This is a genomic window from Sphaerisporangium sp. B11E5 (genome assembly GCF_039871875.1).
In the GTDB taxonomy this organism is placed as follows: domain Bacteria; phylum Actinomycetota; class Actinomycetes; order Streptosporangiales; family Streptosporangiaceae; genus Sphaerisporangium.
The window spans coordinates 346,029-461,371 of record NZ_JBDPMD010000001.1 but is presented as its reverse complement, the minus strand read 5'-3'; the positions used below and the strand labels follow the sequence as shown (position 1 = coordinate 461,371).

95 protein-coding genes and 1 pseudogene (2 of these 96 cut by a window edge) are annotated in these 115,343 nt (G+C 72.4%); 50 read left to right on the top strand and 46 right to left on the bottom strand.

All coding sequences use genetic code 11. The annotated features are described in order from the left end of the window. On the top strand, positions 1–818 hold the 3' portion of the coding sequence (locus ABGB17_RS01775) for a DUF72 domain-containing protein (protein WP_347625897.1). The gene continues 85 nt to the left of window position 1, outside the view; only the last 818 of its 903 coding nucleotides appear in the window; its start codon lies beyond the left edge, outside the window; its stop codon occupies positions 816–818. A gap of 106 nt (positions 819–924) precedes the next feature. Here ABGB17_RS01775 and ABGB17_RS01770 read toward each other — a convergent pair whose 3' ends face one another. Beyond that, positions 925–1,893 (bottom strand): LysR family transcriptional regulator, encoded by a 969-nt coding sequence (locus tag ABGB17_RS01770; RefSeq protein WP_347625896.1) that lies wholly within the window; start codon positions 1,891–1,893, stop codon positions 925–927. Between the two features lie 127 nt (positions 1,894–2,020). On the opposite strand from ABGB17_RS01770, the gene ABGB17_RS01765 reads away from it, so the two are divergent. Then, a complete protein-coding gene (locus ABGB17_RS01765; RefSeq protein WP_347625895.1) occupies positions 2,021–2,497 on the top strand; it encodes an anthrone oxygenase family protein in 477 nt (158 codons plus the stop codon). A gap of 12 nt (positions 2,498–2,509) precedes the next feature. On the opposite strand, the gene ABGB17_RS01760 is transcribed toward ABGB17_RS01765, so the two are convergent. Next, entirely contained in the window at positions 2,510–2,986 is a 477-nt protein-coding gene (locus ABGB17_RS01760) for a nucleoside deaminase (RefSeq protein WP_347625894.1), read from the bottom strand. 248 nt (positions 2,987–3,234) lie between these two features. Here ABGB17_RS01760 and ABGB17_RS01755 point away from each other — a divergent pair, with 248 nt between their 5' ends. The 3 genes from ABGB17_RS01755 to ABGB17_RS01745 all read left to right on the top strand — a co-directional run bounded on the left by ABGB17_RS01755 (position 3,235) and on the right by ABGB17_RS01745 (position 6,935). After that, a complete protein-coding gene (locus ABGB17_RS01755) occupies positions 3,235–4,533 on the top strand; it encodes a DUF4872 domain-containing protein (protein WP_347625893.1) in 1,299 nt (432 codons plus the stop codon). A gap of 96 nt (positions 4,534–4,629) precedes the next feature. Continuing rightward, the gene (locus tag ABGB17_RS01750) at positions 4,630–5,112 is read left to right on the top strand and encodes a DUF4396 domain-containing protein (protein ID WP_347625892.1); all 483 of its coding nucleotides are present in this window, start codon (positions 4,630–4,632) and stop codon (positions 5,110–5,112) included. Positions 5,113–5,270: 158 nt separating this feature from the next. Further along, positions 5,271–6,935 (top strand): glycoside hydrolase family 44 protein, encoded by a 1,665-nt coding sequence (locus ABGB17_RS01745; protein WP_347625891.1) that lies wholly within the window; start codon positions 5,271–5,273, stop codon positions 6,933–6,935. A 92-nt stretch (positions 6,936–7,027) separates the two neighbouring features. Here the strand turns inward: ABGB17_RS01745 and ABGB17_RS01740 are convergent, their stop codons facing one another. Together ABGB17_RS01740 and ABGB17_RS01735 are read right to left on the bottom strand one after the other, a co-directional pair. Continuing rightward, positions 7,028–8,437 (bottom strand): carboxyl transferase domain-containing protein, encoded by a 1,410-nt coding sequence (locus tag ABGB17_RS01740; RefSeq protein WP_347625890.1) that lies wholly within the window; start codon positions 8,435–8,437, stop codon positions 7,028–7,030. 148 nt (positions 8,438–8,585) lie between these two features. Continuing rightward, positions 8,586–9,761 carry a helix-turn-helix domain-containing protein gene (locus ABGB17_RS01735; RefSeq protein WP_347625889.1) on the bottom strand — a complete coding sequence of 392 codons (1,176 nt, stop codon included), beginning with the start codon at positions 9,759–9,761 and terminating at the stop codon, positions 8,586–8,588. 376 nt (positions 9,762–10,137) lie between these two features. Between ABGB17_RS01735 and ABGB17_RS01730 the strand changes: the two genes are divergently transcribed. Continuing rightward, the gene (locus ABGB17_RS01730) at positions 10,138–11,799 is read left to right on the top strand and encodes a serine/threonine-protein kinase (protein WP_347625888.1); all 1,662 of its coding nucleotides are present in this window, start codon (positions 10,138–10,140) and stop codon (positions 11,797–11,799) included. A gap of 175 nt (positions 11,800–11,974) precedes the next feature. Here the strand turns inward: ABGB17_RS01730 and ABGB17_RS01725 are convergent, their stop codons facing one another. Further along, the gene (locus tag ABGB17_RS01725) at positions 11,975–12,385 is read right to left on the bottom strand and encodes a VOC family protein (RefSeq protein WP_347625887.1); all 411 of its coding nucleotides are present in this window, start codon (positions 12,383–12,385) and stop codon (positions 11,975–11,977) included. Positions 12,386–12,627: 242 nt separating this feature from the next. Then, a complete protein-coding gene (locus tag ABGB17_RS01720) occupies positions 12,628–13,593 on the bottom strand; it encodes a helix-turn-helix domain-containing protein (protein ID WP_347625886.1) in 966 nt (321 codons plus the stop codon). 154 nt (positions 13,594–13,747) lie between these two features. Between ABGB17_RS01720 and ABGB17_RS01715 the strand changes: the two genes are divergently transcribed. Next, positions 13,748–17,155 carry a S8 family serine peptidase gene (locus ABGB17_RS01715; protein ID WP_347625885.1) on the top strand — a complete coding sequence of 1,136 codons (3,408 nt, stop codon included), beginning with the start codon at positions 13,748–13,750 and terminating at the stop codon, positions 17,153–17,155. Positions 17,156–17,281: 126 nt separating this feature from the next. On the opposite strand, the gene ABGB17_RS01710 is transcribed toward ABGB17_RS01715, so the two are convergent. Continuing rightward, positions 17,282–19,354 (bottom strand): alpha-galactosidase, encoded by a 2,073-nt coding sequence (locus tag ABGB17_RS01710; RefSeq protein WP_347625884.1) that lies wholly within the window; start codon positions 19,352–19,354, stop codon positions 17,282–17,284. 93 nt (positions 19,355–19,447) lie between these two features. On the opposite strand from ABGB17_RS01710, the gene ABGB17_RS01705 reads away from it, so the two are divergent. Both ABGB17_RS01705 and ABGB17_RS01700 read left to right on the top strand, forming a co-directional pair. Further along, positions 19,448–22,564 carry a glycoside hydrolase family 2 TIM barrel-domain containing protein gene (locus ABGB17_RS01705; protein ID WP_347625883.1) on the top strand — a complete coding sequence of 1,039 codons (3,117 nt, stop codon included), beginning with the start codon at positions 19,448–19,450 and terminating at the stop codon, positions 22,562–22,564. Positions 22,565–22,571: 7 nt separating this feature from the next. Beyond that, positions 22,572–23,651 carry a GNAT family N-acetyltransferase gene (locus ABGB17_RS01700; protein ID WP_347625882.1) on the top strand — a complete coding sequence of 360 codons (1,080 nt, stop codon included), beginning with the start codon at positions 22,572–22,574 and terminating at the stop codon, positions 23,649–23,651. 89 nt (positions 23,652–23,740) lie between these two features. Here the strand turns inward: ABGB17_RS01700 and ABGB17_RS01695 are convergent, their stop codons facing one another. The 4 genes from ABGB17_RS01695 to ABGB17_RS01680 form a co-directional block, all read right to left on the bottom strand. Continuing rightward, complete coding sequence (locus ABGB17_RS01695) at positions 23,741–24,163, bottom strand: IS3 family transposase (RefSeq protein WP_347625881.1); 423 nt, start codon at positions 24,161–24,163, stop codon at positions 23,741–23,743. Between the two features lie 197 nt (positions 24,164–24,360). Continuing rightward, entirely contained in the window at positions 24,361–24,552 is a 192-nt protein-coding gene (locus ABGB17_RS01690; protein ID WP_347625880.1) for a hypothetical protein, read from the bottom strand. Positions 24,553–25,128: 576 nt separating this feature from the next. Further along, entirely contained in the window at positions 25,129–25,572 is a 444-nt protein-coding gene (locus ABGB17_RS01685; RefSeq protein WP_347625879.1) for a hypothetical protein, read from the bottom strand. Positions 25,573–26,018: 446 nt separating this feature from the next. Continuing rightward, positions 26,019–27,023, bottom strand: a complete 1,005-nt coding sequence (locus tag ABGB17_RS01680; protein ID WP_347625878.1) for a hypothetical protein — start codon at positions 27,021–27,023, stop codon at positions 26,019–26,021. A 466-nt stretch (positions 27,024–27,489) separates the two neighbouring features. Here ABGB17_RS01680 and tmk point away from each other — a divergent pair, with 466 nt between their 5' ends. From tmk to ABGB17_RS01650, 6 genes and pseudogenes are all read left to right on the top strand, one after another. Further along, positions 27,490–28,161: a dTMP kinase gene (gene tmk / locus ABGB17_RS01675; protein WP_347625877.1), complete on the top strand. Its 672-nt coding sequence runs from the start codon at positions 27,490–27,492 to the stop codon at positions 28,159–28,161. Further along, positions 28,158–29,468 carry a radical SAM protein gene (locus tag ABGB17_RS01670; protein WP_347625876.1) on the top strand — a complete coding sequence of 437 codons (1,311 nt, stop codon included), beginning with the start codon at positions 28,158–28,160 and terminating at the stop codon, positions 29,466–29,468. The genes tmk and ABGB17_RS01670 overlap by 4 nt, the downstream gene beginning before the upstream one ends. A 51-nt stretch (positions 29,469–29,519) precedes the next feature. Beyond that, positions 29,520–30,740 carry a crosslink repair DNA glycosylase YcaQ family protein gene (locus ABGB17_RS01665; RefSeq protein ID WP_347625875.1) on the top strand — a complete coding sequence of 407 codons (1,221 nt, stop codon included), beginning with the start codon at positions 29,520–29,522 and terminating at the stop codon, positions 30,738–30,740. A gap of 59 nt (positions 30,741–30,799) precedes the next feature. Continuing rightward, complete coding sequence (locus ABGB17_RS01660; protein ID WP_347625874.1) at positions 30,800–31,120, top strand: MazG nucleotide pyrophosphohydrolase domain-containing protein; 321 nt, start codon at positions 30,800–30,802, stop codon at positions 31,118–31,120. Between the two features lie 149 nt (positions 31,121–31,269). Next, on the top strand, positions 31,270–32,466 hold the full coding sequence (locus tag ABGB17_RS01655; RefSeq protein ID WP_347625873.1) for a pentapeptide repeat-containing protein: 1,197 nt from the start codon (positions 31,270–31,272) through the stop codon (positions 32,464–32,466). A 104-nt stretch (positions 32,467–32,570) separates the two neighbouring features. Continuing rightward, positions 32,571–33,547 (top strand): annotated as a pseudogene (locus tag ABGB17_RS01650) (IS481 family transposase). Positions 33,548–33,949: 402 nt separating this feature from the next. On the opposite strand, the gene ABGB17_RS01645 reads toward ABGB17_RS01650, so the two are convergent. The 3 genes from ABGB17_RS01645 to ABGB17_RS01635 all read right to left on the bottom strand — a co-directional run bounded on the left by ABGB17_RS01645 (position 33,950) and on the right by ABGB17_RS01635 (position 37,663). Beyond that, on the bottom strand, positions 33,950–34,246 hold the full coding sequence (locus tag ABGB17_RS01645; RefSeq protein WP_347625872.1) for a hypothetical protein: 297 nt from the start codon (positions 34,244–34,246) through the stop codon (positions 33,950–33,952). A 714-nt stretch (positions 34,247–34,960) separates the two neighbouring features. Continuing rightward, positions 34,961–36,187, bottom strand: coding sequence for an acyl-CoA dehydrogenase family protein (locus ABGB17_RS01640; protein WP_347625871.1), 1,227 nt, complete (start codon positions 36,185–36,187; stop codon positions 34,961–34,963). Between the two features lie 63 nt (positions 36,188–36,250). Continuing rightward, the gene (locus ABGB17_RS01635) at positions 36,251–37,663 is read right to left on the bottom strand and encodes a hypothetical protein (protein ID WP_347625963.1); all 1,413 of its coding nucleotides are present in this window, start codon (positions 37,661–37,663) and stop codon (positions 36,251–36,253) included. 185 nt (positions 37,664–37,848) lie between these two features. Between ABGB17_RS01635 and ABGB17_RS01630 the strand changes: the two genes are divergently transcribed. Next, complete coding sequence (locus ABGB17_RS01630; protein ID WP_347625870.1) at positions 37,849–38,481, top strand: DUF305 domain-containing protein; 633 nt, start codon at positions 37,849–37,851, stop codon at positions 38,479–38,481. A gap of 33 nt (positions 38,482–38,514) precedes the next feature. On the opposite strand, the gene ABGB17_RS01625 is transcribed toward ABGB17_RS01630, so the two are convergent. From ABGB17_RS01625 to ABGB17_RS01615, 3 genes are read right to left on the bottom strand one after another with little or no spacing between them, the layout of a single operon-like run. Beyond that, positions 38,515–39,321 carry an OAM dimerization domain-containing protein gene (locus tag ABGB17_RS01625; RefSeq protein WP_347625869.1) on the bottom strand — a complete coding sequence of 269 codons (807 nt, stop codon included), beginning with the start codon at positions 39,319–39,321 and terminating at the stop codon, positions 38,515–38,517. Continuing rightward, on the bottom strand, positions 39,318–40,856 hold the full coding sequence (locus ABGB17_RS01620) for a lysine 5,6-aminomutase subunit alpha (RefSeq protein WP_347625868.1): 1,539 nt from the start codon (positions 40,854–40,856) through the stop codon (positions 39,318–39,320). Before ABGB17_RS01620 ends, ABGB17_RS01625 begins: the two co-directional genes overlap by 4 nt. After that, on the bottom strand, positions 40,853–41,947 hold the full coding sequence (locus ABGB17_RS01615; protein ID WP_347625867.1) for an L-erythro-3,5-diaminohexanoate dehydrogenase: 1,095 nt from the start codon (positions 41,945–41,947) through the stop codon (positions 40,853–40,855). The genes ABGB17_RS01620 and ABGB17_RS01615 overlap by 4 nt, the downstream gene beginning before the upstream one ends. A 166-nt stretch (positions 41,948–42,113) precedes the next feature. Between ABGB17_RS01615 and ABGB17_RS01610 the strand changes: the two genes are divergently transcribed. After that, positions 42,114–42,938 (top strand): 3-keto-5-aminohexanoate cleavage protein, encoded by an 825-nt coding sequence (locus tag ABGB17_RS01610; protein WP_347625866.1) that lies wholly within the window; start codon positions 42,114–42,116, stop codon positions 42,936–42,938. 12 nt (positions 42,939–42,950) lie between these two features. Here the strand turns inward: ABGB17_RS01610 and ABGB17_RS01605 are convergent, their stop codons facing one another. Continuing rightward, complete coding sequence (locus tag ABGB17_RS01605) at positions 42,951–45,029, bottom strand: prolyl oligopeptidase family serine peptidase (RefSeq protein ID WP_347625865.1); 2,079 nt, start codon at positions 45,027–45,029, stop codon at positions 42,951–42,953. Between the two features lie 172 nt (positions 45,030–45,201). Between ABGB17_RS01605 and ABGB17_RS01600 the strand changes: the two genes are divergently transcribed. Genes ABGB17_RS01600 through ABGB17_RS01575 form a run of 6 tightly spaced genes read left to right on the top strand, consistent with a single transcriptional unit; the run spans position 45,202 to position 52,035 of the window. Beyond that, positions 45,202–47,040 carry an ABC transporter substrate-binding protein gene (locus ABGB17_RS01600; protein WP_347625864.1) on the top strand — a complete coding sequence of 613 codons (1,839 nt, stop codon included), beginning with the start codon at positions 45,202–45,204 and terminating at the stop codon, positions 47,038–47,040. A gap of 2 nt (positions 47,041–47,042) precedes the next feature. Further along, complete coding sequence (locus ABGB17_RS01595) at positions 47,043–48,029, top strand: ABC transporter permease (protein WP_347625863.1); 987 nt, start codon at positions 47,043–47,045, stop codon at positions 48,027–48,029. After that, on the top strand, positions 48,026–48,964 hold the full coding sequence (locus tag ABGB17_RS01590; RefSeq protein ID WP_347625862.1) for an ABC transporter permease: 939 nt from the start codon (positions 48,026–48,028) through the stop codon (positions 48,962–48,964). Before ABGB17_RS01595 ends, ABGB17_RS01590 begins: the two co-directional genes overlap by 4 nt. A 34-nt stretch (positions 48,965–48,998) precedes the next feature. Continuing rightward, positions 48,999–49,976, top strand: coding sequence for an ABC transporter ATP-binding protein (locus tag ABGB17_RS01585; protein ID WP_347625861.1), 978 nt, complete (start codon positions 48,999–49,001; stop codon positions 49,974–49,976). Then, positions 49,973–50,983 (top strand): ABC transporter ATP-binding protein, encoded by a 1,011-nt coding sequence (locus ABGB17_RS01580; protein ID WP_347625860.1) that lies wholly within the window; start codon positions 49,973–49,975, stop codon positions 50,981–50,983. The genes ABGB17_RS01585 and ABGB17_RS01580 overlap by 4 nt, the downstream gene beginning before the upstream one ends. After that, the gene (locus ABGB17_RS01575) at positions 50,980–52,035 is read left to right on the top strand and encodes a histone deacetylase family protein (RefSeq protein ID WP_347625859.1); all 1,056 of its coding nucleotides are present in this window, start codon (positions 50,980–50,982) and stop codon (positions 52,033–52,035) included. Before ABGB17_RS01580 ends, ABGB17_RS01575 begins: the two co-directional genes overlap by 4 nt. Positions 52,036–52,073: 38 nt before the next feature. Here ABGB17_RS01575 and ABGB17_RS01570 read toward each other — a convergent pair whose 3' ends face one another. The 4 genes from ABGB17_RS01570 to ABGB17_RS01555 form a co-directional block, all read right to left on the bottom strand. Next, positions 52,074–52,292, bottom strand: a complete 219-nt coding sequence (locus ABGB17_RS01570) for a glycoside hydrolase family 13 (protein ID WP_347625858.1) — start codon at positions 52,290–52,292, stop codon at positions 52,074–52,076. A gap of 142 nt (positions 52,293–52,434) precedes the next feature. Next, positions 52,435–54,315: a CocE/NonD family hydrolase gene (locus tag ABGB17_RS01565; protein ID WP_347625857.1), complete on the bottom strand. Its 1,881-nt coding sequence runs from the start codon at positions 54,313–54,315 to the stop codon at positions 52,435–52,437. Then, entirely contained in the window at positions 54,312–55,256 is a 945-nt protein-coding gene (locus ABGB17_RS01560) for a DMT family transporter (RefSeq protein ID WP_347625856.1), read from the bottom strand. Before ABGB17_RS01560 ends, ABGB17_RS01565 begins: the two co-directional genes overlap by 4 nt. After that, entirely contained in the window at positions 55,253–56,476 is a 1,224-nt protein-coding gene (locus tag ABGB17_RS01555) for an amidohydrolase family protein (protein ID WP_347625855.1), read from the bottom strand. The genes ABGB17_RS01560 and ABGB17_RS01555 overlap by 4 nt, the downstream gene beginning before the upstream one ends. Positions 56,477–56,623: 147 nt before the next feature. Between ABGB17_RS01555 and ABGB17_RS01550 the strand changes: the two genes are divergently transcribed. After that, positions 56,624–57,229 (top strand): TetR family transcriptional regulator C-terminal domain-containing protein, encoded by a 606-nt coding sequence (locus ABGB17_RS01550; protein ID WP_347625854.1) that lies wholly within the window; start codon positions 56,624–56,626, stop codon positions 57,227–57,229. A gap of 37 nt (positions 57,230–57,266) precedes the next feature. Here ABGB17_RS01550 and ABGB17_RS01545 read toward each other — a convergent pair whose 3' ends face one another. Further along, positions 57,267–57,914 carry a response regulator transcription factor gene (locus ABGB17_RS01545; protein ID WP_347625853.1) on the bottom strand — a complete coding sequence of 216 codons (648 nt, stop codon included), beginning with the start codon at positions 57,912–57,914 and terminating at the stop codon, positions 57,267–57,269. After that, on the bottom strand, positions 57,902–59,152 hold the full coding sequence (locus ABGB17_RS01540) for a histidine kinase (RefSeq protein WP_347625852.1): 1,251 nt from the start codon (positions 59,150–59,152) through the stop codon (positions 57,902–57,904). Before ABGB17_RS01540 ends, ABGB17_RS01545 begins: the two co-directional genes overlap by 13 nt. 117 nt (positions 59,153–59,269) lie before the next feature. Here ABGB17_RS01540 and ABGB17_RS01535 point away from each other — a divergent pair, with 117 nt between their 5' ends. Further along, complete coding sequence (locus ABGB17_RS01535; protein ID WP_347625851.1) at positions 59,270–60,733, top strand: alpha/beta hydrolase; 1,464 nt, start codon at positions 59,270–59,272, stop codon at positions 60,731–60,733. Positions 60,734–60,766: 33 nt separating this feature from the next. On the opposite strand, the gene ABGB17_RS01530 is transcribed toward ABGB17_RS01535, so the two are convergent. Next, positions 60,767–61,756, bottom strand: a complete 990-nt coding sequence (locus tag ABGB17_RS01530) for a glucosyl-3-phosphoglycerate synthase (protein ID WP_347625850.1) — start codon at positions 61,754–61,756, stop codon at positions 60,767–60,769. Positions 61,757–61,832: 76 nt separating this feature from the next. Next, positions 61,833–63,269, bottom strand: a complete 1,437-nt coding sequence (locus ABGB17_RS01525; protein ID WP_347625849.1) for a helix-turn-helix domain-containing protein — start codon at positions 63,267–63,269, stop codon at positions 61,833–61,835. A 391-nt stretch (positions 63,270–63,660) separates the two neighbouring features. On the opposite strand from ABGB17_RS01525, the gene aceA reads away from it, so the two are divergent. Then, the gene (gene aceA, locus ABGB17_RS01520; RefSeq protein WP_347625848.1) at positions 63,661–64,953 is read left to right on the top strand and encodes an isocitrate lyase; all 1,293 of its coding nucleotides are present in this window, start codon (positions 63,661–63,663) and stop codon (positions 64,951–64,953) included. Between the two features lie 42 nt (positions 64,954–64,995). Here aceA and ABGB17_RS01515 read toward each other — a convergent pair whose 3' ends face one another. Next, positions 64,996–66,210 (bottom strand): MFS transporter, encoded by a 1,215-nt coding sequence (locus ABGB17_RS01515; protein WP_347625847.1) that lies wholly within the window; start codon positions 66,208–66,210, stop codon positions 64,996–64,998. Between the two features lie 150 nt (positions 66,211–66,360). Between ABGB17_RS01515 and ABGB17_RS01510 the strand changes: the two genes are divergently transcribed. Next, positions 66,361–67,890, top strand: coding sequence for an amidohydrolase family protein (locus ABGB17_RS01510; RefSeq protein WP_347625846.1), 1,530 nt, complete (start codon positions 66,361–66,363; stop codon positions 67,888–67,890). Between the two features lie 55 nt (positions 67,891–67,945). Next, on the top strand, positions 67,946–68,290 hold the full coding sequence (locus ABGB17_RS01505) for a hypothetical protein (RefSeq protein WP_347625845.1): 345 nt from the start codon (positions 67,946–67,948) through the stop codon (positions 68,288–68,290). 4 nt (positions 68,291–68,294) lie between these two features. On the opposite strand, the gene ABGB17_RS01500 is transcribed toward ABGB17_RS01505, so the two are convergent. Further along, positions 68,295–68,765: an Lrp/AsnC family transcriptional regulator gene (locus ABGB17_RS01500; protein WP_347625844.1), complete on the bottom strand. Its 471-nt coding sequence runs from the start codon at positions 68,763–68,765 to the stop codon at positions 68,295–68,297. Positions 68,766–68,856: 91 nt separating this feature from the next. Between ABGB17_RS01500 and ABGB17_RS01495 the strand changes: the two genes are divergently transcribed. After that, entirely contained in the window at positions 68,857–69,903 is a 1,047-nt protein-coding gene (locus ABGB17_RS01495; RefSeq protein WP_347625843.1) for a Glu/Leu/Phe/Val dehydrogenase dimerization domain-containing protein, read from the top strand. 4 nt (positions 69,904–69,907) lie between these two features. Here the strand turns inward: ABGB17_RS01495 and ABGB17_RS01490 are convergent, their stop codons facing one another. Beyond that, entirely contained in the window at positions 69,908–70,129 is a 222-nt protein-coding gene (locus tag ABGB17_RS01490) for a DUF397 domain-containing protein (RefSeq protein WP_347625842.1), read from the bottom strand. 21 nt (positions 70,130–70,150) lie between these two features. After that, complete coding sequence (locus ABGB17_RS01485; protein ID WP_347625841.1) at positions 70,151–70,996, bottom strand: helix-turn-helix transcriptional regulator; 846 nt, start codon at positions 70,994–70,996, stop codon at positions 70,151–70,153. Between the two features lie 145 nt (positions 70,997–71,141). On the opposite strand from ABGB17_RS01485, the gene ABGB17_RS01480 reads away from it, so the two are divergent. Further along, complete coding sequence (locus ABGB17_RS01480) at positions 71,142–71,669, top strand: ATP-binding protein (protein WP_347625840.1); 528 nt, start codon at positions 71,142–71,144, stop codon at positions 71,667–71,669. Here the strand turns inward: ABGB17_RS01480 and ABGB17_RS01475 are convergent. From ABGB17_RS01475 to ABGB17_RS01465, 3 genes are all read right to left on the bottom strand, one after another. Beyond that, entirely contained in the window at positions 71,571–72,422 is an 852-nt protein-coding gene (locus ABGB17_RS01475; RefSeq protein ID WP_347625839.1) for an ATP-binding cassette domain-containing protein, read from the bottom strand. The two genes, ABGB17_RS01480 and ABGB17_RS01475, sit on opposite strands and share 99 nt — an antisense overlap. 94 nt (positions 72,423–72,516) lie before the next feature. After that, positions 72,517–74,115, bottom strand: coding sequence for a protein kinase (locus ABGB17_RS01470; protein ID WP_347625838.1), 1,599 nt, complete (start codon positions 74,113–74,115; stop codon positions 72,517–72,519). Positions 74,116–74,439: 324 nt separating this feature from the next. Further along, positions 74,440–75,441: an alpha/beta hydrolase gene (locus ABGB17_RS01465; protein WP_347625837.1), complete on the bottom strand. Its 1,002-nt coding sequence runs from the start codon at positions 75,439–75,441 to the stop codon at positions 74,440–74,442. A 351-nt stretch (positions 75,442–75,792) separates the two neighbouring features. Between ABGB17_RS01465 and ABGB17_RS01460 the strand changes: the two genes are divergently transcribed. The 3 genes from ABGB17_RS01460 to ABGB17_RS01450 are packed head-to-tail and all read left to right on the top strand — an operon-like array spanning position 75,793 to position 78,068. Then, entirely contained in the window at positions 75,793–76,479 is a 687-nt protein-coding gene (locus tag ABGB17_RS01460; protein WP_347625836.1) for an ABC-2 family transporter protein, read from the top strand. A 3-nt stretch (positions 76,480–76,482) separates the two neighbouring features. Then, complete coding sequence (locus tag ABGB17_RS01455) at positions 76,483–77,280, top strand: ABC-2 family transporter protein (RefSeq protein ID WP_347625835.1); 798 nt, start codon at positions 76,483–76,485, stop codon at positions 77,278–77,280. A gap of 2 nt (positions 77,281–77,282) precedes the next feature. Next, a complete protein-coding gene (locus ABGB17_RS01450) occupies positions 77,283–78,068 on the top strand; it encodes an ATP-binding cassette domain-containing protein (protein ID WP_347625834.1) in 786 nt (261 codons plus the stop codon). Here ABGB17_RS01450 and ABGB17_RS01445 read toward each other — a convergent pair. Then, positions 78,062–78,562 carry a hypothetical protein gene (locus ABGB17_RS01445; protein WP_347625833.1) on the bottom strand — a complete coding sequence of 167 codons (501 nt, stop codon included), beginning with the start codon at positions 78,560–78,562 and terminating at the stop codon, positions 78,062–78,064. The genes ABGB17_RS01450 and ABGB17_RS01445 overlap by 7 nt on opposite strands. 549 nt (positions 78,563–79,111) lie before the next feature. On the opposite strand from ABGB17_RS01445, the gene ABGB17_RS01440 reads away from it, so the two are divergent. Next, the gene (locus ABGB17_RS01440) at positions 79,112–79,687 is read left to right on the top strand and encodes an MFS transporter (RefSeq protein WP_347625832.1); all 576 of its coding nucleotides are present in this window, start codon (positions 79,112–79,114) and stop codon (positions 79,685–79,687) included. A 424-nt stretch (positions 79,688–80,111) separates the two neighbouring features. Beyond that, positions 80,112–80,870: a YcnI family protein gene (locus tag ABGB17_RS01435; RefSeq protein ID WP_347625831.1), complete on the top strand. Its 759-nt coding sequence runs from the start codon at positions 80,112–80,114 to the stop codon at positions 80,868–80,870. A gap of 357 nt (positions 80,871–81,227) precedes the next feature. Here the strand turns inward: ABGB17_RS01435 and ABGB17_RS01430 are convergent, their stop codons facing one another. From ABGB17_RS01430 to ABGB17_RS01420, 3 genes are all read right to left on the bottom strand, one after another. Then, positions 81,228–82,163 (bottom strand): ABC transporter permease subunit, encoded by a 936-nt coding sequence (locus ABGB17_RS01430; RefSeq protein WP_347625830.1) that lies wholly within the window; start codon positions 82,161–82,163, stop codon positions 81,228–81,230. Continuing rightward, positions 82,150–83,136: an ABC transporter ATP-binding protein gene (locus tag ABGB17_RS01425; protein WP_347625829.1), complete on the bottom strand. Its 987-nt coding sequence runs from the start codon at positions 83,134–83,136 to the stop codon at positions 82,150–82,152. Before ABGB17_RS01425 ends, ABGB17_RS01430 begins: the two co-directional genes overlap by 14 nt. Positions 83,137–83,228: 92 nt before the next feature. Further along, complete coding sequence (locus ABGB17_RS01420; RefSeq protein WP_347625828.1) at positions 83,229–84,404, bottom strand: DUF2092 domain-containing protein; 1,176 nt, start codon at positions 84,402–84,404, stop codon at positions 83,229–83,231. Positions 84,405–84,574: 170 nt separating this feature from the next. Between ABGB17_RS01420 and ABGB17_RS01415 the strand changes: the two genes are divergently transcribed. The 3 genes from ABGB17_RS01415 to ABGB17_RS01405 all read left to right on the top strand — a co-directional run bounded on the left by ABGB17_RS01415 (position 84,575) and on the right by ABGB17_RS01405 (position 88,360). Further along, the gene (locus ABGB17_RS01415; RefSeq protein ID WP_347625827.1) at positions 84,575–85,249 is read left to right on the top strand and encodes a response regulator transcription factor; all 675 of its coding nucleotides are present in this window, start codon (positions 84,575–84,577) and stop codon (positions 85,247–85,249) included. Continuing rightward, the gene (locus ABGB17_RS01410; protein ID WP_347625826.1) at positions 85,239–86,816 is read left to right on the top strand and encodes an ATP-binding protein; all 1,578 of its coding nucleotides are present in this window, start codon (positions 85,239–85,241) and stop codon (positions 86,814–86,816) included. The genes ABGB17_RS01415 and ABGB17_RS01410 overlap by 11 nt, the downstream gene beginning before the upstream one ends. A 116-nt stretch (positions 86,817–86,932) precedes the next feature. Further along, positions 86,933–88,360: an aspartate aminotransferase family protein gene (locus tag ABGB17_RS01405; protein ID WP_347625825.1), complete on the top strand. Its 1,428-nt coding sequence runs from the start codon at positions 86,933–86,935 to the stop codon at positions 88,358–88,360. On the opposite strand, the gene folP is transcribed toward ABGB17_RS01405, so the two are convergent. Together folP and ABGB17_RS01395 are read right to left on the bottom strand one after the other, a co-directional pair. Then, positions 88,332–89,201, bottom strand: coding sequence for a dihydropteroate synthase (gene folP / locus ABGB17_RS01400; protein ID WP_347625824.1), 870 nt, complete (start codon positions 89,199–89,201; stop codon positions 88,332–88,334). The genes ABGB17_RS01405 and folP overlap by 29 nt on opposite strands. 140 nt (positions 89,202–89,341) lie before the next feature. Beyond that, positions 89,342–90,208: a LysR family transcriptional regulator gene (locus ABGB17_RS01395; protein ID WP_347625823.1), complete on the bottom strand. Its 867-nt coding sequence runs from the start codon at positions 90,206–90,208 to the stop codon at positions 89,342–89,344. Between the two features lie 1,037 nt (positions 90,209–91,245). On the opposite strand from ABGB17_RS01395, the gene ABGB17_RS01390 reads away from it, so the two are divergent. Both ABGB17_RS01390 and ABGB17_RS01385 read left to right on the top strand, forming a co-directional pair. After that, complete coding sequence (locus ABGB17_RS01390) at positions 91,246–92,232, top strand: neutral zinc metallopeptidase (RefSeq protein WP_347625822.1); 987 nt, start codon at positions 91,246–91,248, stop codon at positions 92,230–92,232. A 235-nt stretch (positions 92,233–92,467) separates the two neighbouring features. After that, positions 92,468–94,213 carry an LCP family protein gene (locus tag ABGB17_RS01385; protein WP_347625821.1) on the top strand — a complete coding sequence of 582 codons (1,746 nt, stop codon included), beginning with the start codon at positions 92,468–92,470 and terminating at the stop codon, positions 94,211–94,213. 111 nt (positions 94,214–94,324) lie between these two features. Here ABGB17_RS01385 and ABGB17_RS01380 read toward each other — a convergent pair whose 3' ends face one another. After that, positions 94,325–96,379: a spermidine synthase gene (locus tag ABGB17_RS01380; protein ID WP_347625820.1), complete on the bottom strand. Its 2,055-nt coding sequence runs from the start codon at positions 96,377–96,379 to the stop codon at positions 94,325–94,327. A 497-nt stretch (positions 96,380–96,876) separates the two neighbouring features. On the opposite strand from ABGB17_RS01380, the gene ABGB17_RS01375 reads away from it, so the two are divergent. Next, positions 96,877–98,241: a S8 family serine peptidase gene (locus ABGB17_RS01375; protein ID WP_347625819.1), complete on the top strand. Its 1,365-nt coding sequence runs from the start codon at positions 96,877–96,879 to the stop codon at positions 98,239–98,241. A 49-nt stretch (positions 98,242–98,290) separates the two neighbouring features. Then, on the top strand, positions 98,291–98,521 hold the full coding sequence (locus ABGB17_RS01370; protein ID WP_347625818.1) for a hypothetical protein: 231 nt from the start codon (positions 98,291–98,293) through the stop codon (positions 98,519–98,521). A 199-nt stretch (positions 98,522–98,720) separates the two neighbouring features. Here the strand turns inward: ABGB17_RS01370 and rpsD are convergent, their stop codons facing one another. Continuing rightward, entirely contained in the window at positions 98,721–99,335 is a 615-nt protein-coding gene (gene rpsD, locus ABGB17_RS01365) for a 30S ribosomal protein S4 (protein ID WP_347625962.1), read from the bottom strand. 100 nt (positions 99,336–99,435) lie between these two features. Between rpsD and ABGB17_RS01360 the strand changes: the two genes are divergently transcribed. Then, positions 99,436–100,167 carry a DUF2470 domain-containing protein gene (locus tag ABGB17_RS01360; protein ID WP_347625817.1) on the top strand — a complete coding sequence of 244 codons (732 nt, stop codon included), beginning with the start codon at positions 99,436–99,438 and terminating at the stop codon, positions 100,165–100,167. On the opposite strand, the gene ABGB17_RS01355 is transcribed toward ABGB17_RS01360, so the two are convergent. Next, complete coding sequence (locus ABGB17_RS01355; RefSeq protein ID WP_347625816.1) at positions 100,096–101,337, bottom strand: ROK family transcriptional regulator; 1,242 nt, start codon at positions 101,335–101,337, stop codon at positions 100,096–100,098. The two genes, ABGB17_RS01360 and ABGB17_RS01355, sit on opposite strands and share 72 nt — an antisense overlap. 140 nt (positions 101,338–101,477) lie before the next feature. Between ABGB17_RS01355 and zwf the strand changes: the two genes are divergently transcribed. Genes zwf through eda form a run of 4 tightly spaced genes read left to right on the top strand, consistent with a single transcriptional unit; the run spans position 101,478 to position 107,129 of the window. Continuing rightward, positions 101,478–102,983, top strand: coding sequence for a glucose-6-phosphate dehydrogenase (gene zwf, locus ABGB17_RS01350; protein ID WP_347625815.1), 1,506 nt, complete (start codon positions 101,478–101,480; stop codon positions 102,981–102,983). After that, entirely contained in the window at positions 102,980–105,040 is a 2,061-nt protein-coding gene (edd, locus tag ABGB17_RS01345; protein ID WP_347625814.1) for a phosphogluconate dehydratase, read from the top strand. Before zwf ends, edd begins: the two co-directional genes overlap by 4 nt. Further along, on the top strand, positions 105,037–106,518 hold the full coding sequence (locus tag ABGB17_RS01340; RefSeq protein WP_347625813.1) for a glucokinase: 1,482 nt from the start codon (positions 105,037–105,039) through the stop codon (positions 106,516–106,518). Before edd ends, ABGB17_RS01340 begins: the two co-directional genes overlap by 4 nt. Beyond that, on the top strand, positions 106,515–107,129 hold the full coding sequence (eda, locus tag ABGB17_RS01335) for a bifunctional 4-hydroxy-2-oxoglutarate aldolase/2-dehydro-3-deoxy-phosphogluconate aldolase (protein ID WP_347625812.1): 615 nt from the start codon (positions 106,515–106,517) through the stop codon (positions 107,127–107,129). The genes ABGB17_RS01340 and eda overlap by 4 nt, the downstream gene beginning before the upstream one ends. Positions 107,130–107,264: 135 nt before the next feature. Here eda and ABGB17_RS01330 read toward each other — a convergent pair whose 3' ends face one another. After that, the gene (locus ABGB17_RS01330) at positions 107,265–108,704 is read right to left on the bottom strand and encodes an MFS transporter (RefSeq protein WP_347625811.1); all 1,440 of its coding nucleotides are present in this window, start codon (positions 108,702–108,704) and stop codon (positions 107,265–107,267) included. 250 nt (positions 108,705–108,954) lie between these two features. On the opposite strand from ABGB17_RS01330, the gene ABGB17_RS01325 reads away from it, so the two are divergent. Next, the gene (locus tag ABGB17_RS01325; RefSeq protein WP_347625810.1) at positions 108,955–109,686 is read left to right on the top strand and encodes a hypothetical protein; all 732 of its coding nucleotides are present in this window, start codon (positions 108,955–108,957) and stop codon (positions 109,684–109,686) included. Between the two features lie 12 nt (positions 109,687–109,698). Here ABGB17_RS01325 and ABGB17_RS01320 read toward each other — a convergent pair whose 3' ends face one another. From ABGB17_RS01320 to ABGB17_RS01310, 3 genes are all read right to left on the bottom strand, one after another. After that, a complete protein-coding gene (locus tag ABGB17_RS01320) occupies positions 109,699–111,147 on the bottom strand; it encodes an MFS transporter (RefSeq protein WP_347625809.1) in 1,449 nt (482 codons plus the stop codon). A 143-nt stretch (positions 111,148–111,290) separates the two neighbouring features. Then, positions 111,291–112,451 (bottom strand): cation:proton antiporter, encoded by a 1,161-nt coding sequence (locus ABGB17_RS01315; RefSeq protein ID WP_347625808.1) that lies wholly within the window; start codon positions 112,449–112,451, stop codon positions 111,291–111,293. Between the two features lie 9 nt (positions 112,452–112,460). Continuing rightward, positions 112,461–112,943 (bottom strand): cation:proton antiporter regulatory subunit, encoded by a 483-nt coding sequence (locus ABGB17_RS01310; protein WP_347625807.1) that lies wholly within the window; start codon positions 112,941–112,943, stop codon positions 112,461–112,463. A 220-nt stretch (positions 112,944–113,163) separates the two neighbouring features. Here ABGB17_RS01310 and ABGB17_RS01305 point away from each other — a divergent pair, with 220 nt between their 5' ends. Continuing rightward, positions 113,164–114,195 carry a sigma-70 family RNA polymerase sigma factor gene (locus ABGB17_RS01305; protein WP_347625806.1) on the top strand — a complete coding sequence of 344 codons (1,032 nt, stop codon included), beginning with the start codon at positions 113,164–113,166 and terminating at the stop codon, positions 114,193–114,195. 216 nt (positions 114,196–114,411) lie between these two features. Further along, positions 114,412–115,343: the 5' portion of a potassium transporter TrkG gene (locus ABGB17_RS01300; RefSeq protein WP_347625805.1), read on the top strand. 421 nt of this gene lie beyond the right edge of the window; 932 of the gene's 1,353 nt are visible here — the first part of the coding sequence; its start codon is at positions 114,412–114,414; the stop codon falls past the right edge of the window.

Sequence of the window (115,343 nt, the reverse complement as noted above, 5' to 3'; positions counted from 1 at the left end):
CCGAGGCGCGCCTCGCGTACTACGCCTCCCGGTTCCCGCTGGTCGAGGTGGACGCCACCTACTACCACCCGCCGGCCGAGCGCACCGCCGAGCTGTGGCGCGACCGCACCCCGGACGGCTTCACCTTCAACGTGAAGGCGTTCTCCCTGCTCACCCAGCACCCCACCCGGGTGGACGCCATCTACAAGGACCTGCGTGAGCGGCTCGCCACGTCGAAACGCACCGTGTACCTGCGGGACGTGGACCCCGCCGTCGTGGAGGAGGTGTGGCTGCGGTTCACCTCCGCGCTGCGCCCGCTGCACGACGCGGGCAAGCTCGGCGCGGTGCTGCTGCAGTTCCCGCAGTGGTTCCCGCGCGGCGAGGCGAACCGGCGATACATCCTGGAGTGCCGGGACCGGTGCCTGCCGCTGCCCGTCTGCGTGGAGTTCCGCAACACCACCTGGATGAGCGAGGAGAACCGCGCGGGCACCCTGGAGTTCCTCGCCGTCAACGACCTGCCGTACGTCTGCGTGGACATGCCGCAGGGCCACCCCTCGTCGGTGCCGCCGGTGCTCGCGGCCACCGCGGGACTGTCGGTGGTGCGGCTGCACGGGCATTCGGACAAGTGGACGAGCAGGATCATCGAGGAGCGTTTCGGCTACCTGTACTCCGAGGAGGAACTGGACGACTGGGCCGGCCGGATCGCCGGACTCGCGGCCACCGCGAAGACCACGCACGTGCTCACCAACAACTGCTGCGCCGACAACTCGCAACGCAACGCGGCCCGCCTCATGGACCTTCTCGCCGCCCGCGACGCCGGCGTCGTCCTGCCCCGCTAGGCCTGTTTTCCGCACGAGCCCGAATGTCCCTGGTCAGGTGTTCTGTGATATTCGGTGCGGTGAGTGATCCGTGCAGGTCGTCGAGGGCGATGTGCGGAAAACGGGGCTAGGAGCCGGGGGACGGACGGCGGGCACGCGCCTCTCCCCCGGCCGGGCGGGCGGAGCCGGCCGGGCCGAGCAGCGGGTCGGCGTCCCGGGCGGCGAAGTCCCGCGCGGCACGGCAGAAGGCGCGCACCCTGGCGGTGCGCGCGGTGGCCCGCCAGATCAGGCGCCACTCGTACGGCGGCCCGTCCTCCAGCGGGACGTACGCGACGTCGGGCCGCGCGTCGTAGCGTGCCGCGTGCGCGGGCACCGGGAAGACCCCTCTGCCCGCGCCGACCAGGGCCAGCATCTCCTGGACGGTGCCGAACCCGGGGCCGCGCTCGATGGGCAGCCCGCCCGGCGTGCGGGCCGGCACCACGCTGCGGTCGAGGTAACCGGGCACCTCGCCGGGGCGCAGCACCGGTTCCCGTGCCAGGTCCTCCATGCTGACCGAGGCGCGCCGCGCGAACGGGTGCCGCGCCGCGACCGCGAGGGCGGACGGCTCGCGGAACAGCACTTCCCCGGCCTCCAGATCGGGCTCGTCCACCGGCGCCGCCGCGAGCAGCACGTCCACCTCACCGGCACGCACCAGCGCCAGCGCGTCGCTGTACCTCGCCTCCCGGATCAGCACCTGGCACCCGGGATACCCCGCCTGGAACGTCTCGGCGACCTGCAGCAGGAACCGTCCCACGCCCGTGCCCACGAACCCCGCCCGCAGCACGCCTTCCACGCCGCGTCCCGCCGCCACGGCCCGTTCGATCCCCTCCAGGACGCATCGCCAGGCGGGACGCAGATCGTCGTGCAGGCGGCTCCCGATCGGCGTCAGCGCCACCCGGCGGCTGGTCCGCTCGAACAGCGGCGCCCCGATCCGCCGCTCCAGCCGCTTGACGGTCTGGCTCACCCGGGCGACCGACACCCCGAGCCGGTCGGCGGTGCGCCCGAAGTGCAGTTCCTCGGCCAGGGTCAGGAATATCTCGATCTCCCGCCGCTCCACCCGCCTGCCTCCGCCCGGTTCGTTAACCCATGAGTTAACGATCCTTGCACAGCGGGGACTTGCCCGGCCGCCCCTTCCTGCATGATCGTTGAGGGGTCAGGATCCCGCACGCAGGAGTGACCCCACCGTGAGCCCTCTCCAGACCGCCGTACTGCTGGCCGCGGTCGTCACCACCGGCCTGACGGCCGGCCTGTTCGCCGTCTTCGCCCACGCGGTGATGCCCGCGTTCGCCCGCTCCTCCGACCGTGTGCTGGTCGAGGGGATGCAGAACATCAACCGCACCATCCTGAACCCCTTGTTCATGATCTGCTTCCTCGGCCCGATCCCCCTGCTCATCGCCGCGGTGGCCGTCCTCTGGGGCGATCCGTCCCTCCCCTGGCTCATCGCCGCCCTGGTCCTGTACGTGGGGTCGTTCATCGTCACCATCGCCGGCAACGTCCCCCTGAACAACCGTCTCGACCAGGCCGGCGACCCCGACCGCGTGCCCGACCTCGGCGCCGTGCGCCGCGCCTTCGAACCGCGGTGGGTCACCCTCAACCTCGTCCGCACGATCGGCCACACCCTGGCCTTCGCCTGCGCGGCCTACGCCCTGGCTTTGGCCTGACCTGGATCCGGTTCACCTGCGGTAGCGGACGTGCAGGGCGCGGATGTCCTCGGTGAGCTCGTCCACCGGCCCCTCGACCTTCACGCGGAGGGCGACCTGCCCGGCGGGGATGGCGGCGACCGGCGACCCGGGGACACCGAGCGCGGTGAGCCATTCGACGAGCTGGCGGGAGGAGGCCACGTAGACGATGCGCCCGAGCCCCACCCAGCCGTGGGCGGCGGCACACATGGGGCAGTGCTCGCCGCTGGTGTAGACGGTCGCGGCGGCGCGTTCCTCGCGGGTCATGTTGGCGGCGGCCCAGCGGGCCAGGGCGAACTCGGGGTGCAGGGTCTGGTCGCCGCCGGAGGTCTCGCGGTTGCGGTCCTCGGCCAGCACCGTCCCGTCCCCCGCCACCAGCACCGACCCGAACGGCTCGTCGCCGGCCTCCAGCGCCTCCCGCGCGAGCGCGACGCACCGCCTCAGATGCTTGAGCTCCGCTTCGTCCCACATGACGTTCTCCTCGTCTCGACCGGCGCGTCCGGCCATTGTCACAGACCACGCGTACGGCCTATCGTGGCCGGTGGCGCCGTCCCGCGCCCGACCTCCTGACCGCGCGCCCACGCCGCGCGGCCCCGCGGAGGCGCAGGGGATCATGTCCTCGGGCACCGAAGCCACCGGGCCAGGTCACACGACCGTTTCCCCGACGGCGGGGCTCGCACGGCGCGTGGGGTGTGCGGCGCCGCCGCGAGGATCGACCGATGACCGAGCGCAAGCATCTCAAGAGACTCGTCCGCGCGCGGATGGCGCGGACCGGCGAGTCGTACTCCACGGCGCTGCGCCACGTCGCCGCGGCCCGCGAGCCCCGGCCCCACCGCGCGGCGCTGCCGGGCTACACCCGGTTCGGCGGCGGCGTCCACCACGACTCCGCCCTGCTGGCCCACGTCCTCGCGCAGGCCGGCGTGGTGTCGCCGTGCACCGGTCTGCCGTACACCGAGGCCGCGCTGGCCGGTCTCGGCGGCGGGATCGGGTTCATGTACGCCGTGTTCGAGTACCGCGGCCACGACCCGATGACCACCCTCGTCACCCAGGCGCACCCCGCCCCCATGATCGTCACCGCGCTGACCAGGGCGGGCATCCCGCACGACGTGCTGCGCACCACGTCCCCCGCGCGGGCCGAGGCCGCGCTGCGCGGCGTCCTCACCGGGGGCCGCGCCGCCGTGTGCCGGGTGAACCGGTACGCGCTGCCCTGGCGCCCCGGGTACCCGTTCCCCGACCCGCTGGAGGTCGGCGTCGCCGGCATCGAAGGTGACACGGTGCTGCTCGACGACCAGTGCGCCGAGCCGCAGGAGCTGCCGGTCGGCGACCTGATGGCCGCGTGGTCCGCCCTGCCCAAGGCCCGTCACCACATGGTCCACGTCACCGGCGCTCCCCGGGACGATCCGCGGGGGGCGCTGCGGGACGCCGTCGCCGGCACCGTGGCCGGCCTCACCGGGCCCGTGCTCGGCAACTCCTTCGACGTCAACTTCGGCCTGAGCGGCATGCGCCGCCTGCGCGACCAGCTCGCCGACACCCGGACCAGGCAGGGCTGGCCCCGCCGCTTCGCCACCGCCCGCGCGTTCTTCACCGCGATGACGCGCCTCCACGACTGCCTGGAGATCGAGTACGGCGCCCCCGGGGCCATGCGCCCCCTCTACGCCGCTTTCCTGGACGAGGCCGCCGGAGTCCTGGACGCCCCCGCGCTCACCGAGGCCGCCACGCTCTACCGCGAGGCGGGCCGCCTGTGGTCCGTGGTCGCCTCCACCGCACTGCCGCCGGAGTTCCGCCGTTACCGCGCGCTGGTCATGGAGTCCGAGGAACTGCTCCTGACCGAGGGCCACCGCGCCGTCCCGCGCCTGCGGGCGGCCCGGGAGGAGGCCGCCGGCCTGGCCGCGGTCTACGGCGAGACCGACCCTCTCGGGCCCGAGGGCCGCGCCGGCCTGCTGGCCACGCTGGCGGAGCGGGTGGCGCAGGCCGTACGGGTGGAGGAGGACGCGGTGCGGCTTCTCGCCAAGATCTGACCCGGGTGCGCCTTTCCGCCGGGAATGGCGCTCTATACGGTAGGGGGGTATATTGGCCGTCATAAGAGCACGACCCCCGCCGAAGGGACGCAGACGATGTCCGAGCACACCCACTCCGCGCACGCGGGCCATGCCGCCGGGAAGGCGACCTGGGGGATGGCCGTCTCCGCCACCCTGCACTGCCTCACCGGCTGCGCCATCGGCGAGGTCCTCGGCATGGTGATCGGCACGGCGTTCGGGTGGCACGACGCGGCCACCATCGCCGCCGCCGTCGCGCTGGCGTTCTTCTTCGGGTACCTGCTCACCCTGCTCCCGCTGCGCCGGGCGGGCGTGGGGTGGCGCACCGCCGTCAAGCTGGCGCTGGCGGCCGACACCGTGTCGATCATCGTGATGGAGATCATCGACAACTCCGTGATGCTGGTCATCCCCGGCGCCATGGACGCCGGCCTCACCAGCCTGCTGTTCTGGTCCTCCCTGGCCGGGTCGCTGGTGATCGCCTTCCTCGTCACCACCCCGGTCAACAAGTGGATCATCGGGCGCGGCAAGGGCCACGCCGTGGTGCACGCCTACCACCACTGAGGACACGCGCAACCAATCTTCATCCGCGCGCTCACCGGTGAAAGTTGCATGCCGTACGACCACGTCCGGACAGGTCAGGCGGCACCGGGGCCCCGGCGCGGTTGCCGGGGCGTGCGGTGGGCGTGCACGGTGGGCCGATCCGTTGAGGGAGGTTGCGCATGCGCAGCAGGCTGCTCAAGTTCACGGTCGTGTCGGCGTTGCTCGCGGCGGGCGCGGTGCCGATGACCGGACCGGCGCAGGCCGACGCGGGGCCGCGGCTCACCGTCGACCCGGCCGCGGGCAGGCACCCGATCAGCCCGTACATCTACGGCATGAACTTCACCGACGAGGGGCTGGCCGCCGAGCTGCGGCTGCCGGTCCGCCGGTGGGGCGGGAACGCGACGACGCGGTACCACTATCTGTACGACACCACGAACCGCGCGTCCGACTGGTTCTTCGAGAACATCGCCGAGGAGAACGACCACCCGGAGCTGCTGCCCCGCGGCTCGTCCACCGACGAGTTCGTGGACCAGAACCGGCGTACCGGCACCAGTTCCATCCTGACGGTGCCGCTGATCGGGTGGGCGCCGAAGGCCAGGGACGGCTCGTGCGGCTTCTCGGTGACCAAGTACGGCCCGCAGCAGCGCACCGACGAGTGGCGCCCCGACTGCGGCAACGGCGTCAAGCCGGACGGCACCAACGTGACGGGCAACGACCCGCACGACACCAGCGTCGAAGTGGGGCCGCAGTACATCAGGGACTGGCTGCGCCACCTGACCACCACGTACGGCACGGCCGCGCGCGGCGGGGTGAAGTTCTACAACCTGGACAACGAGCCGGACATCTGGCACTCCACCCACCGCGACGTGCACCCGCAGGGCGCGAGCGCCGCCGAGCTGCGCGACCAGACGTACAAGATCGCCGCCGCGGTGAAGGCCGCCGACCCGAGCGCCAAGACGCTCGGCCCGGTCGGCTGGGGCTGGACGTCGTGGGACTACTCGGGCCTGGACCAGGAGACCTGCTCCCGCACCGGCTGCTGGGGCGACCCGCCGGACCGGGCGGCGCGCGACGGGCTGCCGTTCACCGCGTGGTACCTGCGCGAGATGAAGAAGTACCAGGACACCAACCGCAAGCGGATCCTGGACTACTTCGACATGCACTTCTACCCGCAGGCCCCTGGTGTGGCGTTCGGCAACGGCGCCGACCCGGCGACCAACGCGCTGCGGCTGCGCTCCACCCGGGCGCTGTGGGACCCGTCGTACACCGACGAGAGCTGGATCGGCACCCAGGTGCGGCTGATCCCCCGCATGAAGGAACTGATCGCGGCGCAGTACCCCGGCACCAAGACCGCGATCACCGAGTACAACTGGGGCGCGCTCGACTCGATGAACGGCGCGCTGGCCCAGGCGGACATCCTCGGCATCTTCGGCCGCGAGGGCCTGGACCTGGCCACCCTGTGGGCGCCGCCGTCGGCGGACCAGCCAGGCGCTTACGCGTTCCGCATGTACCTCAACTACGACGGCTCGGGCTCGCGCTTCGGCGACGTGTCGGTCAGCTCCACCAGCGCCGACCAGGGCGCCCTCGCGGTGTACGGCGCCCGCCGCACCCGTGACGGCGCGCTGACCCTGATGGTCGTCAACAAGAGCACCACCGACCTGACCAGCCCGGTGAGCATCGCGACCGCCCGCCGCGGCACCGCGACCGCCTACCAGTACTCCGCGGCCTCCCCCGCCGCGATCGTCCGCGCCGCCGACCAGCCCATCGCCGCCGACGGCACGTTCACCCGCACCTTCCCGGCCGGCTCGGTCACGCTGCTGGTCGTGCCGAGGACGGCGCTCCGCTAGATCCACTCCCGGGACCCGCCGCCGCGGCTTCCCGGCGCCCGCGCACGGCCGTGGGCGGCCCTTCGCCAGGGCCGCCCCGGCTCGCGGACGTTCTACAGCGGGATGTTGCCGTGCCTGCCGCGGTTCTCCGGAAGCGAGGAGAAGGCCTCCACCAAGCGGCGGCGGGTGCGGGCGGGGGTGACGACCTCGTCGACCACGCCGAGGGACATGGCGCGGTCGACGCCGCCCGCGATGCGGCGGTGCTCCTCGACCAGCTCGGCACGCAGCTTCTCGCGGTCCTCCTCGGGGGTGGCCGCGAGGCGCTTGCGGTGCAGGACGTTGACGGCGGGCTCGGCGGCCATCACGGCGACCTCCGCCTCCGGCCACGCGAACACCGCGTCCGCGCCGAGGGAGCGGGAGTTCATCGCGATGTACGCGCCGCCGTAGGACTTGCGGGTGATGAGGGTGACCCGGGGCACGACGGACTCGCCGAAGGCGTGCAGCAGCTTGGCGCCGCGGCGCACCACGCCCTCCCACTCCTGGCCGACGCCGGGCAGGTAGCCGGGGACGTCCACGACGACGAGCAGCGGCAGGCCGAACGCATCGCACATGCGGACGAAACGGGAGGCCTTCTCGGCGCTGAGGGAGTCCAGGCAGCCGCCCTTGCGCAGCGGGTTGTTGGCCACCACGCCGATGGAGCGCCCGCCGAGCCGGCCGAGGCCGACGACCATGTTGGGCGCCCACTTCGGCTGCAGCTCCTCCACCGCGTCGCCGCCGCCGTCCAGGATGCGGCGCAGCAGCGGCCGCACGTCGTAGGCGCGGCGCGGCCGGTCGGGCAGCAGGCCGATCAGGTCGTGGTCCTCCTCCCCCGCCTCCTCGATGTCGAACTCGCCGGGGCGGGCCAGCAGGCCGGTGATGCGGCGGGCGTGCAGGTACGCCTCGGCCTCGGTCTCGGTGACCACGTGCACGACTCCGGACTTTCTGGCGTGCACCTCGGTGCCGCCGAGCCCGGCCATGTCGATGCGCTCGCCGGTCACCATCGAGATGACGTCGGGACCGGTGATGAACACCTTGCCCTGCTCCGACATGATGACGAGGTCGGTGAGGGCCGGGCCGTACGCCGCCGCCCCCGCGGCGGGGCCGAGCACGACCGAGATCTGCGGGACGCGTCCTGAGGCCCGGATCATCGCCTGGAACATGCGGCCCACCGCGTCCATGGACTCCACGCCGTCGGCGAGCCGTGCGCCGCCGGAGTGCCACAGGCCGATGACCGGGCGCCGCCGCACGACGGCCTCGTCGATGGCCGCGATGATGCGGGCCACCTCCTCGGTGCCCAGCGAGCCGCCCATCAGCGTGGCGTCGGTGCAGTAGGCCATCACCGGCGAGCCGCCGATCCGCCCTCGCACCGCGGCCACGCCGCCCCCGCCCGGATCGTGGATCGGCTCCACCGACCCTTCGTCGAGCAGGGCGGCCAGCCGTACCAGTGGGGCCCTGGGATCCGGCGTCACCTGGGTGATCGTCATCGACAGCTCCGTTCAGACATGAATGAGCACAGCGGTGAAGAAGGTCCTTGGTGCACGGCTCCACGGGTAACGGGCGGACGCGTCCCCTACGTCGCCGGTTCGACCTTACCCCGGCGCCCGGTCACGGCGGCAGGTTCCGGACAGATGCTCACATCGCGTCGGGCCAGGCCCCCGCGAGACGCCGCGCGACGGCGGTGTTCAGCACCAGGACGCCCCGCGTGGAGGCGGGGTTCAGGCCCGTCAGCTCACGGACACGCTGCAACCGGTAGTCCAGCGTGCGGGGGTGGACGTGCAGCGCCGCGGCGGCCCGCAGGCGGTTCATGTCGCACCCGTAGTAGACCTCGAGTGTGGCCACGAGGTCGGGCCCGTCACCCAGCCGGCGGGCCACCTCGTGCAGCCACTCGTCGGCCTCGGGCACCCGCGCGGCGCCGAGCTCGACGAAGACGTCGGCGAGGGTGCGGGCACGGCGCGGCACCTTCTCGAACGGCGCCGCCTGGCTGACCCGCCGCGCCAGGGTGTACGCGCCCGCGAGCGCGTCCACATGCCCCGAGGCCGCGCCCACCGAGCACGGCCGCCCGATCGACGCGGCGAAGTCACGCGCCACCTGCAGCGCGCGCTCCTCGGCCTGCGCCCCGTCACCGGGCACCAGCGCCACGAACTCCTCCGGCGTAGGCCAGGCCAGCGGGATGGGATGCTCCTTCACCAGCAACTCGATGACGTCGTCCCGCGGCCCGCCCGCCCGGCGCATCGGCCGCCCCCCGACCCGCACCACCGTCACGACGTACCGCTCCGGCACCCCCATGCCGAGGTTGAGCGCCAGTTCCGTCGCGGCCGGGTCGTCGGCCAGCAACGCCTTCGCCAGCAACTGCACCCGGGCGGCCAGCGGCAGCAGCCGCTGCTGCCCCGCCATGTAGCCCCGGCTGTACGCGGCCTGCGCCGTCGTGCCGTGCGGGCCGAGCCAGTCGAGCGTCATCATCAGTGCTTCGAGGTCGTCCGGCCCCGCGGCCTCCTGCACCTCACGCAACGTCAAGGTGGTGTGCAGCACGAGCACGCGCCGATGGGAGGCGAGCGACACCCCCTGCTCACCGCGCTCCTTCCCCATCGCCGCCATGTAAGCGAGGTCGTCCTCACTGAACGGCCGGTTCTCCTCGGCCAGCTCGAACGTACGCCGCCGCAGCGCGACCGCGAATTCGAGCAACGAGGCACGTCCGCGCTCGTCCTCGCACATCGTGCGGTAGTCGGCCATCTCGCGCGTGTAGAGGTCGACCGCCCGACGAGCGTTGGCATCGGCCCGTTGGCGCAGCACGCGGAAGAAGCCCCTCATTCCTGACCCCTTTGTCGGTGTGGGGGACGCGGGTCCCGAGTCATGCTACTTAGCCGAATCGTGACCAGCGCGACTCCAACCAGATATGCGCCCGGAATTCCAGTTTTCCGACATCCGTTTATGGATGCTCACGAAGCACCCGATGCGCTCACCAGGTGTTGCACAACTCGATATATCGAAACTTCGTGAAAATTGATGAAATAAACGCCAATTCACCCCTCCTCCCTCACCAACCTCACCACTCCCCCCGCACCCGGCACACCCCACCGCACCGACGGCGTGCGGCCGTGGCGGGAGGCGCGACGGGGCGCTTTCCCGGTCGCGCGGCAAGCCCTAGGGTGGGGCCCTGCGTCATCGCGCCGAGAGGATCCAAGAGGTGGTCGTGCGCCCGCGTGCCCTCCGGCCGGGAGAACCTGAGCAGATAGGCGAGTACCGGCTGAGCGGGGTGCTCGGCGAGGGCGGGCAGGGCGTCGTCTATCTCGGCGAGGGGCCGTCCGGGGCGCGGGTGGCGGTGAAGGTGCTGCACGCCAGAGGCGCGGCGGACGCCGAGAGCCAGCGGCGGTTCCTGCGGGAGGCCGACACCGCGCGCAGCGTCGCGCCGTTCTGCACGGCGCGGGTGCTGGACGTGGGCACCGCCGACGACCGACCGTATGTGGTCAGCGAGTACATCCCCGGCCTCTCCCTGGCCGAGGCGGTCGCGGCCGACGGCCCGCGCACCGGCAGCGGGCTGCACCGCCTGGCGGTGGCCACGCTGACCGCGCTGGCGGCGATCCACCGGGCGGGCATCGTGCACCGCGACTTCAAGCCGAGCAACGTGATCCTCGGCCCCGAAGGGCCGGTCGTCATCGACTTCGGCATCGCCCGGGTGGTCGGGCACGGCACCACGTCCACCGGCCTGGTGGGCACCCCCGCCTACGTCTCCCCCGAGCAACTCGCCGGCCACACCCCCGGCACCCCGTCCGACCTGTTCAGCTGGGCCGCCACGATGGTCTACGCCGCCACCGGCCACCCGGCGTTCCCCGGCGACAACGTCCCCGCCCTCCTGTACGCCATCACCACCGCCGGCCCCGACCTCACCGGCGTCCCCGACGACCTCCGCCCCCTCCTGTCCGCCTCCATGACCAAGGACCCCGCCGCCCGCCCCACCGCCACCGCACTCCTGCACCGGCTGACCGGCGAGGACTCCGTCACCCCACCGACGACCACACCGATCCCGCACCCCCCGGGACACGACGCGCCGGCCCATGACGCGGCGGGCGAGACCCGGCCGGTCATCGCGGGCGCGCCGGTCAGGGGCCGGGTGCGGCGGCGGCTGCTGTGGCCCGCCGTGGCCGTCGCGGGGGCGGTGGCCGTCGCGGCGGGGGTGCTCCTGCTGCGTCCCGAGGCCGGCGGGGCGGAGCCCGAGGCGGGGGTGCTGTTGTACAGGGACGACTTTAGTGAGCGGGGGAACTGGGACGGGTACACGTTCGCGCCGGACGGAGCGGGCGACACACGGGTCACCCACGGGTATGAGATCGAGCGCGGCGTGTACAGCATCTACGCCGACCGGGCCGACCACTACGGGGCGGCGTTGTCGCCCGTGCCGGCCAAGGAACCGGCGGGGACCCCGGAACGGGACGTGCTGATCGGGGTGACCGCGCAGACCCGGGAGGGGACCACGGGACGCGCCTCTTTCGGGCTGCTGTGCCGCTGGGACGAGGACGTGCCCAACGGGTACGCGTTCACACTCGGGCTGGACGGGACCGCCCGCATCGTCAGGGTCACCCAGGGCAAGCGCCTCGACGTGACGCCGCCCGTCGAGCTCGCCGCCCCGCGCACCGGCCAGAACATCCGCGTCCAGGCGCGCTGCCGGCGGGCCGCCACAGGGGTCGCCCTCACGTTGTGGATCGACGGCGCCAAGACCCTCGACACCGTGGACACCGACCCGCCACCGGAGACCACGCACAGCCAGTCAGGCCTGCTCGCGCAGGTCCCCGAGGCCGACGGCGGCCAGATCACCGTCTCCTTCGACGACTTCACCCTGCACCGCCCCGGCTGAACGCGCATCCGCCCCGGAACCGGTGGAGAGATCACCGTCAGGCTCGACGACCGCACCCTCCACCGGTCCCGGTGAACGCGCACGCGCCCCGGAACCGGTGGAGAGATCACCGTCAGGCTCGACGACCGCACCCTCCACCGGTCCGGGTGAGCGTGTACGTGTCCTGGCCCGGCGGTCAGGCCTGCTGGACGATGTCGACCATCCAGCTCACGCCGAAGCGGTCGACGCAGGCGCCGTACTCGTCGCCCCACATCTGCTTCTCCAGGGGGGCCGACACCGTGCCGCCGGCGGAGAGCTTCTCCCAGTAGCCGCGGAGCTGGTCGGCGTCCTCGCCGCTGAGGCTGATGGTGACCGAGTCACCGACGGTGCGGGTCATGCCGGGCGGGGTGTCGGAACCCATGAGGGTGAAGCCCTCGGAGGTCTGCAGCATGCTGTGCATGACCTTGTCGGCCAGGTCGGGCTCGGGGGAGCCGAACTCGCCGAAGGTGCGCAGGGTCAGCTCGCCGCCGAACACGCCCTGGTAGAACTCCATGGCCTGGCGGGCGTCGCCGGCGAAGCTGATATAGGGATTGAGCCGGGAAGTCATGTGATCCTCCTGAATGGTCGCGCCGATGCCTGACCTGCCCACACTAGCGACGGGCACCGACAGGACCGGGCACGGGGCCGGAGGGGAAATCACGATCACCGCAGGGCCGATTCCATGGCCGATTCAACCCGAATTCATGTGTTATCCGAACTTTCATTAAGAAAAGACGCTTCGTTGCTCCGGCAACCAATTCACCCGCACGAGCCCACGGGCACCGGATGCGCCTCCACCGCCACCCCGGCTCAGATCCATCCGCGCCGGGTGGCCTCCATCGCGATCTGGAAACGGGTGCGCGCCCCGACCCGGCTCATCAGCTTGGTGACGTGCCGCTGCACGGTCCGCTCGCTCCAGCCGAGGGCCCGGCCGGCCGCCTTGTCGGTCGCCCCCGAGGCGAGCAGGGCCAGCAGCCGTGTCTCCTCCGCCGAGAGGTCCTCGGTGTCGAGCGCGCCGAGCCGGACCGGGACCGCGCGCTCCCACGTCACCTCGAACAGCGCGACCAGCGCGTCCAGCAGCGGCGAGGGGTGGATGAGGTAGGAGGCGGTGACCGTGTCGTCGCCGGACCGCAGCAGCGGGAGCATCGCCAGCCGGTCGTCGGAGATGGCGAGCTTCATCGGCACCTCGGCGATCCTGGCCTGCTCGCCCTGACGCACGCCGGCGGTGACGTCGTCCAGCCAGCCGGGCAGCTCCAGGGCGCTCTTGTCGTAGATGACGCGGTACCGCACCCCGCGCTGGAGCAGGGCGAGCTCCACGTGGTTGGACTCGGTGTGCCCCTGCGGCGCGGCGTAGGGCGGGCGGTCGAAGCCGCGCATCTGGGCGTGGGTCTCCTGCTGCATGCGGACCCAGCGGTGGATGACCTCGTCGCGCCCGGAGATGACCTCGATGAGCTCCCCCGGGTGGGCGAACCGGGTGCCCGCGCGGTACATCTCCATCAGCGTCCTGATGTGCAGGCGGACGTCCTGGAGCCCCGCCTCGTGCTCGCGCAGCACGGCTTCCAGGCCGCTGTCCGGCGAGACGGCGACGTACCGGAACGGGCGCGCGGCCGAGCGGGTGGCCAGGCCGAGGCCGGCGAGCGTGCGCAGCGCCCGCCGGACGCCCGACTCGGGCAGGTGGCAGTCCTGGACGAGCTCGGCGATGGTGGCCTGCGTCCGCCGCACCAGGGCTCCGTACACGGTCTCGTCCTGCTGGCTCAGCCCGATCGCCTCAAGCACGACGCCTCCCCGATGTCCTCCGATGACCCGGCGTTCATTGTCGCATTCCCGTCACCTGTCCGGTATTCGCCGCTTTTCTACCTTGTCCACCGGTCGTGGCACATGTCAGCGTTTCGCCTGCGTCCCCGCGTGTAATTGGCCGAAGGAGCCCCCCATGTCACCGTGCGCCCTGCGTTCTCGCGGGCAACGCCTGATTCTCGCGGTGCTGCTGGCACTCGGATCGCTGTTCGTGATCCTGCCCCCAGCGATGGCACAGGAGCCTCCGGCGGAGCCCTCCCTCCGGGAGAAGATCGCCCCGGAGCTGCTCGAACGGCTGGACAACGCGAAGATCCGTGCCGGCGACCGCGTGGAGGCGGTCGTCATCGTGGACACCCCGGAACCACCCGCCGTGACGGCGGAGCCGGACGAGGTGCCGGAGGAACTGGAGAGGACGGCCGAGGCCACGCAGGCCCCGGTGGTCGACCTGGTCGAGTCCCACGGGGACCAGGTGCTCAACACGTTCTGGCTGAAGAACATGGTCCTGGTCCGGGTCAGCCCCGCCACCCTGGACGCGCTCGCCGCGTCCCCGCTGGTGGAGCGGGTCATCCCCAACTTCACCCTCACCGCGCCGGAGACGGAGCCGCGCCGCGCCGCGGCCGAGGGCGAGACCACGTGGGGCATCAAGAAGATCGGCGCCGACCGGGTGCGCGGCGAGCGCGGCCTCACCGGTGAGGGCGTGCGCGTCGCGGTGCTCGACACCGGCGTCGACATCACCCACCCCGACCTCGCGGGCAAGCTCGTCACCGACGACGCCGCCGACCCGTACTTCCCCGGCGGCTGGATCGAGTTCGGCCCGGACGGCGCGCCGGTGCCCACCACGCCGCACGACAGCAGCTACCACGGCACCCACGTCGCCGGCACCGTCGCCGGCGGGAACGCCTCGGGCACCCAGATCGGTGTGGCACCGGGCGTCGACCTGATGGCCGGCCTGGTCATCCCGGGCGGCAACGGCACGCTCGCCCAGGTGATCGCCGGCATGCAGTGGGCCGTCGCGCCGTACGACAGGAACGGCGAGCCGGCCGGCGAGCCCGCCGACATCGTCAGCATGTCGCTCGGCGGCGAGGGCTTCTCCGACGAGATGATCGAGCCCACCCGCAACATCCTGCGGGCCGGCGCCTTCCCGTCGTTCGCCATCGGCAACGACTGCCTGCCCGGCGGCTCCGGCAGCCCCGGCAACGTGTTCGACGCCGTGGCGGTCGGCGCCACCGACGTCAACGACGACGTGCCCGAGTTCTCCTGCGGCGGCGTGGTGCGCCGCGAGGACTGGGTGGACGCGCCGGGCGACTGGCCGGACACCTACGTCGTGCCGGACGTCTCCGCCCCCGGCGTGGACGTGTTGTCGGCCGTCCCCGGCGGCGGCTACCACGAGCTCAGCGGCACCTCGATGGCCACCCCGCACGTCTCCGGAGTGGTCGCGCTGATGCTGCAGGCCCGCCCGGACATGGAGCCCGCCGAGACGCTCGCCATCCTGGAGGGCACGTCGTTCTCCGACGACCGTTACGGCGCGCGGCCCAACCCGCGCTACGGCCTCGGGCGCGTCGACGCCTACGCCGCCGTCGCCGAGGCGGCCCTCACCAGCGGCGTCCGCGGCACCGTCACCGACGGCAAGACCCGTGCGCCCCTCGGCGGCGTGACGGTCGCCAGGGACGGCACGGGCCGCGCCGTGACCACCGACGCCAAGGGCCGCTTCGAGTTCCGCGCCCCCGCAGGCACCTACGGCCTGACGCTGAGCCGGTTCGGCTACAAGCAGGAGCCGGCCCAGGTCCGCGTCCAGGCGGACCGCTTCACCGACGTGCGGATCGCGCTCGAACAGACCCGCCGCGGCAGGATCTCCGGCCAGGTGGTGTTCGGCCCGACCGGCATCACCGTGCCGGGCGCGACGGTCACCGTGCTCGGCGTGCCCGACCGGCTGGTGGGCACGACCGACCTGAACGGCAGGTACACCGTCGCCGACGTGCCCGAGGGCGAGTACCGGATCGCCGCCGCGGCACCCGGCCTGTCCCGGTCGGAGCCCGTCGGGGTGCGGGTCCGCACCGGCACGGCGCGGGCCGACCTCGCTCTGCCGAAGCCGCCGCCCACCGAGCGGGTCTCACTGGCGATGGACCACAAGCAGGCCGACGCCGACGTGTGGTGGCCGCGCGTCAGCGCCGACGGCAACCACGTGGTGTTCGCCAGCGCGGCGTCCAACCTCGTGCCCGGTGACACCAACGACGACCTCGACGTCTTCGCGACCGACCTGCGCACCGGGGAGACCGAGCGGGTGTCGGTGGCCTCCGACGGGACGCAGAGCGACAGCTTCTCCCTGGTCCCGATGGTCAGCGCGGACGGTCGGTTCGTCGGCTTCAACAGCGGGGCCACGAACCTGGTGCCCGGCGACACCAACGACCAGAGCGACACCTTCGTGCACGACCGGCTCACCGGGAAGACCGAGCGGATCTCGGTGGCGCCCGACGGCACGCAGGCGGACGGCCTGTCCTCGCAGGCGTCGTTCAGCGCGGACGGCAGGTTCGCGGTGTTCAACAGCGACGCCACCAACCTCGTGCCGGGCGACACCAACGGCGCCACCGACGTGTTCGTGCGCGACCGGGTCAACGGCACGACCGAGCGCGTCTCGGTCGGGGCGGGCGGCGCGCAGGGCACGGCGAGCTCACGCGAGCAGGCCATCAGCGCCGACGGCCGTTACGTCGCCTTCGAGAGCGCCTCGGCGGACCTCGTGCCCGGCGACACCAACGGCGTGAACGACGTGTTCGTACGGGACCGGCAGGCCGGCACCACCGAGCGCGTCCCTGTGCCGGGCGACGCCGGGGCCGGGGGACCGGTCATCAGCGCCGACGGCCAGGTGGTGGTCTACATGGTGGGATTCCAGATCCACGCCTACGACCGCCGGACCGGCACGACGACGCCGGTGTCGGCGGCCCTCGACGGCACGCCGGCCGACAGCCTGTCCTTCGCCCCGTCCCTCAGCGACGACGGCCGCACCATCGCCTTCTACACCTACGCCGCCAACCTGGCGCCGGGTGACACCAACGGCCAGACCGACGTCTACGTGCGCGACCTGGCCGCCGGCACCATCGAGCGGGTCTCCGGCGCTCCGGGTGGCGCGGAGGGCAGCGGTTCGTCCGAGCTGCCGACCGTCAGCGGAGACGGGCGGTACGTCGCCTTCCAGAGCACGTCGGCGAACCTCGTGGACGGCGACACCAACCGCCGGTACGACGTGTTCGTGCACGACCGGCGGCCCGGCCCCGAGCCCCGGTTCGCCCCGTCGTCGCTGGAGATCAGCCCGGACACCGCCCGCCCCGGGCGACCGGTGCGCGTCACGGCGTGGGTGAAGAACGTCGGTGAGGCGGCCGGCGCGTACGACGCCGAACTGGTCGTGGGCGACCACGCGGAGCCCCGCCGCACGGTGCGGGCGGCCCCCGGCAAGGCGGTGCGCCTCATGTTCGAGGTGCGCCGGAGCGAACCCGGCACGTACACGGTGGAACTCGGCCCGCTCACCGGGACCTTCACGGTGACGCGGCACTGACACAAGGCACCACCGGCACCATCCGGGGCCGGCCGCGGACGACTCCCCGCGGCCGGCCCCGGCCCGTTTCCTCAACACGCCGGCCGGTCGCACGAAGGCGGCCGGCGGCTGCATGACCTCGGGGAATCAGACCCGGGTCACCTCGATGAGCAGGACGGACGCGGGCCGCAACGCGGGCGCGGGCAGGCCGGCCTCGGCGAGCACCACCCCGGGCAGGCGCAGGGGGGCGGCGGCCCAGCGGGGCAGGGCGGCGCCCTCGGGGAGCGGGCCGGGGACCGTCACCTCGTAGCGGGCGGCGGGGTCCAGGCCGGGCAGGCGGACCGGGTCCCCGGCGGCGGCGACCCGGGAGGTGAGCTGGACGTACGCGTACACCGCGTGGCCGGAGGCGGTGACGCCGTGCACCAGCGCCGACGGGTCGGGGTGGTCGGCGCGGACCACGCGGCCGGTGTGCAGGAGCGGGCGCAGCCGCTTGTGCAGGGCGATCCACACGGCCAGCTCGTCGCGTTCCTCCTGGGTCGCCGCGGTCAGGTCCCATTCCACGCCCATGTGGCCGAACAGCGCGGTCGCGGCGCGGAAGGCCAGCGGCAGCGCGCGGCCGGTGATGTGGTCGGCGGGGGCGCCGACGTGGCAGCCCATGCGCTCCGGCGGCACCAGCAGGCCGGTCCAGCGCTGGATCGCCTGCCGGTCGATGGCGTCGTTGCTGTCGGAGGTCCACACCCGGTCGGTGCGGGCGAGGATGCCGTAGTCGGCGCGTGCGCCGCCGGAGGAGCACGACTCGATCTCCAGCGCGGGGTGGCGGCGGCGCAGCTCGTCGATGAGGCGGTACGCGGCGAGGGTCTGCCGGTGCACGCCGGGCACGCCGTCGTGCACCGGCTCGGCGATGTCGCGGTTGTGGTCCCACTTGATGTAGTCCAGGGCGTACTCGCCCACCAGGGTGTCGAGCCTCTCCAGCAGGTACGCGTGGACCTCGGGCCTGGCCAGGTCGAGCGTGTGCTGGTTGCGCTGGAGGCCCGGCGGGCGTCCGTCGCGGCCGAGGATCCAGTCGGGGTGCGCGCGGGCCAGGTCGGAGTCGGGGTTGACCATCTCGGGCTCGAACCACAACCCGAACTCCATGCCGAGGCCGCGCACGTGGCCGGCGAGGCGGTGCAGGCCGCCGGGCCACACGGTCTCGTCCACGTACCAGTCGCCGAGCCCGGCCCGGTCGTGGCGGCGGCCGCGGAACCAGCCGTCGTCCAGCACGAACCGCTCGATCCCGGCCGCGGCGGCCTGGTCGGCGAGGCGGGTCAGGTGGCCGAGGTCGTGGTCGAAGTAGGCGGCCTCCCAGGTGTTCAGCGTGACGGGGCGCGCCGGGAGGGGGCGGGCGGCCCGCAGGTGGTCGTGCAGGCGGCCGCCGAGGTCGTCGAGGCCGGTGCCCGACCAGGCGAAGTACACCCACGGGGTGCGGTACGACTCGCCCTCGCCGAGCGTGATCTCGCCGGGCTCCAGCAGCTCGCCCGCCGCGAGCAGCGCGTGGCCCTCGGCGACGCGCTCGGCGTGGTGGGTGTGGCCGCCGCTCCACGCGGCGTGCACCCCCCACACCTCGCCGTGGCGGAACCCGAACCCGGTGGTGCCCGCGACCAGCAGTCCCGTGGCGTCGTGGCCGGTGCGGCCGCGCCTGCTCTCACGCGCCCAGGTGCCGTGGCCGAACGCGCGGCGCTGCGGCACCTTCTCCAGCGCCCAGCGCCCGGTGAGGTCGAGCAGCTCCGCCGCGCGGGCGGGCAGCGGCACGGCGCAGGTCAGGCCGTCCAGCCGGTACGGCCCGGCGTGCGTGTTGGTGACCGTGTGCCGGGCCGTGAGCACACCGTGCGGGTCCATGACGAGCTCGCTCACCAGCCGCAGCCCGGCCCGCTCGTCCGCGGCGGTCACCGTGACCCGGCCGCCGCGGCCCGGCTCGGCCTCGGCCGCGGGCTCGCCGTCCACGGTCCACCGCACCGGCCAGTGGTCGCCGGGGCGCCCGCCCGCGAGGCCCGGCCTGCCGAACCAGCCGTCTCCCTGGCCCGCGAGCAGCGGCGGCGGGGGCACCAGCGGGGTCAGTGATTCCAGTGCGGGTCCGGCGTCCGGGCCGAGGGCGGCGCCGAAGTGACGCACCACGGGCAGGCCGGGACCGGTGTGGTCGAGCACCAGGCAGGTGCCCGCGGCGGACAGGACGGTGTGGCTCATGCGGCTTTCCTCGGGGTCGGGTTCCTTCGGCGGGGGCTCCGCGCCGTACGATCTTTTCAACCGTCCGGCCGCGTCGGGTGCGGGAGGTCCGTCATGGTCAGGTACTACGAGGAGATCTCGCCCGGGTACGGCGCGCTGCCGCCCCGCGCGGCGTTCCGGTCCAGCCTGCCCGCGCTCGACCTGAACGGCGCGTGGCGGTTCCGGCTGCTGCCGTACGCGCCGGTGGACACCGGCGGGTTCGAGGCGCCCGGGTTCGACGACTCGGCGTGGGACCTCATCCCGGTGCCGTCCCACTGGCAGCTGGAGGGGCACGGGCGGCCCGTGTACCTCAACGTCGACTACCCGTTCCCGGTGGACCCGCCGTACGTGCCCGACGACAATCCCACCGGCGACTACCGCCGCGAGTTCTCCTGGGAGCACGCGGGGCCCGCGGTGCTGCGGTTCGAGGGCGCCGACTCGTGCCTGCGGGTGTGGCTCAACGGTGCCGAGCTCGGGGTGAGCATGGGCAGCCGCCTGCCGGTGGAGTTCGACGCCACCCCGCACCTGCGGGCCGGGCGCAACGTGCTCGCGGTGCGGGTGCATCAGTTCTCCGCGGGGAGCTACCTGGAGGACCAGGACACCTGGCGGCTGTCCGGCCTCTTCCGCGACGTCTCCCTGCGCCGCGTGGGCCTGCGCGAGGTGTCCGTGCGCGCTTCGTACGACGCGGCCACCGGGGGCGGGCGGCTTGAGGTGGAGACCACCGCGCCCGCGACGCTGACCGTGCCCGAGCTCGGGGTGGTGGACGGGCCGCTGTCGGTGACGTTCCCCGCCGTGGAGCCGTGGAGCGCGGAGATCCCCCGGCTGTACGACGCGTGGCTCACCGCCGGGGAGGAGACGGTCCCGCTGCGGGTGGGGTTCCGCACGGTCGCGGTGTGCGGCGGGCTGCTCACCGTCAACGGCAGGCGCGTCCTGCTGCGCGGCGTCAACCGGCACGAGTTCGACCCCGGCCTCGGGCGGGCCGTCACCGAGGAGACGATGCGGCGCGACATCGAGCTGATGAAACGGCACAACGTCAACGCCGTGCGCACCGCGCACTACCCGCCGCATCCCCGGTTCCTTGACCTGTGCGACGAGCTCGGGTTGTGGGTGGTGCTCGAGTGCGACCTGGAGACCCACGGGTTCGGGCCGCAGGGCTGGGCCGGCAACCCCAGCGACGACCCGCGGTGGCGCGACTGCTACCTCGACCGGGCGCGCCGCACGGTGGAGCGGGACAAGAACCACCCGAGCGTCGTCATCTGGTCGCTCGGCAACGAGGCCGGCGAGGGGCAGAACCTCGCCGCGATGTACGAGTGGATCCACGGCCGCGACCCGTCCCGGCCCGTCCACTACGAGGGCGACGTGTTGTGCCGGCACGTCGACGTCGGCGGGCACATGTACACCCCGCACGAGGTGGTGCGGCGCATCGGTGAGGGCGGGCTGCTGCCCGGCGAGCGCTTCAACTCCGGCGAGCCCGGGTCCGGCGACCCGGCGGACGACCCGCGCAACCGCATGCCGTACATCTTCACCGAGTACGCCCACGCCATGGGGAACGGGCCCGGCGGCCTGTCGGAGTACCAGGAGCTGTTCGACACCTACCCCCGCCTCCAGGGCGGCTTCGTGTGGGAGTGGATCGACCAGGCCCTGCGCCTGCCGTCCGGCGCGTACGGCTACGGCGGCGACTTCGGCGAGGACCACCACGACGGCAACTTCATCTGCGACGGCCTCCTGTTCCCCGACCGCACCCCCTCCCCCGGCCTGGTGGAGTACAAGAAGGTCGTCGAACCGGTCCGCATCACCCCCGAGGGTGACGCCGTGCGCATCGAGAACCGCCACGACTTCACCGACCTCTCCCACCTGACCTTCACCTGGACCACCGAACACGACGGCATCCCCACCGCCACCGGCACCCTGGACGTCCCGCCCCTGCCTCCCGGCCACTCCGCCGTGGTGAGCCCCCCCGCCGAGCTCCCGCACCGCACCGGCGAGACCTGGCTCACCGTCCGCGCCCTCCTGGCCACGGCCACCCCCTGGGCCCCCGCCGGCCCCGAGGTCGCCTGGGGCCAGGCAGACCTCACCCCACCCCCCGACTCCCTGCTCTCCGCCACGACCACACCCGCCTCCACGACCACACCCGCCTCCACAGCCGCGCCCCCCGCCTCCACGACCGCACCAGCCTCCACAGCCGCACCGGCCTCCACAGCCGCACCCGCGCCCGCCTCCATAGCCGCACCCGCCTCCACAGCCGCGCCAGCAGCCACCGTCCCCACAGCCGCACAGATCCCCGCGGTCCCCCCAGCCTTCACAGCCCCTGCGGCCCCGGCAGCCCTTCGCGCCTCCACGGCCGGGTCCACCGCCGGGCCGGCGGGCCCCTTTCCCCAGGGCGGCACGATCCGTCTCGGCCCTGGCGAGTTCGACGCCCGTACCGGGCGCCTGGCCCGTGTCGGCGCCGCCGCCCTGGAGGGCCCGTGGCTCGACCTGTGGCGGGCCCCCACGGACAACGACCTCGGCGGCGAGGACTGCGACGCCGCCGCCTGGCGCCGCAACGGCCTGCACCGCCTGCGCCACCGCACGGTCGCCGTCCACCTCGCCGGCGACGCGTTACTGGTGGAGACCCGCACCGCCGCCCCGGCCCTCACGTGCGGCTACACGACGGCCTACCGCTGGACCACCCACGCGGGCCACCTCACCGTGGAGGTCACCGCCACACCGTACGGCACCTGGTCCCCCGGCCCTCTGGCCCGCATGGGCCTGCGCTGGCGCCTCCCACCGCACGTCACCACCGCCACATGGTTCGGCGCCGGCCCCGGCGAGGCCTACCCTGACACCCGCCGCGCCGCCCGCATCGGCCTGTTCCGCTCCACCGTCACCGACCTGCAGACCCCGTACGTCCGCCCCCAGGAGAACGGCAACCGCACCGCCGTCCGCCACGTCGACCTCACCGACCCCCGCGGCCACGGCGTCCGCGTCACCGGCGACGGCGCCCTGTTCGACTTCTCCGCCCGCCCCTGGACCGGCCAGGAACTCGCCGCCGCCACCCACACCCCCGACCTCGTCCCCGGCCCCCACATCCACCTGCACACCGACAGGGCCCTGCACGGCATTGGCTCCCGTTCCTGCGGCCCCGGCGTCCTGCCCCGCTACCGCCTGGAGGTCGCCCCCGCGACCTTCTCCTTCACCGTCCGAGAGCTGTGACCGCCCCATGACGGTGACCATCGTCTACGAGACCCACTCCATCACCACCGACAACGAGACGGGCATCGCCACCGGGCACCTCCCCGGCGAGCTCTCCCCCCGCGGCCGGGAACTCGCCGCCGAGCTGGGCGCCCGCCGCCGCGACGACCCCCTCGCCGCCGTCTACACCTCAGACCTCCGCCGGGCCGTCCAGACCGCGGAAACCGCCTTCGCCGGCCACCCGGTGCCGATCCACCGGGACCCCCGCCTGCGCGAATGCGACTACGGCCACCTCAACGGCACCCCGGTGAAATCCCTGGCCCCGCACCGCGCCGCCCACATCGCCACCCCGTGGCCCGGCGGCGAGAGCTACCACGACGTCGTGGACCGCACCGTGTCCTTCCTCCGCGACCTGACGACCCGCCACCGACCCGGCACCCGCGTCCTGCTGATCGCCCACTCCGCCAACCGCTGGGCCCTCGACCATCTCCTCACCGGCACCCCCCTGGCCCATCTGGTCGACGCCCCCTTCAACTGGCGCGAAGGCTGGACCTACCGGCTCCCACCCCACTGGGAACAGGACACCCCCATCAGAGCCGGACGGCTCACCCTGCACCCCCTGAAGGTCACCGACGCGGACGAGATGGCCGAGGTCCTGTCCTCCCCCACCCTCTACACCTTCACCGGCGGCACCCCGCCCACCGCCGACTCCCTCCGCACCCGCTACGAGATCCAGACCAGAGGCCACTCCCCCGACCACACCGAGGAATGGCGCAACTGGACCCTCCGCCTCCACAGTGACGCCAGAGCCATAGGCACCGTCCAGGCCACCATCCCCACCGGCTCCTCCTCCGCCGAGATGGCCTGGATCATCGGCGCCCCCTGGCAGAAACAGGGCTACGCCAAGGAAGCCACCACCGCCCTGACCCACTGGCTCCACACCCGAGGCATCACCACCGTCCAGGCCCACATCCACCCCGCCCACCACGCCTCGATGGCGATAGCCACCCACCTGGGCCTGACCCCCACCCCCCGTTTCGACCACGGCGAACGCCTCTGGCACGGCCCCACCCCGACGCCTCCGGCCACCCGGCCGACGAGGTGGTAAAGATCAGCGGCCTCGGCGTCGGCGGGCTCGTGCGAAGAGGTCACTCATCACTGCAGATTCCTTGTTGTCTGGCGCGTCGCTGAGGCTTTTCACGGCGTCGGCTCCAGATTGGTGTTGGGGTTTGCGTCCCGTGATCGGAATGGAGAATTGTGGAGCGCGCATCCGGCTTCCGCCGGGTCACAGCCATCGCTAATGCGTTCACCACCAGATCTGTGTTCTGCCGTGAGTCGATGGACCAGCCGATGATGCGTCGTGAATAGGCGTCCATGACGGCAGCGCAATACATCTTTCCCTTCACCGGTGGGATGCTCGGTGATGTCGGTCAGCCACAGCCGATCGGGCGCCTGCACGTGCAAGCGCCGCTGCACCAGGTCCTCCTCGGTGGCCTGGTTGACGCGGTTGCGGCGACCCTTGCGCCGGTAGGCGCCCTGCAGGCCGACCGCGCGCATGAGCCGTTCGACGCGCTTGCGGTTGACCTCCTCGCCCGCTCCCAGCCGCAGCTCGGCATGCACCCGCGGCTAGCCGTAACTGCCGCGCGAGTCGGCGTGGATCCGGCGGATCAGCTTTGTGAGTTCTTTGTTCCGGAGTTCACGCGGCGGCTCGGGGCGGCCGAGCCAATCGTAATATCCCGATGTCGACACCTGGAGTACTCGACAGGCCACCGCGACCGGAACGTGGTCGTCGGCGAGTTCGCGGACCAGCGAGTAGATTACTTTGGGAGGACATTTTCCCGGGTGAAGTACGCCGCCGCCCGCTCGAGGATGTCGTTTTCCATCTCCAGCTGCTTATTGCGGCGGCGTAGCTCGGCAAGTTCCTTCTTCTCCGCGCTGGTCGCGGCTTGGCTGACGAGCCGTTCGGTCCGGGCGGATTGCCAGGCGGTGTGAAGGCTCCGCTTCTGCATGGACTAACGTAGCTCGGCCAATTGGCACGATTGATCAGTCGACACGTGTCACGCATTTCCCGCCTCCCTGTCCTCCCGACCCGCTACATTCGGCGATCGATTCAGTGGAGTTCACTTTAGACCTTGTGCGGCATTGATGATCGCCCCGCCATCGACAAACGGCATTGGGCACCCGTGGTGTGGAGGACGGCGTGGACCGGTCGGAGGCGGTCTGAGGTGGGCTGGCGGTCACGAGCGACGGGGATGCCGCGACTGGGGTGGCCGGCGCGGCGGACCTCATGGGCGTCGGAACGGCATCATGCCGGCCAGTCCGGGTGTCCTCGGGCTGGGCAGAGGGGGCCAACGGCACGATCACCAAAACCACAGTTGCCACGGCCGCTACTGCCCAGGTCTGGATTTTCCTCGAACGGGCCCGTTTGTGCGGATGGTATTCCGGTGGTGCATTGGTGATCGTGACATCCCCGCCAGCCCGGATTTGGATTACGTCCCGTGTCGCTTGGGTGTCGGACACCCGCTGGCCCTCGCCCGTACGGTTCTCTGCCGCGTCATGCTTGCCACGTGCCGTGGGGCCGCTCATCATTTCCTCCAGTCGACGTCCACATCACCGGCGACCTGGCTGATCTGGGCGCTCGATCCGCCAATCTGTGCGTTGGTCACCGACTGAGGGCCAGGCGAGGTGGCACGTGGGATGGCCACTGTCGGCGGCTGCGGCGAGCCGGTTACAGGTTGCGGCGGCAGTGCACGGCCAATGCGTACGTTCCCGCCCACGCCCCGCACTTGGACAGCGTCGCCCCCGATAGCGGACGCGTGTACCTGCTGCCCAGCAGCAGGCTCGGTTTCTTCCCGTGACGGATCGGCGGGCGAAGACCGGTGGGCCCGGACCGACAGCGACAGACCGAGAGCGGCAAGGCTGCCCAGCGCTCCAATCACACGGGCGTACTTGTCTGCGACATCAAGACCGGCCACCAGGAGGAGCAGCCCCAGCGCCATGATCACAGTACCGGTCACGAGCCAGATCATCCAGTGAACTCGTGTCTGTGGTCGAGCCATGGAAGCCTCTCGATATGACGGGAATGTGTTGCCTTCGACCGTACGGTCTCCCACTAGCGCTTCAAATGGAAATAAGAAAGTTTGGCGCGGTCGGATGTGTGGTCGTGACTGTGAGTAGGAATTCTATGTCACGTCTCCTGTTTGCGGTCGAACGGACTTCCGCGTCACAGCCAACGGGCTGCGGGTCAAGGGAAACCTCACGAAGCAACCACTCGACGTTCGTAATCGCGGTGAACAGCCCGTCGACGACGGCGCGTGCCAGCGCCACGCGCCGGTCCTGCGCGGCGGAGGTTCAACGCCAAGGATGACTCTCTTGCTTGGTGCGGGCTCGCACCAGCATGCCCTTTACACCCGACAAGAACTGCCTACAACGCTGATCAGACTCTTGTCGGCGATAGTTTCACCTCGGCACAAAGTCAGCATGTGGTCAGCACAGCAGCCAGCAACACATCGCCCTGGATCACCTGGGGCTCGGTCCGGAAGGGCTGCCATGCGGCCCGGAGGCCGCGCAACTGCGCGGTGACCCGCGCCGACAACACCGATACGAGATCGTCTCGCAGGCTGAGCACAGTCTGCGCGGACTCCTGGACGCGGCCGTTGCGGACCTGGGCGCAGGCCAGGCGGGCGCCGATCAGCGCGCGGGCGCGGCGCTCGGTGGCGCGGCGGGAGCCGAGTGATGCGGCGAAGTGCTCCTCGGCGGTCGGCAGGTCGCCGAGCCAGGTCATGATGAGCCCGGTCTCGTGCTGCAACGACTCGCGCCGGTAGTTCCCCGTCCACTGCGACCGCGGAAGCGAGTCGGCGCGCTCCAGGTCCTGCTCGGCGGCCCGTAGAAGGTCGAGAGCTTGGCGGCGGTTGCCCAGGGCGGCGTGGGCTTGGGCGCGCACACCGGTGATCCAGGCCCGGGTCTGCGGCGGGCAGTTGCGGCCGAGTCCGTTCGCTGCGGCGTCGGCCAGGGCCAGGCCCTGGGTCGCGTGGCCGAGCTCGGTGGCTTGGGCCGCCATCGACCGTAGCGCGGTGGAGCGGATGAGCGGGTTGCCGGCTTCGTCGCCGAGTCGGACGGCTTGGATGTAGTAGCGCTGGCTCAGTCCGGCCGCGCCGGCGTCGGCGGCCATCCACCCGGCCAGGTAGGCCAGTTCCGCGGCCGCGGTGAACAGCGCCGGACGTGTCTTGCCCGTGGTGCCGCGCAGCAGCGGGGTGACGTCCCTGGTCAGGTAGGCCGCGACCGTGGCGCGGGCGTGGCCGCCGCCGTACAGGTCGTCGGCGTCGGCCAGGCGGCGCGTCATCTCCCGGATCCGGTCGACGTCGCCGGGGCCGCCGCGGTGAGCGGTGCCTGGCCGGGGTTTCACTCTGGCGGTGGGAGAGGGCACGGTGAGCACGGCCAGCGAGTACAGGCTGGTGGTGAGCGCGGTGCGGCGGTTCATGTCGTCCTCTCCGAGGGCGGATAGCCGGGCGACCGGATCGCCTTCCCATGGATCGTCTCCAACTGCGGCGTCCCCGGGAACCGGTGGCCAGCCGAGATCCTGCGGTGTGAGGCCGGGCCGGGCCAGTCGCCGCCGGAACGCCTCCACCGCCGCGCATGCACCCTCACGCCGGGGAACGCTGCCGGTCAGCCAGTGCCCCACCGTGGAGGCGTCGTAAGACAACTGGATGTGGTTCTCAGCGGCGGTCCGGCGGATGGCGCCGGCGACTTCCTCATGGGTCCAGCCGGCCGCCGCTATCGCAGCGGCCAGAGCCTGGTTCGCGATCGGACGGACACGTCTGGGGGCCACTGGCGGTGCCATTCACATCGATTCACATCGCGACACCCTCGACCATGAGCCTGCGGTGGCGCACTGTCAACTCGTACTCACCCAATGCGTGCCCAGCTTCCTCGACGGAGGAGGAACGATGCACAGTGAGAACGATCGGCACACTCCCGGGTTCCTGGTCACGCTGGACGGGCCCAGCGGTGCGGGGAAGACCACCTGCAGCCGGTTGCTGTGCGATCTGCTGACCGGCCGCGGCCTGCCGGCGGTGTGCACCGCACAGCCGTCGGACTCCCCGATCGGCTCCTTGGCCCGATCAAGCACCCACCGGTTCCACGGGCTGGCGTTGACGTGCCTGGTCGCCGCCGACCGGTACCACCACATCTCCACGGTCATCGAGCCGCATCTGCGGGCCGGTCACATCGTGGTGTGCGATCGATTCGTTCCGACCGCGCATGTGCTGGACCGGATCGACGGGGCCGACGAGGAGTTCATCAGCGGGCTGTACCGGCACGCCCGGCAGGCCGACCTGACGATCTTCCTGATGGACGAACCGGTGCGTTGCCTGGCCCGTGCCCGGCAACGCGGCCAGTACAGCCGTTTCCACCACGACCACCTCGCGGCCGCGCAGCGCGAGCACGAGTTGTTCCTCCAGGTCGCCCAGCGCATGGACACGCAGGGAGCCGTGACAGTGATCCACCACGTGGAACAAGCCGACGCCCCCGCTGTCGCAGCGGTCCTGGCCGGGCACATCACCGCGGCGCTCGCCACCCGGGCCCGCCGACTGCTTCCCCCGCCGGAGGTAACGGCATGAAGGTCGCACTGCTCTACCCCGAGGTCTACGACATGGCCCGCTTCAAGCAGCAGCGCAAGGAGTTCCCGCCGTTCGGCGTGCTCTACCTGGCGGCGGTCGCCGAGCACGCCGGACACCACGTCGAGATCAGGCGCGTGGCACCCGGGCACACCAGCCTGGACCTCACCGGGTTCGACGCGGTCGGGTTCAGCCTGGCCTCCTCGGCCACCTACGGCCTGATGGTCCAGGCCCGCCGCGCATCGGCGATCGATCCTGGTGCCCTGGTCATGGCCGGCGGCGTCCACGCCAACTTCTACCCCGCCGAAACCCTGCGCGACCTGAACGCGCACGTCGTCGCGGACGGCGAAGCCGAACAGGTGTTGCTGGAACTGCTCGAGCACGCCGGCGACCGGGACTTCAGCGGCGTCGCCGGGATGCTGTTCGAACGCGACGGGCAGATCATCCGCACCGCGGGCAGGCCGCTGATGCGCGACATCGACTCTCTGCCGCTCCCAGCACGCCATCTGCTTCCGCGTGACGACATCGTGCTGCCCGACCGGCTCGCCGGCACCGGCACCCAGATGGCGCACGTCATGTTCAGCCGTGGCTGCCCGTTCCCGTGTACGTTCTGCGCGGTCGCCCAGCGGCGCATGCAATACCGTGGCGGCGCGAGCGCCCGCCACGAACTCACCCACCTCATCGACACCTACGGCATCGAGGGCTTCGCCATCGTCGACGACAACTTCATCGTCAACAAGGCCAAGGTCACCGACATCTGCCACCACATCACCGACCTCGGCCTGCGCTGGTCGGCCCTGTCCCGGGTCGACACCGTCGACGCGGCGCTGCTGGAGACCATGGCCGCCGCCGGATGCATCGAGATCAAATACGGTGTCGAGTCCGGCAGCGAACGCCTGCTCAAAGCCATGCGTAAGAACACCACGCAGGCCAAGATCCGTGCGGCCGTCGAGGCCACCGCCAAGGCAGGCATCTCCCCCAAAGCGTTCATCATCCACGGCTACCCGGGGGAGAACACCGAGACGACCCGCGAGACCATCACCCTGCTGCGCGAGCTTCAGCCCATGCTCGGCCGGGTGTCGCTGTTCAGGTTCGTGCCGCTACCCGGCACGCAGGTGTACCACCAGGCGGCCGAGCTCGGCATCCACGGCACCCACCACCAGCCCGGCTGGGACGGCGACTGGGAGAAGTTCCACATCCACCACAACGAGCGGCACTGGTGGGGCAGCGCAACCGACTGGGAACAGACCCAGGCGTCCTACGCCGAACTGCGCGCCTTCGTCGAAGACACCTGGGGGCCTCAAGGGTGAATCCTCGTATCACCACCCTCAGCAGTCCCTGGCGCTGCTACGGTGCCCCGCATGGCCGAGCGTTCCGCACCCGCCACCGTGGGCTCGTACACCCTCGACGCGCAGGAAGCGGACAGGCTGTGGAACTGGGTGCTGACCCGGCAAGGCCTGGCAGCCCATACCCGAGGCGAGAGCGTCGAGCAGATCGCTGAAGCGGCATTGGGGCTGCATGCCGCGCGGCTGCCGTCGCCGTTCGCCACCGTGGCCGCCCGCGCCAAGGACCCTGCGATCGCGCTCAGCCTGTTCACCCCGGCGACCCGAAGCCGCGTGGTCACCCTGCGGTGCATGCGTAAAACCCTGCACACGCTGCCGCTCGGCCTGGCGGCCGCAGCCCACGCCGCCACCCTGCGGTTTCGGGAACGAGACGCGCTGCGCATCCTGGTCAACGCCGGTCACACCGAACACAGCACCGCGCCCGCCACGAAAGCACTCATCGAGCTGCTCGGCGAGAACGGTCCCCTGCACCACCGGGACATCGAGACCCGGCTCGCCACCGCGGCCATCCCGGTGCCCCTTACCCGCCTGGCCCTCAAGCTGGCCTGGGAACGCGGCACCCTGACCTACCTCAACGGCGCCGCCGGGTGGAACCGTGAGGTGCGGACCTTCGCTCTTACCGCACGCACCTATCCGGCGCTGCAGACCGACCTGCCAGCACCGGTGGCGGTCGAGCGGCTCATCAGCGCTTACCTCGACCGCTACGGCCCTGTGAGCATCCGCGACGCCACCTGGTGGTCGGGCCTGTCCCGCACGGCCGTGCTGAACGGCATCGAGCGCTGCGGCGTCAAGCTCATCGAGCTTCGCAGCCCCTGGAGCGACAACCCGCTCTACATGCCCGAAGAGCGATTTAACAAGTTCATCGACTCATCTGAACTGGACCACACGACAGGTATCCACCTGCTGGGACACGAAGACGTCGCACTCAAGGCTTACTTCGAGACCCGGGCCCGCTACCTGCGTGACCTGTCCGCCTCAACGGCGTTCAACCAGATCGGCGAAGTGCTGCCCACGATCATCCACAACGGCCACGTCATCGGCACATGGGCCTGGCACCAGCCCACCGGCGAAATCCGTGCCCGGCTGGTCCCCCGCGCGACAACCCCCGATCAGCGCAAGCACATCCACGCGGCCGCTTCCAAGCACACCCAGGTGCTGCACGCCGGCCGTACGGCAGGCCCGAGCCCCGGCCCAGCTCAGATGGTGCTCCCACCTGCTGCGGATGCGCTGTTCGGCTGAGCGGCGATCTCACCCGGTGCTACCGTAACGTCTCTCGCAGCCATCCCAGAGGGAACGCCATGCACCCACTGCCCAGCACACCACTGACCTTGGGCGAGATCCAAAGCTACGTCGCCGACATGGAAAAGGCCCGCGGGTTCACCGACAGCACCATCCTGGAACAGACGCTGAAACTCGCCGAAGAAACCGGCGAGGTGTGCAAGGCCGTACGCAAACACATAGCCCTGTCGATAGACCCCAGCAGCACCACCGGAACCCTCGGCGACGAACTCGCCGACGTCCTGATTTACCTCGCTGCGATCGCCAACCGCGCCGGCATCGACCTGGCCGACGCCCTACGCGAGAAAGAAAAGATCAACGAGACGCGCGTCTGGACATGACGCCCATTAGTCTCCGTATGGCGCAGCGGAAATTCTTCGTTTGGGGAGCGCGGGCGGCGGGGGCGGTCATAGCCCTGATTGCCTGTGCCTGGCTGTTGTGGGTATCGCTAGGGCCAGGGGCTCGGTGGACGCTGGAGCACATAGATGGCGTGACCGGTCTGCAGGGCAAGGAACTGGCCGAAGCGCTGGACGCGGTACGCAACCGTGCTTTGTCCATCGGAACCGGGTTGCTGGCCGCCGCAGCGATCTACTACACCGCCGCCAACGCCGCGTCCGCCCGACGCAGCGCTCAGGCTGCACAAGACGGCGTGACAGCCGCCCAGCAAGGCCAGCAACGAACACACCAGCTCACTGAACGCGGCCAGCTCACCGACCGATTCACCGCTGCGGTCGCCCAGCTCGGTGATCCCTCGCCAGCCGTCAAACTCGGCGGAGTCCACGCCCTGGCTGGCTTGGCTGACGACGCCCCCACCCGTCAGCTCCGCCAAACCTGCATCGATGTGCTGTGCGCCTATCTGCGCATGCCCTACACCCCGCAGCCTCTAGAAAACGCTCCAGAAGCCGAGCGGCTGGCTTTCGCCGGCTTGCGTGAGGTCCGCCACACCATCATCCGCCTCATCGGCGCCCACCTACGCGACGCTGCCATCGTGTCCTGGCAGGGTTACGATTTCGATCTCACCGGCGTAGTCTTCGACGGCGGCGACTTCACCGGTGCGAACTTCTCCGGCGGCACGGTCTACTTCACCGACGCCAAGTTCTCCGGCGGCACGGTCAACTTCATCCGCGCAGAGTTCTCCGGCGGCACGGTCAACTTCATCCGCGCAGAGTTCTCCAACAGCAGGGTCGACTTCTGTGGCGCCGAATTTTCCGGCGCCACGGTCAACTTCCACTCGGCGGAGTTCACCACCGGCGGGGGGTTCCTCGATGGGGTCGACTTCCGCGACACGCGGTTCTCCGGCGGCACGGTCAACTTCAAGTACGTGAGGCTGACCGGCGGAAAGATCTACTTCAATGGCGCGGAGTTCTCCGGCGGCACGGTGAGCTTCGACAACGCTCAGTTCTCCGACGGCTGGATCATCTTCAAGGCCGGGGAGTTTTCCGCTGGCACGGTGAGCTTCGACGCTGTGGAGTTCTCCGGCGGCACGGTGAACTTCGACAAGGCGGAGTTCACCGGCGGTACGGTCGACCTCCGCAGTGCAAAGTGGTTAGGCAAGGCCGGTGCCGGCCGCAGACAGGTAGAGCTGCCGCATCCGGTACCCGCGGATCTGTTGTTCCCGGAATGGGTGATGATGAGCGGCAGGCCGGGGCCGCGCCGCCAGAGTGGTCCAGGCCGTCCTGGCGGCTAGTTGTACTCGGTCACCAGGTTGGTGACGGGCCGAGGTTGGTGTCTGATCAATAGGAAGACCTCCGGATGTGGTGGAGATGCCGTCTTCACCCGACCGGAGGTCTCATGGCCCACGCTAACGCCCGGCTGACCGTTCATGGGCGCATCCTGCTGGTACGGCGTGTGCGTTTCGATCGTCGCCCGGTGGCGCATGTGGCCAAGGAACTGGGCATCTCCCGCCAGTGCGCCCACCGGTGGGTACGCCGTTACGACCAGCAGGGCTGGGACGGGCTGCATGATCGCTCCTCGCGCCCGCACCGCGTCGCCAACCGCACCCCGCCCCAGGTCGAGAAGGTCGTTGTGGACTGCCGGCGACAGATGCGCCGCGGACCCGCGCACATCGCCGCGCACACCGCAGTACCCGAGCGGACCGTCTCCCGGATCCTGCGCCGCCACCACCAGCCCTACCTGGCCGACTGCGACCCCCTCACCGGACAGCTCATCCGGGCCGGCAAGACCACCACCCTGCGATATGAGCGCAGCCGCCCGGGCGAGCTGATCCACCTGGACGTCAAGAAGATCGGCAAGATCCCCGACGGAGGCGGATGGCGCGCTCTGGGACGCGCCGCCACCTCCGCCCACAAACACAAAAAGACCAAGATCGGCTACGACTACGTCCACGCCGCCGTCGACGACCACACCCGCCTGGCCTACGCCGAGATCCTGCCCGACGAAACCGGCGACACCAGCGCCGCATTCCTGCGCCGGGCGGCGGCCTTCTACGCCACCCGCGGCATCCCCGCCATCGAACGAGTGATCACCGACAACGCCTTCGCCTACCGCCACTCGGCCGCGTTTCGGGCCACGGTGGCAGCCCTGGCCGCCCGCCAGAAGTTCATCAAACCGCACTGCCCCTGGCAAAACGGCAAGGTCGAACGGTTCAACCGCACCTGCAAACCGAGTGGGCCTACCGCCAGGTGTTCACCAGCACCACCCAACGCGCCCGAGCCCTGCAACCATGGCTGGAGTACTACAACACCCGACGACGTCACACCGCACTGAACGGCCTTCCACCGCTCAGCCGACTGTCACCAACGCCATGACCCGGTACAGCTAGTCCCGGTAGGACTCATCTCCTGTAACCGAGTAGTCGCATTCCGTCTACATGTATCGCGCCGACTGCTACATGTGTTCGCATGGCGACGCAAGACCTGTCCGGGCTCCCCTGTGTGACCTGGCCCCAAGCGCGGGCCAAAGGCTTGGACACTCGCACCAACCCCACCAAGCAACGCCACCAGATCGTGGCGCCCCCGGTCGCCGCTGTGGAGCACAAGGGCAACCTCGTCGCGTTGTACGCGCGTGCGACATTCGTCGACCTGGAAGCCGCGACTGGACCGCGGTCCGGTGGGCGGCTGACATCGTCAGGCCCGGTGCGTTGATCCTGGACACTAGAGCGTCTGCCTGTCCACCGCCAAGATTCGTAGGGGTACGGACGACAGGACTGATCACTTGAAGAGATCCAGCCTGTCTCGCGCGCGCTGCCTGTCTTCCTCCGTGAAGAGTTCCACGAACTCTTCTCTCAGCACGTGCGCCTCAACGGTGAGATCCAGGCGCCCATGGCTCCGAAGCGTTTCGAACCCGTCCGAGATCTGGTCGCTCCACAGGAGCTGCCTCGCCGTCGCCAGTCCACCCCGTTCGGAAACCATCTGGATGAAACGGGTCGCGTTGTACCCGAGATCACGCTTCGCGGTCTGATAAATCTCGATCATCGCGCGGTGGAACCGGCGCTCGGCCTCGTTCACTCCGCCCCTTCCGATCGTCCAGCGTCCCAGGTGTTGACCAGGCGTTTGTCAGCCAGAACCTAAGGCCTTCGGTCAGAAGCACGGGGCCGCAAGACACATTCCGTGCAGGTCGAGCTGACTGGTCTGCCTTCAGCATTCAGAAGGCCGAGTTCCCGAGCACGCTCACGCCGGCGTGCAAGCCCTCGTCCTTGGTTCCACGGGACGTCCTGTATGAGATTCCACCAGGTCATGCCGTCGCGGTCCTGATACCGCACAAGACGCTCGGCCGACGTGCCTGCCAGCGAAGAACACTCAGTACGGTGGTGAAGGACATCGCCGGACCCTTGGCAATAGACCTCGCCGTCTGATGGGACCAGGCCATAGGGGTCGCCCTCGATGTACTCCACTCTCACGATCTCGTCTTCAAAAGCGGAGGTGAAACCGCGGCCCCCGCCCGACACGTGGAGATCTATTTGTCCCGGTCTGGGCCGGCAGAGCCCACATGTCTCCACGGCCATCTCATGGATACACTCCGCAGCCACATATCCATACTGGCAGCCGCCGTCACCTCCCGCCACAGAACCCATGTACCGGCATTGAAAGCGGCTTCAACGTGGGACGGGTACGGACGCCCGGCGGGCTGTGGACAATCGGCTGCTCCGCTTCCGTACCGCGCGCCTGACGGGACAGCGACGGAACAAAGGCTGGTGCCTGAACCCCGGCCGCAGGGCTGGATCAGCGAACGGGCAGGCCGGTGACGGCGCGGCCGATGATGAGGCGCTGGATCTCGCTGGTGCCCTCGAAGATGGTGAAGATTTTGGCGTCCCGGTGCCAGCGTTCCACGGGGTGGTCTCTGGTGTAGCCGGCGCCGGCCAGGATCTGGATGGCCTGGTCAGTGACCCAGACGGCGGTTTCGGCGGCGACGAGTTTGGACATCGAGCCTTCGGCTTGGGTCAGGGGGCGGCCGGTGCGGGCCATCCAGGCGGCGCGCCAGGTCATCAGGCGGGCCATGTCGACTTTTGTGGCCATGTCGGCGAGGAGGAAGGCTATGGCCTGGTTCTCGGCGATTTTCCGGCCGAATTGTTCTCTTGTTTGGGCGTAGTCGCGGGCGTATTCGTAGGCGGCTCTGGCTACGCCTACGGCCATGGCGGCCACTGTGGGGCGGGTGGATTCGAAGGTGCGCATGGCGGGGTGTTCGCCGGTTTTCGTGCCTTCTCTTGCGCGGGCCAGGCGGGTGTCGAGTTTTTCCTTGCCGCCCAGGAGGCAGGCGGCGGGGAGGCGGACGTCGTCGAGGACCACTTCGGCGGTGTGGGAGGCGCGGATGCCGTGTTTGCGGAACTTCTGGCCTTGGGTGAGGCCTTTGGTGCCGGGGGGGACGATGAAGGTGGCCTGGCCGCGGGAGCGGAGGGCGGGGTCGACGGAGGCGACGATCACGTGGACGTCGGCGATGCCGCCGTTGGTGGCCCAGGTCTTGGTGCCGTTGAGTACCCATTCGTCTCTGGGCTGGTCGTAGACGGCGCGGGTGCGGATGGCGCCGACGTCGGAGCCGGCGTCGGGTTCCGAGGCGCAGAAGGCGGCGAGTTTGACGTCGCCGGGGGTGCCGAACATCTGGGGGAGCCACTCGCCCAGTTGCTCGGGGGTGCCGGCGGCGGAGAGCGCGGCGGCGGCGAGGCCGGTGCCGGCGAGGGAGAGGCCGATGCCGGCGTCGCCCCAGAAGAGCTCCTCGAAGGCGATGGGGATGCCGAGGCCGCTCGGGTCGAACCACTGCTGGGCGAAGAAGTCCAGGGAGTACAGGCCGATCTTGGCGGCCTCCTGGATGATCGGCCAGGGGGTCTCCTCGCGTTCGTCCCATTCCGCGGCGGCGGGGCGGATGACGTTCGCGGCGAACTCGTGCACCCAGTCGCGGACGTCACGCAGGTCGTCGCTCGGCTCCAGGTCGAAGCCGCCGGTGGTCTCGGACATGCGTCAACCTTAACGGCGGCACCGCGGCCGGGTGGTCATCGATCACCCGGCCGCGCGCGTGTGTCAGTTCTCGTCGGACCAGAACCAGTGGCCGTCGCCGCGGTCGCGGTAGGAGGGCTGGGTCTGGGTGTTGAGTCGGTCGTACTTGACCCTGTTGGCGGAGTTCGTGCGCCAGTCGTTGATCTTGATGACGTCGAAGCCGCGGTTGAAGTCGCTGCCGTAGATGTAGCCGTTGTAGTAGTACGCGGACCAGATGCCGCCGCCGCCTTCGGCCGCGGGGCCGCGCTCGAAGTAGCCGATCTCGTGCGGGCGGGTGGGGTCGGTGAAGTCCCAGATGGAGACGCCGCCCTGGTACCACGCCTGGACCATGATGTCGCGGCCCTTGACCGGGATGAGCGAGCCGTTGTGGGCGACGCAGTTCTCGGTGTCGGCCTGGTGGCGCGGGATCTTGAAGTAGGACTTGAAGACGAACGTGCCGCGGGAGATGTCGTAGATGGCGTCCGCGCCGCGGTTGGGCCCGGTCGCCTCGTTGCACGTCGCCGCGCCGCCGCCGCCGAGCTCGTCGGTGAAGACGACCTTCCTGCCGTCGTTGGTGAAGGTGGCGGAGTGCCAGAAGGCGAAGTTCGGGTCGGTGACGCGCGCCGTCACCACCGGGTTCTCGGGGTCGCGGATATCGAACAGCACGCCGTCACCCATGCAGGCGCCGGCGGCGATCTTCCGCTCCGGGTAGACGGTGATGTCGTGGCAGCCCGTGGTCGGGACCAGCAGGCCGGGCTGGGTCTCGTTGCCGCCGTCGGGGAACACGACCGGGGTGGCCACCACCGCGGCGGACGCCGGGTCGCGCAGCGGCACCTTGACGATCGAGATCTTGTCGTGCGGCGGCATGCAGTCCGGGAAGCTGTCCTGCGGCAGGTACGACGAGACGTACAGGTAGACGTTGCCGCTCCGCTTGTCGGGGAGCAGCGTGTGGGTGTGCGAGCCGCAGTTCGTCTCGACCGACTTGACGTAGCGGGGGTTGGCCTTGTCGCTCACGTCGAAGATGCGGATGCCTTCCCAGGACTCCTTCACCGACGCGGACTGCGAGGTGCTGGCACAGGAGTCGTTGTTGCGGGAGGAGTCCACCGAGGCGAACAGCAGGTTGCCGTACACCGATACGTCCATCTGCGAACCCGGGCAGACGACGGAGCTGACGAGCTTCGTCTTCTTGGGGTTCTTGATGTCGTAGATGGAGAAGCCGCCGTAGTTGCCCACGTAGGCGTAGTCGCCCTGGAAGGCGATGTCGGTGTTGATGGTGGCCGCGATGCTCGCGGGCTTCGGGATGTTGGCCACATGCTGGACGTTCGGGCTGGTCACGACCTCATCGGTGCCCGGGATGTCCGCTGCCTGGGCCGGGGACGACGACAGCACGAGGGCCGCGGCCGATCCCACCAGAAGTAAAAGCCGGCTGAGCCGGCCGGCTCTGCGGGGGATGGACAACACTCAGGTACCCTCCTTGGTACTAAGCGCCACAGGAGAACATATGTGGGCAGATTTTCTCCCAAACCTAAACTGTTAGCCATAGTGCACCCTGTCAGCAAAACGTTTCGAGTTGACAGCTTCACCCCCATACCGCCCATGAGTTAGGGTGCACCCGCACAACCAGCGATCTTGAAGGAGGCCGGGTGCGCGCAGCGCTCGCCATCGTCATCGGTACGGCCACGCTCACCCTCGCCGGTTGCGCCGGCACTCCCGAGCCTCCGCGGGCGACGTCCACCGCTCCGGTCATCGCCCCCGGCAAGCCCGGCGAGCAGGCCAGGACGCTCAGCCCGGACCAGGCCGTCACCGCGGTGCCCAGCCCTGCCGCCAACGCCGCCGACGTGCGGTTCATCCAGGACATGATCGTGCACCACCGGCAGGCGCTGGACATGAGCACCGCCGCGCCTGCCCGGGCGTCCTCGGACGGCGTGAAGCGGCTCGCGGCGCGCATCGCCGACGTCCAGGGGCCGGAGATCAACGCGATGATCCGCTGGTTGCGGCAGCAGGGGCAGCGCGTGCCGGACCACCACGCCGCGCACGACGGCATGCCGGGCATGGCGACGCCCGAGCAGATGGCGCGGCTCCGCGCGGCCGCAGGCCCGGAGTTCGACCGCCTCTACATCCAGCTCATGACGGCCCACCACATGGGCGCCATCACCATGGCCTCCGAGGAGCTGGAGAAGGGCTCGCACACGGTCGCGCTGGAGCTGGCGTCCGACATATCGGTCACTCAGGCCGCCGAGATCAACCGGATGCGGCGCATCCAGATCACCGGCTGACCCCGGCGGGTTCCGGACGGCCGTAAGAGGCGGTCAGCCGGGCGGACGCCACTCCGGCATGAGGGCGTGCACCAGGTACGCGGCGACCTCGGCGGGCGTGGTGCCCTTGCCGAAGATCCGGTCCACGCCGAGGTCCCCCGGCGTCACGGTGTCGAAGCGCGGCCCGCCCGCCACCAGGAGGGGACGGCCGAGGCCGCCGCCGACCGCCGTGGGGTACGCCTCGGCGAACGCGGCGGCCATGCGCTTGGTGTTGTGGATGTGCGCGGACCGCTGCGTGACGACCTGCGACACCAGCACGACGTCGGCGTTCACGGACTTGGCGTGCCGCACCAGCGCGTCCACGTCAACCTGGGCGCCGAGGTTGTGCACATCCATCTCGCGGTAGTACTCCAGGCCCTTCTCCCCCGCGAAGCCCTTGACGTTGAGGATGGCGTCGATGCCGACGGTGTGCGCGTCGGTGCCGATGCAGGCGCCGACCACCACCAGCCGGCGCCGCAGCACCGTGCGGATCGCGAGGTTCACCTGGCCCGGGGAGAGCAGCGGGTACTCGCGGCCCTCGGGCACGTCGATGCCCGCGTAGTCGATGAGGTGCCGCACCCGGCCGTACACGATGAAGAACGTGAAGTCCGGCCCCATCGCCTTGGCGTGCACCACGCTCGCCGGGTCCACGCCCATGAGCCCGGCGAGCTGGAGCGCCGCCGCCTCGGCGCGCGGGCCGTGCGGCACCGGCAGCGTGAACGACATCTGCACCATGCCGTCGCCGGTGGTGTCGCCGTACGGCCGGACGACCTGCCGCACGGTCTCCTGGACGGCGCCGCCCTCGGGCAGCGGTGACGTCACGGCGCCTCCTGGAGGATCTCGGTGGCGGGGTTGAGGTAACCGCCGGCCCGGCGGACCACGCCGTCCAGCCCCCTGCCGCGGTCGGGCGGGCGGCGGGTGACGCCGAACGTGCCCTCGGCGATCGCGGTGAGCAGGGAGCGGTCGCAGACCCGTTCCAGCAGGTCGACGGTCTCGGACAGCACGGTGCGGGCACGTTCGGCGACGAACCCGCGGGGCGCGGGGGCGAAGTCCTCGTGCAGCGCGCCGACGGCCCGGCGGACGTAGCGGACGTTCTCCAGGGCGAGGTCGCGGTCGGACAGCCAGGGCGTGTGGATGCCCTCGGTCATCATGCCGACCAGCAGGATGGACTGCCCGGTGAGCATCCCGGCGAGGTTGAAGAAGGCGTCCAGGAGGTACCCGGCGAAGATGTCGCCGGTCATGTGCTTGGTGGGCGGCATGTACTTCAGCGGCGCGTCGGGGAACAGTTCCCTGATGAGCTGCGCGTGCGCCAGTTCCAGCCGGAACGAGTCGGGGATGCGCGGGTCGATCTCGAACGCGTGGCCGAGGCCGAGCTGACGGTCGGCGAGGCCCGCCTCGTGGCCGAGGCGCTCGTTGAGGAGCTGCGAGGCGACCACGGTGTGCGCGGCGTCCACCGCGTCGGCCGTGGTGAGGTAGTTGTCCTCGCCGGTGTTGACGACGATGCCGGCGCGGGCGTGCACCTGCCGGGAGAACCGCTGGTCGACGAACGTGCGCACCGGGTTGATGTCGCGGAAGACGATGCCGTACATGCAGTCGTTGAGCATCATGTCGAGCCGTTCGAGACCGGCGAGCACGGCGATCTCCGGCATGCACAGGCCGCTGGCGTAGTTGGTCAGCCGCACGTACCGGCCGGTCCCGGCGGAGACGTCGTCCAGCGCGGCCCGCATCAGCCGGAAGTTCTCCTGGGTGGCGTACGTCCCGGCGTACCCGTGGCGGGTGGCGCCCTCGGGCACGTAGTCCAGCAGCGACTGCCCGGTGGACCTGATGACCGCGATGACGTCGGCGCCCGCGCGGGCGGCGGCCTGGGCCTGCGGGATGTCCTCGTGGATGTCGCCGGTGGCGACGATCAGGTAGATCCACGGCGGCTCCGGATCGCCGTGCTTGGCGATGAGCCGGTCGCGTTCCTCCCGGTTGCGATCGATGCGGGCGACGCCGCGGGCCACCGCCGCGCGGGACAGCTCCGCGGCACGCTCGGCGTCCGCGCCCACGGGGACGGTGAAGCGCGCCGCCGCCAAGGAGAACGGGTCGTCCAGCCGGAGGCCCTGGCCGGCGAGGGCGTGGAACACGGGCAGGGCCACGCCGTGCTCCAGCCCCGCCTGCTCGCGTACCGCGTCGGTGACGCGGTTCACCCACGGCACGCCGCCGGCGTCGGCGCCGGTGACCCCGGCGAGGCGCAGCACGGCCCGTTCGATCGAGACGGTGGTGTGGGTGCGCGCCAGCTCGATGACCGGCTCCGCGGCCCGCGCCGCCAGCGCCCGCGCCCTGGCGACGACGCCGGGGTCGAGGCCGAGCTTCACCGCGCCTCCTCGCGCAGCCGCCGTTCGAAGAGCACGCGCACGCCGGGGGCGGTGCGCAGCAGGTCCAGGGCCAGCTCGGCATGGCCGGGGACGTAGCCGTTGCCGATGAGCATGGTGACGTCGGCGGCCAGGCCCTCGGCGCCGAGGGCGGCGGCGCTGAACGACGTCGCCATGGAGAAGAACACCACCGTGCCGCCCTCGCGGGTCGCGAGGATCGCGCCGCCCTCGCAGCCGGGCACGTCCACGCAGACCACGGTGACGTCGGCGGGGCCGCCCGCGCGGCGCACGGCCTCGGCGAGCGCCACGGGGTCGCGGGCGTCGGCGACCACCACCGCGTCGGCGAGGCCCGCCTTGGACAGCGCCGCCGCCTCGGCGGCGTCCGGCACCACCCCGATCAGGTGGACCGCGCCGGACAGCCGGGCCGCGGCCAGCGACAACGAGCCGCTCTTCCCCGTCGCGCCGAGCACCGCCACGACGGGGCGGGCGGCGCCGTTGCCGGGGACGAACCCGTCGGACCACCGGCCGTCCGTGCCGGCCTTGCGGCGCACCACCCGCCGGGTGAGGGCGGGGGCGCCGCACACGTCCATCACCGCCAGCGCCAGCGGCATCGGCAGGTCGGACGGCAGCACGGCGGCGACCGACCGGGCGAACAGGATGGCGTGGCCGTCGGCGGGCACCTGCTCGGAGCGGCCGTCCCAGCGGGCCAAGCCGTCGGTGATCGCGAGCGGGGTGAGGGTGAGGGAGACGAGGGTGGCGACGCGCTCGCCCGCGCGCAGCCCGAGCGGCGAGCCCGGCGTGACCTCGTCCACGACGCCGACCAGCATGCCGCCGGAGCCGGTGACCGGGTTGTGCATCTTGCCGCGGTCGGCGATGACGCGCAGCACCTCGGCCCTGATGGCGTCGCCGTCGCCGCCGTACGCGTCGCGCAACTGGCGGTAGGAGGCGGCGTCGAGGTTCAGCCGTTCCACCCGGACACGGGCCTCCCCCGGCCACAGGACCGGCGAGGTGTCCAGCCGCCGTGCCGCCTGGGGCAGCACGCCGGGCGGCTCGACGACGCGGTGCAGCCCCACCGGGGAGGCGGGCGTCGTCATGAAACGGCGAGGCGGACGCGACCCGCGAGCGTGAACGACGTCCAGCCGCCCTCTGCGCGGAAAGTCGACTTTCGCATCGTTCACCATCCTTACAGGTGTTTTTCCTAACTGATCAACCAGGCGACCATCTTGTCCCATGTGTCATTCGCCGGGCAATATCTCGGCCATGAGCACGCCGACCGTCATCACGGTCGCCCCCACCGGGGCCGAAGCGGAGAAGACCGCCGCCCCCGCCCTCCCCGTGACCCTGGACGAACTCCTCACCTGCGCCAAGTCCTGCGAACGCGCCGGAGCCTCCGTCATCCATGTGCACATCCGCGACGCCATGTCCCGCCCGACCCTGGACCCGGCCCGGCTGAAGGACACGGTGTCCGCCCTGCGCGCCGAGACCTCGCTGATCGTCCAGCTCTCGACCGGCGGCGCCGTGACCGACCCCTACGCCGCCCGCCTGCGCGTCCTGGAGGCGGGCCCCGACGCCTGCTCCCTGACCTGCGGCACGGTGAACTTCGGCGACGACGTCTTCCTCAACCCCTGGCCCTTCGTCTCCGACCTCTACCAGGCCACCCAGCGCTGCGGCGTCGTGCCCGAGTTCGAGCTCTTCGACCTCGGCCACATCGCCACCCTGCACCGCCTGCTGGACCGCCACGGCCCCCCGTACGGCGGACGGATCCACTGCGACCTGGTCATGGGTGTCCCCGGCGGCTTCCCCGGCGACCTGCCCACCCTGGCCGCCGCCGTCGCCGCCCTACCCGAACACGCCACCTGGTCCGCCACCGGCACAGGCCGCACCACCCTCCCGGTGATGTTCGCCGCCCTGGCCGCCGGCGGCCACCTGCGCGTCGGCATGGAGGACACCCTCACCTACACCCGAGGCCGCCCCGTACGCGACAACACCGAACTGGTGCGCCGCGCCGCCCAGGCCGCGACCCTCGCCGGCCGGCCCCCGATGGCCCCGCCCGAGGCCCGCGCGTTCCTCGGCATCCCCGGCTGACGCCTGTCGCCGTCACCGCCCCAGGTGGGTGAGGACGAAGGCCAGGATCTCGGCCTCGTAGGCGTGGCGGGCGTAGCGGCCGGTGGGGCCGGTGTGGGCGCCCTCGTCCACCTCGACGCGGAAGAGGACCTCGGAGTCGCCGGTGGCGCGGAGGCGGGCCACCCATTTGGCCGGTTCGTGGACGAGCACTCTGGGGTCGTGGACGGCGCCGGTGACCAGGAGGGGAGGGCGGGGGCCCTGGGGAGGGTTGTCGTAGGGGGAGTAGGCGAGGAGCCAGGTGAAGTCCTCGGGGTTGTGGGGGTTGCCCCATTCCTCCCATTCGTTGACGGTCAGGGGGATGGTGTCGTCGAGCATGGTGGTGACGACGTCGACGAAGGGGACCTCGGCGACCACGGCGGACCACAGGTCGGGACGCATGGTGTAGACGGCGGCCTGGAGGAGGCCGCCGGCGGAGCGGCCTCTGGTGGCGATCTTCGAGACGCGGCCCGCTTTGAGCCATCCGGCCACGTCGACGTAGTCGTGGAAGGTGGTGGGCTTGCCGGCGTACCGGCCCTGGAGCCACCAGTCGCGGCCCATCTGGCCGCCGCCGCGGATATGCGCCTCGGCGAAGACGACGCCCCTGTCCAGCAGGACGGACAGGGCCGTGTCGAAGGTCTGGTCGTCGGTGGCCTCGTAGGCGCCGTAGCCGTGCAGGAGGCAGGGGGCGGTGCCGTCCAGGGGGACGTCGGCGCGGCGGGCGATCGTCACGGGGATCTCGGTGCCGTCGCGGGCGGGCACCCAGTGCAACTCGCTGACGTGGCGGGCGGGGTCGTGGCCGGGGGTCCCGGCGGTCTTCAGGTGGCGGCGCGCGCCGGTGTCCAGGTCGAGGGACCACCAGGTGGTGGGTTCGGTGTAGGAGCCGGTCTCGACGACGAGCTCGGCGGTGTCGTAGACCTCGTTGCGGACGTGGGCGATCCGGCCGGCGGGCACGCCGGGGTCCGCCTCGAACTCCTGGCCGCCGTCCAGGGGGATCACGCGGAGCAGGGGTTCCCCGGCGCGGCGCAGCGTCAGCACGATGTGGCGGGCGAAGCAGTCGGCGGCGTGGACGCGTTCGCCGGGGCGGGGAGCGGCCAGGGGCGTCCACTGCCCGGCGGTCAGGGACGTCCGCTCCCCCGCGGCCTGGGACGTCCGCTCCCCCGCGGCCTGGGACGTCCGCTCGCCGGCGGACGGGGGCGGGCCGAGGGGCGCGGTGACGACGCGGAACTCGGGGTGGGTGTCGTTGGTGACGACGACCAGGCGGCCGCCGGCGGCGTCGTGGTCGGCGCGGTACTCGTGGCCGGGGCGGCGGCCCGCCACGGAGTGCGCGGCGGTGCCGTCGATCAGCCAGACCTCGGTGGTGTCGCGGGCGGTGGAGGTCACGGTGACGAGGCCCGAGCGGGTGGCGCGGATCGTCAGCTCGAAGCGGCGGTCGGGCTCGTGGAGGATCAGGACGTCCTCGCCGGTGGCGGGCACGCGCATGCGGACCTCGTGGGGGCGGTACACCGGGTCCACGACCGTGTAGTAGAAGGCGCGGGAGTCGGCCGACCAGGCGCCGGTGTAATAAGTGCCGGGGACACGGCCGGGGAGGTCCTCGCCGGTGGCCAGGTCGCGGAAGCGCAGCTCGTAGACCTCGTCGCCGGTGGTGTCGACCGAGTAGGCGAGGTAGCGGTCGCAGGGGCTGACCTCGCACACCCCGAGCTCGGCGTAGCCGGTGGCCTCCGCCAGGATGTTCAGATCCAGTACGGATATCGTCGCATCAGCGGATTTATCATTCTTGTTACGGCGAAGCGCACCGTATTCTCTTCCGGATTCCGTGCTGGTGTAGTAGACAAAAGCCCCACGGCGCCAGCTGACCGACCGCTCAGCATCCGGCGTCCGTCCAGCCATTTCGCTGACGAGCTCCTGCCGGAGGTGGGCAGTATGGGCCACCCGCGCCTCGTAGTGGCGCCGCTCCTCGACCAGGTGCCCGCGCACCGCCTCCGTGTCGCGCATCCAGTGGTAGTCGTCGGCCCGCTCCACCCCGTGCAGGGAGTGGACGTGCGGGACGCGCCGCGCGGCGGGGGGAGCTGTCATGGCAGGAAGCTAGCACCGGGACTGAGCGGCGAGTCAACGCCCGGCCCTTGAGAGATCCACGACTCGACGTCCCCGCCCGAGCCGAGCACTCCCCCCGATATCGCGCCCCCGGAAGGACGATATGCCGATACTCAGTCGCGCAGGTGTGACACAAGGGACAGGCACGACGCGTGTGACCCGGGCGGTCCTGGCCCTGATCGCCTTCGTGCTCATGACCGGCGTCGCCCCCGCGCACGCCCTCTCCCCCTCCCCCGCCGCCCCGCCGGCCAAGAAGGTCTTCACCGTCGGCATCCTGTCGGACGTCGACTCGGTCAACCCCTTCACCGGCATCGTCGTCGAGGCCTACGAGGTGTGGGGCCTGATGTACGACACGCTGACCGGGTACTCCGCCAAGGACTTCTCCCCCGTCCCGGGCCTCGCCGAGTCGTGGACCGAGGCGCCGGACAAGAAGAGCTGGACGTACAAGATCCGCGCCGGGGTGACGTGGACCGACGGGCGGCCCCTCACCGCCAAGGACGCCGCCTACACGTTCAACCGCGTCATCAAGGGCGAGTACGAGCAGACCAACTACGGCAGCTACGTCGTCAACATCACCAAGGCCGAGGCCCCCGACGACACCACGCTCGTGCTGCACGTGAAGAACCCCACCCCGATCATGACCCACCTGACCGTGCCGATCCTGCCCGAGCACATCTGGAAGGACATCGACCAGAAGGAGGTGAGGTCCTTCAGCAACGAGCCCGAGGCGGGCGGCACCGTCGTCGGTTCCGGGCCGTTCACGCTGGCCGAGCGGAAGAAGGGCCAGTTCATCCGGATGGTCGCCAACAAGGCGCACTGGCGCGGCGCCCCCAAGATCGACGAGGTGGTGTACCGGGTCTTCACCAACGCCGACGCCGAGGCGCAGGCCCTCACCCGCGGCGAGATCGACTACGCGTACGACCTGCAGGCCAACGTCTTCGCCTCGCTGAAGGACAAGCCGGGCATCACCACCCGCGCCGCCGTGTACACCGGCTTCAACGAGGTCGCCTTCAACACCGGCGCGGCGCTGGCCGACGGCACCCCCATCGGCGACGGCCACAAGGCGCTCACCGACAAGCGGGTGCGCCTCGCCATCTCCTACGCCATCGACCGCCCCGCGCTGGTGAACCGGGTGCTCGGCGGCAACGGCGAGCCGGGCGACACGATCATCCCGCCGATCTACGACACCCTGAAGTACACCCCGCCGATCACCATGCGGTTCGACCTCGGCGAGGCGGGGCGGCTGCTGGACGAGGCCGGGTACCCGCGGGGCGACGACGGCATGCGGGAGAAGGACGGCAAGAAGCTGTCGCTGCGGCTGTTCACCCGGCAGGAGTCCACCGAGTCGCAGTCCACCGGCGAGTTCGTCAAGGGCTGGCTGAAGGACCTCGGCATCGACGTGCGGCTCAAGGTGGTGTCGGAGGACGCGCTCACCGAGATCATCGGCCGGGGCGAGTTCGACATGTTCGAGTGGGGCTGGGTGGTGGAGCCCGACCCCGACTACCAGTTGTCGGTGATGACCTGCGGCAAGCGCAGCTACAAGGACGGCGACGACATCTACGCCGACCTGTCCGACTCGTTCTACTGCAACCCCGAGTACGACAAGCTGTATCAGGCCCAGTCGGTGCAGACCGACCCGGCCGCCCGCGCCGAGATCGTCAAGCGCATGCAGCAGATGGTCTACGACGACGCGGCGTACGCCGTGACCTACTACTACCGCGACAACGTGGCCTACCGCAGCGACCGCTGGACCGGCTTCGTGCCGCAGCCCGAGCCGGACGGCTCGCTGCTGTTCCAGTACGGCACCTACTCCTACCTGAACATCGAGCCGGCGACCGCCGCGGCCGGGCAGGGCGCGGCCACCGCCGCCGCGCAGGAAAGCTCCTCCCCCGGGCTGGTCGCCGGGATCGGCGCCGCCGTGCTGGCCGCGGCTTTCGCCGTGCTTCTGCTGGTCCACCGCAGGCGCTCCGCCACCGCGGACGAGCGGGAGTAAACATGACCGTCACGACCGCCCCGGCCGCCCCGCGCGGCCGGGGACGGCTCCGCACCGGCACCCCGGGCTACGTCGTGCGCAAGGTGGCCTGGTCGGCGGGGACGGTGCTGTTCGTGCTGGTGTTCAACTTCTTCCTGTTCCGCATGCTGCCCGGCGACCCGGTGGGCCTGTACAACCGGGGGCGCAACATGCCGGCCGGGCAGATGGCCAAGCTGCGTGCCGAGCTGAACCAGCCGATCGGCGCCCAGTTCCTCGACTACCTCGCCAACCCGTTCGCCGGCACCATCAACTCGACCCGGTTCAACCGCCCGGTGTGGGACATCGTCGGCGAGCGGGTGTGGCCGACGGTGCTGCTCGTCGGGACGGCCATCCTGATCGCGTCGGTGGCCGGGGTGTGGATCGGCGTGCGCGGCGCCTGGCGGCGCGGCGGCGCGTTCGACCGGGGCGCCACCGGGGTCACGCTCACGCTGTACGCCATGCCGGAGTTCTGGCTCGGCATGATGTTCCTCATCGCGTTCCCGTTCTTCCCGAGCGGCGGCATCTCCACCCCCGGCGACGGCGGGGTTCTGGACGTGGCGTGGCACATGGTGCTGCCGGTGTCGGCGCTCGCGCTGGTGTACCTGGCCGAGTACGCCACCATCATGCGGGCGTCCCTGCTGGACGAGATCGGCCAGGACTACCTGCGACTGGCCCGCGCCAAGGGCCTGCGCGACGACCTGGTGCGCCGCAGGCACGCGGTGCCGAACGCGCTGCTGCCCACGATGACGCTGATCCTGATGAACCTCGGGTTCGTCATCGGCGGCGCCATCACGGTGGAGACGGTGTTCTCCTGGCCCGGGCTCGGCCTGCTGTCGTACGAGGCGCTGCGCGGCCCGGACATCCCGCTGCTCCAGGCCGTCTTCCTGCTCTTCTCCGTCGGGGTGGTCGTCTTCATGCTGATCGCGGACCTGCTGTACGCGCTGATCGACCCCCGGGTGAGCACCTCGTGACCGGCTCGGCCGCCGCCGTCGCGCGGGCCCGCCGCCGGGCGGCGCTCACCCGGTTCGCCCGGGACTACCGCTCCCACCGGGCCGGGGTGGCGGGGCTCGCGATCCTCGGCTTCTTCTGCCTGGTGGCGGTGTTCGCGCCGCTGCTCGCCGACCCGGTGGGGCTGGACATCACCAAGGCCACCGCGCCCGGGCACATGCCGCCGTCCCTGGACCATCCGCTCGGCACCGACGAGAACGGGCGGTCCGTCCTCACACTGCTCATCCACGGCACCCGCATGTCGCTGCTGGTCGGGCTGGCGGCCACCGCCATCGCCATGGTGATCGGCACGGCGGTGGGCGTGACGGCGGGGTTCTACTCCGGGTGGCCGCGGTCCGTGCTCAACGCGCTGTCGGACTGGTTCCTCGTCATCCCGTTCCTGCCACTGGCGATCGTGCTGGCCACCGTGCTCGGGGCGTCGCTGCTGAACATCATCGTGGTGATCGGCGTGACGTCCTGGCCGGGCACGGCGCGGCTGGTGGCGGCGCAGACGCTGTCGGTGCGCGAACGACCGTACCTGGAGCGGGCACGGGCCCTCGGCGGCGGTGACCGGCACATCATGGCCCGGCACGTGCTGCCGAACGTCATGCCGCTGGTGATGGCGCACGTGGTGCTGACGGTGTCGGTGGCGATCCTGTCGGAGACCACCCTGTCGTTCCTCGGGCTCGGCGACCCGAGCAGGCCGTCGTGGGGCTACATCCTGGAGCACGCGTTCTCCACGGGCGCGATGAGCAACAACGAGTGGTGGTTCGTGGTGCCGCCCGGCGTGTGCGTGGTCCTGGTGGTGCTGGCGTTCACGCTGGTCGGCCGCACGCTGGAGTCGGTGCTCAACCCGCGGCTCAGGAACGGAGCCGCGATGACGGTGCCGTCCGGCCCGCGGCCCGAGGAGGCGCGATGACGGTGCTGTACGGCCCGCGGCCCGGGGAGGCGCGATGACGGTGCTGGAGTTGCGGGACCTGCGGGTCACCTACGAGGGCGGGGTGCCCGCGGTGCGCGGGGTGGACCTGTCGGTGGCGCGCGGTGAGGTGCTCGGGGTGGCCGGGGAGTCCGGCTGCGGCAAGTCCACCATCTCCAACGCGGTGCTGCGGCTGCTGCCGCGCGGCGCGAAGGTCGAGGGCCAGGTGCTGCTGGACGGCGAGGACGTGTACGGCATGTCGTTCGGGCGGCTGCGCGCGGTGCGCTGGGCGACGGCGTCCATCGTGTTCCAGGGGGCGCTGCACTCGCTGAACCCGGTGCGGCGGGTCGGCGCGCAGATCGCCGAGCCCATCATGCTGCACTCCAACGCCACGCGCAGGGCGGCCGACCGGCGGGCCGGGGAGCTGCTCGAGCAGGTCGGGCTGCCCGCCCGCCGGGCCCGCGACCACCCGCACCAGCTCTCCGGCGGGCAGCGGCAGCGGGTGCTGATCGCGCTGGCGCTGGCCTGCGGGCCGCGGCTGCTCATCGCCGACGAGCCGACCACCGCGCTGGACGTCATGGTGCAGGCCCAGGTGCTGGCGCTGCTGTCGTCGCTGGTGCGGGACATGGAGCTGTCCATGGTGCTGATCTCGCACGACCTGTCGGTGCTGGGGTCGGTGTGCGACCGGGTGGCCGTGATGTACGCCGGGCGGCTGGTCGAGCAGGGCCCGGCGGCGGCGGTGTTCGACGATCCGCGCCACCCGTACGGCGCGGCGCTGGCCGGGGCGTTCCCCCGGGTCGGGGACGAGCGGTTCCGGTACGGGCCGCGCGGCCTGCCCGGCGACCCGCCGTTCCCCGGCGACCTGCCCGGCGGGTGCGAGTTCCACCCGCGGTGCCCGGTGGCGCTCGATCGGTGCGCGACGACGGACGTCGAGCTGACCGCCCTCGGCGACGGCCGGTCCTCCGCCTGCCTGCGCGCCGCCGAACCCGCCCTCGACCTGCGAGGTGCCTCATGACCGAGGACGCCAGGGCCGCCGGGACGGCCGGCGCCGCGCCGGACGGCGGCCGGCCGGTGGCGCTCGCCGCGCGGGGCCTGCACGTGCGGTTCGGGGCCGCGCGTGCGGTGGACGGGGTGGAGCTGGAGGTCGGGGCCGGGGAGATCGTGGCGCTGGTCGGTGAGTCGGGCTGCGGCAAGACGACGCTGGCCCGGGGGCTGCTCGGCCTGGTCCGCCCGGCCGGGGGGACGGTCGAGCACGGGTCGCGTCCCCTGGTGCGCACCAAGGCCGGGCTGAAGGAGTTCCGGCGGCACGTCCAGCTCGTGCTCCAGGACCCGACCGGGTCGCTCAACCCCCGGCACACCGTGTACGAGGCGGTGGCGGAGGGCTTGCGGGTGCACCGCGTCGAGGGGGACGAGTGGGAGCGGGTCGCCGGCGCGCTGTCCCGGGCCGGGCTGCGCCCGCCGGAGCGTTTCTTCCTGCGCCGTCCCCACGAGTTGTCCGGCGGGCAGCGCCAGCGAGTGGTGATCGCCGGGGCGCTGGTCCTGGAGCCGGACGTCCTGGTCGCCGACGAGCCGGTGTCGTCCCTGGACGCCTCGGTGCGCGGGGAGATCCTGGCGCTGCTGCTGCGCCTGCGCGCCGAGCTCGGCCTGTCGGTCCTGGTGGTGACGCACGACCTGGGTCTGGCCTGGAACATCGCCGACCGCGTCGCGGTGATGTACCTCGGCCGCATCGTCGAGACCGGCCCCGCCGCCGACGTCCTGCTGTCCCCGCGCCATCCGTACACCAAGGCGCTGCTGTCGGTGGTGCCGGAGGTCGGCCGCATGGAGCCCGTCCTGCTCACCGGCGAGGCCCCCGACCCGTCCCGCATACCGGCCGGCTGCCGTTTCCGGCCCCGCTGCCCGGCGTACGCCGCCGGTGTGCCCGCCGACGTGGCCGCACGCTGCGAGACCGTCTCCCCCGCCGTCCTGCCCGCCGGGGACGGCCACCACACGGCCTGCCACCTGACCGAGCCGGCCGCCCCGTGACGTACCCGGTGGTGTGGTCCCCGGCGTGCCTCTCCCACGTGCCGGGGGCCGAGATCTGGGTCGGGGTGCGCACCCCGGGCACCGAGGTGCCCGGACGCGTCACGGTGATCCGCGAGGCACTCGTGGACGGCGCGCACGTGGAGGCCGAGCCGCACGACGACGTCGTGCTGGAGGTGGTGCACGACCGGCGGATGGTGGCGCATCTGCGGGAGGTGTGGACGCGGTGGGACGAGGCGGGGTTCCCCCGGGATCCGGGGCAGGACCGGGTGGTGCCGTACGTGTTCCCCACCGCGGGCATGCTGGCGGGGATGCCCGCGCGGACCCCGGTGGCGGTGCACGCGCGGGCCGGGTTGTGGTGCTACGACACGATGACGCTGGTGGGGCCGGGGACCTGGGCGGCGGCGCGGGCCGCGGTGGACGTGGCGCTCACCGCGGCGGACCTGGTGGCGGGGGGCGCGCGGCTGGCGTACGGGCTGTGCCGTCCGCCGGGGCATCACGCGACGCCCGCCGGGTACGGCGGGTCGTGCTACCTGAACAACGCCGCGGTGGCGGCCGAGGCGCTGCGGCGGCACGGCTTCGGCCGGGTCGCGGTGCTCGACGTGGACGCGCACCACGGCAACGGCACCCAGGCGGTGTTCTGGACGCGGCCCGACGTGTTCTACGGGTCGGTGCACGTGGACCCGGGCGCCGGGTGGTTCCCCCACTACGTCGGGTTCGCCGGCGAGACCGGCGCGGACGCCGGGCAGGGCACCACGCGCAACGTGCCGCTCGCGCCCGGCACCGGGGACGAGGGGTGGCTCGCCGGCGTGGAACGGCTGTGCGCCGAGGTGGCGGCGTTCCGGGCCGAGGCGGTGGTGGTGTCCCTCGGGGTGGACGCGGCGGCGGACGACCCGGAGAGCCCGCTCCAGGTGACCGCCGAGGGCTACCGCCGCACCGGGCGGCTCGTCGCCGCGCTCGGGCTGCCGGTGGTCGCCGTCCAGGAGGGCGGCTACCACCTGCCCACCCTCGGCGGCCTGGTGCGCGGCACCCTCGGCGGGCTGGCGGGCCGGTGAGGGGCCGCGCGTGATCCTCCCGGCGGGCCGGGTTCCCCTCAGAGGTGGATCAGGCTGCCGCCGTGGTCGATCGCGTCGGCGGTGTCGTCGTCGAACCACATGCCGCCGGTCGCCAGGTAGCGGAAGCGGTGCACCCCGGGCGGCAGGATCACCGACACGCTGCGGATGCCGCCGCGGCGGCGTTGCAGCTCGTGCAGGCCGGGGCTCCAGTGGTTGAAGTCGCCGACGACGCTGACGACTCCTGTGGGGTGGTCCATGGGCAATGCAAAAGTTACACGGGTCTTCTGCCCGAAAAGTAGCGTGCGCTTGAGCATCGGAGTTCCTCCGGGGTCGATGCCCCTACCCTGCCGTACCACCACAAGCCCGAGAAATACCGACACGCCTCATGTAACACACATTTCACTGCTCCGTGGGTAATCCCGGAATCGTGCTCGACCAGTGCCGGATGCGCACCTCCGTGCCGTCCTCGGTGGCGGCCACCGAGACGGTGACCGTCAGGTCGCCGCCGTCGGCCACCACGTCCACCCGGCTGCGCGCGGCGACCTCCGGGCCGTCCGGCCAGGTGATCGCGAAGCGGGTCTCGGCGGTGGCGGTCTGCCGCCGGGTCCGGTGGTCGAGCGTGACCTCGCCGTCGTAGCGGTCGGCGTAGGAGCCGTCCTCGGTCCGGTCCGACGAGCCGTAGCCGGTGCGGCAGCGGGTGACCCCGCCGAGCACGTCCCGCTCGACGGTCCACACCAGGCCGTCCGTCCGCGGCGCCGGCGGCGGTGGCGTGCGGGGCAGCCCGGCCGCCTCGGGGCCGGGCGGGTCGTCCGCGACGGGCAGGAGGAGGGCGCTGGCCGCGAGGTCCACGTGGACGGGCCCGGTGTCCGGCGGCGTCATGGCGTTCGGCCACTCGGAGGTCGCCAGCGCGACCCGCAGCCGGTGCCCGGCGACGACCCGGTGCGCCACGACGTCCAGCTCCACCTCCACCTCCGTGCCGTCCGTGGCGGGCAGGCGGAGCAGGCCGCGGGTGACGAGCTCCGACGCGCCGCCGGGGGACACGTCGCACAGCCGGACGGCCAGGGCGCCGCCACCGGGGGCGCGCACCGGGACGCGGAGCCGGGGGTTGCCGACGACGGTCAGGCCCCCGGCGGGGACGTCCCACTCCGCGGTCACCGAACGGGCGTCGTCGTCGCGCTGGTCCAGCGGCTGCCCCCAGGGCAGGGCGCCCGCGCAGGAGTTCCACACCGCGACGCCGATGGAGGGGTCGGACGGCAGCACGGCCCAGCCCGCGCCGCCCAGCGGCAGGGCGCGGCACGGCACGGCGGGCCAGCCGGGAAGGTCGTGGAAGGTGCCGTTCACCAGGCGACGCACGGGAGAGGGCGGGGTCGAGCGACGGACGAACACCACGGCGGAACGGGCGGGCACGGCGGTCTCGTCGCCGCGCAGCCACCGGTCCCACCAGCGCACCATCTCCGGCACCAGGTCGATGCCCGGCCCCGGCAGCGCGTGCGCCGGGTCGGCGTGCGACCACGGCCCGGCGATCACCCGGTACGGCACGCCGCCCCGCTCCAGCGCCGCGGTGAGGCGCGGCACGACGTTGCCGTACCCGTCGGCCCAGCCCGCGACCAGCATGGTGGGCACCGCGATCCGGTCGTGCCGGGGCCGCAGCGAGCCGCACCGCCAGTACGGCCCGTCGTCCCGCTCGGCGAGCCAGCGCGGCAGCCACGGCTCGGTGGCGTCCAGGCGGCGCAGCCACTCCTCGCGCCACCCGTCGCCGTAGACGGCGGGCACCGGCGGCAGGGCGTTCATCGCCGCCATGTAGGCCGGGTAGTCCACGATGTCCAGCCAGCGCGGCAGGCCGCCGGTGTAGTGCACGTCGTCGGTGTACCGGTCGTCGGAGGCGTAGACCGAGCAGATCGCCTTGAGCGCGGGCGGCCGGGCGGCGGCGACGTTCAGCGCCGCGAAGCCGCTGTAGGACGTGCCGAACATCCCGACGCCGCCGTCGCACCACTCCTGGGCGGCCAGCCACGCGATCACCGCGCACAGGTCGTCCACCTCGCCGGGCGGGTACTCGTCCGCGGCGACCCCCTCGCTCGACCCGGTGCCGCGCAGGTCCACCCGGCACACCGCGTACCCGTGCCCGGCCAGGGCCTCGTACTCGGCGCGGTAGCCGGCGGTCACGTCGTCCTTGCGGTACGGCAGCGCCTCGAGCAGGCACGGCGCGGGCGGCCCTCCGGGCAGGTGGAGGTCGGCGGCGAGCCGGGTGCCGTCCGGCAGCGGTATGACGGCGCGCCTCACGGGTCCTCCGCGGCGCGGGCGGGCACGAGGGGCCGCGCGGGCGGCGCGTCCCCTGGCTCGGGCGGCGAGCTGACCAGCAGCGTGGCGGCCAGCACGCAGGCGCCGCCCACCAGCAGCGACCACCCGGCGGGCTCGTGGTAGAGCAGCACGGCGAACGCGGTGGCCCACAACGGCTCGACCGACATCACGACGGCGGCCGGCGCGGCGGGGATGTGCGCCTGCGCCCAGGTCTGCGTGACGAACGACAACGCCCCGGCCACGGTGGCGAGGTACACCAGCCCCGCCCAGTCCCCCGGCGTGGACGGCAGCGCGACGCCGCCGGGCGCCGCCACGGCCGTGAACACCAGCGCCAGCGTGCCGATCTGCGCGACCGCCAGCACGTACGCCACCTCGGGGCGGCTCCACCGGCTGAGCGCGACCACGTGCACGGCGTACAGCAGGGCGGACAGCACGGTGAGCGCCAGCCCCGCCGGGGAGATCGCCCCGCCGTCCCCGCCCGCCATGAGCGTGAACGCGGCCAGCCCCGCGACGGCCAGCGCGGTGGCGGCCCAGGTGCGCGCGGTCACCCGGGTGCGGAGCCACGCCAGGCCGAGCAGCGGGGTCATCACGACGTAGGAGCCGGTGACGAAGCCCGACACCGGGGACGGCAGCAGCGTGAGCCCGTAGGTCTGGGTGACCAGCGCCCCCGCGTACACCGCCCCGAGCCCCGCGCCGGTCCCCCAGGTGCGGCCCGCCGCCGCGGCCACCGCCCGGGGGCGCAGCGCCAAGAGCAGCGCCCCCGACATCAGGTAGCGCACGGCCAGCAGGTCCACCACGGGCAGCCGGGTGGTCATGTCCTTGACCAGCGGGAACGTGGTCCCCCACACCGCGGTCACCGCCAGCAGGCCCCCGACGCCCGCGAGGTACCGGCCCCGTGCCGTCCGGGCCGGCGGTGCGGTCACGACAGCTCGTTCTTCAGCACGGCGCCGTTCTTCATGACGAAGGCCACCTCGGTGAACGACTCCACCTGGAACGGGCCGCGCACCGCGACGAGGTCGGCGTACTTGCCGGGGGCGACCGAGCCCACCTCGGCCTCCCACCCCATGCACTCGGCACCGGTCAGCGTGGCGGCGCGCAGGGCGGCGAGCGGGGTCATGCCGTACTCGACCATGGTGGCGAGCTGGCGGGCCTGCAGGCCGTGCGGGAACCCGCCCGCGTCGCTGCCGAAGCCGATGCGCACGCCGGCCTTCACCGCGCGGGCGAACGCCTCGCGCTGCGCCTCGGCGGTCTCGTCGTTCTTGCGCAGCATCTCGGCGTCCCAGCCGGCGGCGGCGCCGGTCTCCCTGATCCAGTCGGCCCACCAGATGTCGGCCGACAGGTACGTGCCGTGCTCCAGCATCAGCTCGATGCCCTCGTCGTCGAGGTAGCAGGCGTGCTCGACGGAGCGGACGCCGGCGCGGACCGCCATCTTGACGCCCTCGGCCCCGTGGGCGTGCGCGGCGACGTGCGCCCCGTACCACGACGCCTCGCGCACGGCGGCGCGCATCTGCTCCTCGGTCAGCTCGGGCGCGCCGGGCACGGTACCCGCGGTCATCACGGCGCCGGTGGCGATCAGCTTGATCAGGTCGGCGCCGCCGTGCAGGATCTCGCGCACCCGTTCGCGGACGTCGTCCACGGTGCGCACGACGCCGAAGCGGAACTCCCGCGGCAGCTCGATGTCGTGCGCGAGGCCGGTGAGCATGCCGCCGCCGGTGGACACGGTGACGTACGCACCGGCGACGGCCATGCGGGGGCCGATGACCGTGCCGTCGGCGACGGCGTCGCGCAGGGCCACGTCCACGAACGCCCGCAGGGTGCCGACGTCGCGCACGGTGGTGAAGCCGGCCAGCACGGTGTCGCGGGCGTTGCGCACCCCGGCGAGGGCCTGGCGCGCGGCGCTGAGCTTGAGCTCCTGCACGATGTCGCCGCACGCGGCCACGCCCGCGAGGTGGGTGTGCAGGTCGACGAGGCCGGGCGCGAGGGCGGCGTCGCCGAGGTCGAGCACCTCGGCACCCTCCGGCACGGGCTCCCCCTCCGTCAGCACCGCGGCGACACGTTCGCCGTCCACCAGCACCGTGGCGCCGTCCAGCACCCGGCCCGCCTCGACGTCCACCAGCCGCGCGCAGCGCAAGGCCTTCAGCATCGTGGGCACCTCTCGTCGCACCCGGCCTGAGCCGTCACTCAAACATATCCGCGTCAAGCATGACAATGGCGGATTCGCCCAAGCATGCGACCGGTACCGCGACCGTTTTGCCCCTGATGCCGGGCCTGGTCGCGCTAGGGTTCCCCTGTGGCACGAGGATTCGGCCGGATACGTCGGGAAGATCTGCTCAGGACCGCCTGTGAAGTGATCGCCGCCCAGGGCTTCGGCCACACGCGCACCGTCGACATCGCCCGCGCGGCCGGGGTCAGCCAGGGCCTGCTCTTCTACCACTTCACCACCAAGGACCGCCTGTTCGCCGAGGCGTTCGCCTACGCCGCCCAGCGCGACCTGGACGCGCTCACCAAGCTGCAGGAATCCGGCGGCCCGCCGCTGACCCGGCTGCGCGACCTGCTGCGCCTGTACTCCCCGAGCGGCAAGTCCAAATCGTGGGCCCTGTGGATCGACGCCTGGTCGGAGTCGCTCCGCAGCACGGTGCTGGAGGAGGTGTCCCGCACCATCGACCTGTGCTGGAAGCAGGCCCTGCGCCGCATCCTGGACGACGGCGTCGCCGAGGGCGTCTTCCACTGCCCCGACCCCGACGCCGCCACCTGGCGCATCGTCTCCCTCATCGACGGCCTGGCGGTGCAGGCCACCGTCCACAAACGCGTCCTGACCCGCGCCCGCCTCTCCGACCTGGTCCGCACCGCCACCGCCGCCGAACTCGGCGTCCCCCTGGACGCCCTCAACGGCTGACCCGCGTGACGGCGGCAGGCACAGGTTCGGGGCGGGATCAGGCGCGGAGGTACATCAGGACGGCGCGGACGCGGCGGTGGTCGTCGGTGACCGTGGGCGGGAGGTCCAGTTTGGTGAAGATGGCGTTGATGTGTTTGCCGACCACCTTCTCGCTCACCCGCAGCTCGTTGGTGATCGCCGTGTTGGAGCGGCCCTCCGCCATGAGGGCGAGGATCTCGCGTTCGCGGGGCGTGAGGCGGGTCAGCGGGTCGCGGTGGCGGGTGAGGAGGTGGCGGACGACCTCGGGGTCGATGACGCAGCCGCCGGCGGCGACCCGTTCGACGCCGTCGACGAACTCGCGCACCTCAAGGATGCGGTCCTTCAGCAGGTAGCCGATGCCGCCGTCGTTGGTGGACTCCAGAAGCTTGGCGGCGTAAGCGGTGGCCACGTACTGGCTGAGGATCAGGACGGGGAGCCCGGGCCGGCCGTGGCGGAGGGCGACCGCGGCGCGCAGGCCCTCGTCGGTGAAGGTGGGCGGCATGCGCACGTCGGTGACCACGATGTCGGGGGACTGCTCGGCGACGGCGGCGGACATCGCGTCCGGATCGCCGGCGGCGGCCACCACCTCGTGGCCGAAGCGGGCCAGCAGCGCGGCCAGCCCCTCGCGCAGCAGCAACGCGTCCTCGGCGAGCACTATGCGGAGCACGGCAACTCCAGGCGCAGGGTCGTGGGCCCGCCGGGCGGGCTGGTCAGCGTGATGGTGCCGGCCAGGGCGTCGACGCGGTCGGCCAGCCCGGTCAGGCCGGTGCCGCGCGCCGGGTCGGCGCCGCCCGTGCCGTTGTCGCCTATGACGACGGTCAGGGTGCCGGCGGTGGCCGAGCCGGTCACCGTGATCTCGGTGGCGGCGGCGTGCCGGGCCGCGTTGGTCAGGGCCTCGGCGACGACGAAGTACGCCGTGGACTCCACGGGCGCCGGTAATCGTCCCGGCACGTCCATCGCCACGGTCACCGGCACGGCCAGGCCCGCCGCGAGCTCGGCGACGGCGGCGCGCAGGCCGAGGTCGGTGAGCACCCGGGGGTGGATGCCGTGGACCAGCTCGCGCAGCTCGGAGAGCGCGGCTCTGGCCTCGCCGGCCGCCTGGGCGAGCAGGGGGCGGGCGGCCTCGGGGTCGTGGTCGAGTTCGAGCTGGGCCGTGACGAGCGTCATGCCGAGCCGGAGGAGCCGCTGCTGGGCGCCGTCGTGCAGGTCGCGCTCGATGCGGCGGCGTTCCGACTCGAAGGCGTCGATGAGGCGGGCACGGGAGCTGGTCAGCGAGCGGACGCGGGCCTCGTCGCCGGGGGAGAGCAGGAGGCGGGCGAGCGCGCCGTGGGCCAGCGCGGCGAGGGCCGTCGCGTAGGAGAGGAGGACGGCGGTGCCGAGCACGGCCAGCGCAGCCCCGCCGACCAGCGCGAACACCTGGCCGTCTGCGGCGTCGGCCCGCATCGCGGGCGTGGCGGACGCCGGTCCGCCGGGCCGCGAGGTCGTGAGGTTGGCGACGCCGCTCAGGTAGACCAGTGCGGGGGCCGAGCCGAGCAGCAGCGCCACGACGTTCACGGCCAGCAGCACACTGCCGTGCAGCACCAGGTAGGCCAGCTCGCGCCAGGTGGCCGCGTCGGTGTGCCGAGCCCTCAGCCAGGCGGCGAGCCCCGCACGGTCGGGGATGCGGTGCGGGCCGGGCAGCGCGGGGAGGCCGAGGAGCGCGACGCGCCGCCGCTCGGCCGCCGCGAGCGGTGACGTCAGCAGCGGCGTGAGCACGTACGCGCCGGCCACCAGCGCCACCGGGACCCACGCCAGGGCCAGCAGGCCGCTGGCCACGCCGGTGAGCACGTAGGCGGCGGTGCGCAGCGGCCAGGTGGACGCGACGAAGCGCAGCGGAGCCCCGCGCAGCGCCTCTGCCATCTCCATGGCCGCCACTGTACGAGGTAGGGCCTGCCCACCCCCGGGACTGGGTGCGGAGACTCCTGTGCCCGCCCGCCGCACCGCCTTGGATGGGCCTTCGACAAGTCGCGAAGGAGGAGTCTCATGACGGGATTCGCGTACAAGCTGGGTGCGGTGCTCACGGGCACCGTGCTCGCCTTTCCCGGCGGCACCGTGCTTCCGGGCCGTGGCGCGGCAGCGGGGCCGGCGATCGCGTGGGCGCCGTGTGCGGCCGACCGGGCCGTCGAATGCGGTGAGCTGGAGGTCCCGGTGGACTGGGGCCGGCCGGGCGGGGCGAGGTTCGGCCTGGCGGTGGCCCGGCTCAAGGCGGCGGAGCCGGGGCGGCGCATCGGCGTCCTGGCGGTGAACGTCGGCGGCGGGCCGGGCACCGATTTCGTCCAGGGCGAGGCGAGCACGTACTTCGGCAAGGAGATCCTGGCGAGGTTCGACGTCGTGGGTTTCGACCCGCGCGGCGTGGGACGCAGCTCCCCGGTGCGGTGCTCGGCCGACATCGTCCGGCGCGAGCCCCTGCCCGCACCCCGTGACCAGGCCGACTTCGACCGGCTCCGCGCGTACGCCGCCGAGCTGGCGGCCGACTGCCGACGCCGCACCGGACCGGTGGCCGATCACCTCGACGCGGTCAGCGTCGCCCGGGACCTCGACGCCCTGCGGAGCGCGCTCGGCGAACGCACGATCAGCTACCACGGCGTGTCCGCGGGGACACTGCCCGGGCAGCATTACGCGGAGCTGTTCGGGCGTGATCTCCGGGCGATGTCGCTGGACGGCGTCCTCGACCACAGCCTGCCCACCGGCCGCTTCCTGGTGAGCCAGGCGGCCAACGCCGAGGACGCGTTCGTGGCGTTCGCCCGCTGGTGCGCCCGCGACCGGGCGTGCGCGCTGCACGGCAGGGACGTCCCGCGGATCTGGGACGGGCTGATGGCCCGGGCGGACCGGGGCACGCTGCGCGATCCCGCCCTGGCCGGCCGGGTGCTGAGCGCGTACGACCTGGCCACGGAGGCGCATCTGGGCGGCCTCATGGGCCCGGATCACTCCTGGCTGGCCGAGCGGATCGCCTCGTTGGAGTCGGGAAGGCCGGGACCGCGCGGCGTCGTACGCGGCCGGCCGGGCCCGGAGGTGCGGGAGATCGAGCATCCGGCCCCCGCCGCCTGCCAGGACTGGCGGCTGACGATCCCCGACCACCGGCGGTTCGCCGCCCTCGCCGCGAAGATGCGCCGGGTCGCGCCCCACATGCGTACCCAGCCCGACACCCAGGCGTTCGCGCTGACCTGCGCGGTCTGGCCGGTCGAGCCGCGCAACCCCCAGCACCGGCTGAAGGTGCCGGCGGGCACTCCCCCGATCCTGCTGGTCAACGCGCGTCACGACCCGGCGACCGGGCACGCGTGGGCGGCCGGCGTCCGCCGGCAGCTCGGCCGCGGCGCGGCGCTGGTGACCTACGAGGGCGCGGGCCACAGCGCCTACCAGCGGACGGCCTGCACCCGGCGGGCGGTCGACGACTACCTGCTGCGCCTGCGCGTCCCCGCCGAGGGCCGCCTCACGTGCGGGCGCTGAGCCGGACGCCCGGCACTCAGCGGCGGCACCCGCTCAGGACGCCGTCGTGCCGGAGGCCGGGCGGGTCCCGGGAAGACGCGCGGCGGCGTACTCGGGGACCTGGATCATGGGCGGGCGCTCGCCCGGCAGGACGTTTCGCGTGATCGGAACGTGCAGGCCGGGGCCGCGGCGGAACTGGGTGAGGGCGGGGGCGGGGGGGTGCAGCGAGATGACCTTGCACTGGCGTTCCAGGCGGGTCCACGCGGTGTGCATGATCTGGCCGGCCATCACGCCGAGGGCTTCGGTGGACTGGTGGGAGTGCACGCGGCGGCCGAGGTCCACCTGGGCGAGTGCGGGCAGGCCCGCCTCGTCGAGCAGGTCGATCAGCAGGCCGAGTTCCACGCCGTAGCCGGTGGCGAACGGGACCCGTTCCAGCGCGGTGCGGCGGGCGGCGTACTCCCCGGCCAGCGGCTGCACGAAGCCGGCGAGCAGCGGCCAGTGCAGGTTGAGCAGGGGGCGGGCGACCAGTTCGGTGACGCGGCCGCCGCCCTCGCCCGCCTCGCGCAGGGGACGGTCGTAGCAGCCCTTGACCAGCGCCACCGACGGGTCGGCGAGCAGGGGGCCGAGCAGGCCGGTGACGAACGACGTGCGGAACTCGCGCAGGTCGGCGTCCACGAACACCAGCAGGTCGCCGGTGGTGACGGCGAGGGACTTCCACAACACGTCGCCCTTGCCGTCCATGGCGGGCAGGCCGGGCAGGATCTCGTCCTGGCCGAACACCTTGGCGCCCGCCCGCACCGCCCGCGCGGCGGTGTCGTCGGTGGAGCGGGAGTCGACGACGATCAGCTCGTCCACCAGCGGGGCCGCCTCCACCAGGTCGCGGCGGATGGCGGCGACGATGTCACCGACGGTCTCCTGCTCGTCGCGGGCGGGGAGCACCACGCTGATGGTGGTGCCGCCCTTGGCGGCCAGCAGCGCGTCCAGCGGCCAGTCGGCCGATGCCGTGGTGCGGGCGCGCAGCCATTCCTCGACCTCAGGCAGCACGCACGAACCCCCCGTCGTGAAACGTCCTCATCACTCTATTCGCCTGCCGACGGGGCCTCCTCATCGCGTTCCGGGCTCAGACGGCGGCATGCCGCTCGAGGAAGGAGTACACGTCGGCCTCGTCCACGCCGGGGAACGAGCCGGGCGGCAGGGCGGCGAGCACGTGGGAGTTGGCCCGGGCGGACGGCCAGGCGTACCCCTCCCACCGCTGGGTCAGCTCGGCCGGCGGGCGGCGGCAGCAGTCCCCGTTCGGGCAGTCGGACCGGGTGCGGTTGGTGGTCTCCCTGCCGCGGAACCACCGCGACTCGCGGTACGGCACGCCGAGGGTGATCGCGAAGTCGCGCTCGCGGGACGGGTCGACGTGGGCCACGCAGAAGTAGGTGCCGGTGGGCGAGTCGGAGTACTGGTAGTGCACCGAGAAGCGGTCCGGGCAGAGGAACACCTGGCGTCCCGACCAGCGCAGGCACATGCGCTGCCCCTCGATGGCGCCCTGCTCGTCGGCGGGGAACACGATGCCGTCGTTCTCGTAGGCCTTGTAGATGATGCCGCCCGCGTCGTTGCGCACGAAGTGGCACACCAGGCCCAGGTGGTGGGTCGCGAGGTTCGTGAAACGGTGCGCGGCCATCTCGTAGGAGACGGCGAACACGTCACGCAGGTCCTCCACCGACAGGGCCCGGTCCTGCTTGGCCTCCTTGAGGTACGGCACGGCGGTGGCCTCGGGGACCAGCACGGCGGCGGCGAAGTAGTTGGCCTCGGTGCGCTGGCGCAGGAAGTCGGCGAAGTCGCGGGGCCGGTGGTGGCCGAGCGCCAGGTGGCCGAGGGTCTGCAGCAGGATGGTGCGCGGGGTGTGCATGCCGAGCTGCTCGTTCTTCACGTAGATGCGGCGGTTGCGCAGGTCGGTGATGGAGCGGACCGATCGCGGCAGGTCCTGCGCGGTGCGCACGGTGAAGCCGAAGTGGGTGACCAGGGCCTGCACGGTGCCCTGGGACAGCGGGCCGGTGCGGTAGCCGACGGCGCCGAGGGCCTCGGCGGCGGCGGCCTCGATCTCGGCGAAGTAGTTGCCCTGCTCCCGCTGCTTGCGGCGCAGCTCGGCGTTGGCGGCCCTGGCCTCCTCGGGGGTGGCGGTGCCCCGGGCCTGGCGGGCGCGCAGCTCCTCGTACAGGCCGAGGATGTGCTCGAGCACGTCGTTCGGCACCCGGGCCGAGACCTTCAGGCGCGACAGGCCGAGGCCGGCGTACAGGGGGTCGCGCTGCGCCTCCTCCAGGGCGATCTCCAGCTGGGCGCGGCGGCTCGGGGCCTGGCGGCGCAGCAGCTCCTCGACCGGCACCGACAACGCCGAGGCGAGGGACTTCAGCAGGGACAGCTTGGGTTCGCGCTTGCCGTTCTCCAGCAGGGAGAGCTGGCTCGGCGCCCGGCCGACGCGCTCGCCGAGCTCGGACAGCGTGAGGCCGCGCTGCTTGCGCAGGTGCCGCAGACGCTGGCCGAACGCGAGGAGGTCGAGCTCCTGGGTCAAAGTCAGAGATTCTTCTCCCACCAAGGACGCCATACCACGATCCTAAGCGCAATTTTCACGTTTCTTCCAGAGGCACGGGCCATCCGATGGGCGTGCCGGGGATCGAAGGCGGGTCAAGGGCGGCTTGATGCGGGCCGGGGCGGACTCCGGGAGACGGTATGCCCTGCTCTGCAGGGCTGAACGAGGGTCCGCCGGCCGGCCGCCGATGATCCAGATCACAAGAATTGGTCTAGGCCATAGGGAAAACTTTGCATTTCTTCTGCTCAGAAGACTGGCCAGTATTAGCCCAAGGCGAAATTGTGGTGAGTTTTTCCATGATCAGGGCTATGTTCCCGGGCCTTTCCCGTCGCAGACTCGAATCAAGCGCCCAGAGGACGCCAAAGGAGTCAAAATGAAAGATCGCCTCAAGGGAGCTGCAGACGAGCTGCGGCGTGAGTGGGAGAGCGACCCGCGCTGGGCGGACGTCGAACGGACCTATACGGCCGAGGACGTCGTCCGCCTGCGGGGCTCCGTGCAGGAGGAGCACACTCTCGCCCGCCTCGGCGCCGAGCGGCTGTGGTCGCTGCTGCGCACCGAGGACTACGTGCACGCCCTCGGCGCGCTCACCGGCAACCAGGCCGTCCAGCAGGTGAAGGCCGGTCTCAAGGCCATCTACCTGTCGGGCTGGCAGGTCGCCGCGGACGCCAACCTGGGGGGCCAGACCTACCCCGACCAGAGCCTCTACCCCGCCAACTCGGTGCCCGCCGTGGTGCGCCGCGTCAACAACGCGCTGCTGCGCGCCGACCAGATCACCTGGTCCGAGGGCGACACCAAGGCGCCGCACTGGCTCGCGCCGATCGTCGCCGACGCCGAGGCCGGGTTCGGCGGCGTGCTCAACGCCTTCGAACTGATGAAAGGAATGATCGCCGCGGGCGCCGCCGGGGTGCACTGGGAGGACCAGCTCGCCTCGGAGAAGAAGTGCGGCCACCTCGGCGGCAAGGTGCTCATCCCCACCGGCCAGCACATCAAGACCCTCAACGCGGCCCGCCTGGCCGCCGACGTCTGCGACGTCCCGACGTTGATCATCGCGCGGACCGACGCCCAGGCCGCGACCCTGCTGACCAGCGACGTGGACCCCCGCGACGCCGTTTTCACCACCGGCGAGCGCACCGCCGAGGGCTTCTACCGCGTCCGGGGCGGCGTGGACGCCTGCGTCGCCCGCGGCCTCGCCTACGCCCCGTACGCCGACCTGCTGTGGATGGAGACCTCCACACCCGACCTGGACGTGGCCCGCCGCTTCGCCGAGGCCGTCAAGTCCGAGTACCCCGACCAGATGCTGGCGTACAACTGCTCACCGTCCTTCAACTGGAAGAAACACCTGGACGACTCCACGATCGCCAAGTTCCAGCGCGAACTCGGCCACATGGGCTACCGCTTCCAGTTCATCACCCTGGCCGGCTTCCACTCCCTGAACTACTCGATGTTCGACCTGGCCCGCGGCTACGCCGACGACGGCATGCCGGCGTACGTCCGCCTCCAGGAGGAGGAGTTCGCCGCCGAACGCACCGGCTACACCGCCACCCGCCACCAAAGGGAGGTCGGCACCGGCTACTTCGACCTGGTCAGCACCGCCGTAGCCCCCGACTCCTCCACGGTGGCCCTGAAGGACTCCACCGAGTCCGAACAGTTCGCCACCACGCACTGACCGGCGGGCGGGCCGCGCTGCCTGACGGCCGCGCGGCCCGCCTCAGCTCTTGGCGTCCTGCGGTGCGGGCACCAGCGGGCGCGCGGCCGGGGAGAGCCACACCAGGCCGAGGGCGACGAGAACGGCCGCCAGGGAGGCGAGGATCGGGATCTCGGGGCTGACCTCGTAGAGGGCGGTGCCGAGCAGGGGGCCGGCGATGAAGGTGGTGCCGACGGTGGCGCCGATGAGGCCGGAGACGGCGCCCTGCTGGGCGGGGCCCACGGCCAGGGTGGTGGCGGCGGTGAAGCCGGGGACGGCGAGTCCTAGGCCCAGCGTCATGAGGACGAAGGCGGCGGTGACGGTCCACAGGTGGGCGGCGGTGAGCAGGACGGCGAAGGACGCGCCGGTGACGGGGATGCCGACGCGGAGGAGGCGGAGCGGGGGCCAGCCGAGGGCCGGGACGGCGGCGCCCTGGACGGCGACGATCACGACGCCGGCGACGAACAGGGCGATGCCGACCGCGCCTGCGGTGCCCTGCGGGTCGAGGCCGAGGCGGTCGGCGACGAGGAAGCCGATGATCACCTGGATGAGGGCGAGAGACAGGTAGAGGAAGAAGCCGGTGGTCAGCAGCGGCCACAGCCGTGCCTCCCAGGGGCGCGGGCCTGCGGTGCGCGGCCCCCGGTCCCGGGGCGCCGGCACCGGCCGTACGGCGATCAGCACCCAGACGACGAGCAGGGCGGTGACCACCGGCGCCAGGTACACCGGGAGCAGGAGCGACACCACCGCCAGCGCGCCGCCGCCCGCCGTGCCGAGGATCAGCGAGCTGCTCTGCGCGGCGCTCACCAGCCCGATGGCGCGTGTCCGCTCGGTCTCGCCGCCGGTGATGACGCTCGCGGCGGCGACCGACGCGACGGGCATGGCCGCGATGCCCGCTCCGAACGTCACCCCGCGGGTGAGGATCATCAGCCAGAAGGTGGCCGCCGGCGACAGCGCGCCGTCCAGCCCCGCCCGCGCGACGGCCGCGAACCCCGCGAGTCCCGCCGTCGTCAGGACCAGCCCGGTCACCAGCACCGTCCGCAGCCCGACCACCGCCAGCACGTGCCCCCAGAGGGGGCTGGTGAGGGTCAGCGTCGCCGCCCCGACCGTGATCACGATCCCGAGCCGGCTCTCGCTCAGCGACAGCTCGCGCGACAGGGGGGCCAGGATCGGCGTCAGGAGCTGGTAGGCCGAGAACACCATCAGGACGGTCACCAGCAGCGGGACCATGGTCTTGCGCACGTGGCCGGTCCTCCCGGTTTGGCACAGGTGCCCCCATTGTTCAGGTGAGGCCCTGGAAGATCGATCGGTTTCCCGGGCCGTACCCCTGAGCGGGGGCGGTTTCCCGCCTGGATCGGCCCGGGTCCGCCGGGCGGCTCTAGCATGCAGGGCATGTCCTCACTGCTGCTGCGCAACGCCCGTGCCGGTCTCGGCGGCCCCGTCCGTGACGTCCTCATCGTCGGCGGCCTGATCGCGGAGCCAGGCACCGAGCCGCCGCCCGGCACGGAGACGGTGGACGTCCAGGGCGGCACCGTGCTGCCGGGGCTGTGGGACACGCATGTGCACGCTGTCCAGTGGGCGCAGACACGGCGCCGCGTGGACCTGTCCGGGGCGCGTTCGGCCCGCGAGGCGGTGGCGCTGATGACGGCGGCGCCCCAGGAGTCCGGGCTCACCGTGGGCTTCGGCTTCCGCGACGGGCTGTGGCCGGACGCGCCGGACAAGGCGCTGCTGGAGTCGGTGGCCCCGGGTGCGGCCCTCGTCCTGATGAGCCAGGACCTGCACACCGTCTGGCTCAGCCCGGCGGCCCTGACCCTGATCGGCCGCGGCGACCACCCGACCGGGGTGCTGCGGGAGCAGGAGTGCTACGCCGCCGTCGCGGCCCTGCCCAGAGCCCCGCAGGAGGAGCTCGACCGCTGGGTGGCCGAGGCCGCCACCGCGGCCGCCACCCGGGGCGTGGTCGGCATCCAGGACTTCGAGATGGCCGACAACGTCACCGACTGGAGCCGCCGCGCGCAGGCACACCGGCTCGATGTGCGGGTCGTCTGCTCGATCCCCCGCAACCGCCTGGAGGAGGCCATCGGCCGCGGTCTGCGCACCGGTGAGAAGGTCCCCGTCCCGGACGGCGCCGGGCGGGGCCCGCGCACCGGCGGCCCGGACGGCGAGGGAGTCCCCGGGCGGGGGCCGCGCACCCGCCAGGCGGCCGGCCCGCACGACCTGCTGGAGGTCGGGCCCGTCAAGATCTTCACCGACGGCTCGCTCAACACCAAGACCGCCTACTGCGAGATCCCCTACCCCGGCACATCCTCCCGCGGCTCCCTGGAGATCGCCCCCGAGGAGCTGCGCACCCTGATGGCCCTGGCCAGCGCCCACGGCGTCCACCCCGCCGTCCACGCCATCGGCGACCTGGCCGTCGCCATCACCCTGGACGCCTTCGAAGCGGTGGGCTGCCCCGGCCGCATCGAACACGCCCAGCTCGTCACCCCCGCCGACCTGCCGAGGTTCGCCCGTCCCGGCCTGGTCGCCGGCGTGCAGCCGGCCCACGCCCCCGACGACCGCGAGATCGCCGATACGTACTGGAAGGGCCACACCCACCGCGCCTACCCCTACGCCGCCCTCGCGGCGGCGGGCGCCACCTTGGAGTTCGGCTCCGACGCCCCCGTGGCCCCCCTGGACCCCTGGGACGGCATCGCCTCGGCCGTCACCCGCACCGACGACACCCGCGACCCATGGCACCCGGAGCAGTCCCTCACCCTGGAGGCCGCCCTGGCCGCGTCCACCCGGGGCCGGACCCTCACCCCTGGCAGCGCCGCCGACCTCCTCATCACGCCCACCGACCCGTCCGGCCTCTCCCCGTCGAAGCTCCGCGACATGGAGGTGATCGGCACCCTCCTCGCCGGCCGCTGGACCCACCGCCTCCTGTGACCGCGACGGAAAGCTAGGTTGGCGGCCAGAGAAACCCCTCGTGATGGAGGATTCTGTGCGTCAACTACCGAGACGAGCGGTCGGCCGTTTCAACTCCTGCGTCATGACGCTGCACTCGTCCCCTCGCTGGGGCCGGCTGATCAGCAGACACCTCACCGTCGTCACCTACACCGGACGCCGCTCCGGCCGCACCTTCAGCACCCCCGTCGCCTTCCGCCGCACGGCGGACACCGTCACGATCGGCGTGCAGTTTCCCGACGCCAAGACCTGGTGGCGCAACTTCCTCGCCGAGGGAGGGCCGATATCGCTGCACCTGGACGGCACCGACCGCACCGGCCACGCGGTCGCCAGGCGCGACGAGGCGGGCCGCGTCACCGTCACCGTCCGCCTGGACGACTGACGGGCTAGGTCCGGGAGGGCTCGGGGAGGCGCGCAGGGGCGGCGTTGCCGACCCGCTGGAAGATCATCGATGTGCGGAAGCCGGTGATCTCCCGGCGCTTGCTGAGCCGGTCGATGAGGAACGAGTGCAGACTGTCCAGGTCCTGCACGGCGACGTGGAGGACGAAGTCGTCGCCGCCGGAGATCACGAAGACGCTGAGCACCTCGGGGAGAGCGCCGGCGAAGTCCTGGAAGGTGTCGATGACGCCGCGGCTGAGCGGGCGGATCTGCACCGACACCAACGCCTGGACGCGGCGGTTGAGCGCGGCCGGGTCGATGTCGGCGTGGTAGCCCCGGATGACGCCTCGCCGGGTGAGCGCGCGGACCCGCTCCAGGCAGGTCGAGGGCGCCACGCCGAGCTTGCGGGCCAGCTCGCGGTTGGACTGCCGCGCATCTGTCTGGAGAAGCCGCACGATCTCCGAATCAAGTTCATCCATGCCCGGGACTTTAGTGGTTCTTTCGGCCATTCGTTCGGTGCGGACCTGCTCAGCAGGGCAAATGTCCAGCGGCCTTGGTTATCGTCTGGACATGAGAGAAGGGACACCCATGCTGGACCACGAAGAGATCCTTGTCCGGCGGGGCCGGCGCTCCGGGCTGCCGGTCGTCCTCGCCGTCCACTCCACCGCATTGGGCCCGGCCGCCGGCGGCCTCCGCCTCTGGCACTACCCCGGCTGGCGCGACGGCCTCACCGACGCCCTGCGCCTGTCGGCCGCGATGACCCTCAAGTTCGCCGCGGCCGGCCTGGCCGCCGGCGGCGGCAAGACCGTCGTGGCCCTGCCCCCCGGCACCCGGTTGGACCAGCCCCGGCGCCGCGACGTCCTGTACGACGTCGCCGACGCCGTCGAGTCGATGGCCGGAAGGTACGCGATCGGCCCCGACGTGGGCACCTCCCCCGCCGACATGGCCGTCATCGGCGACGTCACTCCCCATGTGTTCTGCAGACCACGAGAGCTCGGCGGCAGCGGCGACTCCTCCCCCCACACCGCGCAAGGCACACTCGCCGCCCTACGTGCCGTCAACCGCCACCTGCACGGCGAGAGGACTTTGAAAGGCCGCCGCATGGCGCTGATCGGCCTCGGCCACGTCGGGGAACACCTCGCCCGCCTGCTGGCCGCCGAAGGCGCCGTGCTGACCGTCACCGACATCGACGACACCAAGAAGCGCCTCGCCGGGGAACTCGGCGCCACCTGGCGCACCCCCGAAGAGATCATCTCCACGGACGCCGACTACCTGATCCCCGCGGCCCTCGGCGGCCTGCTCACCCCACACGTCGTGAGAGCCCTGCGCTGCCGCGCCGTGGTAGGACCCGCCAACAACCAGCTCGACACCCCCGAGGCCGCCGATCTGCTGCATCAGCGGGCCATCACCTGGATCCCGGACCACATCGCGAGCGCCGGCGGCGTCATCAACGCCATGACCACCGAACTCCACGGCCTCACCCCCGAGGAGTCCCTCGCCCGCGTCAACGCCATAGAGGACACCGTCACCGAACTGCTGACCACCGCGGACGCCCTCGGCGTCACTCCGGCCGAGGCAGGCCACGAGCTGGCGCGACGCCGCATCGACGCGGCCTGAAGCCCTAGTCGAAGTCGAACTCGTCCGCCCGCACCCCCGCGAGGAAGGCGTCCCACTCGGCCCGCGTGTAAACGATCACCGGGCCGTCGGGGTGACGACTGTGCCGCACCGCGACTCGCCCGCTGCCGTCCAGCATGGGGCCCGCCTCAACGCAATTGGAACCCGCATTGGGGCTGAAACTGCTGATGTGCCAGGCCGCGTACGGCTGTTGCTCAGGGGGCGCCATGTCATCTCCATGCGTACGTTCTCAGATGGTGCCGAGCACCGCTCTGATCATTTCCGCCGACTGCCTTGGTTCTAGGGCATCGCGCTGTATCTGCTCATATTTGAGGATAAGTTTCTCCATTGCCTCTTGCTCAACATAGATTCCTCTGGCGGGTGTGTCCACGTAACCGACCTGGGGATACGGCTCCGGCATCTCGAAGATGATGAACGATCCGTCCAGGCAGGCATGGGCACCCGTGCTGAAGGGCAGCACCCGTATTTCGATGTTGGGCCACTGGGCCATATCGATCAGGTGCGTGAGCTGCTCCTTGAGCGTGGCGGGGCCGCCGACCACACGGCGCAGCACGCTTTCGTCGAGCACGGCTTTGATCGTCGATGGATCCTCTGTGGTGAGAATGCGCTGACGTTCGAGCCGGAATTGAGTGCCGGACGAGGTAAGGGCGTTGTCGAAGTCGGACTTCTGGATCACGGCGCGCATGTACGCCGGCGTCTGGAGCAGTCCCGGTACGACCAGCGCGTCGAACGACCGGATGACGCATGCCCGTGATTCCACCCAGGCGTAGTCGATCATCATTTTGGCGAGGTCGCCGGAGTAGCCGTCCCACCAGCCGGTCTGCCAGACCTCCGCGGCGAGCCGCATCAGGCCGGCGCGCCGCTGGTGATCGGTCACCCCGTACAGGTCGAGCAACGCCTGGACGTCGGGTGTGCGGGCGGGGTACAGGCCGGTCTCGAGCCGGCTGACAGTGGCACCGTCGCGCTGGATGTACTCCGCGGCTTCGGGGAGCCTGAGACCGGCGGCCTCCCGTAGCGCCCGGAGTTCCCGCCCGAGCCACTGGGCGCGCAGGGTCATGCCGTTCTTGGCTGCCACTTCACCACCTCCATGCACAGGACACCGCAAGGCTACAACGCACTGTGACCGCTTGGGTTCTTAGTGTGATTGCCGTGCAAGCATGCACGATGTCTGCCATCGTGAGTGACCAATCACACACCGTAAGTAGTCAATGGAGGTGGGAGTGGCTCCTCAGCCAAGTACCAGGCAGGCGTCCGGGACGGCCGCGCGGACGGCGGGCACGGTGGGTCCGACGTTGTCACGGACGTTCGCCCCGGTCGCGGAGCAGGTGCGGGGAGTTCGACGGTTCGTCGCCGGGGTGCTCGGGGACGGGCATGCGTGCCGGGAGGACGCCGTGTTGCTGGTCAGTGAGCTCGCGGGGAACGTGGTGCGGCACGCGGCGGGCAGGGAGTTCCTGGTCTCCGTGGCGTTCACCGGCGGCGGGGTGGTGGTCGCGGTCGAGGACGGCGGGGCGGGGACGGTGCCGCTGGTGCGGGTGCCCGGGGTGGAGGAGACGGACGGGCGGGGGCTGCTGCTCGTCGACCGGATCGCGGGGCGGTGGGGGTTCGAGCGGCGCGGTGCCGGGACGGTGGTGTGGTTCGAGCTGGAGGGGTCAGGGGGTGCGGGTGGCGCGGACGTACCAGCGGCCGCCGGCTTCGGTGAGGGTCAGGGGGCGGGAGAAGCAGGCGGAGAGGGTTTCGGCGGTCAGTGACTCCTGGGTGGGGCCCGCGGTCTGGACCCTGGTGTCGCGCATCAGCAGCGCGTGGGTCGTGGTCGCGGGGACCTCTTCCAGGTGGTGGGTGACCAGGACGGTGGTCAGGGAAGGACGCGAGCGGGCCAGGTCCTCCAGGGCGGCGATGAGGTCTTCACGGGCCGGCAGGTCCAGGCCGGCGAAGGGCTCGTCGAGCATGAGGACCGCCGGGTCGGCCATGAGGGCGCGGGCCACGCGGACCCGGGCGCGTTCACCCTGGGAGCAGACCGCGAAGTGACGGGTCGCGAGGTCCTTGCAGCCCAGGTCGGCGAGCAGCGCGTGGGCGCGGTCGTGCTCGGCGGGGCCGAGGCGGTCCCACAGAGGGACGCTGGTGCCGGTGTGACCGGTCAGGACGACCTGGTGGGCGGTGAGGCCCTCCTCCTCCATCAACTCCTCGTCCACCAGGCGCCTGCCGACGGCGACGAGGCCGATGTGGCGGCGCAGTTCCCGCAGGTCGACCCGCCCCAGGCGGTGACCGAGGACGGTCGCCGTCCCGGTGGTGGGATGCCTCACGGCGGCGGCGACGGACAGCAAGGTGGTCTTCCCGGCACCGTTCGGCCCGAGCACCACCCAGTGGCTCCCGTACTCGACCCGCCAGTCCACCGACGACACCAGCGACCGGCCCCCGCCCACCCTGACACCGACACCGGCGAGCTCCACCGCCGCGCCGTCCCGCCGCGGCCCCACCGCGCCCTGCCACGTCCCCTGGCTCATCCACCACTCCCTGTCCGGCATGTCCGGCAAGCAGCATAGGGACTGACCCCGGCGAACCGGCGGGGCGGGCCAGGTGAACTCTGTGATCGCTGGGTCAGGTTGTGCTGGAGGTCGCCGTGGGGGTGAAGGTCGGGACGGCGGTGGGGGTGGCGGACGGGTCTTCGCCGTCGCCCCATTCGGGGACCTGGCTGATGCTGACGGTCGGTTTGGGGGTGCGGGTGGGGCGGGGCTGCTGGGTGCGGGTGGGTTGGCAGGGTTTCTCGCGGCCGCGGCGGTCGGCGCAGGTCGGGGAGGGGGCGGGGTCAGGAGGGCGGGTGGTGGTGCGGACGCCGGTGGGTCTTGGCATCTGGGACTGCCAGGGGTCGCCGGGACCGCCCGGGTCGCCGGTGGGTGGGCCGGAGCGTGTCTTGGCGGGGCCGGGGGTGACCGCCACACCGGGAGGGCTGCCGGGGGCGGTGGAGGCGTGGGGGCCGGAGGCGGCGGCTACGGGGAGGGTGGCGCCGGACGGGCCGGTCGGGGTGCGGCTGTCGTGGAAGGGCATGACGAACGGCACCCGTTCGGGGGTGCCGGGGTCGGAGATGGGGTTGATGCTGTTGCCGCCGGTGCCGGCGGCGACGACGGTCACCGCGGCGATGGTGACGGTGGCCAGGGCGGCGAAGCCGGCGTGGGAGACGTGGCCGCGGCGGGCGGCGGCGCGGCGGGCGGCACGGGCGCCGGTGGTGGTGCCCTCGGCGGGGGCGTCCTCGTCGGAGATCTTCAGCCGCCCCACGGGGTGCGGCACGGGGACCCACAGTTCCTCGAGGACCGCGGCGACGGCCTCGCGGGGGTCCCACGCCGGGTCCACTCCCCCGGCGTGCAGCAGCGCCGACAGCAGGGCGGCGGCCGACGGGCGGGCGCCGGGCTCCTTGGCGAGCGCGGCCGACACCGGGTCCCACAGGAGCTTCGGCACCGACCCCAGGCGGGGCTGCTCGACCAGGATGCGCCGGGTCAGCGCCTCGGCGTCCCCGGTGCCGAACGGGTGGTGGCCGGTGGCGGCGTAGGCGACCAGGCAGCCCCAGGCGAACACGTCGGAGGAGGGGATGGCGGGGCCGCCGGTGAGACGTTCCGGCGCCACCCAGCCGGGACTGCCCATGATCTGCCCGGCCTGGGTGTGGGCGACGGCGGCGTCCACCTCGCGGGCGATGCCGAAGTCGATGACCCGGGGGCCCTTGGGCGACAGCAGCACGTTGCCGGGCTTGAGGTCGCGGTGCACGAACCCGGCCTCGTGGATGGCGACCAGCGCCGCCGCGGCGCCGAGCGCGACGCCGTACGCGAGGTCCGCCGTCAGCGGCCCGCGCGCCCCGACGACCTGGGAGAGGGAAGGGCCGGGGATGTGCTCGGTCACGAGGTACGGGCGGTCGCGGTCGGTGCCGTCCTCGAGGACGGCGGCGGTGCAGAACGGCACCACGCGGCGGGACAGCTCGACCTCTTCGGCGAACCGGGCCCGCAGCGTGGGGTCGTTGAGGTGGACGGCGTGCGGGGTCTTCAGCGCGACAAGGCCGCCTTCGGGGTGCTCGGCGAGGTACACCACGCCCATGCCGCCCGCGCCGAGACGGCCGAGAAGAAGGTAGCGACCGATGATCACCGGGTCGCCCACCGTCAGCGGCCGGACACCCGGAGGCGTCCCGCCGGGCGAGCCTGCGCCACGTGCCATCCGTAGGTGCCCTCTCTGCGAGTGGTACGGCACGAGCCACTGTGGCGCCCCCGAAGGCCGTTCGGCGGCTACTAGTTCGAGTCGGCATGAGAGGTTAGGTGACTGATACCTGGGAGTAAGTCACCAACGTGCTCAGTGTGACTCGACGGACGGATGTGACACCGGCCCGAAACCCCGGACGCCGTCCGTAAAGACGCTGTCACGGTCAGGGAAAAGTCCATGTCATGCCGATGAGAGCCCCGTGCGGGGTTACGGACGCCGGGGCCCTATCCGGACGTCTCCGGCGCTTTCCCCAGGGCCTCGGCGCGGCCTTCCGGTACCGGCTCAGGCGGCGTCCGTGGCCTGCTCGGCGGACGGCGGTTCGAGGGCCGCGGCGGAGTCCCGCGTGGCGGACACCGCGCCGAGAAAACGGGCGATGTGGCGGAACACCAGCCGGGCCTCCGGCACCACGTCGGCCAGGATGGGGAACACGTGGGGCATGCGGGGCCACTCCTCGTACGTGACCGGCACCCCGGCCTCGCGGGCACGCAGCGCGACACGGCGGCCCTCGTCGCGCAGCACCTCGGTGGAGCCGGTGACGACCATCAGCGGGGGCAGGCCGCGGTAGTCGCCGTACACCGGGGACACCAGCGGGTCGCGGGCGTCGAGCCCGGCGGTCCAGCGGCGGGCCAGCCAGTCCACCCGGCTCGCCGACAGGCTGGGGTCGGCCCAGCGGTTCACCCGGCGCCGGACGTCGGTCAGGTCGGCCCAGGGGGACAGGCACACGGCGGCGGACGGCGCCGGCAGCCCGCGGTCGCGCAGCGCCAGCAGCGTGGTGAGAGCGAGGTGCCCGCCCGCCGAGTCGCCCGCCACCACGATGCCCGACGGGTCGTACCCACGGCCGAGCAGCCCCTCGTAGGCCTCCAGCGCGTCCGACAGCGACTGGGCGAGTGAGTGCACCGGCCCCTGGCGGTAGTCGAGGGCGAGCACCGGCCGCCGGGCCACCGCCGACAGGCGGCAGGTGATCGGGCGGTGCGTGGCGGGCGAGCAGAAGAAGTAGCCGCCGCCGTGGAAGTAGAGCACCACCTTGTCCTCGTCCGGCTCCCCGGTGCGCACCCATTCGGTGCGCCGCGGCCCGTCCTTGACGATGGACACCCCGGACGGCACGGGGATCGGCAGCCGCTCCCCCATGGCGACCACCCGCGAGAGGAGGGTGAGACCGAGGCCGTGCCGCAGCAGCAGGGCGCAGGCGGGCTTGGTGGTGCCGCGCAGCAGGGTGTTGAAGGCCCCGGCCTGCCAACTGAGGGGATACCGGGGATATACGTCGACGTCGATCTCCTCCTGCATGCGCCCCGGACCTCCATCCCCGAACCAAGCGGGCAGCCGATCTATCTACCCGCCAGTACGTTCTGGTTTACATGGACGTTACATATTTGTCGAGAGCTTGCCCCGAGATTTGACCTGGTGAGAGCGGGACAAGAGGGGTGAAGGCCACAGTCACCCCGACGGGGTATACCGAGACTCGTCAAAATACCGAGCCCCGGCCCGAGGGCCCGGTTTACGATTGCCCCTCCGCCCCGGATCTGGAGGTGCCCGACCTTCGCGCTCTATCTGACCGTCTTCAAGTACGGCTTCCGCCGTCACTCCACCTACCGGGCCGCCGCCGCGGCAGGGGCGTTCACCAACACCGTCTTCGGGGTGCTGCGCGCCTACGTGCTGATCGCCCTGTGGGAGGCGCGCCCGGGGCTCGCCGGGTACGACGTCACCGACGCGATCACGTTCTGCTTCCTCACCCAGGGCTTCATCGGGCCCATGCAGGTGTTCGGCGGCGGCCTGGAGCTGTCCCAGCGGGTGCGCACCGGCGACATCGCGCTCGACCTGGTGCGGCCGGCGTCCCTGCAGATGTGGAGCCTCGCCGACGACCTCGGGCGGGCCGCGTTCCTGTTCCTGGCCCGCAGCATCCCGCCCACGCTGGCCGGGGCCGCGCTGTTCGGCATCCGGTGGCCGTCGTCGGCGGGCACGTGGGCGGCGTTCGCCGTCTCGATGGCGCTCGGCATCGTGGTGAGCTTCGCCCTGCGCTACCTCATCGCGCTGGCGTCGTGCTGGATCGTGGACGACCGGGGCGTGCAGTCGCTGGCCCTGGCCATGACCACCTTCTTCAGCGGCATGGTGCTCCCGCTGGTGATCTTCCCCGGCTGGCTGGGCGAGCTCGCGCGGGCCCTGCCGTGGGCGGCGCTGGTCCAGGTCCCCGCCGACGTCTTCCTCGGCAAGGCCGACGTCGCCGCGGCGCTCGGCTTCCAGGTGCTGTGGGCGGCGGCCATCCTGGCCCTCGGCGCCCTGGTCACCCGGGCGGCGCGCAAGAAGGTCGTGATCCAGGGTGGGTGAGCGATGATCGGCGCGGTGCGGGCGTACGTGCTGCTGGCGGCCGTCTGGACCCGGGCGGCGCTGCAGTACCGCGCGTCCACGGTGATGCTGACGCTCGGGGCGTTCACGGTGACGAGCCTGGACGTCGCGGCCATCGCCGTGATGTTCGCGCACACCGACTCCCTCGGCGGGTTCGGCCTGTACGAGGTGATGTTCCTGTACGGCACGGCGGGCGTCTCGTTCGCGCTGGCGGACCTGCTGTTCGGCAACGTCGACCGGCTCGGCCAGCACATCAGGTCGGGGAGCTTCGACACCATGCTCATCCGCCCGGTCAGCCCGTTCGTCCAGATGGCCGTGGAGCGGTTCACCGTGCAGCGCACCGGGCGGGTCGCGCAGGCCGCGGTGGTGCTGGCGATCGCGCTGCCCTCGCTGGACGTGCCGTGGCAGCGCGCCTGGATGATCCCGGTGATGGTGGTGTGCGGCGTCGTGCTGTTCGCCTCGGTGTGGACCGTCGGGGCGGCGCTGCAGTTCCTGCTGACCGACGCGCCGGAGCTGGCCAACGCCTTCACCTACGGCGGGGCGCAGCTCACCCAGTACCCCTTCAGCGTGTACGGCGCCGACCTGGTGCGGGGGGTGACGTTCATCGTGCCGCTGGCGTTCGTCAACTGGCAGCCCGGTCTTTTCGTGCTGGACCGCCCTGACCCGCTGGGCCTCCCTCACTGGCTCCGCTACCTGAGCCCGGCCGCCGCGCTGATGCTCGCCACCCTGGCCGCGCTGGTCTGGCGGGCCGGGATACGCCGCTACCGATCCACGGGGAGCTAGACATGATCGAACTGGACGGGGTGGGCCGCTCGTTCACCGTGCGGCGGCGGGTGGGCCGGCTGCGCCGGGAGACACAGGTCGTGCACGCCGTCCGCGACCTGTCGTTCCGCGTCGACCCCGGGGAGTTCGTCGGGTACCTCGGGCCGAACGGCGCGGGCAAGTCGACGACGATCAAGATGCTGACCGGCATCCTGACGCCGACCAGCGGGCGCGTCCAGGTGGCCGGGCTGGACCCCTCACGGCGGCGCACCACCCTGGCGCGGCACATCGGTGTGGTGTTCGGCCAGCGGACGACGCTGTGGTGGGACCTGCCGCTGCGTAACAGCTTCACCCTGATCCGGCACCTTTACAAAGTAGATCATGAGGTGTTCCGGCGGCGGATGGCCGAGTTGTGCGAGGTGCTGGAGCTCGGCCCGTTCCTTGACACGCCGGTCCGGCAGCTCAGCCTCGGCCAGCGCATGCGGGGCGACATCGCCGCGGCCCTGCTGCACGACCCTCCGGTCCTCGTGCTCGACGAACCCACCATCGGCCTCGACGTGGTGAGCAAGGCGGCCGTGCGCGACTTCCTGCGCTCGCTGAACGCCGAACGCGGCACCACCGTGCTGCTCACCACCCACGACCTCGGCGACATCGAGCGGCTGTGCCGCCGGGTCATGCTGATCGACCACGGCAGCCTGGCGTTCGACGGCACCCTTCCGGCTCTGATGGCCACCGCGCCCGCCGGGTCCACCATCGAGGAGGTGGTCACCAACCTCTACACCCGGAGAGGGACGCCGGCGGCTCAGTAGTAACCGGCGGGCTCGGCCGACTCCTCCTCGTACGGCTCCTCGGCGTCGTCGCGCCCGGACCAGCGGGACGGCATCAGCACCGGGATGAACAGGGCGATGCCGATCAGCGCGAAGACACCCTTGGCCAGCAGGTCCTGCATGCCCCGGCCCGCCTGCACGATCCTCGCGTCCAGCGTGGGGTCGGTCGGGGCGAGCCCGAGGGCCCGGTTGACGTCCAGGACGTAGATGACCGTCCAGGCGAGCAGCACCATCGAGGGGACGAACGTGGCCAGCGGCGAGACCCGCCCGGCCACCACCAGCCCGAGCAGCAGCCCGGCCACCGCCATGGCGCCGATCGCGACCAGCGCCTTGGTGTCGCGCACCGGGTCGACGGCGGTCGCGCCACCGGCCGCGCTCACCAGACCGCGCACCACGTCCTGCGAGGCCCACCCGGCACCGGCCGTCAGCACCGCGGTCATCACGATCCCGAGCAGCAACCCCAGGAAGTGCCGCATGGCCACCACCTCGCCCCTCACAAAAGCTGCGGTCCGCGCGCAACAGTAGCGACAAATCGCTCAAAGCGGCAGACGTTACAACCAGCGAGCACGCCTCCCCCACCCCCACCACCACCTGCGACGCTCCAGCCCCACGACCCCCCGCCGTCACCTCCTGCGATCGAAAAGCCCGGCGCCACCGAAACTTCCGAACCGCCACCCACCCCCCACCCGCACCCATGCACATGACCGACGGCCCAACGCCACAACGACTGTCAGCGGTCGACCTCACGCACCGACGGTGCCGGTGACCGCGGACCCCAACGGGAAGCCGGTGGAGCCCCTCGCGTGCAGGACGATGACCCCCGGGTCGCATCGCGGACATATCCGGTATGTCGCTCGAAGGGCACGGAAGACGGTGATTGCTGGAATTTTCAGGCCGTGCACGGGCGGAGCCGGGGGTGGGTGTGTCTCGAGCGGCTTCGATGGGGAGGGCCCGGGGGTGCGCAGGGGACATGCCTGGCGGGGGCGGGACAGGTGTGCCCGGGGCGTGACACTATGTGGGGCGTCATGCGTGCCCGCCTCCCCCTGCGTCTTGCGCGGGCGGCCGCCTTCACGGTCGTCTGCGTGGGTCTTGCCGTGCTCGGGCACCGGGTGGCCGGCGGGGCCGGGCCCGCGTGGCAGGCCGTGGGCGTGGGTGGCGGCGCGGTCGTGCTGCTGGCGGCGCTGGTGGCCGGGCGGGAGCGGTCGCCGCTGACGATCACCCTGTTCCTGATCGGCACGCAGGCGGGGCTGCATCAGCTCCTCGGTGCCTCGGCCGGCGGGGCGCCGCTGCGTCTCCACCTCACGCACGAGGCCGGGCTCGGTGCCGATATCGGCATGCTGCTGGCCCACCTCACCGCCACGCTGATCACCGGCTGGTGGCTGGCCCAGGGCGAGTCCGCCCTGTGGTCGGTGCTGCGGCGGGTCGGCACGCTCGCGGTGCGGGCCCTGCGGCGTGTGCTGGCCTTGCTCTCCGGCGTCCCCGCAGGCGTCCCGTGGCGTCGCGAGCCCCGCCCGCCCCGTCACCTTCACCTCGCCCCGGCTCGCCGGGAGCTGCGTAACTCCGTCCGCAGACGCGGTCCTCCACTTCCCGCCGCCTCCTGACACCCCGCGAGACACGGCGGCCCCCATTGCCGCCTGGCCGCCATCGCCCCTGGCGCGGCACCGGGCCACATGCGCCCGGCGCCCGATCCGCACGACCCGCCACCGGGGACCGTCCGGACCGCGCGATCCCGAAGCGTCCGGGCCGGACGATCCCGTACCGGGAAACGACCGGACCACGCGACCCCTTACCGGGAAACGACGGGACCGCACGGCCCTTGCGGGGGAACGTCCGGACGGCACGGCCCCTTGCCGGGGATCGTTCGGACCGCACGGCCCTTGCCGGGGATCGTTCGGGCCGCGCGATTCGTCACGATCGCCCGTGCCACGCCTCGCCAGGGAACGTCGCGCCGGCCGGTCCCGCGCCCTCCCATGGACGCCGACGCGTCCCGCCTTTCCTCTGACCATTCGAAGTGGAGACCTCTCAATGTCCCTGCGTACCTCGGCGCGCCGTGTGGCCGCCGTCGCCGCCGGCGTCCTCGCCCTCACCGTGGGGCTCGCCCTGCCCGCGTTCGCCCACGTCACCATCCAGCCCGGCACGGCCGAGAAGGGCAGTTTCAGCAAGGTGGCCTTCCGCGTCCCCAACGAGCGGGACGACGCCTCCACGACCAAGCTCGTCGTGGACTTCCCGCTCGACCACCCGTTGCCGTTCGTGTCGGTGCGTCCGCTGCCGGGGTGGAAGGTCGAGGTGACCGAGGGGAAGCTGCCGAAGCCGGTGCAGTCGAAGTACGGCGAGATCACCAAGGCGGTGACCAAGATCACGTGGTCCGGGGGGAAGATCGAGCCGCACCAGTTCCAGGAGTTCGAGGTGTCGCTCGGCGGGCTGCCCGAGGACACCGACCAGCTCATGTTCCCCGCGACGCAGACCTACTCCAGCGGTGAGGTCGTCAAGTGGGCGGACGAGCCGAAGGCCGACGGCTCCGAGGCCGAGCGCCCGGTGCCGACCCTCAAGCTGGTGGCCCCCTCCGGCGAGGACGAGCACGGCGCGGGCCCGTCGCACTCCGCCTCCCCGTCCGCCGCGGCGTCCGGCGGCCCGACGCTGCACGCCGAGAACGTCGCGCACAGCCCGGCGGCCTCCGACGGCACCGCCCGGCTGCTGGCCGGCGCCGGCCTCGCCGTGGGGGTGATCGGCCTCGTCGTCGCCGCCCTGGCCCTGCGCCGCGGACGCGGCACACCTGCCGCCTGAAGCGGCCCGAGCCGGCCGGAGCCGGCCCGGACCGACCTGATCTGAGCCGATCTGAGCCGATCAGAGCGGTCTGAGACGGCCTCAGTCGATCAGAGCGGTCTGGTCCGAGGGTCGGTCTGCCCCGAAGGCCGGTCTGATCCAAGGTCGGACCGAGCCGAAGGTCGGACCGAGCCGAAAGCCCGATCGAGCCGAAAGCCCGATCGAGCCGAAAGCCCGATCGAGCCGAAAGCCCGATCGAGCCGAAAGCCGGACCGAGCCGATCCGGCCGGCTCCCCCGGACCGCCGGTGGGCGGGAGACGCTGCGTCCCGCCCATCGGCCCCGCCTCCGGCGTCGGAGGCCGGAGGCGGGTGGACGGGTCAGGTGGTGATGTCGCGGCCGGTGAAGCGGGACCAGGCGATCGCGCCGAAGACGAAGGTGTACGCGGCGAAGACCAGGAGGCCCTGGCCGAGCACGTCGGCGGCGATGGGGTCGCGGAGCACGCCGTCGAAGGAGTTCCACCAGGTGGTCAGCAGGTACGGGCGCACCGGCTCGAGTTGCGGGACCAGCATGATGACCTGCGAGAAGACCATGGCGACCACGCTCACCGCGACGGCACCGATGGGCACGTCGGTGAAGGTCGAGACGGCGATGCCGACGGCACCGAACGCCGCCATGCCGAGGGTGACGTACCCGACGACCATTGCGACGCGCAGCAGGCCCTCGGCGACCGAGACGGTGGCGCCGGACAGGAGCTGCACCGGGCCCACCGGGAACAGCGCGACCCCGACGATCAGCGCGACGACGGCCACGACCGCGCAGCAGACCAGCGCGTAGATCGTGACGTTGGCGAACTTGAGCAGCAGCAGCCGTGTGCGTCCGGCCGGGGCGGTGAGCAGGTAGCGCAGGGTGCCGAGGCTGGCCTCGCCGGCGACGGCGTCCCCCGCGACCACCGCGACGGTGAGCGGCAGCAGCAGTTGCACCAGCATCAGCATCGACGCGAACGTCAGCATCAGCCCGTTCCCGCCGATCTGGAGCACGATCGCCGGGGCGTCGTCGTCCCCGCCCACGAGCCGCAGCACGATGCCGAGGATCACCGGCACGCTGGCCGCCAGGGCGATCAGCACCAGGTTCCTCGGCCTGCGGAGCGTCAGGCTCACCTCCGACCCGAGCAGCCGGAACGCGGCCCGCACCGGCCGCGGTCTCCGCGACACCGCCTGTGTGCTCCGCACGTCGCCCTCCAGGACCGGCGCCGTCCCCAGGGTCTCCGCGAGCGGAGCCGGCGTACCCCGCGTGGTCGTCTCAACCGTCGACATCGAAACCCTCCCCGGTCAGGTCCACGAACACTTCCTCAAGGCTCGGCCGCTGGACGGCGAAGCCGCGCACCGCGACGCCGTCCCCGACGAGCGCGGCGTTGACCCGCTCGGGAAGCAGGTCGCCGAGGTCGGCGGTCACCTCGAAGTCGCCGGTGCGCAGGCCGCCGAGGCCGAGCTGGTTGAGCACGGACGCCGCCTGGGCGACCTGCGCCGTCTCCACGCGGACCCGGGGGGCACGCTGGGCGAGAAGCTCCCGCAGGGGCCCCTGCGCGACCAGCCGGCCCGAGCGCATGACGCCGAGGTCGGTGCACATCTGCTCCACCTCGGCGAGCAGGTGCGACGACACGAACACCGTGGTCCCGTCGGAGGCGACGTCCTTGATGAGCGAACGCACCTCGCGGGTGCCCTGCGGGTCGAGCCCGTTGGTGGGCTCGTCGAGGATGAGCAGTTCACGCGGGGTCAGCAGCGCGGCCGCGAGCGCGAGCCGCTGGCGCATGCCGAGCGAGTACGCCTTGTACCGTTTCCCGGCCGCGGCGCCGAGACCCACCCGGTCCAGGGCGTCCGCCACCCTGCGCCGTACGGTGCGCGGGTCGGCGGTGGGGTCGGCGGCGTCGTACCGCCGCAGGTTGGCCTCACCGCTGAGGTGCGGGTAGAACGCGGGCCCCTCCACTACGGCCCCGACCTTGGGCAGCACGGCCGCGAGCCCGTCCGGCATGGACCGCCCGAGCACCTCGCACCCGCCCCCGGTGGGCCGCATCAGGCCGAGCAGCATGCGGATCGTCGTCGTCTTCCCCGACCCGTTGGGCCCGAGGAACCCGAACACCGACCCGCGCGGCACCACCAGGTCGAGCGCGTCGACCGCGACCTGCCCGCCGCGGAACCGTTTGGTCAGCCCCCGCGACACGATCGCGTGGTCCCCGGGGAACGGGGTCGCCGCGTCCGGCTGGACGGCGGTGGCGTGGGTGGTCGGCATGGCGTGCGCTCCCTGCGCGGACGTGGGCCAGACGGTGGCGGGGGTGGGGCGAGAGGGCGCCGCCTGGTGCGCCCCCTGCCCCGTGACGGTGGTCACCCGCGGCCGGCCGCTTCGGTGAGGGCCTGCGGGGTCACCGCGCCGGCCAGCAGGCGGCCGTCGTCGGTGATCAGGACACTGATCAGCTTGGTCTGGATGACCCGTCCGCTGCCCCAGGGGCCGGAGACCGGTTTGCCGGACTTGAGCAGGGTGTCGAGCACCTTGGAGGGGTCGGCCTCGCCGGGACGGCGGTCGCCGCCGGCGGGCGGCGTGGCGGGTCCGGTCCCCGAGAAGGGGATCTCGGCGACGGTGGCCCACCCGCTGCCGAACGTGCGCAGCTTGTCCGCCGACGCGGGCGACGCGCCGGGCTTGCCGTGGTCGCCGCCCCACAGGCCGGGAGGCGCCGACTCCGCGTCGAAGGCCTTGTGCTCGACCTTGGCGCCGGCGGGCGGGGTGAAGGCGAAGTTCTCCGGCGCCGGGGCGGTGAACGTGACCTGCGTGAAGCCCACCTCGATGGCCGGCTCGGTGGTGCCCTTGGCGTACACCTGCACCCGGAGCGGGATGAACTTCTCCCCGTCCAGCGCGAGCCTGACCTCCTTGATCAGCGAGGCGGGCTGCTTGGGCGTGAGCACGAGCTGGTAGGACGGGCGCCCGGCGACCTGCTGGGACTTGTCCACCGAGACGGCCGTGCCGCTGGACTCGGCGGCCTTCAGCACCTGGGCGGCCATGGCGTCCGGCGTCAGGCCGGGCGCCAGGGACGACGGCGGCGGGGTCCGGTGGCCGTCCTTCGACTTCGGCAGGGTGAACCGGGTGGCGGTGTTGGCGTCGCTGCGCCACAACCACGCCTGGCCCTTGCCGTCGGAGATGAGGTCGGTCTCGCTCATCGAGCCCGGCAGCGCCAGCCGCAGCCGGTCGTCGCCGCCGTACCACACCTTCACCGTGTGGGAGCCGGACAGCAGGGCCATCGGCGAGCTGCTGGTGCCCCCGGGCAGCGGCAGGGAGGGGAGGCCGAGGGACGTGGTGGCGACCACGGTGCCCGACATGACGGGGGGCCCGGCCCGCTGCGCGTTCCTCGCCACCTCGGCCAGCAACTGGGCGGCGGTACGCTCGGGCAGCGTGGGGTCGCCCTGGACGGCCGCGATGACCGGCCCGGCGGCCACGGCGGCGCCGACGACGGTGAGGGCCGCGACCGGGACGCCCCACTTCATGGCGCGTGTCGTGTTGTACGGCATGTCACTCCTCAACGTTATGCCGCCCGGTGTCGCCCGGAGCGGACAGAGTTCAGACTGCCGGGTGGCCCCTGTGCCGAAGCTGAGACGAGCTGAGAGGCCTCTCAGCCGCGTCTCAGCCCGGTGGGGCCAAGATGGGGCGAGCAGGCGGGAATGACGGAAAGGGTCGGCAGATGCGGGTGCTCGTCGTGGAGGACGAGAGGCGGATGGCCGCCGCGCTGCGCCGCGGGCTGCAGGCGGAGGGCTTCGCGGTGGACCTGGCCCACGACGGCGAGGACGGCCTGCACCTGGCCAGGGAGGGCGACTACGACGCCGTCGTGCTGGACATCATGCTGCCGGGGTTGTCGGGCTACAAGGTGTGCGAGCGGCTGCGCGCCGAGGAGAACTGGGTGCCGATCCTGATGTTGTCGGCCAAGGACGGCGAGTACGACCTGGCGGACGGGCTGGACCTCGGCGCCGACGACTACCTCACCAAGCCGTTCTCCTACGTCGTGCTGGTGGCGCGGCTGCGTGCCCTGATGCGGCGCGGCGCCCGCCGCCGGCCCGCGGTGCTGCGCGCGGGGGACCTGGCGCTCGACCCGGCGGCCCGCACCGTCACCCGCGGCGGCGAGCCGATCGAGCTGACGCCGCGCGAGTTCGGCCTGCTGGAGTACCTGCTGCGCCGCCCCGGCGAGGTGGTGTCCAAGACCGAGATCCTGGAGCACGTCTGGGACACCTACGACACCGACCCCAACGTCGTCGAGGTGTACGTCGGCTACCTGCGCAGGAAGATCGACGCCCCGTTCGGGCGCACCACCCTGCGCACCGTGCGCGGCGCGGGCTACCGGCTGTCCGGCGATGGCGGCTGACACGAGCGGCGCCGCGCGTCCCGGGCGACCCGGGGACGCCGGCCGGACAGGCGGCGCAGCGCGGGCCGGGCGGCCCGGGGACGCCGGCCGGGCAGGCGGCGCAGCGCGGGCCGGGCGGCCCGGGGACGCCGGCCGGGCAGGCGGCGCAGCGCGGGCCGGGCGGCCCGGGGACGCCGGCCGGGCAGGCGGCGCAGCGCGGGCCGAGGGCTCCGGGTGGCGGGCGCCGGCGCCGCTGGTGTGGTGGCGGCGGCGGAGCCTGCGGCTGCGGCTCACGATCACGGCGTCGGCGGCGCTGGCCGTGGCGCTGGCGCTGGCGGCGGGGCTGCTGGTGCTGGTGCTCGGGCGGGCGCTGATCACGTCCACCGACGAGGTGGCCTACCAGCGGGCCAGGGACGTGGCGACGCTCGCGGACGCCGGGCGGCTGTACGACCCGATCACGGTGCCGGACGGCACGATCGTGCAGGTCCTGGACTCCCGGGGGCGCATCACGCACGTCACGCCGGGCGCCGACCGGCTGGTGCCGCTGGTGCCCGCCCGCGACCGCGCCGTGCGCCAGGGCGGCCGGGGGCTGTTCGTGGACGGCGGGCCGTACGGCATCCCCGGCCCGCTGCGTGTGGTCGTCGTGCAGGCCGACCAGGGACGCACGGTGATCGCCGCCCGGTCGTTCAAGGACGTCTCCGACAGCATCTCCACGACGGTGCACACGCTGGTCGTCGGCACTCCCCTGCTGCTCCTGCTGCTGGCCGTCGCGAGCTGGATGATCATCGGGCGGACGCTGCGGCCCATCGCTGCGCTGCGCCGGGGCGCCGAGGAGATCAGCGGCACCGCGCGGGCCGCCCGCCTGCCGGTGCCCGAGGCCCGCGACGAGGTGCATGACCTCGCGACCACCCTGAACGCCATGCTGGCCCGGCTGGAGGCGGCCGGCGCGTCCCAGCGGGCCCTGGTGTCGGACGCCGCACACGAGCTGCGCAGCCCGCTGGCCAGCATCCGCCTGCAACTGGAGGTGGCGCTCGGCCACCCCGAGGGCCAGGACTGGCGGGAGACGGCAGAGGGGGTGCTTGAGGACACGATGCGGCTCAGCCGGCTCGCCGAGGGCCTGCTCACCCTGGCCCGGCTGGACGAGCGGCGCCGCCCGCACCGCATGGAGCACGTGGACCTCGGCGACCTGGTCGCCTCCACCGCCGAGCGGTACGACGGGGCGCTGGTGAAGCTCGGCGTGGTGGACCGGGCGGCGGTGCGGGGCGACGCCATGGACCTCATGCGGGTGCTGGTCAACCTGCTCGACAACGCGGTGCGGCACGCCAGGTCGCGGGTGTCGGTGGAGCTGAGAGCCCGGGAGCAGGCGGTGGTCGTGGTGACCGACGACGGGCCGGGTGTGCCGGAGGCGGACCGTGAGCGGGTGTTCCACCGGTTCACCCGCCTCGACCACGCGCGCAGCAGGGACGAGGGCGGCGCCGGGCTCGGGCTCGCCATCGTGCGGGAGACGGTGCGGGCCCACGGTGGCTCGGTGCACCTGGAGGACGCCGGGCCCGGGCTGCGCGCCGTCGTCCGGCTCCCTCTCGCCTGAACGCCGGTCCCCGGCGGCCATCTGTTCGGGGAGCCCGGCCGGCCCTCTCGCGTGCGCCCCTTCCATGGTGGTATGTGATCTCATGTAGGGATCTGTCACCGGCGCCTGGAGGGCACGTGCTCCCTGAGAACGGTCGGTCCGCCGACGAGCTGCTCGCCGAGATCGCGCGGCTGCGGCAGGACGACCTGCAGGTGCGCGGCGGGAAGGTCACCGCGTACGTGTACGACACCGGCCGCGCCGAGGTGCACGAGGCGGCGGCCCGCGCGTACGCGCAGATGCTGGAAGTGAACACGCTGGACCCGACGGCGTTCCCGAGCGTCGTGGCGATGGAGCGGCAGGTCGTCGGCGCGGTCGCGAGCCTGCTCGGCGGCGGCCCCGGCGCCCCGGGCATCTTCACCAGCGGCGGCACCGAGTCCATCATGCTGGCGGTGAAGGCGGCCAGGGACGTCCGGCGGGACGCCGGGCGGGCGGAGATCGTGGTGCCGGTGACCGCGCACCCGGCGTTCCACAAGGCGGCGCACTACCTCGGGCTGGACGTGGTGGCGGTGCCGGTGGACCCGGCGACGTTCCGGGCGGACCCGGCGGCGACGGCAGCGGCGATCACGCCCGCGACCGTGCTGGTGGTGGCGTCGGCGCCGTCGTACCCGCAGGGCGTGGTGGACCCGGTGACCGAGATCGCCGCGGCGGCGGCCGCGCGCGGGGTGCCGTGCCACGTGGACGCCTGCGTCGGCGGGTGGCTGCTGCCGTGGCTGGCCGAGGCCGGGCAGCCCGTGCCGCCGTTCGACCTGTCGGTGCCCGGCGTGACGTCCATCTCGTGCGACCTGCACAAGTACGGCTACACCCCGAAGGGCGCGTCGGTGGTGCTGTTCGCCGACCCCGCGATGCGCCGCGCGGCGTACTTCGCCTCCGGCGCCTGGCCCGGCTACACGATCATCAACTCGACCGTGCAGAGCTCCAAGTCGGCGGGCCCGCTCGGCGGCGCCTGGGCGACACTCAACGCGATCGGCCGCGACGGGTACCTCGACCTCGCCAAGAACACCCTCGCCGCCACCCGCCGCCTCATCGACGGCATCGGCGAGATCCCCGGCCTGCGGGTGCTCGGCGAGCCTGATTCGTCGCTGGTGGCGTTCACCGGGGACGGCGAGGTGGACGTCTTCGTGCTGTCCGACGAGGCCCGCAAGCTCGGCTGGTTCCTGCAGCCCCAGCTCTCCTACGCCGGCATCCCCGCCAACCTGCACATCACGGTCACCGGCGTGACGCTCGCCGGCGTGGACGCCATGCTGGAGGTGATCGCCGCCTCGGCCCGCGCCGCCCGCGAGAAGGGACCCGCGCAGGTGCCGGACGGGCTGCCGGAGATCCTCGCGTCCCTGGACCTCGACGCCCTCGACGACGCGACGTTCAGCGAGCTGGCGGCGTCCGTCGGCGTGGACCTCGGCGGCTCGGGCCAGCCCGAGATGGCCGTCGTGAACACCGTGCTCGACGCCCTCCCCGCCGCGACCCGGGAGGCCATCCTGATCAGGTTCCTGTCGGTGCTGTACGGCTGAGGGAGCGCAGGCGGGCGACGGCGTCCAGGGCGGTGCGCGCGGACGCGGGGTCGTGCACGCGGAAGACGCGGGCGCCCTGCCAGGCGGACACGGCGAGGGTGGCGAGCGTGCCGGCGTGGCGCTCGGACACGGGCAGGCCGCCGAGGGTCTCGCCCACGAAGTCCTTGTTGGAGACGGCCACCAGCACCGGCAGTCCGGTGCCGGTCAGCTCGTGCAGGCGGCGGCTCACCGTCAGGGAGTGCCAGGTGTTCTTCCCGAAGTCGTGCGCCGGGTCGATCAGCACGGCGTCCTCGCGCACCCCGGCCGCCACGGCCCTCTCGGCCAGCATGGTGACGTGCGCGACGACCTCGGCCACCACGTCGTCGTAGCCGACCCGGTGCGGCCTGGTGCGGGGCGCGGCGCGGCCCGCGTGCGCGCACACCAGCCCGATGCCGTACGCGGCGGCCACCTCCGCCAGGCGAGGGTCGGGGCCGCCCCAGGTGTCGTTGAGCAGGTCGGCGCCCGCCTCGGCGACCACCTCGCCCACCTCGGCGCGCCAGGTGTCCACGCTGATCACCAGCTCGGGGTGGGCCTCTCGCACCGCGGCCACGAGGCCGGCGACGCGGCGGATCTCCTCCGCGGCGTCCACGGTGTCACCCGGGCCCGCCTTGACCCCGCCGATGTCCACGATGTCGGCCCCGGCGCGCACCGCCTCGTCCACCGCCCGCACGGCGGCGTCGAAGCCGTACGTCCTGCCCTGGTCGAAGAAGGAGTCGGGCGTGCGGTTGACCACGGCCATGACGGCGAAGTCTCCCGGAGGGAACTCACGGCCACGCAGGCGCAGGGTGTGCGGAGTGTGCATCACCGCAAGCGTACGCCGGGCCGGGGAAGCGCCGCGCGGCCCCACACCGCGCGGGCGGGCGGCCGTCACGGCGGGCCGTGGCGTCGCGTGCCCCAGGGCCGGCCGGACGGAACCAGCCGTCTGGGAACGCTCCAAAACGGTCAGACCGAGGAAGCGCCTTCGGCCACCGAGAGGAAGTCCTGCGCCATGCCGGCGAGGCGCTTGCGCGCGTGCACCAGCGCGATGATGCGGCGCAGCGTCGGATCCAGGGACCGCACCACCAGCCCCGCCTTGGCGGCCTGGTCGGCCATGCCGCGGTACCCCAGCATGGACGCCGAGGAGGCGCGGATCGCCATCGGCCAGGAGCCGCGCTCGTCGATCTCGGCGGCGATCACCGGCCGCACGCCGTAGGTGGCGAAGAGCTGCTCGAACTCGCGGCGCCGCGCGCTGCCGGGGGGTGGCAGGACCAGGCGCATGGCGTTCAGGCGGACCATCGGCACCGTGTCGGGCAGTTCGAGGCCGGGCGGCGACAGCAGGACGATCTCCTGCCGTTCCAGGGGATGGCTGACCAGGTCGGCGGGGACGGGGAGGTCGGTCAGGCCGAGGTCGGCGCGCTGCTCGCGGATGGCGTTGACCACGCCGTCCCGCCCGTCGCACCGCACCACATGCACGCGGACGCCCGGATGTTCGGCGACGTACGCGGGCAGCAGACGACCCGCCAGGACCGATTCCAGACTGGGCGGTGACGCGAGGCGTAACTCGCCGCCGGAATGGGTCTGTGTGGCGAGGGCCTCGATCTCGTGCACGGCGTCGAGGGCCTCTCTGGCGAGCTTCACGACGCGGCGGCCCTGGGCGGTCACGACCACTCCCCGCCCGGAACGGGCGAAGAGCGTCATGCCGAGCTCCCGTTCCAGATCGCGGATGGCACGGGAAAGGGCGGGCTGTGCGATGTACAGCGATCTGGCCGCGTCTGTCATGGTGCGGTGCTCCGCAGTGGCGACCACATAACGGAGCTGCTGCAGATTCATGGCATTGAAGCTAGGGCAGAGAGCGGCGGCGATTCCGGAACATCGCGGAGATCACCTCGGATGATTTCAGAATGTAACCAGATACGGCGACATCCGTGACTATAGGGAAATGAGTAAAGTTCTGCCCAAAATGCGGCAAAATGTGGATCTTGTGACGGGGGAGATCAGTGCGGCCCATTGAGGCCGGTTAAGGGGGGCCGGATATGACCCACAACGGACAACATCCACCGCCCCCCGGCGGCCGCCACCCCTACCCGCCACCCCAGGGTCCCCCCGTCCCGCCGTCCGCCACCCGGTCGTACCCGTCGCCGGGCGTGCCACCCGAGGACCCACCACAACCACCCCAGGGCACACCGGGGCCGTACGGACAGGCACCACCACCCCAGGGCACCCCAAGGCCGTACGGACACCAGGAGCCACCGTCGCCCCAGGGCACACCGGGGCCGTACGGGCACCAGGCGCCACAACCGTACCCGCCGGACGCCCCGCGACCTTCCTATCCCGCCGGGCCGGCACAACAGGCCGCCCCGGCGCCGCCGCAGGCGTACCGCCCGCCGTACGCGCCGCGGGGACCGGAACCACAGGCACCGCCGCCCCAGGGTCCAGGTCCGTCCGGACCCGCGCACCACGGCCCGCCGCCGGGCCCCGGGCCGTACGGGCCCCCGCAGGCACCACCGGGGTCCGGACAGCCGTACCCCGGGCAGCCAGGCGCGCCGCACCCCGGGCAAGGACGGCACGGGCGTCCGCACCCCGGCCGGCCGTACCCCGGGCAAGCGGGTCATGGACAGCCGGGCACCGTGCAACCGGGCACTGGGCAACCCGGCGCTGGGCAACCGGGCACTGGGCAGCCATACCCCGGCCGGCCGGGGCACGGGCAGCCGGGGCACGGGCAGCCGCCGGGGCGGCCGTACGCCGCGCCGCCTCCCCCTCGCCCCGGGCAGCGGCCCGCGCCGTTGCCCCCGCCCGCGGGATGGGGCGGGCCCGGGACGCCGCCGCACGGGTGGCGGCCGCCGCCGCGGCGGTCGGGGGCCGGGGCGGTGATCGGGGGGCTGCTGGGGGCGGTCGCGGTGGTGTTCGTGTTACTGGTCCTGGGGTCGGCGCTGCTGTCCAGGGCGCGCATCCCGGACCCGCCGTCGCCGGTGGCGATCCCGACGTACGACCCGGACAGGTCACGCAGCGAGGAGCCGGACCCGGACAGGTCACGCAGCGAGGAGCCCGACCCGGTGGCGACCCGGCCGCGGGCCACCCCCACGCGCCGGGCCGAGCGGCCGTCGGTCACCCTGCCCGCGCGCAACACCACGCTGACCCGCAACTCCGTGTACCTCATCAAGGGCCTGCCGCGCCTGCCCTGCCGGGCCAGGGCGACCAACATCTACAACGACGCCCAGCTCAAGGACCTGATCCTGAAGACGGGCCAGTGCATGGGACGCACCTGGGCCCCGGCCCTGCGCAAGGCCGGCATCCCCTTCTCCCCGCCCGGGTACGCGATCAAGGCGCGCGGCGGCCGGGGGGCGTGCGGCGACTTCCCGCAGCGCGGCAGCATCGTGCCCTACTACTGCCCGCGCAACACCACCATCTACGCCGCCACCTCGGCGATCGCGCGCGGGCGCGGCAACCAGCAGGGGTACGGGTCGCTGTCGAACTGGCACGGCGCCATCACCGGCATGATGTCCCACGAGTACGGCCACCACGTGCAGTACCTGTCGGGCCTGTCCAACTCCTGGTGGAGCAAGCACCTCGCCTCGCGCTCCACCAGCGGCCGGCTGGCACTGAGCCGCCGGTTCGAGCTGCAGGCCAACTGCTTCGGCGGCCTGTGGATGCGGTCGGTCGCCGCGAGCTACCCGATCCCCCCGGCGCGCCGCAACACCCTGTACTACTTCTTCTCCAACGTCGGCGACTGGCCGGGCCGCCCCCGCGACCACGGTTCACCGGCCAACAGCGGCCGGTGGTTCAAGCAGGGCTACGAACGCACCCGCGTCGCGCAGTGCAACACCTGGCTCGCCCCCGCCTCCACGGTCTCCTGATCCCACCGCGGCGCTGTGACCTGCGGAAACGCCGGTCGTCGCGCGCCGCGGGGGCGGGTACGGCGTCATGTACCCGTAAGCCACTTGTAACCGCTCGATTTCCTGATATTGGGTTTGGGTCTTTGATGTCCAGGTATGGGGGTTAGAATCCAGGAATTCCGTGGACCACGGGGGGCCGACGAGAGGCGTTTCGCCTGGTGGGCGGCTGGATTCGGACAGTCAGCAGGGAGCGCTTGTGAGCACGCCTCGTGGCCGCACCACCCAGGAGGCTGCCGGCGAAGGTGACCGCACACCTGAGACACCGGACAACCCGAAAGCACCCGAGACACCGGAGACCCCCGCGGAGACGGCTGACAACCGTCCCAAGGTCCGCCGTCCTCAGCGCCGCCCCAGGGAGCGCCGCCCGAAGGACGGCAGCCCCGAGGACCGCCGCCCCGAGGGATCCGAGGACCGCCCCGAGTCCGCGCCGCCGGCCTCACGCGCCCCGCGCACGCCGTCCGGGCCCCGTTTCGCCAAGCCGCTGAGCACCGGGTCCATCATCGGATGGACCGTCCTGTCGGCCGTGCTGCCGGGCGCCGCCCATCTGCGCGCCGGCCGGCGGCGCGCCGGGTACATCCTGCTCGGCGCGTTCGGCGTGCTGCTGCTCGTCGCGGCGGGCTTCGCGCTGCTGGTGCGCTCCGACCTCGGGTTCGCGGCCAAGGACAGCACGCTGGTGGGCCTGATGGTGGCCGCCGGGGTCGGCGCGCTCGGCTGGTTCGCGCTCCTCATCACCTCGTACGTCGCGCTCGGGCCCCACCGGCTCCCGCAGACGGGGCAGGTCATCTCCGGCATCGTGGTCGGCGTGTTGTGCGTGGGCATCATGGGGCCGTTCGCGCTGACCGCCGGCAGCATCATGACCGTGCGCAACACCGCCAACGCCGTGTTCCCCTCCGAACCGGACGACCCGGCGGCGGCGGCCCCGGTCCGGCAGGAGGACCCCTGGCACGGCCAGCGCCGGGTCAACTTCCTGCTGCTCGGCGGCGACGCGGCGGGCAACCGCACGGGCGTGCGGACCGACAGCATGACGGTGGCGAGCGTGGACGTGCGGACCGGCAACTCGGTCATGTTCGGCCTGCCGCGCAACCTCCAGTTCGTGCGCTTCCCCAAGGGCGACCCGCTGGCGGAGCGGTTCCCCCAGGGCTTCACCGGCGACTCCGGGCAGGGCCTGCTCAACGAGCTGTGGCAGTACGCCGAGGACCACCTCGGCAAGGGCAAGGGACCCCGGGAGCTGAAGGCGGCGATCGGCCACACCCTGGGCCTGCGCATCGACTACTACGTGATCGTCGACATGTACGGCTTCGCCGCGCTGGTGGACGCGATCGGCGGGCTGCGCATCCGGGTCGAGCAGGACATCAAGTGGGGCGGCCACTTCGGCACGGCCGGCACCATCAAGGCGGGGTACCGCAAGCTCGACGGCGAGCACGTCCTCTGGTACGGCCGCTCCCGGGTGAACAGCGACGACTTCTCGCGCATGTCGCGGCAGCGCTGCGTCATGGGGGCGCTGCTCGACCAGGCCACGCCGAGCGTGGTGCTCGCCAATTTCGGCAAGATCGCCTCGGCCACGCGGCACCTGTTCCGCACCGACATCCCGCGCGACCTGCTGGAGCACCTGGTGCCGCTGGCGCTGAAGGTCAAGGACGCCAGGATCACCAGCCTGCAGTTCGTGCCGCCCACCATCTGGCCGGGTTCGGCGGACTGGGCCAAGATCCGCCGCCTCACCCTCCAGGCGCTGCGCGAGTCGTCCCGCACCACGAACGGACGGCCCCCGCTGGCCGCCGGCGTGACCGCCGCCCCGTCGGGCTCCGGCGCCGCCGCCACGCCGGCCGCGAGCGGCTCCTCCCCCACTCCTCGTGCGACCGCCACCCCCGGCCGCACCCCGACCCCGAACCAGCAGGGCAAGAAGGACGCGGCCAAGTCCCTCGCCGAGTCCTGCGGTTTCTGAGCCCGGTTCCCCGGCGTCCGCACACCGGTCCCGCGGCCGCGAACGACGGCACACGAAACGAAAGGGCCCGGTGACCCTCGCGGTCACCGGGCCCTTCATTTGCGGCAGGGGCTACACCACCGCTTTGGACGTGCGGGGCAGCAGGGCGAAGGCGCCGAGGTAGAGCAGGCCGGCGACGACCAGCAGGCCGTTGTAGCCGATCACCAGCGACAGGTACTCCAGGCAGCCGCCCAGGATGGCGCCGAGCAGGTTCGCGCCGAACGCCGTGGTGGCGTCCGCGGTGTCGTTGAACCGTTTGGCGAACACGACGTTCGCCGCGAAGATCGGCAGGAACGCCACCACCACCGCGCACACCGCGCGAAGCGGCAGCGGCAGGCCGAGCAGCCACGCGTTCGGCACCAGCGCCGCCAGTACCAGGCCGCCGAACAGGATGCCGTACATCACAGGTAGTGAGGGTGTCCTGAACCGCCGGGTCACCTCCACGGCGAGGAGCACCGCCACGAGCACGCCGGCGAACACCACCGCGTTGACCACCCACGTCGTGCCGAACAGCAACGCGAACCCGGTGATGTTCTTGGTCTCGAGCAGCAGGAACGACACACCGAGCAGGAACAGGTCCGCGTAGGGGCGCATGGTGCGGAACGGCCCGGCCACCGCGCGCACGGCCAGCACGCTGACCAGCAGGATCAGCCCGAGCGCGATCAGATAGATGGACGGGATGTCACGGCCGTGCAGGTAGAGGAACGGCCGGTCGTCCACCGCGGGCGGCGGGGTGCCGGCGCTCGCGCCGAGCCAGACGGCGGGGCAGACCTGCGCGTCCGGAGTGATGCCGGCGGTGATCACGGCCTGCCGCCCGGCGCCGACCTCGTCCACACACGGCTTGTGCCCGAACGCCGCCTGGGCGGTCGAGGCGAGCCGGTCCACCAGCCACAACTCGCGGTAGTAGTTGTACATCGCGAACGCGCCGCCCGGCTTGAGGTGGTCGCGCGCGGCGCGCATGGCCTCCTCGGTGAACAGGTAGCTCTCCAGGCGCAGCGAGCTGGCGCCGGAGACCAGGGTCAGCGAGTCGGGCAGCGCGAACAGGATCAGGTCGTACTTGCCGTCGGTGCGTTCGAGGAACGCGCGGCCGTCGGTGATGTGGGTGGTGACCCGGGGGTCGCTGTAGGGCCGGTCGGGGTGGTTCTTGAAGCCGAGCTCACGCAGCTTCGGGTCGATCTCGACCGCGTCGACGTGCTTGGCGCCCTTGGACAGCGCGATGGCGACGTCGGTGCCGCTGCCCGCGCCCACGATGAGCACGTTGTCCAGGCGGCCCTGCGTACCGGCCGCGGTGCGCTCGTACGGCAGGGCGTACTGGCGTTCCCACTCCAGGCGGTTGCGCGCGGGGATGGCCTGCTGGTGCGGGATGCCGTTCACCTGGATGTCCATGATCGGCACGTCGCCGATCGCGAAGTGCTTACTGGTCACCTTGTAGTACGGCGACCACAACGCGCCCGCGGTGAGCGTCTCGAACGCCAGGGCGCCCACGATCACCAGGGAGGGGATCGTCACCAGGCCGACGTACCTGCTGAGGGACCTCGGCTGCAGCAGCACGCCGTAGACGACGGCGACGATCAGGCCCCAGACGACCGGCGGCGCGCTCAGGAACGACAGCGCGGAGAACAGCACGATGCCGGTGAGGCTGCCGATCAGGTCGTAGCGGTAGGCGTCCAGCCGGGACAGCTCGGTGAAGCAGCGGCCGACCATCTCGGCCGGGCCCATCAGCACCACCGCCGCGGCGACGAAGATGACGGGCAGGATCGCCCACGCGGGCGGGCCGCTGGTGGACAGGCTGGTGAAGTAGAGGATGCCCTCGGCCTCGCGGTTCACCGTGACCGGGAAGCGCAGCACGATCAGCACGAGGGCGGCCAGCACCAGTGGCGAGTAGTACGGCTGCCGCTTCGTGCGCCCGGCTCTCAGGAACCCGAGCCCGATGCCGAGGAAGGACCCCAGCAGCACGAAGTTCGTGAAGTAGCTGAGGTGCACGATGTTGGAGCCGGTCCAGCGGATGAGGGCCAGCTCCAGGAACAACATGAACGCGCTGGCCACCACCAGCCTCGGCCGTACGGCCAGCCAGGGCGCCCGCGCGGCACCGGATTCAGGTTGAGGTGGGGTGTCTACGGCGATCACGGGTGACAACGTAGCCAACAGGCGCCCTCTCGCGGAAGCCTCCGCCTCCGAACTCCCCCCGCCCCGGCCGGTCACGCCGCGTCATCGCCCCCCGTGCGCCGCCCCTCCGCGAAACTTACATTCCCCCGCCCCCACCACCGCCACCTGCGGCTCCGGCGAGGTCAGCGCGGGAAAGCCCGCCCCGCGTCCCGCGAAGCGCACCCGGCACCCCGGCGTCACGGACCGGCGTCACCGACCGGCGTCACCGACCGGCGTCACCGACCGGCGTCACGGACCGGCGTCACGGACCAGGCGGGACCCGCCGATCCGGGTCCGCCCGGGGCAGCGCGGAGCCGCCGTGCGGCCGCGTCCCCGGGCCGCCGGAAATTGACCGCCGCGACTTGGGAGGGAATCCGGGGGAATGGCGGGTGACACGGTATTTCTGCTGGTGGACGGGCCAGAGTGCGTGCGGCACGGTGGTGACGTCGTGTCGTCATCGTTTCCGAGGTGGTGTCCTCATGCGGGTCCTGATCCAGTTGCGTCCCACTCCCGACCTCGTCACCGCCGTGGCGACGCCCGGCATGACGGCGACCACGGCCGACGTGGCCGGGGAGCTGCCGGGGGTCGAGCTCGACCACGGTTTCACCCCGGTGGCGCTGCCCCGGGCGCGGCCCGCGACGCCGGACGGCGACCCGCTGTCGATGAACCAGCCGCTGGTGTTCTCCATGGCGGCCGAGGACGCGTCGGTGCTGGTGCGCGGCGAGATCGCCGACGACGAGGGCGCGGCCCGCGTGGCGCTGCTGCACGCCCGCCACCGCGACATCGTGGGGGTGTACGCGGACCCGGTGATCGAGACCACGCTGACCTGCGGCGGCTCCCCGCCGGTGGGCTCCTGGCAGGACGTCGAGCGGCTGATGGCGGTGCCCGAGCTGCTGGCCGAGGGGTGCGACGGGGCCGGCGTGGCGCTGGCGATCTGCGACACCGGGGTCAACGCCGCGCACGTCACGCAGCGGCTCGGCCGGGCCTGCGAGATCGACCACGCGCGGAGCTGGAACCCTTCCGGGGTCGGCGGCGGCGCCGGGGCGTTCGCGGTGGACCACGGCACGATGTGCGCCTTCGACGCGCTGATCTGCGCGCCGCGCGCCTCGGTGATCGACATCCCGGTGCTGCTGTCGCGGCGCCGCGGCGACAGCGTCATGGACGGCCTGCTGTCGGACGCCGTGGCGGCGTTCGCCCACCTGCGCACGGTGCTGGACGCCCAGCCGGAGGACAGCAGGGCGCTGGTGATCAGCAACAGCTGGGGGTCGTTCTCCCCGATGTGGGACCTGCCGCCGGGCCGGCCGGGGAACTACTCCGACAACCCCGCCCACCCGTTCAACATCATCGTGGGCAGCCTCGCGCAGGCGGGGGCCGACATCCTGTTCGCGGCGGGCAACTGCGGCGTGGAGTGCCGGGACGGGCGGTGCGCCTACCCCCAGCGGCCGATCGTCGGGGCCAACTCCCACCCGCAGGTGCTCTCGATCGGCGGGGTCGACACCAACGGGCAGCGGGTGGGGTACTCCTCGCAGGGCCCCGGGCGGCTCAGCGACCGCAAGCCGGACATCTGCGCGTACACCCACTTCTCGGGCTCGGGGGCGTTCGGCGACGGCAAGCCGGACTCCGGCACCTCGGCCGCCTGCCCGGTCGCCGCCGGCCTGGTGGCCGCCGTCCGCACCCGCTGGCCCGCCTCGGTGCTGCCGCCCGCGCAGTTGCGCGCCCTGCTCCAGCGCACCGCCGAGGACCGCAGCGACGTGGGCTACGACTACGACTACGGGTACGGCATCACCGACCCGGTCTCCCTGCTCGCCGCCCTGGAACGCCGCACCCCGGCGCTGGCCCGCTGACCCGCGCGGGGACGCGGAGCGTCCGGCGCCGGCCACGTAACGTGGTGCCATGGTCCTGATCACCGTGCACCTGCCGCCCGGCGCCACCCTGGCCGACGCGCGGCACGAACTCGGCCTCGCCGAGGACGAGGTGGACACCGCCTACGGCCTGGTCCCCCTCGACCCCGACCAGGGCCTCTACGCCCTGCGGGTCACCGAGCCCGCGGCCGGCCGCGCCGCTCCCCCCGCCGGCGGCCCCTACTCCGACCCGCCCATCGAGCCGTACGGGCCGCCCCAGTGACCCGGGACGCGCAAGGGCCGTACCGTCCCCCTGGTCCCGGACACGAAACAGCCGTGCGGGCCGCCCACCGGCGCGGCCCATGAAAAGAGCCGTACGGTCCCGCCCCGGACACGTGGCGGGACCGTACGGCCGGCCGCGACGGCACGCGGCGCCGCACCCGGTGCCGGTGCGGGCCCTGCCGGGCGGGGTCTCGGTGCGGCTAACGCGAGTAGTGCTCGACGACGAGCTGCTCGTCGACGGGCAGGCGGATCTCGGGGCGCTCGGGCTTGGCGGTGAGCGTGAAGGTGAGCTCCTTGAGGTCGGCCGTCAGGTACGGCGCCGTGATCTCGTCGGCGTACACGCCCTCGGCGGCGGCGACGAACGGCTGCATCTGACGGGACTTCGGGCGCACGGCCACGATCTGGCCGGGACGCACCAGGTAGCTCGGGATGTCGACCTTGCGGCCGTCCACGGTGATGTGGCCGTGGCCGACGTACTGCCGGGCCGCGTAGATGGACGGCGCGAGGCCGGCCCGCAGCACCAGCGACACGAGGCGGCTCTCCAGGATGCTCACCAGCTCGGCCCCGGAGCGGCCGGGGCGGCGCAGCGCCAGGTCCCAGTACCGGCGCATCTGCTTCTCCGAGACGTCGTAGTACCAGCGCAGCTTCTGCTTCTCCATGCGGCGCACGCTGTAGTCACCGGCGGCGCGCCGGTTGGTCTTGCGGCCGTGCTCGCCGGGCGGGTAGGGACGCGCCTCGAAGTAGCGGACGGCCTTGCGCGTCAGCGGGACGCCCGCCCGGCGCGACAGCCGCACCTTGGGACCGGTGTAGCGCACGATCACCTCTCTATGGTTAGGTAAGCCTTACTTAGGTAACCCTAACATGACGACCGAGGCCACCGCGGGACCCCCCGCGACGAGAACCAGGAGCACCGCCATGCACGTCACGGTCCCGCCCATCTCCGAACGCGTCCGCGGCCTGGCCCTGACCGCCGTGCCCACCCACGTCTCCCTGGACGGCACCGCGCACGCGGCCCGCGGCGCGGTGGACGAGACCGGTCGTCCCCTGCTGCTGGTCCGCCCCGGCGAGCCGCTGCACGCCCTGGCCGGCCAGGACGAGGCCGTGGTGACCGTGGACCTCACCGCCACCCGGGCGCTCGCCGGCATCGACCACCCGCGCGGCCTGCTGAAGATCCAGGGCTGGGTCCAGGCCGTCTCCCCCGGCGACGTGCGCGACGCCGCGGTGACGATCGCCGCCCGCTGCCCCGACGAGTCCCTGTTCGCCGCCGTGGAGAACGACCCGGCGGGGCCCCGGCTGTTCCAGGTGGACGTGGCCCAGGTGATCTACCTCACCGGCCAGGAGTCGGGCATGCTGGACGCCGAGGACTACTTCGGCGCCGGCCCGGACCCCCTGCTGGAGGCGGCCGAGCGCATGCTGGCGCACGTCAACGACTCCCACCGCGACCAGTTGCACGGCGCCCTGAACACCCTGCTCGGCCACCCCGTGCGCGACGCCTGGCTGTGGGAGCTGGACCGCTACGGCGCGACCGTGCGCTCCGGCATCGAGGACCCCACCCTCATCCGCCTGCCCTGGCCGTCACCGGTGAGCGCCCCGCACGCCCTGGAGCGCGCCGTGGCCGCCCTGCTCTGCCCACACGGGGGCCGCTGACCGTATCGCCGCGTCCACGGCCTCGGGCGCGAGGACGTGGTCGATCACCATCAGCGCGCACCCGACGATGCCCGCGCCAGGGCCGAGACGGGTGCGCTCCACGCGCAGGCTGCGGGTGGACAGCGCCGTGGAACGGCGGTGCACGACCTCCCGCACGGCGGACACCAGAGGCTGGAAGGTCTCGGTGACGTCGCCGCCGAGCACGACGACGGCGGGGTTGAGCAGGTTGACGGCGCTCGCGACCACCTCGCCGAGCAGGCGCCCCGCCCGGCGCACCACGGCCATGGTCTCGGCGTCGCCCGCGCGCACCAGGGTGACCACGTCGGCCAGCGAGGACACCTCGCGGCCGCGGGCCCGCAGGTCGCGCAGGATGGCGGTGCCGCTGGCCACCGAGTCGACACAGTCGATGTTGCCGCACCGGCACAACACCCCGCCGCCGTCGCGCACGGGGATGTGACCGATCTCCCCGGCGGCGCCGAGCGCGCCGCGCAGGATGCCGCCGCCCGCGATGACGCCGGCGCCGATGCGGGTGGAGACCTTCACGAACAGCAGATCGTCCACGCCGGGGGCGTACTCGGTGCGGTACTCCCCCATGGCGATCACGTTGACGTCGTTGTCGACGAACACCGGCACCGGATAGCGCGCCGAGATGAGCGGCGGGATGACCACGCCGGTCCAGCTCGCCATGACGCGGGCGCTCTCGACACGGCCCGCCGCGAACTCGACCGTGGCGGGGACGCCCATGCCGACCCCGCGCACCGACGCCATGGGGCGGTCCCCGAGCAGCTCCGCCCAGTGGTCCATCAGCAGCGGCAGCACCACGTCGGGGCCGCGCTCGACGTCGATCTCCAGCTCGGTGCGGGCCAGCTCGCGTGCGGCGAGGTCGCACATCGCGATCTGGGTGCGCCCGGCGCCGAGTGAGGCGACCAGCACGACACCCCCGGCGGCGTTGAACGCGAGCCGGGCCGGCGGCCTGCCCCCGGTGGACGGGCCCTCGGTGTCCTCCACCACGAGGCCGTGCTCCAGCAACTCGCCCACCCGCAGGGCCACCGCGGGCCGTGACAACCCGGTGAGGCGGCCGATGTCGGCACGGGTCACGGCATCGCCCGACCTGATGAGGCCGAGAACGTCACCGCTGCTGGCCAGCGTGGCCGCTGATCGTCGACGCACGGGACAAGTCAACCACACCCACTTTTGTAATACAAAGTTCCTAAGTCGCTCATCTCAATCGGCAAAACTATGGTTGTATCCGGCATAAGTTCCAGCTAGTGTCCGATCTGTCCTTGACTGGTCGATCTCCGGAGCCTCACGTGCCTGAGCCCGAGCCCCCAGCCGCTCGCCACAGCCTCGACGCCCACCACGCCGACCTGGTCGTGTTCGGCGGCACCGGCGACCTCGCCCTGCGCAAGCTGCTCCCCGCCCTGTTCCACAGCGACCGGGACGGGCGCCTCGACCCGCGCACCCGGATCATCGCCCTGTCCCGCGGCGGCCTCACCGACGCCGACTTCCGCGGCAAGGTCGAGTCGGACGTGCGGACCCGCCTGTATCCGGAGGACACCGCGAGCTGGGACCGCTTCCTCGGGCGGCTGCGCCACGTCTCGGTGGACGTCGGCGGCGCCGGCCAGGACGGCTGGCGCGACCTCACCCGCCTGCTCGCCGGGTACGAGGACGTCGACCGGGTCTTCTACCTGGCCAGCCCGCCCATGACGTTCGGCCCGTTCTGCCGGGCCGCGCACGAGGCGGGCCTCGTGACGCCCCGCTCCCGCGTGGTGCTGGAGAAGCCGCTCGGCCGGGACCTGGAAGGCGCCCGGCGCATCAACGAGGAGGTCGGCGCGATCTTCGGCGAGCACCAGATCTTCCGCATCGACCACTACCTCGGCAAGGAGACCGTGCAGAACCTCCTGGTGCTGCGCTTCGCCAACGCCTTCCTCGAACCGATCTGGAACTCCCTGTGGATCGACCATGTCCAGATCACCGCCGCCGAGTCGGTGGGCACGCCGGGACGGCGCGGCTACTACGACCACGCGGGCGCGCTGCGCGACATGGTGCAGAACCACCTGCTGCAACTGCTCTGCCTGGTCGCGATGGAGCCGCCCGCGCGGGGCGACCGCGAGGCGGTCCGCGACGAGAAGGTCAAGGTGCTGCAGTCGCTGCGGCCCATCGAGGGCACCGAGGCGCGCCGCTTCACCGTGCGCGGGCAGTACACCGCGGGTGAACTGGACGGGACGGCCGTGCCCGGGTACCTGGACGAGCCGGACAAGACCCCGCCCACCGACGCGTCGCGGCATGTCGAGACGTTCACCGCCGTGCGCGCCGAGGTGAAGAACTGGCGCTGGGCGGGAGTGCCGTTCTACCTGCGCACCGGCAAGCGCATGCCGTTCCACCGCTCGGAGATCGTGGTGCAGTTCAAGGAGGTGCCGCACCAGATCTTCCCCGGCGGCGGCCCCAACCGGCTCGTGCTGCGGCTGCAGCCGAGCGAGGGCATCACGCTGCACATCATGGCCAAGGAGCCGGGCGCGGGCGAGGTGACGCCCCGGCCGGTGCCGCTCGCCCTGAGCTTCGCCGACACCTTCCGCACCCGGGTGCCCGAGGCGTACGAGCGCCTGCTCATGGACGTGCTGGCGGGCAACCCCACGCTGTTCATGCGGCGTGACGAGGTCGAGGCCGCCTGGCGCTGGATCGACCCGATCATCGCCACCTGGGAGGCGGACGGCACCGTCCCCGACCCCTACGCCGCCGGCACCGCCGGGCCGGCCGCCGCCCGCGAACTGCTCGGCCGCAGCGGCCGCGCCTGGCACGAGGAGACCCTGCCGTGAACCCCATCGTCGAGGAGGTCACCGCGCGCGTCGCCGCGCGCAGCCGGCCGAGCCGCACGGCCTATCTGCGGCGCGTGGACGCCGCGGCGCGCGAGGCCCGCGAGCGCGGCCCGGCCCGCACGGCGCTCGGCTGCGCCAACCTCGCCCACGGGTTCGCCGCCTGCTCCCCCGCCGACAAGCTCGCGCTGCGCGGCGCCGAGCGGCCCGGCGTGGCGATCGTGTCGGCGTACAACGACATGCTGTCGGCGCACCAGCCGTACGAGACCTACCCGCCGCTGCTCAAGGCGGCCGTGCGCGAGGCCGGCGGCGTGGCGCAGTTCGCCGGCGGGGTGCCCGCGATGTGCGACGGCGTCACCCAGGGCCGGGCCGGCATGGAGCTGTCGCTGTACAGCCGCGAGGTCATCGCGATGGCCACCGCGATCGCGCTGTCGCACGACATGTTCGACGCCTCGCTGCTGCTCGGCGTGTGCGACAAGATCGTGCCGGGCCTGCTGATCGGCGCGCTGCACTTCGGCCACCTGCCCGCGCTGTTCGTGCCCGCGGGGCCGATGCCGTCCGGGCTGCCCAACAAGGTGAAGGCGCGGGCCCGCCAGGCGTTCGCCGAAGGCAAGATCGGCCGCGGCGAGATGCTGGACGCCGAGGCGAAGTCGTACCACTCGCCCGGCACCTGCACCTTCTACGGCACCGCGAACTCCAACCAGGTGCTGATGGAGGTCATGGGCCTGCACCTGCCGGGCGCGACGTTCGTCAACCCGGGCACCCCGCTGCGGGACGCGCTGACCGCGGCGGCCGGGCGGCGGGCCGTGGAGATCACCGCGCACGGGCCGGAGTACGCGCCGGTCGGCGAGGTGGTGGACGAGAAGGCGGTGGTGAACGCGGCCGTGGCGCTGCTGGCCACCGGCGGCTCCACCAACCACACCATGCACCTGGTGGCCATCGCCGCCGCGGCCGGGATCGAGCTGCTGTGGGACGACCTCGCCGCGCTGTCCCGGCACGTGCCGCTGCTCACCCGCATGTACCCCAACGGGCAGGCGGACGTGAACCACTTCGAGGCGGCGGGCGGCATGCAGGTGCTCATCGGCGACCTGCTGGACAGCGGGCTGCTGCACGAGGACGTGCTGACCGTCGCGGGGCGCGGCCTCGGGCGCTACCGGAGCCGGCCGTCGCTGACGGAGGGCGAGCTGGTGTGGGCCGAGGCGCCTTCGACCGGCACCGACCCGGACGTGCTGCGGCCGGTGGCCGACCCGTTCTCGGCGGACGGCGGCATCCACATGCTGCACGGCAACCTCGGGCGGGCGGTCAGCAAGGTGTCGGCGGTCAAGCCCGAGCACCTGGTGATCGAGGCCCCGGCCAAGGTGTTCGACGACCAGGCGGGGCTGCTGGCGGCGTTCGAGGCGGGCGAGCTGGACGGGCAGGACTTCGTCGCGGTGATCCGCTACCAGGGGCCGCGGGCCAACGGCATGCCGGAGCTGCACAAGCTGACACCGCCGCTGGCCGTGCTGCTGGACCGGGGGATGAAGGTGGCGCTGGTCACCGACGGGCGCATGTCCGGCGCGTCGGGCAAGGTGCCCGCGGCCATCCACCTGTCGCCCGAGGCGGCCGACGGCGGCCCCATCGCGCTGGTCCGCGACGGTGACCCGATCCGGCTGGACTCCGCGGCGGGCACGCTGGAGCTGCTGGTGCCGGAGGCCGAGCTGGCCTCCCGCACCCCGGCGGGGCGGCCCCTGGCGGACGACGAGTGGGTGGGCACCGGCCGCGAGCTGTTCACCGCCTTCCGCCGCACCGCGGCGCCCCCCGAGCGGGGCGCGGGGGTGTTCGCGATGAGCGGCGCGGAGACCGCCACGTTCGGCGGCCTGCCGGTGGTACGGGACCCCGCCCCCGGCCCCGCCACGGGCCCCGCGCACGCCGCGCACGCCGCGCACGCCGCGCACGCCACGGACGGCACGCGGGACGTGCGAGGTTCCGGGGACGGCACGCGGGACGTGCGGGACCTGCGGGACTCCGGGGACGGCACGCGGGGGCGTCGTGCGGCGGAGTTCGCGGAGGGGCGCGCGTGAGCGTCATCGCGCCGCCGTCGGCGGGGGCGCCGTGGCTGGTGGCGGACGTCGGGGGGACCAACGCGCGGTTCGGGCTGGTGAGCCGGCCGGGCGGGCGGCCGGAGGCGGTGGCCGTGCTGCCGGGGGCCGAGTACGACGGGCTGGCGGGCGCCGTGCGGGCCTACCTGCGGACGCACAGCGGGGGCGTGCGGCCGGAGGCGGCGTGCCTGGCGATCGCCGGGCAGGTGCACGGCGACCGGTACCGGCTCACCAACGCGGGGTGGTCGGGGTCGGTGGCCGGCCTCGGCATCCCGCACGTCGAGCTGCTCAACGACTTCGAGGCCCTGGCGTTGTCCCTGCCGCGGCTCACCGCCGAGGACGACCTGGCGTCCCTCGGCGGGCCCGGCCCGGCGCCCGGCATGGTGAAGGCCGTGCTCGGGCCGGGCACCGGCCTCGGCGTCGCCGGACTGGTGCCCGCGCGTGGCGGCTGGGTGCCGGTGCCCGGGGAGGGCGGGCACGTGTCGGCGCCCGCCGTCACCGACCTGGAGATCGAGGTGATCCGGGCGCTGCGCGCGGACGGCATGGCGTTCGTGGACGCCGAGCACCTGCTGTCCGGCCCGGGGCTCGAGCGGCTGCGGCGCGGCCTCGCGCTGGTGGAAGGTGTCGCGGCGGCGCCGCTGCCCGCCGCGGAGATCGTGGCACGGGTGGATGATTCGCTATGCTCACGAACCGTTTCGGTGTTCTGTGGGCTACTGGGGAGCTTCGCGGCTAATGTCGCGTTGACGTTGGGAGCACACGGTGGGGTATACCTCGGGGGTGGGATCGTGCCGCGGATCGTCCGGCGCATCCGGGAGAGCGACTTCCGGCGCCGCTTCGAGGCGAACCTCGTGTTGTCCGGCTACCTGACCGGCATCGCGACCACGGCGATCGTCGCCGAGCAGCCCGCCCTCACCGGCGCCGCCGCCTGGCTCGGCCAGCGCTACTCCGACCAGACCTCCGGCCCGGTGTCCGGCTTGACGCCCGTATCGACTTCCGCCCCGGCACCTCTATCAGTATCCGGTCCGGCCCCCGTATCGGCATCCGATCCGGCACCCGTCCCGGTGTCCGGCCCGGCGCCGGTTCCGGCACCCGTCCCGGCGTCCAGCCCGGCACCCGTATCGGCATCCAATCCGACACCCGTCCTGGCACCCGTATCGGCATCCGATCCGGCACCCGTCCCGGTGTCCGGCCCGGCGCCGGTTCCGGCACCCGTCCCGGCACCCGTCCCGGCGGCCAGCCCGGCACCCGTATCGGCATCCAATCCGACACCCGTCCTGGCACCCGTATCGGCATCCGATCCGGCACCCGTCCCGGTGTCCAGCCCGGCGCCGGTTCCGGCGTCCGGTCCGGGGCCCGTTCCGGCGTCCGGCCCGGTGGCGACCCCGTCGCAGGCCGGTCCGCCGTCGCCGGGGGCCGCCGGTCCGGGGGCGTCCCCACGAGTGAGGAGCGTCGCGCAGTGAGCGTTCTCGACCTGGCCCCCGTCATCCCGGTCGTCGTGGTGGACGACGTGGAGACGGCGGTGCCGATGGCCCGCGCGCTGGTGGCGGGCGGCCTGCCCGCCATCGAGGTGACGCTGCGTACGCCGTGCGCCCTGGAGGCGATCGCGCGGATCGCCGCCGAGGTGCCCGGCGCGGTGCCCGGCGCGGGCACCGTCCGCACCCCGGCCGACGTCGCCGCGTCCGCCGAGGCGGGTGCCCGTTTCCTGGTGAGCCCGGGGGCCACCCCGGCGCTGCTGGACGCGATGGCGGGCTCCGGCGTGCCGTACCTGCCGGGCGCGGCGACGGCCTCTGAGGTGATGGCGCTCGCGGAACGCGGCCTCACCGAGATGAAGTTCTTCCCCGCGGTACCGGCCGGCGGCGTGGCGTACCTGAAGGCCCTCGGCGGGCCGCTGCCCGAGGTGCGGTTCTGCCCGACCGGGGGGATCCGGCCGGAGACCGCCCCCGACTTCCTGGCCCTGCCGAACGTCGGCTGCGTCGGCGGCACCTGGCTCACCCCGCCGGACGCCCTCGCCGCCGGCGACTACGGCCGCGTCGAGAAACTCGCCGCGGAGGCCGCCGCGCTGCGCGGCTGACCCGGCCCCAGGTCGCCCGCGACCTTCCTTCCTCTCTCGGAAGCGCGGGTGAACGCCATGAAGTCGCCGCGACCCGATCGACGTTCATGGACCTCGGCCCGTGGCGCGCCTCACCCGGCGCCCACGGGCCCGTCCTCAGCGGCGCGTGTCCGCCATGGACAAGGACGGGGCCACGTCCTCCAGCGAGCGCCGCTCGGCGTTCACGCCGAACAGCAGGGCCACCACCCCGGCCACCAGCATCAGCACCGCCGAGCCCAGGTAGCCGTAGAACAGGCGCTCCGGCTGGGGGCGGTCGCCGATCAGCGCGCCGAACACCACCGGGCCGAGCGCGCCGAACAACTGGGCGACCGAGAAGAACATCGCGATCACCAGGGCCCTGATCTCCAGGGGGAACAGCTCGCTGACGGTGAGGTAGCCGGAGCTGGCCGCCGCCGAGGCGAGGAAGAACATCACCGACCACAGCAGGGTCTGGGTCGTCGCGGTGAGCATCCCCTGGCGGAACAGCCAGCTCGTCACGCCGAGCACCGCGCCCGCCGCCATGTACGTCCCGGCGATCATGGGGCGGCGTCCCACGATGTCGAACAACGGCCCGAGCAGCACCGGCCCCGCGAGGTTCCCCGCGGCGAACAGCAGCAGGTACCGGGACGCGTCGTACGGCGCGACGTCGTAGAAGGTGCCGAGCACCAGCACGTACGTGAAGAAGATCGAGTTGTACAGGAACGACTGACTGATCATCAGGGTGGCCCCGAGCACCGCCCGCTTCCGGTAGTCCCGCAGCACCACCCGGGCGATCCTGCGATAGGACGGCGCCCCGTGCGGCCGCAGCTCGACGGCCCTGGCCTGGTCCACCGGCGGCAGGTTCCGGCCTCCCGCCTCCACCGCCGCCTCGACCCCGGCCGTCACCCGCTCGGCCTCGCGCAGGCCCCCGTGCGTCATCAGCCACCGCGGGCTCTCCGGCAGATGCCGCCGCAGTCCCCAGATCAGCAGCCCCGCCCCCGGCCCGATGAGCAACGCCACCCGCCAGCCGAGGTCCACCGGCAGCACGTCCGGGTCGAGCAGCACATAGGTGCCCGCCGTCCCGATCATCGCCCCGAGCCAGTACGTGCCGCTCACCGCGAGATCGACCCGTCCCCGGTACCGTGACGGGATCAGCTCGTCGATCGCGGAGTGCACCGCCGCGTACTCGCCGCCGATCCCCGCTCCGGCGAAGAACCGGAACACCAGCAGGAACGCCAGGTTCGGGGAGAACGCCGTGATCCCGTTCGCGATCAGGTACAGCGACAAGGTGATCAGGAAGAGCTTCCTGCGCCCGAACCGGTCCGACAACCGCCCGAACACCAGGGCCCCCGCCACCTCCCCGATCAGGTACACCGTGGCGGTGAGCCCCACTTCGACCGACGTCAGCCCGAGCGTCTCCCTCTCGCGCAGCACCGACCCGATCGCACCGGCGATCGTGATCTCCATGCCGTCCAGCACCCACGCCACCCCGAGCGCCACCACCAGCCGCGTGTGAAACCCGGCCCACGGCAGCCGGTCCAGCCTCGCGGGCACGAGGCTCCGCACGACGTCCCCCATGCCGCGAGACGTTATCCGTCCGAAGGGACGCTTGACCGCGCGGCGTTTTCCCGCGGCCGAAGAAATGCCGCTTTCATTGACGCAGCACAGAGTCAGGCCGATCCGCCCGGTGTGAATATCCACCCCAATTGCGACATATCACTATTCAAAGAGTTTTCTCGCGAAACACCTGCGCCGGGAGCTACGATGAAATCGCGCTGGTCATCCGTATTCTTCTCCGGCTCTCCAAGCCGCCGTCCGGCAGGGCATGATGGAACCCGAAGTCGTCGTCGCGCTCGTCACGGGAATCACCGGCCTTGTCGTGGGCGTGGTCGGCGTCCCGCTCACGTACGTCACCAATCTGCGCATGCGGCGGCACCAGACCCGCGACCTCATGGCGCGCTACCGCGACCCCCTGCTGTGGGCGGTGCACGACCTGCGCAACAGGCTGTGGGTCATCCTGTACGACGGTCACCTCGCCAAGTACGGCGGGGAGGAGTCCGACGAGTTCCGCAGGAACTATTCGATACGTCACACGATGTTCGTGCTCGCCGAGTATTTCGGCTGGGTGGAGATCCTCCGCCGTTCCATCGGCTTCCTCGACCTCGGCGACCACGCGAGCAACCGGCGGCTCGTGGAGCAGCTCGTCCGGGTGCGCCAGGTGCTCTGGGATCCCGCACTGGACCGGGCCCTCCTCGTGCCGTCCGGGCAGCAGCGGGCCATCGGGGAGCTGATGCTCGTCGAGGACGACTCGATGCCGGAGCGCGGATGGCGCTGCCTCGGGGTCGCGGAGTTCTGTGAACGCCTCGACGACGACCCCCGCTTCTCCCACTGGTTCACCCCGCTGGAGCGGCAGATCCGAGACCTGGCCGCCGGCACCGAGGTGGACAGCCGGCGCATGCGCGACCTCATCACCCGCCTCGACGAGCTCATCGGACTGCTCGGCACACATGGCGCCCGGTTCCCCCCGCTCCCGATGGAGGAGCGGGCGGGCCGTGCGTGACGTCCGTACGGGTCAGTCGGCCGGGGTGGGCTTGGCGGCCACCATCGACAGGGACGGGGTCAGGTCCTCCAGGGAGCGGCGTTCAGCCTTGACGGCGAAGAACCAGGCCACGAGGCCGGCGCCGATCATGAGAGCGGACGCGGACAGGTAGCCGTAGAACAGACCCGTGGGGTCGGGGTTGTCCTCGTCGCCGATGAGCGCGCCGAAGATCGTGGGACCGAGGGCGCCGAAGCCCTGCGCGACCGAGAAGAACACGGCGATGGCGAGCGCGCGGATCTCCAGGGGGAACAGCTCGCTGACCGTGAGATAGCCGGAGCTGGCCGCCGCCGAGGCGACGAAGAAGATCACCGCCCACAGCAGCGTCTGGGTGGTGGCGTTCAGCATGCCCTCGTGGAAGAGCCATCCGGTGAGCGCCAGCAGCACGCCGGAGACGATGTAGGTGCTGGAGATCATGGGGCGGCGGCCGATGGTGTCGAAGAACGGCCCGAGGACGAACGGCCCGGCCAGGTTGCCGACCGCGAAGGCCAGCAGGAACTTGGAGGAGTCGCTCGGGGAGACCCCGTAGAAGGTGTTGAGCACCAGCACGTAGGTGAAGAAGATCGCGTTGTAGAGGAACGACTGGCTGATCATCATGGTGAGGCCGAGGAAGGTCCGGCTCGGGTACTCCCGCAGCACCACCCGGATGATCTCCCGGTAGGAGGGCGACCCGTGCGGCCGCATGTGCAGCGCCTTGTCCTCCGGCACGGGAGGCAGCTCGCGCCCGCTCTCGGCGACCTGCCGCTCCACCTCGGCCACCGCCGCCTCGGCCTCCTCGTGCCTGCCGTGCATGAGCAGCCAGCGGGGGCTCTCCGGCAGGTGCCGCCGCAGTACCCAGATCATCGCGCCGAGCACCGGGCCGATCAGCAGCCCGAGCCGCCACCCGAGGTCGATGGGCAGCAGGTCGGGGTTGAGCAGGATGTAGGTGCTGGCCGTGCCGATGATGGCCCCGAGCCAGTACGTCCCGCTGACCGCCAGGTCCACCCGTCCCCGGTAGCGCGAGGGGATCAGCTCGTCGATGGCGGAGTGGATGGCCGCGTACTCGCCGCCGATGCCCGCCCCGGCGAAGAACCGGAACACCAGCAGGAACGCGAGGTTCGGCGAGAACGCCGTGATCCCGTTGGCCACCAGGTAGAGCGCCAGCGTGAGGATGAACAGCCGCCGCCGCCCGAACCGGTCCGACAGACGCCCGAACACCAGCGCGCCCGCGACCTGCCCGACCAGGTACACCGTGGCGGTGAAGCCCACCTCCACCGCCGACAACGCCAGCGTGCCCCGGTCCTGCAGCACCGACCCCACCGCGCTGGCGATCGTGATCTCCATGCCGTCCAGCACCCACGCGACCCCGAGCGCCACCACCAGCCGCGTGTGGAACCGCGACCACGGCAACCGGTCCAGTCGCGCCGGCACCAGTGTCCGTACCACCCCATCAGTTTCCGCAGCAGTCACCGGCCACCGCCCCTGCTCCCGAAGCCCCTGGCCACCCGCCCCCCGGCGGCCTCCGTGGCCACGCCACCTGCCCGGAGGCGGGCACTCCTAACAACCGGGGCGGCACACCGTGAGGCGGGTCAGGCGCGTTTGGCGATGGCCGTGATCAGGGGCTGGACCAGGCGGGCGGCCAGGGGGCCGAAGGCGGCGAGGATGAGGACATAGGCGGCGGCGAGGGGGCCGAGGTCGGGGTGGGCGCCCGCGGCGACGGCCAGGCCGGCGATGACGATGTTGAACTCTCCGCGGGGGATGAGGGCGATGCCGGCCCGGGCGCGGCCCGCGCGGGCGATGCCGGCGCGGCGGGCGGCGTAGGCGCCGGTGAGGAGCTTGGTGATCATGGTGACGACGGCCAGGATCACGGCGAGGCCGGCCACTGGGACGATCTTGGTGGGGTCGGTCTGGAGGCCGAAGAAGACGAAGAAGACCGCGGCGAACAGGTCGCGCAGCGGGATGAGCAGCGTGCGGGCCTCCTCGGCGAGCTCGCCGGACAGGGCGATGCCGACCAGGAACGCGCCGACGGCGGCGGAGACCTGGAGCTGCTGGGCGATCCCGGCGACCAGCAGCGCGAGGCCCACCACCTTGAGCAGCAGCACCTCGTTGTTGGGGCTGGCGACGAACGCCTCGATGAACCGGCCGAAGCGCAGCGCGATCAGCAGGACGACGCTGACCGTGCCGAGGGCGATCGCCACCGTCACCGCGCCCGCCGCGAGGCTGAGGCCCGCGAGCAGGGCGGTCAGCACCGGCAGGTAGATCGCCATGGTGAGGTCCTCGAACACCAGCAGGGACAACACCACCGGGGTCTCCCGGTTGCCGATCCAGCCGAGGTCCGACAGCACCTTGGCCGTGATGCCCGAGGAGGTGGCGTAGGTGACCCCGGCCATCGCCACCGCCGCCACCGGGCCCCAGCCGAGCAGCAGGGCGCAGAGCGCGCCGGGCGTCGCGTTCAGCACCAGGTCGACCAGGCCGGCCCGGGCGTTGCCCTTCAGGCTGGTCACCAGTTCGTCGGCGTTGTACTCGAGGCCGAGGGTGAGCAGCAGCAGGATGACGCCGAGCTCGGCGCCGACCGCGGTGAACTCCTCGCTGGTCGCGAGGGGGAGGATGCCGCCGGTGCCGAACGCCAGCCCGGCCACCAGGTACAGGGGGATGGGTGAGATGCCGACCCGGAGCGCCAACGCTCCGAGGATGCCGAGACCGAGCAGGACCGCGCCGAACTCAAGGAACAGGATCGCCGTGTGGTGCAACGCCCCGTCCTACCCCTTGGCCAGGATCTCGGCGACCGCGGCCGTGCTGTCCGCCCCGCCCACGACGACCACGACGTCCCCGGCCTCCAGGGTGAACTCCGGCCCCGGGCTGGCGAACACCTGCCCGCCCCGCACCACCGCCACGACGGACGCCCCGGTGCGGGTGCGCACCCGCGCGTCCCCCATCGGCCGCCCCGCGTACGGCGACTCCGGCGCGATGGGCAACTGAAGGCTGACCAGCCCCTCGACCTCCCGGTGGAGATCGTTGAGCCGCTGCACGATCCGCGGCGCGCCGAGCAGCTCGGCCAGCGCGTCCGCCTCCTCGTCGTTCAGCCGCACGCTCTCGCAGGCGCGGTCCGGGTCGCCGGAGTCGTAGATGACCAGGTCACGCTGCCCCGTCCGATGCGACACGACCCCGACCCGCCGCCCGGACCGCGTCGTGAACTCATGCCGCAACCCGATCCCCGGCAACGCCGTCTGCTCGACCTCCACCGCACCGTCCTCCACGCCGGGTTTCGCCAGTTCTGCCCCGACCCTATCCAATTGCCGGGCCACGCCCCGATTACGGCGGACCAGCCCTGGCGGGGGCTCCTTTCGCTCGGACGTCAGGCGCCGAGCAGGCCGATCGGGTTGCCTCGGAGTCGGTGAGGACGGCCACGCGGCCCATGCCCGGCACGGGCCGCGGTTCGGCGGTGAGGCAGAATCATCTGTTGTGAACAAAGTTTCGGATCGCGTCGCCGAGGATCACGACCTGTCGCTCGCGCGCGACGGGGACGGCGCCGCGTTCACCCGGCTGGTGGCGCCGTTGCGCCGGGAGTTGCACGCGCACTGTTACCGCATGCTCGGGTCCGTCCATGACGCCGACGACGCACTGCAGGACGCGTTGGTGCGGGCCTGGCGGGGGCTCGCGCGGTTCGAGGGGCGCGGGTCGGTGCGGTCGTGGCTGTACACCGTGGCCACCCGGGTCTGCCTGGACGTCGTGCGGACGCGCGGCAGGCGGGCGCTGCCGGTGGACCTCGGTCCGGCGAGCGAGCGGGTCGTGACGGGCGATGCGCCACTCGGCGACGTCGCCTGGCTGGGGCCCTACCCTGACGCGGGGCTGCCCGAGGGGCCGGGCGGGCCGCACACCCGGTACGAGCAGCGGGAGGCCGTCGAGCTCGCGTTCGTGGCCGCGCTGCAGCACCTTCCCGGGAACCAGCGGGCGGCGTTGCTGCTGTTCGAGGTGCTCGGTTTCTCCGCCGCCGAGATCGCCGCCGCCATGGACACCACGGTCGCGTCGGTGAACAGCGCCCTGCAACGCGCCCGCGCGATCGTCGCCGAGAAGATCCCCGGCCCGGGCCAGCAGCGGACGCTCCGCAAGCTCGGCGACGCCCGCCTGCGCGAGATCGTCACCGGCTACTCCACGGCCCTGGAGCGCGGCGACGCCGACGCCCTGGTCGCCCTGCTCACCGAGGACGTCACCTGGTCCATGCCCCCGCTCCCCCACTGGTACCGGGGCCGGGCCGCCGCCATGGAGTTCGCCACCCAGGTGCCCCTCACCACCTGCGGCGCCTGGCGCCACCTCCCCGTCACGGCCAACGCACAGCCCGCCGTCGCCTGCTACCTGCGCGACGAGGACGCCGACGTGCACCACGCCTGGTCGGTGAACGTCTTCACCCTCCGCGGCGACCGCATCGCCGCGATCACGTCGTTCATCGGGGCGGACCACTTCCCCGCCTTCGGGCTGCCGCCGTTCCTGCCCTGACCCGTTCATCGGCGCGGTCCCCGTAAGCTGCACGTCATGACTTGTCCCGTTAAGTCCGTCTAGTGGAAGGTCCGGCAATGGCACCCGCCGGCCGCCCCCGTCGTCTACGGTCATAGGCGTGATCGCCCCCGGCATCGCCGCCCCCCGGCCCGCCGCCGTGCCGCCGCGCTCGCCCCGCGGCGCCCTCCTGTCCCGCCCGGCCGGTGAGGGACGCCCGTGAGCAGGTTCGGATCGATCCTGCTCGACCGGTTCCACCACCCCGCGCAGGTCGTCGTCGCGGGGTTCGGGCTCGCCATCGTGGCCGGGACGCTGCTGATGCGGCTGCCGATGGCCACCACCACGGGAGAGTCCGCGCCGTGGCTGACCGCGCTGTTCACGGTGACCTCGGCGGTGTGCGTCACCGGGCTCGCGGTGGTGGACACCTCCACCCACTGGTCGGTGTTCGGCGAGGTGGTGATCGCCCTGCTGATGCAGGTCGGCGGCCTTGGGGTGATGACGCTCGGCACCGTGTTCACGCTGCTCGTGTCGAAACGGCTCGGGGTGCGGGCCCGGATGCTGGCGCAGATGGAGACCAAGACGCTGAGCCTGGCCGACATCCGGCGCATCGTGGCCCGGGTGGTGGTGTTCAGCCTGGCCTGCGAGGCCGTCGCCGCGGTGATCCTGACCGTCCGGTTCCTCACCGGGTACGGCGAGCCGTTCGGCCGGGCGGTGTACTTCGGCGCCTTCCACGCGGTGTCGGCGTTCAACAACGGGGGCTTCGCGCTGTGGGAGGACAGCCTCGTGCGCTTCGTCTCCGACCCCTGGATCTGTCTCACCGTCGCCGTCACCGTCATCGTCGGCGGCCTCGGGTTCCCTGTGGTGTTCGAGCTGATGCGCACGTGGCGGCGGCCCGGGCGGTGGAGCATCCTGACCCGGATCACCGTGGCCACCACGGCGGGGCTCCTGCTGTTCGGCACCGCGGTGTTCCTCGCCACCGAGTGGGACAACCACGGGACCCTCGGGCCGCTGGACACCGCGGGCAAGTGGCTGGCGGCGTTCTTCACCGCCGTGATGCCGCGCAGCGGCGGGTTCAACGTGGTGAACCTCGGCGAGATGTACCCGTCGAGCTGGCTCGTCACCGACCTGCTGATGTTCATCGGCGGTGGGAG

Bases quoted from the DNA above. Each gene is read 5' to 3' on its own strand.
- ABGB17_RS01435 (WP_347625831.1), top strand. From the start codon at position 80,112: ATGTCCCTGCGTACCTCGGCGCGCCGTGTGGCCGCCGTCGCCGCCGGC.
- ABGB17_RS01375 (WP_347625819.1), top strand. From the start codon at position 96,877: ATGCGGGTCCTGATCCAGTTGCGTCCCACTCCCGACCTCGTCACCGCC.
- ABGB17_RS01685 (WP_347625879.1), bottom strand. From the start codon at position 25,572: ATGATCTGGCTCGTGACCGGTACTGTGATCATGGCGCTGGGGCTGCTC.
- ABGB17_RS01430 (WP_347625830.1), bottom strand. From the start codon at position 82,163: ATGTCGACGGTTGAGACGACCACGCGGGGTACGCCGGCTCCGCTCGCG.
- ABGB17_RS01640 (WP_347625871.1), bottom strand. From the start codon at position 36,187: ATGTCCGAGACCACCGGCGGCTTCGACCTGGAGCCGAGCGACGACCTG.
- ABGB17_RS01615 (WP_347625867.1), bottom strand. From the start codon at position 41,947: ATGACGACGCCCGCCTCCCCGGTGGGGCTGCACCGCGTCGTCGAGCCG.
- ABGB17_RS01700 (WP_347625882.1), top strand. From the start codon at position 22,572: ATGACGGTGACCATCGTCTACGAGACCCACTCCATCACCACCGACAAC.
- ABGB17_RS01585 (WP_347625861.1), top strand. From the start codon at position 48,999: ATGACGGTGCTGGAGTTGCGGGACCTGCGGGTCACCTACGAGGGCGGG.
- ABGB17_RS01540 (WP_347625852.1), bottom strand. From the start codon at position 59,152: ATGGAGATGGCAGAGGCGCTGCGCGGGGCTCCGCTGCGCTTCGTCGCG.
- ABGB17_RS01555 (WP_347625855.1), bottom strand. From the start codon at position 56,476: ATGCTGAAGGCCTTGCGCTGCGCGCGGCTGGTGGACGTCGAGGCGGGC.
- ABGB17_RS01710 (WP_347625884.1), bottom strand. From the start codon at position 19,354: ATGAGCCACACCGTCCTGTCCGCCGCGGGCACCTGCCTGGTGCTCGAC.
- ABGB17_RS01495 (WP_347625843.1), top strand. From the start codon at position 68,857: ATGAGAGAAGGGACACCCATGCTGGACCACGAAGAGATCCTTGTCCGG.
- tmk (WP_347625877.1), top strand. From the start codon at position 27,490: ATGCACAGTGAGAACGATCGGCACACTCCCGGGTTCCTGGTCACGCTG.
- ABGB17_RS01325 (WP_347625810.1), top strand. From the start codon at position 108,955: ATGGAACCCGAAGTCGTCGTCGCGCTCGTCACGGGAATCACCGGCCTT.
- ABGB17_RS01690 (WP_347625880.1), bottom strand. From the start codon at position 24,552: ATGCAGAAGCGGAGCCTTCACACCGCCTGGCAATCCGCCCGGACCGAA.
- ABGB17_RS01455 (WP_347625835.1), top strand. From the start codon at position 76,483: ATGATCGGCGCGGTGCGGGCGTACGTGCTGCTGGCGGCCGTCTGGACC.
- ABGB17_RS01510 (WP_347625846.1), top strand. From the start codon at position 66,361: ATGTCCTCACTGCTGCTGCGCAACGCCCGTGCCGGTCTCGGCGGCCCC.
- ABGB17_RS01740 (WP_347625890.1), bottom strand. From the start codon at position 8,437: ATGACGATCACCCAGGTGACGCCGGATCCCAGGGCCCCACTGGTACGG.
- ABGB17_RS01440 (WP_347625832.1), top strand. From the start codon at position 79,112: ATGCGTGCCCGCCTCCCCCTGCGTCTTGCGCGGGCGGCCGCCTTCACG.
- ABGB17_RS01475 (WP_347625839.1), bottom strand. From the start codon at position 72,422: ATGAGCCAGGGGACGTGGCAGGGCGCGGTGGGGCCGCGGCGGGACGGC.
- ABGB17_RS01535 (WP_347625851.1), top strand. From the start codon at position 59,270: ATGACGGGATTCGCGTACAAGCTGGGTGCGGTGCTCACGGGCACCGTG.
- ABGB17_RS01680 (WP_347625878.1), bottom strand. From the start codon at position 27,023: ATGAACCGCCGCACCGCGCTCACCACCAGCCTGTACTCGCTGGCCGTG.
- ABGB17_RS01415 (WP_347625827.1), top strand. From the start codon at position 84,575: ATGCGGGTGCTCGTCGTGGAGGACGAGAGGCGGATGGCCGCCGCGCTG.
- ABGB17_RS01370 (WP_347625818.1), top strand. From the start codon at position 98,291: ATGGTCCTGATCACCGTGCACCTGCCGCCCGGCGCCACCCTGGCCGAC.
- ABGB17_RS01580 (WP_347625860.1), top strand. From the start codon at position 49,973: ATGACCGAGGACGCCAGGGCCGCCGGGACGGCCGGCGCCGCGCCGGAC.
- ABGB17_RS01755 (WP_347625893.1), top strand. From the start codon at position 3,235: ATGACCGAGCGCAAGCATCTCAAGAGACTCGTCCGCGCGCGGATGGCG.
- ABGB17_RS01570 (WP_347625858.1), bottom strand. From the start codon at position 52,292: ATGGACCACCCCACAGGAGTCGTCAGCGTCGTCGGCGACTTCAACCAC.
- ABGB17_RS01745 (WP_347625891.1), top strand. From the start codon at position 5,271: ATGCGCAGCAGGCTGCTCAAGTTCACGGTCGTGTCGGCGTTGCTCGCG.
- ABGB17_RS01595 (WP_347625863.1), top strand. From the start codon at position 47,043: ATGACCGTCACGACCGCCCCGGCCGCCCCGCGCGGCCGGGGACGGCTC.
- ABGB17_RS01760 (WP_347625894.1), bottom strand. From the start codon at position 2,986: ATGTGGGACGAAGCGGAGCTCAAGCATCTGAGGCGGTGCGTCGCGCTC.
- ABGB17_RS01750 (WP_347625892.1), top strand. From the start codon at position 4,630: ATGTCCGAGCACACCCACTCCGCGCACGCGGGCCATGCCGCCGGGAAG.
- ABGB17_RS01735 (WP_347625889.1), bottom strand. From the start codon at position 9,761: ATGAGGGGCTTCTTCCGCGTGCTGCGCCAACGGGCCGATGCCAACGCT.
- ABGB17_RS01360 (WP_347625817.1), top strand. From the start codon at position 99,436: ATGCACGTCACGGTCCCGCCCATCTCCGAACGCGTCCGCGGCCTGGCC.
- ABGB17_RS01665 (WP_347625875.1), top strand. From the start codon at position 29,520: ATGGCCGAGCGTTCCGCACCCGCCACCGTGGGCTCGTACACCCTCGAC.
- ABGB17_RS01660 (WP_347625874.1), top strand. From the start codon at position 30,800: ATGCACCCACTGCCCAGCACACCACTGACCTTGGGCGAGATCCAAAGC.
- ABGB17_RS01445 (WP_347625833.1), bottom strand. From the start codon at position 78,562: ATGCGGCACTTCCTGGGGTTGCTGCTCGGGATCGTGATGACCGCGGTG.
- ABGB17_RS01470 (WP_347625838.1), bottom strand. From the start codon at position 74,115: ATGGCACGTGGCGCAGGCTCGCCCGGCGGGACGCCTCCGGGTGTCCGG.
- aceA (WP_347625848.1), top strand. From the start codon at position 63,661: ATGAAAGATCGCCTCAAGGGAGCTGCAGACGAGCTGCGGCGTGAGTGG.
- ABGB17_RS01410 (WP_347625826.1), top strand. From the start codon at position 85,239: ATGGCGGCTGACACGAGCGGCGCCGCGCGTCCCGGGCGACCCGGGGAC.
- ABGB17_RS01610 (WP_347625866.1), top strand. From the start codon at position 42,114: ATGAGCACGCCGACCGTCATCACGGTCGCCCCCACCGGGGCCGAAGCG.
- ABGB17_RS01605 (WP_347625865.1), bottom strand. From the start codon at position 45,029: ATGACAGCTCCCCCCGCCGCGCGGCGCGTCCCGCACGTCCACTCCCTG.
- ABGB17_RS01500 (WP_347625844.1), bottom strand. From the start codon at position 68,765: ATGGATGAACTTGATTCGGAGATCGTGCGGCTTCTCCAGACAGATGCG.
- ABGB17_RS01465 (WP_347625837.1), bottom strand. From the start codon at position 75,441: ATGCAGGAGGAGATCGACGTCGACGTATATCCCCGGTATCCCCTCAGT.
- ABGB17_RS01725 (WP_347625887.1), bottom strand. From the start codon at position 12,385: ATGACTTCCCGGCTCAATCCCTATATCAGCTTCGCCGGCGACGCCCGC.
- folP (WP_347625824.1), bottom strand. From the start codon at position 89,201: ATGCACACTCCGCACACCCTGCGCCTGCGTGGCCGTGAGTTCCCTCCG.
- ABGB17_RS01705 (WP_347625883.1), top strand. From the start codon at position 19,448: ATGGTCAGGTACTACGAGGAGATCTCGCCCGGGTACGGCGCGCTGCCG.
- ABGB17_RS01670 (WP_347625876.1), top strand. From the start codon at position 28,158: ATGAAGGTCGCACTGCTCTACCCCGAGGTCTACGACATGGCCCGCTTC.
- ABGB17_RS01715 (WP_347625885.1), top strand. From the start codon at position 13,748: ATGTCACCGTGCGCCCTGCGTTCTCGCGGGCAACGCCTGATTCTCGCG.
- ABGB17_RS01490 (WP_347625842.1), bottom strand. From the start codon at position 70,129: ATGGCGCCCCCTGAGCAACAGCCGTACGCGGCCTGGCACATCAGCAGT.
- ABGB17_RS01330 (WP_347625811.1), bottom strand. From the start codon at position 108,704: ATGGGGGACGTCGTGCGGAGCCTCGTGCCCGCGAGGCTGGACCGGCTG.
- ABGB17_RS01420 (WP_347625828.1), bottom strand. From the start codon at position 84,404: ATGCCGTACAACACGACACGCGCCATGAAGTGGGGCGTCCCGGTCGCG.
- ABGB17_RS01425 (WP_347625829.1), bottom strand. From the start codon at position 83,136: ATGCCGACCACCCACGCCACCGCCGTCCAGCCGGACGCGGCGACCCCG.
- ABGB17_RS01395 (WP_347625823.1), bottom strand. From the start codon at position 90,208: ATGAATCTGCAGCAGCTCCGTTATGTGGTCGCCACTGCGGAGCACCGC.
- ABGB17_RS01450 (WP_347625834.1), top strand. From the start codon at position 77,283: ATGATCGAACTGGACGGGGTGGGCCGCTCGTTCACCGTGCGGCGGCGG.